Genomic DNA, 115,343 nt, shown 5'->3' with positions numbered 1-115,343 from the left:
TCGCAATCGGAAGCAACATCAAGTACCAGCAAAGAACCCGTCAGGATCGGGCAAGCTGTGAGAAGAAGTCGCCCGTATCGGAACGCCTTCCGTGCAACTTTCGCGCACGTGCGCTAGTCAACTGATGCATGACTTCCCGGACTCCACGTCGTACCGGAGCGCTCGCCGCCGCGGTCGGCGCTGCGTTGCTCATACCAGCCGTGGCGGCCACTCCGGCCTCCGCGGCCTCGGCCGTCAGTTGTACGTCGGCCAAGGCGGGGCTGGCGGACAGGCTGACGAAGGACATCACCGCGGCGCTCGCGAAGCGGAAGGGTTCCGTGGCGCTCGGTGTGTACGACCGCTCGACCGGTACCACCTGCACGCTGCGGGCGACCAGTGCGTACGACTCGGCCAGTACCGTCAAGGTCACCGTGCTCGCCACGCTGCTCTGGGACGCCAAGAAGCACAACCGGTATCTGACGAGCACCGAGAGCACGCTCGCCAAGGCGATGATCACGCAGTCGGACAACACCGCCACCAGCAAGCTGTGGAAGCAGCTCGGCCTGACCAGGATCAAGGGCTTCCTGGCGGCCGCCGGGATGACCAAAACCACGCCGGGGGCGAACGGTTACTGGGGCCTGACCCAGATCAACGTCACCGACGAGCAGAAGCTGCTCAAGCTCGTCACCGCCAAGAACAGTGTGCTGAGCGACAGTTCCCGTGCCTACATCCTCAAGCTGATGGGCCAGGTCGTCTCCTCCCAGCGCTGGGGCACCCCGGCCGGCGCCCCCTCCACGGTCGCCGTGCACGTCAAGAACGGCTGGCTCCAGCGCGCGACCCACGGCTGGCGCGTCCACAGCCTCGGCACCTTCAACGGCGCCGGTCACGACTACATGATCACCGTCCTCACCCAGGACAACAGCACCATGGACTACGGCGTCACCACCATCCAGACCGTCGCCAAGGCCATCCACAAGGACCTCGTCCCGACAGCCGCCAAGTCCGCCGTCTACGTCCCGACCACCACCCCCCGCGAGGCCTTCGTGGCCACACCGCCGCAGGGCTGACACCCCTCATGGGCCCGGTCTCCTTCTCCGAGGAGCCGGGCCCGTACTCTGCCCCCGTGACCACGACGGCCGCGATTCTCGCCCAGTTCGACCGCTGCGCCGACGACGCCGTCTTCCCCGACCCGGACAACGGCTACTACCAGCCGGTCGACGCCCGCATGTCCCTCTTCCACGGCGCGGGCAGCTGGGCCATGGTCGTGGAACTGCTCGGCTACGTCCCCCGCGCCCGCCGACTCACGGACGTACTCCACGTCTTCGGCAACTGTCTCACCAGCGGCGAACCCGGCTTCGGCGACGACGACTTCCTCGACCGCGTCGAGAACATCCCGGACCTCACCGAGAACGGGGACGGCCGCACCTGGCGCGGCGGAGGCTGCGTCCGCGTACGAGGCCGGGATCTGCCCCTCGCCGAACCGGCCGCCGCCGGTACGCCCCTCGTCGACGTACTCCGCTCCCTCGTACCCACCGCCCGCCCCCTCTTCCTCGCCGACGACCGCGAACTCCGCGCCAGGCTCCCTGCCGACCTCCCCCTCGTCCTCCAGCTCGACGCCTGGACCCACCCCACCGACCTCGGCGACACCCTCCCCGGCGACCACGAGACCTTCCGCCGGATCGCCGAAGTCCTCGCCACCGGCGACCCCCGCCACTACCGGCCCACCACACCCCCGAACACCCACTGGTCGTCCTGGCCGGACGCCGGGACGCTGTGAAGTCCATGACCCGCCCAGGAAGCCGAGCAACCAGGAAGTCGAGCAACCGGCAAGTGAACGTCCGCCGCCCCATCGCCCCCCTCCCCGCCCGGCTTCTCGCCACCGTCCCCGCCCCGCTCGGCCCCGCCGCCGACGTGCCGCAGGTGCTGCCGTCGCCCGGAGGCGGGCTCCTCGTGCAGCGAGGGGACGCCGAAGTGGTCGCCGTCGAGCTGGGCCCGCGCCACGACCGCCCGCGCGAGGTCCGCTTCCCCGCGCCCTGGCCGCGTTCCTACGGCTCCGTGACCGTGTCGCCCGAGCGGGACGTGGCCGTGTTCGCCGGGCTGCACGCGGTGCGGGCCGTGGAGGCGAGCGGGGTCGTCCGGTGGGAGGTGCGGCACGGCTGCTGGGCCGGTTGCGCCCAGGCGCACGGGGCGTTCGACGCATACGCCCACGACGAGAAACACCTCTACGCCGACAGCGGCTCCGTGGCCTTCAACGCGGACGGCACGCTCCTCTGGGCCCACGTCCCGGGCCCGCTGGACGGATCGCGGGAGGCCGAGGAGTGCTGGGCGGTGCTCGACGCCTCCGACGGCAGGGTCCTGGGGCAGGTCGTCACCGGCACCGTCGCCTCCGCCTCCGCGCACACCCCGCACCCCGATCCCGCGCGGATGACTCTCAGCGTGGGCGAGGGCGAAGAAGGCTCGCCCGTGCTGTACGGACGCTGGGACGGGCGTCGGCTCGCCGTGGAGCGGATCGGGGACGAGCGGGTTCTCGCCGCAGTCAGCCCGTCCGGCGAGCGTCTCGTGACCGTCCCCGTGGGGCAGTGGTCCCTCTCCCTCCACCGGGCGGCGGACGCCTCGAACGTGGAGAAGAAGCTGGACGCGCTGGATGTCCTGCCCCCGCATCCGAACCTCGGCGCCGGTCAACACCAGCGGCCGTACTGGGACTTCGACGCCGCCTTCCTCACCGACGCCACCCTCCTCGCCGGAACATCAGAGTCCGACGCCCCCCACGGCCCGCCCCGCCACTGGCTCGTGGACACGCCCGGCATGATCCTGCGGGGCGAGATCTCCTACCCTCTGCCCGTCTCCGGCCCACCTCGGCCGGCGGGCGGCGGCACCTGGTCCACCCTCGCCAACGACCGCACGACCACGCACCTTTGGGACCTGGCGCCCACCCCCCCTACCGTGACCCCCATGACCCCGCGCAAGAGAACCCGCCCCGTCCTCTCCGCAACCCTCGCCGCCGCCTTCTGCCTCGCGGCCCCCGGCGCGGCCGACGCCAACTCCCCGGGCACACACGCCTGTTCCCCCGTCGTCACCCTCGACCGCTTCTCCGACGCCCTCGACAAGACCACGTACGACGGCGGTTACGTCGGCAACCTCTCCGCCCTCGCCGTGGACCGCGACGGATCGCTCGCCGCGCTCGCGGACCGGTCCACGCTGTTCCGGCTGGACGCGAAGACCCTGCGGCCCACCGAGGCGCTGCCGCTCGCCGACGAGAGCGGGAAGGAGCTGGACTCCGAGGGGCTCGTCGTGGACCGGGACGGTACGCGGCTGGTCAGCTCCGAGACCGAGCCGTCCGTGCGGCGGTACTCGCGCACCGGGAAGCTCCTGGAGCGGCTGCCCGTGCCCGAAAACCTGCGCGTCGCCCCCGCCGGGCGTGCCACCGCCAACCAGACCTTCGAGGGGCTGACCCTCCTGCCCGGCGGCCACACCCTGCTCGCGTCGATGGAGTACGCGCTCGCCGGGGACGACCCCGGCACCGTCCGCTTCCAGACGTGGACGCGGGAGCACGGGAGGTTCCGGCTCGGGGCGCAGTACGCGTACCGCACGGACAGCCCGGAACTCGGTGTGCCCGAGGTGCGGGCCACCCCCGACGGCCGCCTCCTCGTGCTGGAGCGCGGATTCACGGCGGGCGTCGGGAACACCGTCCGGCTCCAGCTGGCCGACCCGCGCCACGCCACGGACACGTCACGCGTCGAGCACCTCACCGGACAGCCCGGCGTACGCCTCCTGCGCAAGACCCCGCTCGCGGACATCGCCGACTGCCCCACGCTCGGCGCGACCGCCCGCCAGCCCCAGCCCAACCCGCTGCTCGACAACATCGAGGGCATGACGGTCACCGGGCGGGACGGAACGGGCCGGCTGAAGGTGCTCCTGGTGAGCGACGACAACCAGAACCCGGCGCAGACGACCCGCCTCTACTACCTCCGGGTGCGGACCTTCGTGTAAAGCCGCTACGACTCGCTGAGGCTCCCGTCCGGATTCCAGTCGTCCGGGATCTCCGACGACAGCCCGAGCGCGCGGGCGCGGTCCATGATGTGGCGGCGGATCGTGTCGTGCGGGTCGCGGCGGCCCCGGCCGACCGCGTGGATCGCGCGGCGCAGATCCTCCGCGCCGTGCAGGTCCGCCGGGCGGACGGGGTAGCCGCCGTCCGGCAGCGCCCAGCCCTCGGCGGCGCTGTGGCGCCGGGCGGCGGCGTCCAGGTCGGCGGCGTCCGGTGTGTCGATGTTGCCCTTGTCCATGCGTGCGCCTCCAGCGGTACTCCGGCGGGTGGGTCTCCGCGCCGCGACGCATTCCGGCACGGATGACGCATTCCAGCACGGATGAGGACACCCTGCCCGGCGGGCGCCACCCGCGGTACGACACCTCGTACGGAATACCCCCCATCCACCCCGCGTTTGTGCCTCACGGAAGATCAGGCCGACAAACGGAGGACACCCGCGTGGGACCGCAACGGGGATGGGCACGGCGACTGGCGGGATACGCCTGGCGGTATCCGAAGGACGTCGTCCTCGCCCTCGGCTCCTCGCTCGCCGGAATGGCCGTCATGGCGGTCGTCCCGCTGATCACGAAGGTGATCATCGACGACGTGATCGGCGGGCACACCCGCGCGATGGCCCCCTGGGCGGGCGCCCTGGTCGGCGCCGCGCTGCTGGTGTACGCGCTCACCTATGTCCGCCGCTACTACGGCGGCCGGGTCGCGCTCGACGTCCAGCACGATCTGCGGACCGAGATGTACCGCACGATCACGCGGCTCGACGGCCGCCGTCAGGACGAGCTGTCCACCGGGCAGGTCGTCGGCCGGGCGACCAGCGACCTCCAGCTGATCCAGGGCCTGCTGTTCATGCTCCCGATGACCATCGGGAACGTGCTGCTGTTCCTGATCTCGCTCGGGATCATGGCCTGGCTGTCGCTGCCGCTGACCCTGGTCGCGCTCGCGGTCGGACCCGCGCTCGGCTGGATCGCCCGGCGCAGCCGGAGCAGGCTGCACCCCGCCACCTGGTACGCGCAGGCGCAGGCCGCCGCCGTCGCCGGAGTGGTGGACGGCGCGGTCAGCGGCGTCCGCGTGGTGAAGGGGTTCGGGCAGGAGGAGCAGGAGACCGGGAAGCTGCGCGAGGTCGGCCGCAGGCTGTTCGCGGCGCGGCTGCGGACCATCCGGCTGAACAGCAAGTACACCCCCGCCCTCCAGGCCGTACCCGCCCTCGGCCAGGTCGCCATGCTGGCCCTCGGCGGCTGGCTCGCGGTGGGCGGGCACATCACGCTCGGCACCTTCGTCGCGTTCTCCACCTACCTCGCCCAGCTGGTCGGCCCGGTGCGGATGCTCGCCGTGGTCCTCACCGTCGGCCAGCAGGCCCGCGCGGGCACCGAGCGCGTCCTTGAGCTGATCGACACCGAGCCGACCATGAAGGACGGCACCAAGGACCTGCCCGCCGACGCGCCCGCCTCCGTCGAGTTCGACGACGTGTCCTTCGGCTACGACGCCGACCGGCCCGTCCTCAAGGGGCTCAGCTTCGAGATCCGGCCGGGCGAGACCCTGGCCGTCGTCGGCACCTCGGGCTCCGGCAAGTCCACCCTCTCCCTGCTGCTGCCCCGCTTCTACGACGTGAGCCGCGGCGCCGTCCTGGTCGGCGGCCACGACGTGCGCGAGCTGACGACGGACTCGCTGCGCGCCGCGATCGGCCTGGTCCCGGAGGACTCCTTCCTGTTCTCCACCTCCGTCCGCGAGAACATCGCCTACGGCCGCCCCGACGCCACCCAGGAGGAGATCGAGACCGCCGCCCGCGCCGCCCAGGCACACGGGTTCATCGGCGAGCTGCCCGACGGCTACGACACCAAGGTCGGCGAGCACGGCCTCACCCTCTCCGGCGGCCAGCGCCAGCGCGTCGCGCTCGCCCGCGCCCTGCTCACCGACCCCCGTCTGCTGGTCCTGGACGACGCGACCAGCGCCGTCGACGCCCGGGTGGAGCACGAGATCCACGAGGCGCTGAAACAGGTGATGGAGGGCCGTACGACCCTGCTCGTCGCCCACCGCCGCTCCACCCTCAACCTGGCCGACCGCATCGCGGTCCTGGAGGACGGCCGCCTCGCGGACATCGGCACCGACGCCGAGCTCCAGGAGCGCTCCGCGCTCTACCGCAGGCTGCTCACCGACCCCGACGAGCTGGGCGGGGTTTCCCCGGGCCACGCCCGCCCCGCCGAGCCGCGCGAGGACACCACCGTCCGCGACGAGCTGGACGCCGAGTTCGACGCCGAGCGCGGGGTGACCCCGAGGCTGTGGACCGGCGACCGCGCGCCGAGGGACCGGGCGCTCGCCGGCACCCCGGCCACCCCGGAACTCCTCGCCAAGGTCGAGGCGCTGCCCCCGGCCACCGACACCCCCGGCGTGGACGAGGCCCGCGCGGTCCGCCCCGAGGACTCCTACGGGCTGCGCCGACTGCTGCACGGCTTCGGGCGCCCCCTGCTGATCAGCCTGCTGCTCGTCGCCGTCGACGCGGGCGCGGGCCTGCTGCTCCCGGTGCTGATCCGGCACGGCATCGACCAGGGTGTGACCCGCGCGGCCCTCGGCGCGGTCTGGGCGGCCTCGCTGCTCGGCCTGCTGACCGTGCTCGTGCAGTGGGTGGCGCAGTACGGCGAGACCCGGATGACCGGCCGCACCGGCGAGCGGGTGCTCTACGCGCTGCGGCTGAAGATCTTCACCCAGCTCCAGCGGCTCGGCCTCGACTACTACGAGCGCGAGCTGACCGGCCGCATCATGACCCGGATGACCACCGACGTGGACGCGCTGTCCACGTTCCTCCAGACGGGTCTGGTCACCGCGTTCGTCTCGGTCGTCACCTTCTTCGGGATCATGGGCGTGCTGCTGGTGCTCGACGTCCAGCTCGCGCTGGTCGTCTTCGCCACGCTGCCCCCGCTGATCGTCGCCACCTTCTTCTTCCGCCGGGCGAGTGTGAAGGCGTACGAGCTGGCCCGTGAGCGGGTCTCGGTCGTCAACGCCGACCTCCAGGAGTCGGTGGCCGGGCTGCGGATCGTGCAGGCGTTCCGGCGCGAGGGCGACGGCGGGCGCCGGTTCGCCGCGCGCAGCGACAGCTACCGGCAGGCCCGCATCCGGGGCCAGTGGCTGATCTCCATCTACTTCCCGTTCGTCCAGCTGCTCGCCTCGGTCGCGGCGGCGGCCGTGCTGATCGCGGGCGCCGGTCGGGTGGAGGCGGCCACGCTGACCACCGGCGCGCTGGTCGCCTACCTGCTCTACATCGACCTGTTCTTCGCCCCCGTCCAGCAGCTCTCCCAGGTCTTCGACGGCTACCAGCAGGCCACCGTCTCCCTCGGCCGCATCCAGGAGCTGCTGCGCGAGCCCGCCTCCACCGGCTCCGCCGCCGAGCCCCTGGAGGTGCTCTCGCTGCGCGGCGACATCGCCTTCGAGGGCGTGTCCTTCGCGTACGGCGACGAGGAGGAGGCGCTGACCGGCGTCGACCTGACCGTCCCGGCCGGGCAGACGGTCGCCTTCGTCGGCGAGACCGGCGCGGGCAAGTCCACGCTGGTCAAGCTGGTCGCGCGGTTCTACGACCCCACCTCGGGCCGGGTCACCGCCGACGGCACCGATCTGCGCGACCTGGACCTCACCTCGTACCGGCACCGGCTCGGGGTCGTGCCGCAGGAGGCGTACCTCTTCCCCGGCACGGTCCGCGACGCCATCGCCTACGGCCGCCCCGACGCCACCGACGCCGAGGTGGAGGCGGCCGCGCGGGCGGTCGGCGCGCACGAGATGATCGCCACGCTCGACGGCGGCTACCTCCACGAGGTCGCCGAGCGCGGCCGCAACCTCTCGGCCGGTCAGCGCCAGCTGATCGCGCTCGCCCGCGCCGAACTCGTCGACCCCGACGTCCTGCTCCTAGACGAGGCCACCGCCGCCCTCGACCTCGCCACCGAGGCGCAGGTCAACCAGGCCACCGACCGCCTCGCGGGCCGCCGTACGACCCTGGTGGTCGCCCACCGGCTGACCACGGCCGCCCGCGCCGACCGCGTGGTCGTGATGGACCACGGGCGTGTCGCGGAGGACGGCACCCACGACGAACTCCTCGCCCTGAACGGCCGGTACGCCCGGCTGTGGCGGACCTTCGTGGGGGAGGCGGAGCCCGAGGAGCCGGTGGGCGTGACGGGCTGAACCCGGCGCCCGGCGGGAGGAAGGCGGGCGGAGGCGGACGGAAGGCGGGCGAAGGCGCGCGGGGAGGGAGCGCGCGCCGGGGCGCCCGCGCCCCGCGCGTTTCGCTGACGGTCGTGCAACCGTCCGGCACATCCCACGCGTCCGTACACCAGTACGTACATCGACGGCGTATGCCCAAGGGCGCGGGGGAGGCACGGGAGTGGGCGGTGACGCGATACGCCGGCTGGTGGCGGTCGGTGCGGCCGTGCTGACGGTTCTCGGAGTGCTCGTCCTCGCCGCACCCGGCGCCGGGGCCGCCCCGCGCCAGGACTGCCCCGGACGCCAGGTGCGCGTCCTGCCGTTCGGCACCGGCGCCGTCCGGCTCTACAAGTACGGGGGCTATGTCTGCGCGGTCACCGTCGCCGAGGCCGCCGCCCGGCCGGGCGTGATGTCGGTCAGCGTGCAGGCGCGCGGCAACCGGCCGGTGACCGACCGGGGCCGCTACCGCCATCACGCGGGCCCGGTCATCGTGCACGCCGGACACCGCTGTGTCTGGGTGCGCGGCTCGGTGGGGCGCCGCTCGGTCAGCTCGGGCTGGATTCTCTGCTGATTGCCCTGCGGCAGACCCGCATTGATCGTCCGATACCCCAACACCCTCTGGTGTCACGGCAGTTGCTCGGATAACTTCCGGCGCACATGTGTCTCACAGGGGAGAGTCGAATGCGCAAGGCCCTCAGATGGCTGCTGGCGTTCACGGTGCTGCTCGGCACCCTGGGCGCGGCAGGCAGCGCGGGGGCGGCCACCGCCGCACCCGCCGACATCAAGGACCGGCTCCTCGCCATACCCGGCATGAGCCTGATCGAGGAGAAGCCCTACACGGGCTACCGCTTCTTCGTCCTGAACTTCACCCAGCCCGTGGACCACCGGCACCCGGACCGCGGCACCTTCCAGCAGCGGATCACCGTGCTGCACAAGGACACCAGCCGCCCGACCGTCTTCTACACCAGCGGCTACAACGTCTCCACCAACCCGTCGCGCCGCGAGCCCACCCAGATCGTGGACGGCAACCAAGTCTCCCTGGAATACCGCTACTTCACGCCGTCCCGCCCGGCCCCGGCCGACTGGTCCAAGCTCGACATCTGGCAGGCCGCGAGCGACCAACACCGCGTCTACCAGGCCCTGAAGAGCGTCTACTCCGCCAACTGGCTGGCCACCGGCGGCTCCAAGGGCGGTATGACCGCCACCTACTACGAGCGCTTCTACCCGCGCGACATGGACGGCGTGGTCGCCTACGTCGCCCCCAACGACGTGGTGAACAACGAGGATTCGGCCTACGACCGCTTCTTCACCACCGTCGGCACCAAGGAGTGCCGCGACCGGCTGAACGCCGTCCAGCGCGAGGCCCTGGTGCGCCGCGAGCCGCTGGAGAAGCGGTACGCGAAGTTCGCCGCCGACGGCGGCTACACCTTCGACACCGTCGGCACCCTGGACAAGGCGTACGAGGCCGTCGTCCTCGACTACGTCTGGGGCTTCTGGCAGTACGGCGGCCCCGACTGCGACAGCATCCCGGCCGACGCCGCGCACGCGAGCGACGACGCCATCTGGGACTCGGTGGACACCGTCTCCGGCTTCTCCGCCTACACCGACCAGGGCCTGGAGCAGTACACCCCGTACTACTACCAGGCGGGCACCCAACTCGGCTCGCCCACCATCCACTTCCCGCACATCGAGCGCGGTCTGATCCGCTACGGCTACCAGCCCCCGCGCAACTTCGTGCCGCGCTCGATCCCGATGCGCTTCCAGCCCGGCGCCATGCGGGACGTCGACACCTGGGTCCGCCACCACGCCCGGCACATGCTGTTCGTCTACGGCCAGAACGACCCGTGGGGCGCCGAGCGCTTCCGCCCCGGCGCGGGCGCCCGTGACTCCTACGTGTTCACCGCGCCCGGCATGAACCACGGCGCCAACGTGGCCGGTCTGGTCGCCGACCAGCGCACCCTGGCCACCGCCCGCATCCTCGACTGGGCCGGGGTCGCCCCGCAGGCCGTCCGGTCCGACCCGGCGGCGGCGAAGCCGCTGGCCCGCTTCGACGCGCGGCTCGACGTACGCGACGTGGAGCGCGAGCCCGCGCTGCGGCCGTAAGGCGCGGACGGAAGCAGAACCACGCGAGGGCGCCGACCGGACGGGAACCGGTCGGCGCCCTCGCCCGTCCAAGCCCCGAACGCCGGACGAGTCCGTGGTGCGGTGTCGGCCGGGTCCGCAGACCAGGAACCGACATCACCCTCCCAAGCCGCACCGCGACCGGCGTCACCGCCACCGGCGCGCCCCCCTCCCATGCGCCGGTGGCGGCCCCTTTTCCCGGCCCGGTGAGCCGGTCCCGTTCGCTCCGGCGACCCGCCCTGTGCGTTCCCTTGACGGAAAGAAACTTCCCGGATATTGGTGATTCCTCGGAAGTTTCCTTCAGTGACTCACCTCCGGAAGGGGCGCACGTGCCCGACACCCGCACGGCAAGCACGGGAAACACGGGAAACACCGCACGGCCGTCCAGACGCGCCGTCCTCGCCGCCACCGCCGGGCTCACCGCGGCACTCGCCGCGCCCGCCCCGGCGGCCCACGCCACCGCCACGCCGGACGACCGGGCGCTGCGCGCGCTGATCGCCGCCATGACGCTGGAGGAGAAGGTCGGCCAGCTCTTCGTGATGCGGGTCTACGGCCACTCCGCCACCGCCCCCGACCAGGCCGACATCGACGCCAACCGCCAGGAGCTGGGCGTCGCGACCGCCGCCGAGCTGATCGCGAAGTACCGCGTCGGCGGCATCATCTACTTCACCTGGGCGCACAACACCCGCGACCCGCGGCAGATCGCGGACCTGTCCAACGGCATCCAGAAGGCGTCCCTCGGCCTCGAGCGCGGGCTGCCCATGCTCATCGCCACCGACCAGGAGCACGGCGCGGTGTGCCGGGTGGGCAAGCCCGCCACGCTGTTCCCGGGCGCCATGGCCGTCGCCGCCGGGCGCTCCTCGTACGACGCCCTCGCCCTCGGCCGGATCTCCGGGACCGAGCTGCGCGCGATGGGCATCAACCAGGACTACTCGCCCGACGCGGACGTGAACGTCAACCCGGCCAACCCCGTCATCGGAGTGCGCTCCTTCGGCGCCGACCCGGCCCTCGTGGGGCGCATGGTCGCCGCCGAGGTGAAGGGCTATCAGTCGGCCCGGGTCGCGGCGACCGCCAAGCACTTCCCCGGCCACGGCGACACCGCGACCGATAGCCACACCGGCTTCCCGGTCATCACCCACACCCGGGACCAGTGGGAGGAGCTGGACGCGGTGCCCTTCCGGTCCGCGATCTCCGCGCGCATCGACTCGATCATGACCGCGCACATCCAGTTCCCCGCGCTCGACCCCTCGGGCGACCCGGCCACCCTCTCCCACCCGATCGTCACCGGCATCCTGCGTGGCGACCTGGGCTACGACGGTGTGGTCATCACCGACTCCCTCGGCATGGAGGGCGTGCGCACCAAGTACGGCGACGACCGGGTGCCGGTGCTCGCCCTCAAGGCGGGCGTGGACCAGCTGCTCAACCCGCCCTCGATCGACGTGGCATGGACGGCCGTACGGGACGCGGTGCGCGGCGGCGAGCTGACCGAGGCCCGCCTCGACGAATCGGTTCTGCGCATCCTGCGGATGAAGGCCCGCCTCGGCCTGTTCGGCCACGCGTACACCACCCACGCCCGGGTGTCCTCGGCCGTGGGCACCAGATCCCATCTGGCCACGGCCGACCGCATCGCCGAGCGCACCACCACCCTGCTGGTCAACGAGGGCCGGACGCTCCCGCTCGACCGCCGCCGCACACCCCGTGTCCTGGTGGTCGGCGCCGACCCGGCCTCCCCGTCCGGCACCACCGGACCGCCCACCGGCGTCATGGGCGCCGCCCTGAGGGAACTCGGCTTCACCACCACGGTCCTGTCCACCGGCACCGCACCCTCCACCGCGACCATCGGCAACGCGGTGACGGCGGCCGGGCAGGCGGACGCGGTGGTCGTGCTGACGTACAACCTCACCGCCACCGACCCCCAGCGCGCCCTGGTCGAGAAGCTGCTCGCCACCGGCCGCCCCGTGGTCGCCGTGGCCGTCCGCAACCCCTACGACGTGGCCCGGCTGCCCGCCGTCAAGGCGTATCTGACGTCGTACGGCTGGACCGACGTGGAGGTGCGCGCCGCCGCCCGGGTCGTCGCGGGCAGGGTCGCCCCGCGCGGCAAGCTGCCGGTGCCGGTGCAGCGGGCGGACGACCCGGCGCAGGTGCTGTACCCGCTCGGCCACGGGCTGACGTACTAGACATACGTCACGCACCGGGCAGGACACCCCCGAAGGGCGGAAAGCACCCCTGTCGACTGGCGCGGCGCCCGTGCGGGGCGTCACGCTGGGCGGGGTCTTCGGGGGGAGTGCGATGCGCGGGAACGGTGCCGTGGGCACGGCGGCACGGCTGTCGTCCGCGTTACTGCCGACACTGGCGGGGCTGCTGCTCGTGACGGGCTGTCAGAGCGTGGCCCCCTCGGCAGGGGTCCGTCCCTCCTCGGCCCCGCCGGCGCACGACGCCGGATTCCTGGCCATGGGCGAGTGCAGCTCCTTCGGCCCGACCAGCTTCACCGAGGTGCCCTGCTCGGGGGAGCGGGCCGCCGCCCGGGTCGTCGCCCGCCACGACGGCCCGGTCACCGACGGCCCGCCCTGCCCCCCGGCCACCGACTTCGTCCTGCACATCGGCGGCGGCACCCCCGCCACCGGCCGCACCACGGCCCCCGCCGTCCCGCAGGGCTACGCCTGCATGCGCGATCTGCAGCCCCCGCACCCCGGCGACCCCGGCAACGGCGGCGGCCCGCGCACCATCGCGGGCGACTGCGTGTACGACACCGGCGGCGGCCAGGTCCGCGAGACCGCCTGCGACGGCTCGGGCCCGCACAAGCCGCGCTACCAGGTCACGGACACGGTCCCGGCCCGCCGCGCGTGCCCCCCGTCCACCGCCCTGTACGTCGAGGTGGGCGGGCCGAATCCGGTGGGGTGCGCGCGGCGGCTGTGAGGTGCCGCCGCGCGCGTGTACTCGCGTCACTGCGGGCAGGCGTCCTGGGTCACCTTGCCGCCCGAGGCGGCGGCGGTGGCCGGGTCCATCGAAAGGCACTGGTGGGTCCAGTAGTTGATGAACATGTAGGCCGGCCTGTATCCGTTGGCGGTTCCGACCTTGGTCGGGATGATGTTCCACATCTGGTTCTCCGAGAACCAGCGGGACTCGCAGCCCCACCAGAACAGCTGGGTCCCGGCCGACGGCGGAGTGCCGTTGTTGTAGGGGACGGTCAGGCACTTGCCGTTGGCGGCCTTGATCCAGTAGTAGCCCTTGCCGTCGAAGGTCGTCGGCAGTTCCGCTCCCCACTGGTGGCTGCTGGGCGGCGACGACTGGCACGCGTGCTGGGTGACCAGACCGCCGGTCTTGGAGCTGTCGAACTCCGGTCCCCGCACCATGCACCGGTTGTACAGGGTGTTGACGTACGTCTTGTCGGAGTTGACCACCCAGATCGCCCGGTCCCCGCCCTTGACCACGTAGTTGGCGTTGCGGGAGATGATGTCGTCCACCAGGGCCCAGCCGGGGAAGTCCATCATGACGATGCCGAGGTGGCCGTTTCCGCCGCCGCTGTTGAGGTACTGCATCAACAGGTAGTTGATGTAGGCGGCGTAATCGGACGGAAGCCGGACGAGGCCGTTGGACGCGGAGGTGTACGTCACGTACAGGTCACCCTTGGTGTCGCCGACCGCCTGATCGATGTTCGCCTTGACGTCGTTCCACTTCTCCGGAAGGCCGGACGGGGCCCAGTTGTCCTCCTTGTGGCTGTTGAAGGTCTGGATGCCGAACTTGCCACTGTCGTTGCCGATGTTGTCGAAGCTGCCCAGCACCAACTTGCCGCGGACCTGCCCGAGGGTGGGAATCATCGCGCTCGTGGGCCGGTTCGTCGAAGGGGTGTAGAAGAGGCCGGGATAGTTCGCCACGTAATCGGCGAAGATTGATTCGACCCGCTGTGGAGTGATGTTCAGCCCGTCGTTCACGCAGTCGCCGATGCCGGGTGACGTGTCCGAGTAGACGCACTCGGCCCGCAGACGCATGACGACGGTTTCGCTCGGGTGCTGCTTGAGGAAGGCCTGCGTCTTGCTCAGGACGTCGTCGAAGTTGGCCTGCTGGTAGATCGGTCCGTGGTGGATCGCGAAGTACTTGCTGTCGGTGACGCGGACCCGGATGTCGATGGCGCGGATGCCCCGCTGGAGTTGAGCCGTCAGGGTGTCCGCGCTGTCGCCGAAGTCCTCCTGCGTCTGCGCGATGGCGCCGCCGTGGAGGGCGAGCGTGTCATGGGTGCCGGGCAGGGACATCGCCGCCAGCCAGGTGTCGCTCGCGACGTCCTTCATCCAGTCGGACCGGGTCGCCGCCCCGAGGTTCCGGTAGGCGTCGTCCTTGTCCACCCCGGCCGCCCCGGCGGTGGTGACGGGCGTGAGCAGGGCCGCGCTCAGCGCGAGACAGGCCGTCGTCAGGCGCGCCAGGAAGCGCAACCGGCGGCGCGGTGAGGTGATTTGGGACATGGGACTCCTGTCCGAGTTCGCTGGGTCGTCTTCAGCCAACCCGACGGAACATGGCGGGACCACGAACTCCCACCGGCAAAAATGAGGTCGCACATACTTCTGCCGGTGAGGTGCGTGGTCGCGTCGTGACGGGACCGCGTCTGCCAGAGGGGACACGTTCGGCATGGACAGCGGTACACCCGCCACCGGTGACTTCGCCGTGCGCTTACGCGGTCTGCGCACGAGGGCGGGGCTGAGTCAGGAGGAGCTGGCGGAGGCCGCGGGGGTGAGCGTGCGGGCGCTGTCGAACATGGAGCGCGGACGGTCCAGGGGGCCGCAGCGCCGTACCGTGCGGGCCCTGGCCACCGCCCTGCGCCTGGACCCCGACGGCGCCCGGGAGCTGGAGCACGCCGCGAGCCTGGGGCGCTCCCGCCCGTCCACGAGACGCACCGGCAGCACCGGAGAGGCTGACGGACCCGGCGCCGGGACGAAGGCGGGACCGAAGGCGGGACCGAAGGCGGGACCGGGGGCGGGACCGGAGGCGGAGGCCGCCGAAGGGCACACCCCGCACCACACGCTCGCCCTGCCCCGCGACCTCCACGACTTCACCGCCCGCGGCCCCGTCCTGGCCCGGCTGCTGGCCCTGGCCGGGGAACCGGACCCGGCCCGCCCGCCGGTCGCCCTGATCTGCGGTCAACCGGGCCTGGGCAAGACCGCGTTGGCCGTACACACCGCCCACACCCTCGCGGCGCGTTTCCCGGACGGCCGGTTCGCCGTCGACCTGCGCGGCATGGACCCGCGGCCCACCCGGCCGCGCGACGCGCTCGCCCGGCTGCTGCGCGCCCTCGGCGTGGCCGACAGCGCCGTGCCCACCGGCACCGACGACCGTTCCGGTCTGCTGCGCTCCGTCCTCCACGACCGGCGCGTCCTGCTCCTGCTGGACAACGCCGCGGACGAGGACCAGGTCCGCCCCCTGCTCCCCGGCACCGGCGCCTCGCTCACCCTCGTCACCAGCAGGCACACCCTGGCCGGACTCGAAGCGGTCCACCGCACCGAACTCGGGCTGCTGCGCCGCGAGGAGGCGGTCGAGCTGCTCACCCGCATCATCGGTCCGGAACGGGTCGAGCGGGAGAGCCAGGCCGCCCGCGATCTGGGGGAGCTGTGCGGGCACCTGCCGCTGGCCCTCCGCATCGCCGCGCAACGCCTCGCCGCCCGGCCCGGCGAACGGATCGCCAAGCTCGTCACGCGGCTCACCGAGGAGGAGGACCGCCTGGACGCCCTGCAAGCGGGGTCCTTGCAGGTGAGGGCCGCCTTCGCCCTGTCCTACCAGCGGCTGGACCCGGCCGACCGGACCGTCTTCCGCCGCGCCGCGCTCGCGGACGGGCCGGACCTCAGTCCCGAGACCGCGGCGCTCCTGGCGGACCTGCCGGTCCGTCAGGCCGCCCGGTGCGCGGAGCGCCTCGCCGATGCCGGACTGCTCCAGCCCCACCCCACCGCCGACCGCTATCGCTTCCACGACCTCCTCCGCCTGTTCGCGGGCGAACAGCTGGCCGAGGACGACGAGCCCGCGCAGCTCTCCGCCGCCCAGGACCGGGCCGACCGATGGACGCTGCGCCGGGCCACCGCCGCCGCGCTGCTCTTCGACGCCGACCACGACCACGACCGCGGCCCGGCCGACGGCGGCGGCGACCCCGACCCGGCCACCGCGCCCGCCGGACGCGAACAGGCCCGGACCTGGCTGGAGGCCGAACGCGCCCAGTGGCTCGCCGCCCTGGGCCGCACCCAGGCGGCCGGACACCACCAGCGGGTCGTCGACGCCGCCGAGGCCATGCACTGGTTCTCCGACCGCTGCGGGCACTGGGAACTGTGGGTGGAGGTGTTCCAGCGGGCCGTCGACTCCGCCCGCGCCCTGCGCAGCAGACGCGACGAGGCCGTCCACCTCAACTACCTCGCCTGGGCCTACAACACCTGCCTCTACGACCACACCGCCGCACTGGCCACCGCACAGGCCGCCCAGGAAGCGGCACAGGAGGCCGAGGACCAGCTCCAGGTCGCCTGGGCACTGAGCTATGGCGCCGGGGCACTCCAGCGGCTCGGACGCGTCGGGGAATCCATCACCCGGCTCCGTACGGCGGCCGAGCTCCTCGCCGGCCAGACCTCTCCGCAGAGCCGCCTCGCCGAACTCACCACCCTCAACACCCTGGGCCGGCAGCTGCGCGAGAGCGGCCACGCCGACCAGGCCCTGACCGTGCACCGGCGCAGCGAGGCCATCTGCCGGGCCGGAGTACCCGGTCAGCGCCCCGAGGTGGTCGGCCTGTACCTCGCCTCCAGCAGCCAGCACATCGGCAACGACCTGGCCGCCCTGCACCACTGGACCGATGCCGAAGCCCCGCTGCGCCACGCCGTGGCCGCCTTCGAGGCGGCGCACATGCCGTCCTGGAGCGAACCCGCCCGGCTCGACCTCGGGATCGTCCTGCGCCGTCTCGGCCGTCACGCCGAGGCCCGCGAGACGCTGACGGCCGCTCACGACGGGCTGCGCGGGATGAACAATCCGCGCCAGTCGGAGGCCGCCGCCGAGCTCCGCGCACTCGACGGACTCACCGGTGACTGTCGCACCCCACCGGTACCGTCGGACCATGGCACAGCAGGCGGCGACGCAGACCGGCGAACGACGGCTCGCCACGCTCGAAGGGGTGCTGGAACGCATCACCTACGCCCATGACGAGACGGGCTACACGGTCGCCCGCGTCGACACCGGCCGGGGCGGCGCCGATCTGCTCACCGTCGTGGGCGCGCTGCTCGGCGCACAGGTGGGGGAGTCGCTGCGGATGGAGGGGCGTTGGGGCTCCCACCCGCAGTACGGCAAGCAGTTCCAGGTCGAGAACTACACGACCGTGCTGCCCGCCACCGTCCAGGGCATCCGGCGCTACCTCGGCTCCGGGCTCGTCAAGGGCATCGGCCCGGTCTTCGCGGACCGCATCACCCAGCACTTCGGGCTCGACACGCTCACGATCATCGAGGAGGAGCCCAAGCGGCTGATCGAGGTCCCCGGGCTTGGACCCAAGCGGACGAAGCGCATCGCCGACGCCTGGGAGGAACAGAAGGCGATCAAGGAGGTCATGCTCTTCCTCCAGACCGTCGAGGTGTCGACCTCCATCGCCGTGCGGATCTACAAGAAGTACGGCGACGCCTCGATTTCGGTCGTGAAGAACCAGCCCTACCGCCTCGCCGCCGACGTCTGGGGCATCGGCTTCCTCACCGCCGACAAGATCGCCCAGTCCGTCGGCATCCCGCACGACAGCCCCGAACGCGTCAAGGCAGGCCTCCAGTACGCCCTTTCGCAGTCCACCGACCAGGGCCACTGCTACCTCCCCGAGGAACGCCTCATCGCCGACGCGGTCAAGCTCCTCCAGGTCGACACCGGCCTGGTCATCGAGTGCCTGGCCGAACTCGCCGAGCCGTCGGAGCAAGGTGAGGAGCCCGGTGTCGTACGGGAGAAGGTCCCCGGGCCCGACGGTGGCGAGGAGGTCACCGCCGTCTATCTCGTCCCCTTCCACCGCGCCGAACTCTCCCTCGCCGCCCAGGTGTTGCGCCTCCTGCGCACCAGCGAGGACCGGATGCCCGCCTTCCGTGACGTGGCCTGGGACAAGGCGCTCGGCTGGCTGAAGGGCCGTACCGGCGCCGAACTCGCGCCCGAGCAGGAGGCCGCGGTACGGCTCGCGCTCACCGAGAAGGTCGCCGTGCTGACCGGCGGCCCCGGCTGCGGCAAGTCCTTCACCGTGCGCTCGATCGTGGAGCTGGCCCGCGCCAAACGCGCCAAGGTACTGCTCGCCGCCCCCACCGGACGCGCCGCCAAGCGGCTCGCGGAGCTGACCGGCGCCGAGGCGTCCACCGTGCACCGGCTGCTGGAGCTGAGGCCCGGAGGCGATGCCGCCTACGACCGCGAACGCCCGCTGGACGCCGACCTCGTGGTGGTCGACGAGGCGTCCATGCTGGACCTCCTCCTCGCCAACAAACTGGTCAAGGCCGTACCCCCGGGTGCCCACCTCCTCTTCGTCGGAGACGTGGACCAGCTGCCCAGCGTCGGCGCCGGAGAGGTGCTGCGCGATCTGCTCGCCGAGGGCGGCCCGGTGCCCGCCGTACGGCTCACCCGGGTCTTCCGCCAGGCCCAGCAGTCCGGCGTGGTCACCAACGCGCACCGGATCAACGCCGGGCAGCATCCGCTCACCGACGGCATGAAGGACTTCTTCCTCTTCGTGGAGGACGACACCGAGGAGGCAGGGCGGCTCACCGTGGACGTGGCAGCGCGCCGCATCCCGGCCCGCTTCGGGCTCGACCCGCGTCGCGACGTGCAGGTGCTCGCGCCGATGCACCGGGGCCCGGCGGGCGCGGGCGCGCTCAACGGCCTGCTCCAGCAGGCGATCACGCCCGCCCGCCCCGAGCTGCCGGAGAAGCGGTTCGGCGGCCGGGTCTTCCGCGTCGGGGACAAGGTCACCCAGATTCGCAACAATTACGACAAGGGCGAGAACGGCGTCTTCAACGGCACCGTCGGCGTGGTCACCTCCCTCGATCCGGTCGAGCAGCGGCTGACGGTGCGCACCGACGAGGACGAGGAGGTGCCGTACGACTTCGACGAACTCGACGAACTGGCCCACGCCTACGCCGTGACCATCCACCGTTCGCAGGGCAGTGAATACCCGGCGGTGGTGATCCCGGTCACCACCAGCGCCTGGACCATGCTCCAGCGCAACCTGCTCTACACGGCCGTCACCCGGGCCAAGCGGCTGGTCGTCCTGGTCGGCTCGCGCAAGGCGATCGGGCAGGCCGTGCGCACCGTCTCGGCGGGACGGCGGTGCACCGCGCTGGACTTCCGGCTGGCCCCACGAGCCGCCCGCGAACCCGCCCCTGAACCCGCCCGCGAACCGGCTCGCGAACCCGTCCCGGAAAAATGATCGATCAAATGAGTCACGAAGGTCACAGAGCACTTCCGGAAGGTCCGGCGAGGCGGCAGGATGTGCAGGTTGACGGCACTGAGTGCCGCCAGCGGGCCAAGTGGCGACCCCGAGTGCACTCTCCTGAGCCAAATGGGGGATGGTAGAGACAGTCAGGGCACCTCGAAGATGAGGCACTAAGTCGGTGAGGGAAGACGTGAGCGACAACTCTGTAGTACTGCGGGTCGGCGACGGCGAGTACACCTATCCGGTGGTCGACAGCACCGTCGGTGACAAGGGCTTCGACATCGGGAAGCTCCGCGCCCAGACCGGTCTGGTCACCCTGGACAGCGGCTACGGCAACACGGCCGCGTACAAATCCGCGGTCACCTACCTCGACGGCGAGGCGGGCATCCTCCGCTACCGCGGCTACCCGATCGAGCAGCTGGCCGAGCGCTCCACCTTCCTCGAGGTGGCGTACCTGCTCATCAACGGCGAGCTGCCCACCGTCGACGAGCTGACGACGTTCAAGGGCGACATCACGCGGCACACGCTGCTGCACGAGGACGTCAAGAACTTCTACCGGGGCTTCCCGCGCGACGCGCACCCGATGGCCATGCTGTCCTCGGTCGTCTCGGCGCTGTCCACCTTCTACCAGGACAGCCACAACCCGTTCGACGAGCAGCAGCGCGACCTCTCCACGATCCGTCTGCTCGCCAAGCTTCCGACGATCGCGGCGTACGCGTACAAGAAGTCGATCGGTCACCCGTTCGTCTACCCGCGCAACGACCTCGGCTACGTCGAGAACTTCCTGCGCATGACCTTCTCGGTCCCCGCCCAGGAGTTCGAGCTGGACCCGGTCGTGGTCTCCGCGCTCGACAAGCTGCTGATCCTGCACGCCGACCACGAGCAGAACTGCTCGACCTCCACGGTCCGCCTGGTCGGCTCCTCGCAGGCCAACATGTTCGCCTCGATCTCGGCCGGCATCAGCGCCCTGTGGGGCCCGCTGCACGGTGGCGCCAACCAGTCGGTGCTGGAGATGCTGGAGGGCATCCAGGCCAACGGCGGCGACGTCGACTCCTTCATCCGCAAGGTGAAGAACAAGGAGGACGGCGTCCGTCTGATGGGCTTCGGCCACCGGGTCTACAAGAGCTTCGACCCGCGCGCCAAGATCATCAAGGCCGCCGCGCACGACGTCCTCTCCGCTCTCGGCAAGTCGGACGAGCTGCTCGACATCGCCCTGAAGCTGGAGGAGCACGCGCTCTCCGACGACTACTTCGTCTCGCGCAACCTCTACCCGAACGTCGACTTCTACACCGGTCTGATCTACCGGGCCATGGGCTTCCCGACCGAGATGTTCACGGTCCTGTTCGCCCTCGGCCGGCTGCCGGGCTGGATCGCCCAGTGGACCGAGATGATCAAGGAGCCCGGCTCCCGCATCGGCCGCCCGCGCCAGATTTACACGGGCGTGGTCGAGCGCGACTTCATCCCGGTGGAGGAGCGCTGATCTCAGCGCCGTAAGGCTTCGGACTCCGGGGTGCCGCACGGCGCCCCGGAGGCGAACCGAGCCTCAAAAAGGCAGAAAAGAAGAAGGCGCCCTGGCGCGTCGGTCCCCCCACGGGCCGACGTCCAGGGCGCCTTCCCATGCCCCGGTGCGGATTCCCCCCACGGGATCCGGGCCGGGCGCTCGGAGAGGCAGCGCCTGAATTCGCTGCCTGAACACGACGGGCGAACCCACCGCGCTCCAGTGATGCACAAACGGTTGCGGTCTGCCGGGACAGCGCACGCTGGGAGGGCCGCTCAAAGCTTCCCGGTGTACGTGCCCCGGCAACGCATCTCTGAGGCAGTCCCCCAAGACAACCCCAGATGCCAGCCGGCGCCCCCCAAGACGCTGGACTGACACCGCCAACTTAGACCTTCGAACCCCTTCGATGGTTACGTTCGCATCACTGTGATCTGCGTCTCTTGCATATGTCCTTTAGGTGCACAAGGGCCCCGATACGGTGATCGGGTGCCCAAGCGTAAGGATGATGCGCGAGCCTTGTGAAGAGCTTATGTGAGGCGCGGGCCCGACTCTAGGGGGACTCTTACTTCTCCCGGCCCGAACCGCCGGTAACCGGGGGGTATTTCAGGCAAAGCGGCGCAGCCGCAGACTGTTCGTGACGACGAACACGGACGAGAAGGCCATCGCGGCCCCGGCGATCATGGGGTTCAGCAGCCCCGCGGCGGCCAGCGGCAGCGCGGCGACGTTGTAGCCGAAGGCCCACACCAGGTTGCCCTTGATGGTGGCCAGGGTCTTCCGGGACAGCCGGATGGCATCCGCGGCCACCCGCAGATCGCCGCGCACCAGGGTCAGATCGCCCGCCTCGATGGCCGCGTCGGTCCCGGTGCCCATGGCGAGTCCGAGGTCGGCGGCGGCGAGGGCGGCCGCGTCGTTGACGCCGTCACCGACCATGGCAACGGTCCGTCCCTCGCGCTGGAGCCGTCGTACGGCCTCCACCTTGTCCTCGGGGAGGACCTCCGCGATCAGCTCGTCGATGCCGACCTCGCGCGCGACCGCCTCGGCGACCGTGCGGTTGTCGCCGGTGAGCAGGACCGGGGTGAGGCCGAGGGAGCGCAGCTCGCGCACCGCCCCGGCGCTGGTCTCCTTGACCGCGTCCGCGACGGCCAGCACCGCGCGGGGCCGCCCGTCCCAGCCGACCACGACGGCCGTACGGCCCGCTTCCTCTGCCGTGGCGCGGGCGGCTGCCAGCTCCTCGGACAGCTCGTCGCCGAACCGCCCCGCGGTCACCTCGTGGCCGTCCACGCGGCCGCGTACGCCCCGTCCGGGGACGTTCTCGAAGTGCTCGGCCGGCGGCAGTGTGCCGACCCGCTCCTCGGCCCCGGCGGCGATCGCGCGGGCCACGGGGTGCTCGGAGGCGTGCTCCAGGGCGCCCGCGAGGCGCAGCACCTCCTTCTCGTCCTCGCCGGGGGCCGCGTACACCTCCTGGAGGGCCATGTGGCCGGTCGTGACGGTGCCGGTCTTGTCCAGCAGGACGGTGTCGACGCGGCGGGTGGACTCCAGGACCTCGGGGCCCTTGATGAGGATGCCGAGCTGGGCGCCCCGCCCGGTGCCGACCATCAGCGCGGTCGGGGTGGCGAGGCCGAGGGCGCACGGGCAGGCGATGATCAGGACCGCGACGGCGGCGGTGAACGCGGCCGCCGTGTCCCCGGTGACGCCGAGCCAGACGCCGAAGGTGCCGAGCGCGATCAGGATGACGACGGGTACGAACACGGCGGAGATCCGGTCGGCGAGCCGCTGCACCTGGGCCTTGCCGTTCTGCGCGTCCTCCACCAGGCGGGCCATCCGGGCGAGCTGGGTGTCCGCGCCGACCCGGGTCGCCTCGACCACCAGCCGGCCGCCGGCGTTGACGGTGGCGCCGGTGACCCGGTCGCCGGGGCCCACGTCCACCGGCACGGACTCGCCGGTCAGCATGGAGGCGTCCACGGCGGAGACGCCCTCGGTCACGGTGCCGTCGGTCGCGATCTTCTCGCCGGGCCGTACGACGAACCGGTCGCCCACGGCCAGCGAGGACACCGGCACCCGCACCTCGCGCCCCTCGCGCAGCACGGCCACGTCCTTGGCGCCCAGCTCCATCAGCGCCCGCAGCGCGGCACCGGCACGGCGCTTGGAGCGGGCCTCCAGATAGCGGCCGAGCAGGATCAGCGCGACGACGCCGGAGGCGACCTCCAGATAGATCGCGGAGGCTCCCTCGGTGCGCGAGACGGTGAAGCGGAAGGAGTCGTGCATCCCGGCCATGCCCGCGTCGCCGAAGAACAGCGCCCACAGCGACCAGCCGAACGCGGCCAGCGTGCCCACCGAGACCAGGGTGTCCATGGTGGCCGCGCCGTGCCGCAGATTGGTCCAGGCGGCCCGGTGGAAGGGCAGCCCGCCCCAGACGACGACGGGCGCCGCGAGGGTCAGCGAGAGCCACTGCCAGTTGGTGAACTGGAGCGCCGGGACCATGGCGAGCAGGACCACCGGGACGGCGAGGACGACGGAGACGAGCAGCCGCTGCCTGAGCGCGGCCGACTCCGGGTCGCGCTCCTCGGCGCCCTCCCCGGTGTCCTCCGCCGGCTCGGGCTCCGGGGGCGGGGGCTCCTCGGCGGTGTAGCCGGTCTTCACGACGGTGGCGATCAGGTCGGCGACCTGCACGCCGGGGCCGTAGCTGACCTTGGCCTTCTCCGTGGCGTAGTTGACGGTGGCGCTCACGCCGTCCATGCGGTTGAGCTTCTTCTCCACCCGGGCGGCGCAGGACGCGCAGGTCATGCCGCCGACGAGCAGCTCGACCTGCGAGGTGGCGCCGTCCGCCTGCCGTGTCTCTTCGGTGGTGCTGGTCATGTCCGGACTCCAGACATCGGACCGGGCCGTACGGAATCCAGTATGAGCTGGTCGGTACGGCCCGGTCGGGGAAGGTGTTTCGCCGGACCCGCGCGGGTGCGGGCCGGAAGCGTGACCGGTGCCGTCAGGCGCGGCCGGCCAGCTCGAAGCCGGCCTCGTCGACGGCGGCGCGGACGGCCTCCTCGTCGAGCGGGGCGGCGGAGACGACCGTGACCTCGCCGGTCGAGGCGACGGCCTTGACCGAGCTGACGCCGGGGATCTCGGAGATCTCGGCGGAGACGGAGCCCTCGCAGTGGCCGCAGCTCATGCCGCTCACCTGGTAGACGGCGGTGACGGAGCCCGGGGTGTCGGTCTGGGCGCTCATGTCGTTCTCCTCGTCGGATGTGCGTGGGGCGGGGCCGGTGTGGCCGGTGGGGTCCTCGGGGGAGCCTCACCTCTGTCAACACTATACCCCTAGGGGGTATTCCCCAAGGGCTCCCCGATGATGGGTGAATCCTCCCGCACCCTATGTATACGCGCGCTTTGTCGCAGTACGGGGAACGCCCGCACACTGCCCTCCGAGGGGCGGGTGCGGGCGTTCGTGGGACGCGGTGGTGACGGAGGCTCAGTCTCTGCGGCCGCGGTTGCCGGGGCGCGAGGCGACCCAGGCGCGCACCGTGTCGGCGTACCAGTAGGGCTTGCCGCCCTCCACGAGGTCGGGCGGGGGCAGCAGGCCGTGCTTGCGATAGGACCGCACGGTGTCCGGCTGCACCCGGATGTGCGCCGCGATCTCCTTGTAGGACCAGAGCCTTCGGTCGGTCATGAGTCGCACCTCCCTGCGCGCGCGCCGCGGGCACGGCCGGGGGCGGCCGTCGGGGGACCGGGCGCAGCGCTGGTGATCACAAGCCTGTGCCGACTCAACGACACAGAGTGACCATCGGGAGGGGTTTGTGGGACGGGTGTGACGGAGGACCCGCGTAAGCGCGACGTATGTGACAGGAGGGGCGTATTCGTGACAGAACCGCAGCCGATCAGTATGACGAGCGGCGGGCGTGGCGCGTTGACGCGGACGGGGCCGGGGGTCCCGGACCGCTCCGGGCGTCAACCTCCGCGTACGTCATACCCCCTGCGGGTTCCGGCGTACGTCATGCCCCCTGCGGGTTTCCGGCGTGCGTCATGCCCCGCACGAGCGCAGGAACGCCCGGGTCCGCCGGGCGATCGGCAGCGGGCGGTCCGGCTCGCACGGGTACATGTCCTGCTCGACGATCGCGAACAGGTCGGTTTCCAGCCGCGCCGCCGCCTCCAGGACCGGGCCGAGCGCGGGCACCCCGGCGGGCGGTTCGCACATCACGCCCCGCGCGACCGCCGGGCCGAACGGCGTGCCCTCGGCGCGCACCCCGGCCAGGATCTCCGGGTCCACCTGCTTGAGGTGGAGGTAGCCGATCCGCTCGCCGTAGGTCTCGATCAGCTTGACGCTGTCGCCGCCGCAGTAGGCGTAGTGCCCGGTGTCCAGGCAGAGCGAGACCTCGGCGGAGTCGGTGCCGTCCAGGAAACGGGTGACGTTCTCCTCGGTGTCGATGTGGGTGTCGGCGTGCGGGTGGACGGCGATCGTCAGGCCGTACCGCTCGCGCACCTCGCGGCCCAGGCGCTCGGTCAGCGAGGTCAGGTTCCGCCACTGCTCCGCGGTCAGTTCGGACGGCTCCAGCACCTCGCCGGTCTTGTCGTCGCGCCAGAAGGAGGGGATGACGACCAGATGGCGGGCGCCCATCGCCCGGGTGAGGTCCGCGATGGCCGAGACGTGCTCCCAGGTCTTCTCCCAGACCGCCGGGCCGCGGTGCAGGCCGGTGAAGACCGTGCCGGCGGACACCTTCAGGCCGCGCCGGGCGGTCTCCTCGGTGAGCACGGCCGGGTCGGTCGGCAGATAGCCGTACGGGCCCAGCTCGATCCACTCGTACCCGGCGTCCGCGACCTCGTCGAGGAAGCGTCGCCAGGGCACCTGCCGGGGGTCGTCCGGGAACCACACACCCCAGGAGTCGGGGGCCGATCCGACGCGGATACGGGACAGTGGGGAAGTCGGCAGCGACGTCATGGGCGCCAGCGTGGGCGTCCGCCGGAAGGGGTGTCAATACCTGGTCCGAATGTCCGGACAAAACATTGACAGGGCTCACCGGACCGGACTAGAACACCGGGAAGAGACCCGGCGCGAAGGGGAGTCGATGGTGTACGACCTGATCACCATGGGGCGGATCGGGGTGGACCTCTACCCGCTCCAGACCGGCGTTCCGCTGGCCCGGGTGTCGTCCTTCGGCAAGTTCCTCGGCGGCTCGGCCACCAACGTCGCGGTCGCCGCCGCCCGGCTCGGACTCCGCACCGCCGTGATCACCCGTACCGGCGCCGACCCCTTCGGCGACTACCTCCACGAGGCGCTGCGCGGCTTCGGCGTGGACGACCGCTGGGTCACCCCGGTCCCCGGACTGCCCACCCCGGTCACCTTCTGCGAGGTCTTCCCGCCGGACGACTTCCCGCTCTACTTCTACCGGCTGCCCAAGGCCCCCGACCTGGAGATCCGCCCGGACGAACTCGACCTGGACGCGATCCGCGCGGCGCGTGTCTTCTGGGTCACGGGTACGGGCCTGAGCGAGGAACCGAGCCGCAGCGCCACCCTCGACGCCCTCGCCCACCGCGCCCGCTCCGGTGTGACCGTCTTCGACCTCGACTGGCGCCCGATGTTCTGGGGAGACCCCGACACCGCCCGCCCCTACTACGCCGAGGCCCTGCGGCACGCCACGGTGGCCGTCGGCAACCTGGACGAGGTCGAGATCGCCACCGGCGTCCGCGAACCCCACGCGGCCGCGCGCGCGTTGCTGGCCGCCGGAGTGGAGCTGGCCGTGGTGAAGCAGGGGCCCAAGGGGGTGCTCGCGGTGAGCCGGGACGGGGAGAGCGCGGAGGTGCCCCCGCTGCCGGTGACCGTCCTCAACGGACTCGGCGCCGGGGACGCGTTCGGGGGCTCGCTGTGCCACGGGCTGCTGGCAGGGTGGGACCTGGAGACGGTGATGCGGCACGCCAACGCCGCCGGGGCCATCGTGGCCTCGCGCCTGGAGTGCTCGTCGGCGATGCCCACGCCTGACGAGGTGTCGGCCGCGCTGGCGGCGGGAGCGGTGCGGTGAGCGCGGGCCGGACCGCCGACGGTGTCCGGGTGGACGTCTCCACCCTCGTCCACCTCCGCACCCGTCACCCCGAGGCCGTCGCCGAGGCGGCCGCCCGCCGGGTCCGCCGTCCCCTGCTCCGGGCCAGTGAGCGGCTGCTGATCGTGGCCGCCGACCATCCCGCCCGGGGTGCGCTCGGGGCCGGTGGGCGGGAGTTCGCCATGGCCAACCGGGCCGATCTGCTGGAGCGGCTGTGTCTCGCGCTGTCCCGGCCGGGGGTGGACGGGGTGCTGGCCACCGCCGACATCCTGGACGACCTGCTGCTGCTCGGGGCTCTCGAAGGCAAGGTCGTGCTGGGTTCCATGAACCGGGGCGGACTCCAGGGCGCCGACTTCGAGCTGGACGACCGCTTCACCGGGCACCGCCCGGAGGACATCCGGCGGCTGCGGTTCGACGCGGGCAAGCTGCTGCTGCGCATCGACTACACCGACCCGGGCTCGCTGGCCACCCTGGAGAGCGCGGCCCGGGCCGTGGACGCGATGGCGGAGCGCCGACTGCCCGTGTTCATCGAGCCGTTCCTCAGTGGACGCGGCCCGGACGGGCGGCTGCGCAACGATCTCTCGGCACAGGCCGTCACCCGCTCCCTCGCCATCGCCTCCGGGCTCGGCGGCACGTCCGCCTACACCTGGCTGAAGGTGCCCGTCACCGAGAACCCCGACGACATGGCCGAGGTCATGGCCACCACCACCCTGCCCGCCGTGCTGCTCGGCGGCGAGACCGGGGGATCGGTCGAGGAACAGGCCGCCGCGTACGAGAAGTGGCGCGGCGCGCTCCAACTCCCCACCGTGCGCGGCCTGGTGGTCGGCCGCTCGCTGCTGTACCCGGCGGACGGCGACGTGGCCGCCGCCGTGGACACCGCCGCCGGACTGCTGTGAGGGGCGCATGACGACCAGCAACGGACTGCATCTGTCCGCCGGGACCGCGGCGAACGGCCCGTACGCCCTCGACATCGGCCCCGGGCGCCCCGGCTGGGCCCACACCGCCCTGCGCGTCGTCCACCTCGACCCCGGTGCCGCGCACGTTTTCGACACCGGGGACGCCGAATGGATCGTGCTGCCCCTGCAAGGTGCATGTACCGTACAAATTGACGAGACCCTCTATCAGATCCAGGGCCGGGAAAGCGTGTTCGCGCAGGTCAGCGACTTCGCGTACGCACCCCGTGACGCCCGGGTCCAGATCGCCTCCGGCGCGGGAGGCCGCTTCGCCCTGGCAGGAGCGAAGTGCGAGCGACAACTCCCCGCCCGCTACGGCCCCGCGCCGGAGGTCCCCGTCGAAGAACGCGGCAGCGGCACCTGTGCCCGCCGGGTACGCAACTTCGCCGCCGCCGGCACCTTCGACTGCGACCGGCTCATCGCCGTCGAGGTGATCACCCCCGGCGGCAACTGGTCCTCGTACCCGCCGCACAAGCACGACGAGCACCTGCCCGGCGAGGAGTCGGAGCTGGAGGAGATCTACTACTTCGAGATCGAGGACGGCGGCCTCGGCTACCAGCGGGTCTTCCCCTCCCGCGAGGGCGGTGCCGACGTGCTCGCGGAGGTCCGCACGGGTGACGCCGTCCTCGTCCCGGACGGCTGGCACGGCCCGTCGATCGCCCAGCCCGGCCACGCCATGTACTACCTCAACGTGATGGCGGGCCCCGGCGCGACCCGCGAATGGCGCATCCGCTTCCACCCGGACCACACCGAGGCCACAGGGGGCTACCGATGACCACCGTCCGCCTCACGGTCGCGCAGGCGCTCGTCCGCTTCCTCGCGGCCCAGTACACCGAGCGGGACGGAGTGCGACGGCGGCTCATCGGCGCCACCTGGGGCATCTTCGGCCACGGCAACGTCGCCGGACTCAGTCAAGCCCTCGTGGAATACCGGGAGTTGATGCCGTACCACCAGGGCCGCAACGAACAGGCCATGGTGCACGCGGCCGTCGGCTACGCCCGCCAGTCCAACCGCCTCTCCACGCACGCCGTCACCACCTCCATCGGCCCCGGCGCCACCAACCTCGTCACCGGCGCCGCCCTCGCCACCATCAACCACCTCCCCGTCCTGCTCCTCCCCGGCGACGTGTTCGCCGGCCGTCCCGCCGATCCCGTCCTCCAGCAGCTCGAAGTCCCGTACGCGGGCGACGTGTCGGTGAACGACACCCTGCGCCCGGTGTCCCGCTGGTTCGACCGGATCACCCGCCCCGAGGCCCTGATCCCGGCCGCGCTCCAGGCCGTACGCGTCCTCACCGACCCGGTCGAGACCGGTGCCGTCACCCTCGCGCTGCCGCAGGACGTGCAGGCGGAGGCGTACGACTGGCCCGAGGAGTTCTTCGCCGAGCGGGTGTGGACCGTACGGCGTCCGGGGGCCGACCCGACCGAACTCGCCGAAGCCGTACGGGTGATCAGGGAAGCCCGGCGGCCCCTCGTGATCGCGGGTGGCGGGGTCCACCACAGCCGCGCCGAGACGGCCCTCGCGGAGTTCGCCTCCGTCACCGGCATCCCGGTCGCCTCCACCCAGGCGGGCAAGGGGTCGCTGGCGTACGACCACCCCCAGGACGTGGGCGGGATCGGCCACACCGGCACCGCCACCGCGGACGAACTCGCCCGCGCCGCCGACCTGGTGATCGGGGTCGGCACCCGGTACACCGACTTCACCACCGCCTCCGGCACCCTCTTCGAGCACCCCGGCGTGCGCTTCCTCAACCTCAACATCGCGCCCTTCGACGGCCACAAGCTGTCCGGACTCCCGCTGGTCGCGGACGCCCGCAGCGGGCTCGGCGAGCTGACCGAGGCGCTTCAGATGCACGACCACCGGGTGCCGGAGGAGTACATCGCGGCCTACACGGCGGCCAAGGCCGACTGGGAGCGCCGGGTGGACGCCTGTTTCGCCGCCGCCGACCCGGACGCGGTGCCGACCCAGCCGCAGGTCGTCGGCGCGCTGGACGCCCTGGTGGACGAGAGCGACATCATCGTGAACGCCGCCGGCTCCCTCCCCGGCGACCTGCACAAACTCTGGCGCACCCGCTCCCGCGACCAGTACCACCTGGAGTACGGCTACTCCTGCATGGGCTACGAGATCCCAGCCGCCCTCGGCGTGAAGCTCGCCGCGCCCGAGCGGAACGTCTGGGCGCTGGTCGGCGACGGGACGTATCTGATGATGCCGACCGAGATCGTCACCGCCGTGCAGGAGGGCGTGGCGCTCAAGATGGTGCTGATCCAGAACCACGGCTACGCCTCCATCGGCGGCCTCTCGGAGTCGGTCGGCGCCGAGCGCTTCGGCACCGCCTACCGCCACACCGCCCCCGACGGCACCTACACCGGTGCCCCGCTCCCCGTGGACCTCGCCGCCAACGCGGCCAGCCTGGGGATGCGGGTGCTGCGCGCGCGGACTGTGGGCGAGCTGCGGGACGCCCTCGCCGAGGCGCGGGCCGCCGACACTCCCACATGTGTCTACGTGGAGACCGAAACGTCCGACAGTGTGTCGGGAGCGCCCCCGGCCGCGGCCTGGTGGGATGTTCCCGTGGCCGAGACCGCGACCAGGCCGTCCGCGGTCAAGGCACGCGAGCTGTACGAACGGCACCGGTCGGCCCGCCGCCGCCATCTGTAGAAGGAGCCCGAGGACATGACGAAGACCGTCAACCACTGGATCGGCGGCAAGACCGCCGAGGGCGCGTCGGGTACGTACGGGCCGGTCACCGACCCGGCGACCGGCGAGGTCACCACCCAGGTCGCGTTCGCCACGGCCGAGGAGGTGGACGCGGCGGTCGCGGCCGCCAAGGACGCCTTCGCGACCTGGCGCCACTCCTCGCTGGCCCAGCGCACCACGATCCTGTTCAGGTTCCGCGCGCTCCTCGACGAGCACCGCGACGAGATCGCCGCGCTGATCACCGCCGAGCACGGCAAGGTGCACTCCGACGCGCTCGGCGAGGTCGCGCGCGGCCTGGAGATCGTGGACCTGGCCTGCGGGATCACCGTGCAGCTCAAGGGCGAGCTGTCGACGCAGGTCGCGACGGGCGTCGACGTGGCCTCGCTCCGCCAGCCGCTCGGTGTCGTCGCGGGCATCACGCCGTTCAACTTCCCGGCCATGGTGCCGATGTGGATGTTCCCGATCGCCGTCGCGTGCGGCAACACCTTCGTGCTGAAGCCGTCGGAGAAGGACCCGTCGGTCTCTCTCAGGATCGCCGAGCTGCTGGCCGAGGCCGGGCTGCCGGACGGCGTGTTCAACGTCGTGCACGGCGACAAGGTGGCCGTCGACCGGCTCCTGGAGCACCCGGACGTACAGGCTGTGTCGTTCGTCGGCTCGACCCCGATCGCCCGCTACATCCACACCACCGCCTCCGCCCACGGCAAGCGCGTCCAGGCGCTCGGCGGCGCCAAGAACCACATGCTGGTCCTGCCGGACGCCGACCTCGACGCGGCGGCGGACGCGGCGGTCTCGGCGGCCTACGGCTCGGCCGGCGAGCGCTGCATGGCCATCTCGGCGGTCGTCGCGGTCGGTGCCATCGGCGACGAGCTGGTGGAGAAGATCCGCGAGCGCGCCGAGAAGATCAAGATCGGCCCCGGCACCGACCCGTCCTCCGAGATGGGCCCGCTGATCACGGCGGCCCACCGCGACAAGGTGGCCTCCTACGTCTCCGGCGCCGCCGCCGAGGGCGCCGAGGTCGTGCTCGACGGCACCGGCTACACCGTCGAGGGCTACGAGGACGGCCACTGGATCGGCATCTCCCTGCTGGACAAGGTGCCGGTCACCGCGAAGGCGTACCAGGACGAGATCTTCGGCCCGGTGCTGACCGTGCTGCGCGTGGACAGCTACGACGAGGGCATCGCCCTCATCAATGCCTCCCCGTTCGGCAACGGCACCGCGATCTTCACCCGCGACGGCGGCGCCGCCCGCCGCTTCCAGCTGGAGGTCGAGGCCGGCATGGTCGGCGTCAACGTCCCGATCCCGGTCCCCGTCGGCTACCACTCCTTCGGCGGCTGGAAGGACTCCCTCTTCGGCGACCACCACATCTACGGCAACGACGGCACGCACTTCTACACCCGCGGCAAGGTCGTCACCACCCGCTGGCCCGACCCGGCCGACGCCCCGGCGGGCGTGGACCTGGGATTCCCGCGCAACCACTGAGTCGTGACCGTCCGCCTCTGAGCCGAGCCGCGTGAACGGCCGGGTCCCGTCCTGCGGGCCCGGCCGTGCAAAACCCTGTGGCATCCCTGTCAGCGGTGCTGTTTATGCTGCCCCCGACGATCACCGGGACCAGGGGAGGGCGCGGCATGTTCGGCAAGCTGTTCGGGGGCGGGAAGAAAGCGGAGGCGAATCCGTTCGCGCTTCCGGCCCCGCGCGGGAACCGTGTGTACGCGCTGGACGCGCTCGGGGACGTACGGGTGCTCGCGGCGGTGCAGGCCGCCGAGGAGGGGGACTGGGAGGCGGTCAAGGGGGCGCTGGTCCCGTTCGACCTCGGCCGTGACCACCAGGTCCTGAGCGAACTGGCCGCCGTGGACGGTGTGCAGGACTGGATCGGCCGGGCGGTCGAGGAGGACGAGGAGCACCGGGCGACGGCCCTGCTGATATCCGGGGCGCGGCACGTCCTGTGGGGCTGGGAGGCGCGCACCAGCGCACGGGCCAAGGACGTCACGCGGGAGCAGTGGCAGGTCTTCCACGAGCGGCTCGAAACGGCGGAGGAACACCTCCTGGAGGCGGCCGAGGCACGGCCCGAGTGGGTCACGCCGTGGCGCCGCCTCCTCACCTCCGGGCGTGGCATCTCGCGCGGCCGGGCAGTCAACGAGGTCCGGCTCGGCGCCGCCCTGCGCCGTGACCCGCTGGACCTGGAGACCCACATCGAGTGGGTGTCGTATCTCCAGCCCCGCTGGAACGGCGAGCCGGGCCAGGCCCTGGCGTTCGCCCGCGAGGCGTTCGGCGGCGCACCGGACGGGCATCGCCTCGGGTGCGTGATCCCCATGGCGCACATCGAGGACTGGGTGGAGTCGGAGAGCAAGGACTCCCTCGACACCCCGGAGATCCAGGCCGAGTTGAGGGACGCGGCCAGGCGCAGCATCCTCCACCCCGACTACGAGCGGCGCCCGGGCTGGCAGGAGGACTTCAACATCTTCGCCATGGCCCTGGGCCTGGCCGCCGAGACCATCGTGGCCCCGCGCGTCTTCCACGAGCTGGGCGGTGCGTACACCCCGTGGCCGTGGAAGTACATGGCGCGGCCGGAAAAGATGTACGCCTGCTACCGCCGCCACGCCTGAGCCGCGGCCTGCCGGCCCGCACGCACCCCGCCCACCCGAACACCCCACCCCGGACTCCGCGATGACCAAGAACGCTCCCTTCCCCACCCCCGCCGACCGCACCTTCCAGGTGGACCTGCGCGGCCTGGTCGACCTCCTCTCCCACCACCTCTACTCCAGCCCCCGCGTCTACCTCCGCGAACTCCTGCAGAACGCGGTGGACGCGCTGACCGCCCGCCACACCCTCGAACCGGCCGCCTCCGCAGGCGACTTCGGCATCCGGCTGTACGCCGACGGCTCCTCCGTACGCGTCGAGGACGACGGTGTCGGTCTCACTGAGGCCGATGTGCACACCTTCCTCGCCACGATCGGCCGCAGCAGCAAGCGCGCCGAGAAGATCGCCGAGCAACGCGCCGACTTCATCGGCCAGTTCGGCATCGGGCTGCTCTCCTGCTTCCTGGTCGCGGACGAGATCCACGTCCTCAGCCGCAGCGCCCGTACCCCCGACGCACCCGCCGTGGAGTGGCGCGGGCGCGGCGACGGCAGTTACAGCGTCCGTACGCTGCCCGCCTCCGCGCGCCCCCGGCCCGGCACCACCGTCACCCTGACCCCGCGCGCCGACGCGCGCGAGTGGACCGCACCGGCCCAAGTGTGCGCGCTCGCCCGGCACTTCGGTTCCCTGTTGCGCCACCCGGTGACCTTCGACGACGGCAGGGGCGACCCGGCGCCGGTCAACCCCGAGCCCGCGCCCTGGGACCGTCCTCACCCCACGCCGGGAGCCCGGCGCCGTGAACTCGCCGCGTACGGCGAGGAGGTCTTCGGGTTCACCCCGCTGGACACCATCGAGCTGGACCTGCCCGCCGTGGGCCTGAAGGGCATCGCGTGCGTGCTGCCCGAGACCGTGCCCGCCGGGCGCCGCCACGGCCACCGCGTGCACGTGAAGGGCATGCTGCTGTCCGAGCAGGCCGAGGAGATCCTGCCCGAGTGGGCGTTCTTCGTCCGCTGCGTGATCGACGCCGAGAGCCTGCGCCCGACGGCGTCCCGCGAGGCGCTGTACGAGGACGACACGCTCGCCGCCGTCCGCGACGCCCTCGCCGAGCGGCTGCGCGCGTGGCTCGCGAGGACCGCCGCCAGCGCCCCCGAGCTGCTCGGCCGCTTCCTCCAGGTCCACCACCTGGCCGTGAAGTCGCTCGCCGTCCACGACGACGAGATCCTGCGGATGCTGCTGCCCTGGCTGCCGTTCGAGACCACCGACGGGCACGCCACCCTGGACGAGTTCGCGCGCACCCACCGCACCGTGCTCGTCACCTCCAGCGTGGAGGAGTTCCGGCAGGTCGCGGCCATCGCCTCGGCCGCCGGGCTCGGCGTCGTCAACGGCGGCTACACCTACGACCGCGAACTGGTCCACCGGCTGCCCGAGATCAGGCCCGAGGTCACGGTCGCCGACCTCGACCCGGCGACCCTCACCGCCCACCTCGACCCGGTCGACCGCGCGACGGAACTCGCCGCCGCGGCCTACCTCACCCAGGCCCGCGACGCCCTCGCCGTCTTCGACTGCGACGTGGCGCTGCGCACCTTCCACCCCGCCTCCGCCCCCGCCCTGCTGATCGACAGCCGCGAGGCCCGCCACGAGCGCACCCGCTCCCAGCTCGCCCGCGAGCAGGAGGGCGGCCTGTGGGGCGACATCCTCGGCCATCTGCGCCAGGAGGCACCCCGCGCCCAGCTGATCCTCAACCAGCTCAACCCGCTGGTCCGCACCGCCGTCGCCATCGACGAACCCGAACTGGCCCGCACCAGCGCCGAAGCCCTCTACGGCCAGGCCGCGATGCTGTCCCGGCGCCCGCTCAGGCCCGCCGAGTCGAGCCTCATCAACCGCTCCTTCCTCGACCTTCTCGCCCACGCCCTGCGCAAGGACAGCTGACGATGCCGACCGCACCCCAGACCACCGACGAGCTGTTCCAGGCGCTCCGGGACAACCGCGAGCGCCCCTACGGCCGCACCCGCACCGTCACCGCCGAGGAACTCGCCGAGGCCGCCGAGCAGTTCGCCGAGCCCCTCGCGCTCTTCCGCGCCCTCATGGAACTCCAGGAGGCGTACACCTACGGCTCCGAACCCCGTAAGTCGCCGGTCGTCTTCGCCCGGCTGCTCAACCTCTACGACGAGCAGCCCGACGTCTTCGACGACCGCATGCGCCACACGCTGTTCTGGCGGTTCAAGTGGGTCGCCAACGCCCTGCGCGCCCTGCCCGAGATCCCGCTCGCGAGCCTGCGCCAGTGGCTGACGGAGATGCGCGACCGGTACGAGAAGGCCGACTACGACCTCCAGCCGTACTACGGGCAGCGCTATCAACTCGCCGCCCACACCGGGGAGGACACCGACCTCGCCTACGAGCTGTGGGCGGCCCGCGCCCGTGGCCCGCTCAGCGACTGCGAAGCCTGCGAGATCTGCGAGCGGGCGCTGTACCACCTGGAGCGCGGCGACGACGAGCGGGCGCTCGGCGTCTGGGAGCCCGTCCTGGAGGGGAAGGAGTCCTGCCAGGAGGAACCCGCCCGCTCGATCTCGTACGCGCTGCTGCCCCTGCTGCGCACCGGACAGGCCGACCGGGCCCGCACCCTGCACCTCGCCGGGTACCGCGCCTGCCGCCGCAACCCCTCGATGTCCCGCGAGGTCGGCCGCCACCTGGAGTTCTGCGCCCTCACCGGCAACGAGGCGCGTGGCCTGGAACTCCTCGCCGAGAACCGCAACCTGTTCGAGGAGGTGGACTCGCCGCTGGACCTGTACGACTTCCTCACCGGCGTGGAGGTCCTCCTCCGGCGCGTCGAACTCCTCGGCCACGGCGAGCTGCCCGCCGCCGGATACCCCGGCCGCTCCTGGACGGTGGCCGCCCTGCGCGCCGAGGTGCGAGGCCGCGCCGACGACCTCGCCGCCCGCTTCGACGACCGCAACGGCACCACCGCCCACACCGACCGCCGCAGGGCCCGCCTGGAGCGCGCCCCGCTCGTGGACGCCCTCGAACTGACCCTGCGCACCCGGGCCCTGGACGACGTGGCCCCGGCGGCGCCGGTCACCGCGCCCGCCGCCCCGGCCGGCCTCCCCGAGGCGCTGCCCGAACTCGTCCTGCGGGCCAGGGAGCTGGACACACAGGGGCACCCGGACTCCCTCGCGGCCTGGGCCCGGCTGCGCACCCTGGTCGCCGCCCCCGGCTACGTCCACCCCGACGACCCGGCCGTGGGCCCGCTCGTCCGGCTGCGCGCCGACCTGCTCGCCGACGAGGCGGACCGGGCGGCCGCGAAGGACCGCTTCGCCGACGCCGCCGACCTCCAGGACGAGGCCGCCGCCCTGTACGACGAGGCGGGCGAGCCCGGTGACGCGGCGCTCTCCCGGGCCAGTGCCCTGCTCGCCCGCGCCCAGCTTCCCCCGCAGGACACCACCGACCCGGCCGCGGAGCGGACCGCCGCGCTGACCGCCGCCCACGCGGGCGTGGTCCGCCTCCACGAGGAGACGGACGGCCTCGCCCCGTACCAGGAGGCCCGGCTGCTGCGGCTGCGGGCGACCCTGCTCGGGCTGCGGCTCCAGACCTCGGGCGACGAGGAGCACGTCGCGCCGCTCTTCGCCGAGGTGGACCTGCTGTACGCGTTCGCCGACCGGCACGACATCGCCGGACAGCGCTCCGGCGCCCTGCTGCTGCGGGCGAGCACCCACGCCCTCGCCGGTGACGTGCCCACCGCCGTCACCGGGATCGACACCCTCCTGGAGCGGCTCAGGAAGGACGGCCCCGGCTGGCATGTGCCCCGCGCGCTCGCGCTGCGCGGCCGCTTCCAGCTCGGCCTCCACGACGCCGAGGCCGCCCACGAGAGCCTGGCCGAGGCCCTGCGCCTGGGCGCCGAGTGGCCCGCCGACACGGCCCACACCATCCGCGTCCACACCGATCTGGCCCAGGCGTGTCTGCACCTCGGCCGCCCCGGCGAGGCGCTGCGGCACCTGACCCGCTCGGCGGAGCTGGGCCTGCGCGACGGCGACCGCACGGACGCGTTCTGCGCCTACATGGAGGCGGCCCGGATCAGCCTGGAGCTCGGCCGCGCCGAGGACTGCGTCTCCCTGGTCGACTCCCTCCTGGCCGAACCGGACGTCGCGGCCGGGGAGATGAACGACCGGATCGTGGCCCAGCTGCGCCTGACCCGTGCCCGCGCGCTGCACGCGTTGGACGACCTCAAGGCCGCCACCGTCGAGTTCGTCGCCCTCGCGGCGGAGTCGGCCGGCTGGGAGGACGACGAGCGCGCCCACGCGATGATCGCCGCCGAGACGGCCGTACTCCTCGCGGAGGCGGGCGAGTTCGGCCGCGCCCGCGAGGTCGCGGAGCAGGTGCGCGCCGTCCACGCCCGCTCCCCGCGCTACGACCAGCTCAGCGGCGTCCTGCGCGAGATCGCCCTCCTCCAGGTGAAGCGGGAGGGCGCCGACGGCCTTGACGACGCCCTCGCCCTCCTCGCCGACGCGGGCCGGATCGCGGAGGAGGCCGCCGCCGCGGGCCACCGGGGACGGCCCCGCTCCCTGGAGACCGCCCTGGCCTACGAGTCCGGCCAGGTCTACGCCTACGCCGGGGACAACGAGAGCGCGCTGGCCTCCCTGGAGAAGGCCGTCGCCCTCCTCGGCGACCCGGGGGAGGACGCCGACCACGCGGCCGAGTGGGCCGAGTGCGTGCGGCTCGCGGGTGTCGTGGAGGGCATCTTCCTGGAACGCCCCGCCCCCGCCCGTACCCGTCTGGAGGCCGCCGCCACCCGGCTGACCGCCCTCGGCCACACCGAACAGGCCGACGAGCTGGCCCCCCTCGCGGCCCGGCTGCGCGACGAGGAGTGACCCGAGGCCGTACCCACCCGGGGCCCGGAAGCGAGCGAACCGCTTCCGGGCCCCGGTTTTTTTGGCGGGGCACCTGCGGTTCCCGTACCGGTGACAAGCGTGGAACCACCCGCGAGATGCCGCTGTATACGTGGCGACAGGCCGGGTTTGCCTACGGAATCCGTAGCCGAACACCCATTGACGCGCCGGTTTTCGTCGGTGTTCGATGCGCGCCAGGAGCGAGAGACATGACGTACGCCACGAACCGCCGGAGGCGATAGCGCTCCCTTCCGAGCCCGCACGAGTCGATCGGACCGCCGCATGACCGACACGCTCCGCCCCGCCGAGGACGCCGCCCCCGGGCACCCGTCCGACAGCCCCCAGAAGCTCAAGCGTTCCATCGGCGTCGTCGGCGGCACCCTGCTGACGCTCTCCTGCGTGACCCCCGCCTCCACCCTCTTCGTCGTGGTCCCCGACCTCTTCGGCACCCTCGGCACCGCGACCGCGCTGACCATCGCCATCGGCTCGCTGCTCTGTATCGCCGTGGCGTTCTGCTACGCCGAGCTGGGCACCCTCATCCCGAGCGCGGGCGGCGAGTACGCCATGGTCTCCACCCTCGCCGGGCGGCTCACCGGCTGGCTGGTCTTCGTGCTCTCCCTGCTGGTCGTCATGATCGTGCCGCCCGTCATCGCCATGGGCACCGCCGACTACCTCGCCCCCGTCGTCCACCTGGACCCCTCGCTCACCGGCGCCGCCGTGATGCTGCTCGCCACCCTCGCCGGACTGCTCGACCTGCGCGCCAACGCCTGGATCACCGGGATCTTCCTGGTCCTGGAGGTCATCGCGGCCGCCGTCGTCGCCGTCCTCGGCTTCACCCACGGGCACCGGGGCCTCGACAGCCTCGTCTCGATGCAGGTCGCGGACGCCCACGGCCACACGGACGCCGTGACCGGGGCGCTGGTCGTCTCCGGACTCGCCATCGCCCTCTTCGTCACCCAGGGCTTCTCGACCGCCGTCTACCTCTCCGAGGAACTGGAGCACCCGCGCCGCGACGTGGCCCGCACCGTCCTCGCCACCCTCGCCATCTCCACGGTGGTCATCCTGGTCCCGGTCGCCGCCGTCACCCTGGGCGCCACCGACCTCACGGAGCTGACCGGCGGCGACATCAGCTCCATGGTCACCGCCTGGTCCAACACGGCCGTCGGCACCTTCGTCAGCCTCTGCGTCGCCCTCGCCATCGTCAACGCGGGCATCGTGATGGTCATCCAGAACTCCCGCGTCCTGTTCGCCTCCGCCCGCGACAAGGCGTGGCCCACCCCGGTCAACAGCCTCTTCTCCAAGCTCGGCCGCTTCGGCTCCCCCTGGGTCGCCACCCTCGCCGTCGGCGTCCCCGGCGCGCTGTTCTGCTTCGTCGACCTCGACACCCTCTACGGCGTCACCGGCGTCTCCGTGACCGCCATGTACCTGCTCGTCGCCGTCGCCGCCCTGCTCGGCCGCCGCGACCCCCACCGGCACACCCCCGCCTGGCGGATGCCGCTGTGGCCCGCGCTGCCGATCCTGCTCATCGTCGTCCTCGCCTACGTCCTCACCCAGCAGGACGTCGACTATCTCCTGTGGACCGGCGGCATCACCGCCGTCGCCACCCTCTACTGGGCGCTCTACCTCCGCCCCCGCGCCGCCACCCACTGGCTCGTCTCCCTCCCCGAGGACACGCGCCCCTGACACACCCCTCCCCGCGCGGTGTACCGCACTCGCGGTACACCCGGCCGGGCGCGTACTCCCCGGGGAGGGGCGGGGGTTCAGCCCGGCGGCGCCGTCCGCCGCAGCTCCGGGCCCTTACGGTGGGGTCATGGATCTTCGAGTGCCCCTGGCGCGGCTCCTGAAGGGGCCCCGCCGGGCGGCCGCCGCCCTCTCCGCCGCCGCGCTGCTCGCGGCCGCCGGAACCTGGACGGCGACCGCCTCCGGCGACGACACCCCCCGGGTGCACCAGGTCGACCAGAAGCTGACCACCGCCGACGGCACCCGCCTGACCACGTCCTTCTTCACCGACGGCCGCCCCGGCCGCCGCCCCGCCGTCCTGCTCGCCCACGGCTTCGGCGGCAGCAAGAAGGACATGGTCGGCCAGGCCCAGGACCTGGCCCGGCACGGCTACGCGGTCATGACCTGGTCCGCGCGCGGCTTCGGCCGCTCCACCGGCGAGATCGGCCTGAACGACCCCGAGCACGAGGTCAAGGACGTCTCCCGGCTCATCGACTGGCTCGCGGGGCGCCCCGAGGTCCGCCTCGACGCCCCCGGCGACCCCCGCGTCGGCATGGCCGGAGCCTCCTACGGCGGCGCCATCTCCCTGCTCGCCGCCGGGTACGACCACCGCGTCGACGCCATCGCCCCCGCGGTCACCTACTGGAATCTCGCCGACGCCCTGTTCCCCGACGGCGTGTTCAAGAAGCTGTGGGCCGGGGTCTTCTTCAACTCCGGCGGCGGCTGCGAGGACTTCGAGCCCGCCCTGTGCCGGATGTACCAGCGCGTCGCCCAGTCCGGCATCCCGGACGCCGACGCCCGCCGCCTGCTGGAGGAACGCTCCCCCTCCGCCGTCGCCGCCCGCATCAAGGTGCCCACTCTCCTCTTCCAGGGCCAGACGGACTCCCTGTTCACCCTCGCCCAGTCCGACGCGGCCGAACGGGCGATCAAGGCCAACGGCGCCCCGGTCAAGGTCGACTGGATCTCCGGCGGCCACGACGGCGGCGACGAGGAGACCGACCGCGTCCGCGCCCGGATGCGCTCCTGGTTCGACCGCTACCTCAAGGACGAGACCTCAGCCGCCACCGGCCCCGCCTTCCGCGTCACCCGCACCGGAGGCGTCGACTCCACCGACGGCGCCGTCCAGTTGCGCGGCGCGAGCGCGAACACCTACCCCGGCCTCCACTCCGACCGGCACACCGTGCCGCTCACCGGGGGCGCCCAGCACGTCGCCAACCCGGCCGGCGCGGGCCCGCCCGCCGTCTCCGCGCTGCCCGGCCTCGGCAGCCTGGCCCGGCTCTCCGCCCTCGGCACCGGCGTCTCCCTCGACTTCCCCGGCCAGAACGCCCACTTCGACTCCGCCCCGCTGCGCTCCACCCTCCGCGTCACCGGCTCACCCACCGCACGCGTCCACGTGCAGGCCACCTCCGACGACGCGGTCCTCTTCGCCAAGCTCTACGACGTCGGCCCCGGCGGCACCCGCGTCCTGCCCTCCCAGCTGGTCACACCCCTGCGCATCACCGGCGCCCGCGCGGGCAAGGACGTCACGGTCACCCTCCCGGCCGTCGACCACGAGATGCAGAAGGGCCACCGGCTCAGCCTGGTCCTCGCCTCCACCGACCTCGCCTACGCCTCCCCGACCGCCCCGGCGACGTACACCGTCTCGCTGAAAAGCGCCCTGAGCGTGCCCACGGCCCCGGGCGTCACCACCGCCCGGACCCCGCTGCCCGCCTGGGTCTGGTGGCTGCCCCTCGTGGGCGCCGCCCTCGCCGCCGCCCTGCTGCTCACCGCCCGCCGCCCCACCAGCGCCCCCGCCCCCGACCCGGAACTGGCCGAAGTCCCGCTCGTCATCGGCGACTTGAGCAAGCGCTACGCGGGCTCCGCCGACCGGTACGCCGTACGCGACCTGTCCTTCCGTGTGGAGAAGGGCCAGGTCCTCGGACTGCTCGGCCCCAACGGCGCGGGCAAGACCACCACCCTGCGGATGCTGATGGGCCTCATCCGGCCCGACGCGGGCGAGATCCGCGTCTTCGGCCACGCCGTACGCCCCGGCGCCCCCGTCCTCTCCCGGGTCGGCGCCTTCGTGGAGGGCGCGGGCTTCCTGCCCCACCTGTCGGGCCGGGAGAACCTGGAGCTGTACTGGCGCGCCACCGGCCGCCCCGCCGAGGACGCCCACCTGGCCGAGGCCCTGGAGATCGCGGGTCTCGGCGACGCCCTCGACCGCGCGGTCCGCACCTACTCCCAGGGCATGCGCCAGCGCCTGGCCATCGCCCAGGCCATGCTCGGCCTGCCCGACCTGCTCATCCTGGACGAACCCACCAACGGCCTCGACCCGCCGCAGATCCGCGAGATGCGCGAGGTGATGATCCGCTACGCGGCGGCCGGACGCACGGTCATCGTCTCCAGCCATCTCCTCGCCGAGGTGGAGCAGTCCTGCACCCACCTCGTGGTGATGGACCGGGGCCGGCTGGTCCAGGCGGGCCCGGTCCGCGACATCATCGGCTCCGGCGACACCCTCCTGGTCGGCACCGGAACCCCGGTGCGCGAACCGCTCGTGGAGAAGGTGGCCGCGCTGCCCGGTGTCGCCTCCGCCGTACGCACCGAGGACGGACTGCTCGTCCGCCTGGAGCCCGGCGCCACCGCCGAGGCCCTGGTGGTGGACCTCGTACGCCTGGAGGTGCCCGTCGCCTCCGTCGGCCCGCACCGGCGCCTGGAAGACGCCTTCCTCACCCTGATCGGAGGCACCCCGTGAGCACGCTCACCCCGGGCGCGGACACGGCACCCGGCTACCGCCCCGTCCGCACCCTGCCCGTGCGCGTGGAGCTGATCCGCCAGCTCAAGCGCCGCCGCACGCTGGTCATGGGCCTGCTCCTGGCCGTGCTGCCGTTCGTGCTCCTCGCCGCCTTCGCCATCGGCGGCAAGCCCGGCGGCCGCAGCTCCCGGATCACCCTCATGGACACCGCCACCGCGTCCGGCGCCAACTTCGCCGCCGTCGCCCTGTTCGTCTCGGCGGGCTTCCTGCTGGTCGTCCCGGTCGCGCTGTTCTGCGGGGACACGGTCGCCTCCGAGGCCAACTGGTCCTCGCTGCGCTATCTGCTCGCCGCGCCCGTGCCCCGGGTACGGCTGCTGTGGTCGAAGCTGGTCGTGGCCCTCGGGATGAGCCTGGCCGCGATGGTGCTGCTGCCAGCCGTGGCCCTCGTCGCGGGCACCGCCGCCTACGGCTGGGGACCCCTGCGCATCCCCACCGGGGGCGCGCTGGAGCCGGGCGTCGCACTGCAGCGCCTCGCGGTCGCGGTGGCGTACCTCTTCGTGTCCCAACTGGTCACCGCCGCCCTCGCGTTCTGGCTGTCGACCCGTACGGATGCCCCGCTCGGCGCGGTCGGCGGCGCGGTGGGCCTGACCATCGTCGGCAACGTCCTGGACGCCGTCACCGCCCTCGGCGACTGGCGCGACTACCTGCCCGCGCACTGGCAGTTCGCCTGGGCGGACGCCCTCCAGCCGCACGCCGAGTGGGCCGGGATGATCCAGGGCGCCTCGGTCTCGGTGGCGTACGCCCTCGTCCTGTTCGCCCTGGCATTCCGGGGCTTCGCCCGCAAGGACGTGGTGTCGTAGGGCACTTGGGCGTCAGGACGACGAGGCGTCCGGACACACGAACGGCGGGCCACCGGGAGAACCGGTGGCCCGCCGTCGCGGTTCTGGCTCGGTCAGCGGTTGGCGGCGCCGTTGCCGGACAGGGCGGAGATGTCGTCCAGGATGTGCGACAGCGGCTCGTCGCCCTTGGCCTGGGTGGAGTTCTCCACGCACTGCTGGTTCTGCGGCGAGGACAGGATCGGGATGTCCTGGACGCCGACGTTGATGAGCGCGAGCACCGACTGGGCGTTGACCTTCGCGGGCAGGCCGATGCAGGGCTTGTTCAGCGAACCCTGGACCAGCGCGAGCTGCGGGCTCATGTCACCGAAGGTGGCCGAGTTGCCGAACGACTGCGAGGCGCCGTTGCCGCTGAACGAGGTGGTGCCGTGGTCGTCCCCGATGGCGAGGGCCTGCGGGGCGGCCACGCCCGCGAGACCGGCGACGGAGGCGGCGACAGCCGCGGTTGCCCACAGCTTCTTCATGTGCGTTCCCTTTCGAAAGGCGGACTCCGGGGAGGAGTTGCGTGATCGTCAACGGGTCGGCGGACACCGGGGTTGCGGTCTGTGCCCCTATCGGGGCAGCGCAGTGCGATGAGTTCACAAGCGCCCCCTCGTTCGTGGAGCCGCGCGTTCGTGGAATCCCGTCCAAGTCCTCTGACTCACACGCCAGTTCACCGCTCCCCGGACATGCCGACGGGCCGCCGAATCGCTCGGCGGCCCGCTGGGGAGGGGCCCGCGAGGGGCCCCTCACATCTCCGGATCAGTGGCTGATCAGTTGTTGCCGGCGCCGTTGCCGGACAGGGCGGAGATGTCGTCCAGGATGTGCGACAGCGGCTCGTCGCCCTTGGCCTGGGTGGAGTTCTCGACACACTGCTGGTTCTGCGGCGAGGACAGGATCGGGATGTCCTGGACGCCGACGTTGAGCAGGCCGATCAGGGACTGGGCGTTGACCTTCGCGGGCAGGCCGATGCAGGGCTTGTTCAGCGAACCCTGGATGAGCGCCATCTGCGGGCTCATGTTGCCGTAGGTGGCGGAGTTGCCGAACGCCTGCGACGCACCGTTTCCGCTGAACGACGTGGTGCCCGTGTCGTTGCCGATGGCCAGGGCCGGCGACGCGGCGGCGGCGGAGACACCGACAACGGAGGCGGCGACCGCGGCGGCGGCCAGAACCTTCTTGATCACTTGCGATTCCCTTCTGGAGAAACCCCGTCACCGGAGTGCCCGGCTCAACTGCCCCGCCCGCCGCGGGGTTCCTCTCGTTCACTCCGATGGCCCACACGGGATACGCCCGAAGGCCCGATTTCCCAAGGGAAATTCGCATCCACTCCGCGCCGCGTCACGATCCGATCGGGTGACATACCGCAACCATTTCGCCGCCCCGGGGTTGATGCCGGACAGGAACGTGCGTCTTGGCGTGGAGCCAGGGAAAGAGGAAAGCGAAATGCTGAAGAAGGCAATGGCCGCGGCCGCGGTCGCCGCGTCCTTCATCGGGGTCTCGGCGGCTGCCGCCCCCCAGGCTCTCGCCATCGGAAACGACACCGGCACCACGTCGCTGAGCGGCAACGGCGCCTCGGAGGCGTTCGGCAACAACGTCACGGGCGGCAACCTCAGCCCGCAGGCCACCCTGGTCCAGAGCTCGCTGAACAAGCTCTGCGTCGGCCTGCCCGTCAAGGCCGACGTCCAGTCGGTCCTCGCGCTGATCAACGTCGGTGTCCAGGACATCCCGGTCCTGTCCTCGCCGCAGAACCAGCAGTGCGCGGAGAACTCCACCCAGGCCAAGAACGACGAGCCGCTCTCCCACCTGGTGGAGGACATCTCCGTCCTCGCGGGCAACGGCGTCGGCAACAACTGACGCCCGCGGGCCGGTCCGCCGACCCGCTCCGAAGGCCGCCCTTCCCGGGGCGGCCTTCGCCGTTTCCCGGTGATTTACGCGATTTCCGTCCCCTGTCGAATCCTCCCCGACTGCGCCAACCTGTCAATTCCGTGGAGGCGTTCGAGTGAATTCAGGGGCGACGCGCGTTCCACGGTTTCTTCGGCTGTCTATCCCTCGTTTCACAGCCTGCCGGTCATGGTGCGAGCCGTTCAAGTTGTGCTCGCTCGGTTTCGGCCGACATAAGGACATGACCGCAGAGAAGGGAAACACCATGAAGAAGACCGCTGCTGTCGTCGCCGGCGCCATCCTGGCCCTGGGCGGGGCGGCCCCCGCCTTCGCCGATGCCGGTGCCGAGGGTGCGGCCGTCGGTTCGCCGGGTGTCCTGTCGGGCAACGTCATCCAGATCCCGGTGCACGTGCCGATCAACGTCTGCGGCAACTCGGTCAACGTCATCGCCCTGCTGAACCCGGCGTTCGGCAACGCCTGCGTCAACGGCTGACGCCACCGCCGCAAGGCACCAGCCGTACGGCTGCGTTCAGGCCGGCCCCGGACCGTCGATCCCTTCGAATCTGCGTTCCGGGGCCGGCCTTCCCACTTCTTCGAGCAGGAAGACCACGAGATTGAGACAGACCCTGAGCAAGGGCATCGTCGTGGCCGCAGCCGCGGCCGCGACCGGCGTGCTGTCCTTGTACGGCAGTCAGGCGCTCGCCGATTCGGGAGCGCAGGGCACGGGACAGCGCTCTCCCGGCGCCCTGTCCGGCAACACCCTCCAGGTACCGGCCCACGTCCCGGTCACCATCTGCGGCAACACCGTCGACGTGTCCGCCGCGCTGGACCCGGCCATCGCCGAGTCCTGTGTCACCGGCAAGAGCGCCCGCCACCACGACTCCTACGGTGACGACGACTCCGACGACGCCGACGACTCCGGCTACGGCTCCGGCGGCCACACCACCCCGCCGCCCGCCTACGGCCACGAGACCACGGCACCCGCGACGACCCCGCCCGCGTCGTACGGCCACGACGAGACGACCGCTCCCGCCTCGTACGGCGACGACGACGACGAGGACGAGACCCGGCCCCCGTCGTACGGCCACGACAAACCGACCCGGCCCGCGTCCTACGGCGACGACGACGAGGACGAAACCAGGCCCCCGTCCTACGGCCACGACAAGCCGACCCGGCCCGCCTCGTACGGCGACGACGACGAGGACGAGACCACCCCGCCCCCCGCCTACGGGGACGACCACGAGACGAAGCCCCCCGCGTCCTACGGCGACGACGAGGACGAGACGACCCCGCCGCCCGCGTACGGCGGCCACGAGACCAAGCCGCCCACGTCGTACGGGGACGACGACGAGACCACTCCGCCCTCGTACGGCGACGACGACGAGACCACGCCGCCGCCCTACGGCGGTGAGGAGACGACACCTCCGCCGCACCACAGCACTCCGCCGCCCTACGGTGGCGAGGAGACCACGCCTCCACCGCATCACAGCACTCCGCCTCCGTACGGCGGTGAGGAGAGCACTCCTCCGCCGCACCACAGCACCCCGCCGCCCTACGGTGGCGAGGAGAGCACTCCGCCGCCGCACACCCACCCGCCGCACACGTCGCCCCCGCCGTACACGCACCCCCCGCACACCCACCCGCCGCACACGCGGCCGCCCCACGGCGGACATCACCACCCGCACAAGCCGTCCCTTCCGGACACCGGTGGGCAGGAACGTCTCCTGCTCGGCGCCTCGGCCGCCGGTGCCGTGCTGATCGCGGCCGGTGCGGTGCTGTACCGGCGAGGCCGGGCAGCGTCCCGTCGGTAGTGCGCCGGGTGCCGGACCCGAGCGCCCGGCACACCGGCGACACGCGGCGCCGTACCGCCACGGCGCCGTACCGAATCCTTCAGCGCCGGACATTCCCCGGCGCCTCGCCACGCCGTCCGGCAGGTTCCGGCCAGCCTGCCGGCCCCTTTGTGTGACAGACGTCGTTCACCCGAGTGGCAGGGGGCGGCCACCTGAAAGCCCCACCGCACTGGCGGAGGCCCGCTCCCTGTGACTGGGTGTCGGGTACGGCCGGCGGAGAGAAGAGAGGGGCGGTCATGGACGCACCGCGACGACGGTTCCGGCGCGGCCGGCTGACGGCGGCCGTGGCCGCGGTCGCCGCCTCGGCCGCGCTGCTGACCGGTTCCGGGTTCGCGGCGCGGCAGGAGCCGGTCCCTCTCGCAACGAGCGTGCAGGCGCCCGCCTTCGGGGCCTTCCTCGACTCCGGGCCGCTCGGGGTCGCCCGCATGGCCGGGCTGAGCCGCTGGCTCGGCGGGGCCGAGCTGAAGGTCGCCCACACCTATCTGCCCGGCGGCCGCTGGAGCGACATCGAGGGCGACCCGGGGTTCCTCGGCCCGTGGGCGCACTGGCGCCGCGCCAGGGCCGACCGCACGCTCGTGCTCAACGTGCCGCTCCAGGAGCGCAACGAGGACCACCTCTCCGACGCGCAGGTGCGGCAGTTGCTGCGGCAGGGCGCCGACGGGGAGTTCGACCAGCACTTCCGCACCCTGGCCCGGCATCTGGTGGACTTGAAGGTCCCGGACACCGTGCTCGTGCTCGGCTGGGAGATGAACGGCATCACCTACACCCACCGCTGCGGGCCCGATCCCGAGGCGTGGAAGGCGTACTGGAACCGGATCGTCGCCGCGATGCGGTCGGTGCCGGGCCAGCGGTTCCGCTTCGACTTCGCGCCGAGCCGCGGCCGGGACGCCGTCCCGTGGACCGAGTGCTACCCCGGCGACGACACCGTGGACATCATCGGCATGGACTCCTACGACCAGCCGAGTGGGCTCTCCTTCGGCGAGCAGGTGTCCGAGCCGTACGGCCTCCAGGCGCACGTGGACTTCGCGCGCGCTCACGGCAAGCCGGTCTCGTACCCGGAGTGGGGGCTCTTCCGCAACGGCGACAACGCCGCGTACATGCGGGGGATGCTCGCCTGGTTCGACGCGCACAGGCCGCTGTACAACACGCTCACCGACTACTGCCCGCACGGTGTCTGGCAGTGCTCGGCCAACCCGAGGGCGGCGGCGGTGTACCGGGCGGCGCTGTCGGGCGGGGCGGGGCAGCCGACGCCGACGGTGACACCGAGTGGCACGCCGACGCCGACGGACTCACCGAGCCCCTTGCCGGCTCCCACCGGCTCTCCGGAGCCGCCGTCCCCCGCCCCCGAACTCCCGGACGGTTGTGACCCGTTGCTGCCGGACAGCTGGGTCCGGGAGTGGCTGGGGGAGGGGTTCTGTCTTCCGGCCACTCGGTGGCGGGGGATGCGCTAACCGCGCCGGAGGTCCTGCCAGCGGTGCAGGACCTTCTTGCCGTGCCGCCGGGCCGCCACGTCGTACAGCGCGGCCGTCAGCAGCGGGACGGTGCGGCGGCGGGCCAGGAGGAGGCGGACGCTGGGGACGGGGTCGGGGCGCCAGTGGTGCTTGTACGGCTCGTCGCCGCGCATGAGGCTCAGGGTGCGGTGGGCGCCCGTGGCGGCGCGGTCGGCGCAGGCGTCCAGCAGTATCACCGCGACGTCCGCGCGCAGGTCGCGCAGTTTCGGGTGGGCGCCGTAGAGATAGCCGCCCGCGAGGCCGGGGGAGAGCAGGGTGACGTCGACGGCGACCACCTCCGTGCCGAGCAGGAACTCGGTCACCACCGCGTCCCCGGAACGGGCCATCGCGCCGACCGCGCGCAGCAGGTGCTCGCGGAAACGCGGGCGCAGATGCTCGGACGTCACCTTGCGGTCGGACCACTGGAGCCGGTGCAGCTCCAGGAGGCGGCGCAGCGCGCGGTCGGTGTCGTGGGGACCGGCGATCCGGCGGGTCACGCCGAGCGCGGTCAGCTTGCGGAGCTTGGCGCGGACCCGCTGGGCCTTCTTCGACGGCAGCCGGGCGATCAGGTCGGCCATGGGGGCGGCGGGCAGTTCCAGACACAGGGAGTCGGGCACCCGGCGGCGCGGTCCGGGCCAGCGGTCGTAGATCCGCTCGGCGGCGCCGCCGGGCCGTACCTCGCGGAGGTCGATCAGCGCGGTACGGGCGGCGAGGGAGAGTTCGCGGGTGAGGGCGTCGGCGGCGCGGCCGTCGTCGGAGTCGTCGAGGAGGATGTCGCCGTAGTCGCTGATCGCGCCGCCGAGCGGTACGAGGGCGGTGAGCGGGCTGCGGACCAGGGTCAGCGGGGCGGCGGCGACCAGGTCGGGACCCGAGCGCACGAGGAGCAGCCGCAGTCGTCCGGGGCGGCCGTAGGAGCGCCACCAGGAGTGCAGCCAGGCGTGACTCTGGAACGGGGTGGCGGTCGCGCACCGGCGGTGGAGCCGGGTCCAGGCCGGGGCGAGCGCGGCGAAGACGTCGGGGTCGGTGACCAGTTCGGTGGTGAGCGCGGGGCGGACGGTGCGGGCGGGGCGCGCCGCGTAGGTGGCCGTCACAGCAGGCCGGCGGCGTCGGCGGTGGCCGGGGCGGGCAGCGTGGCCGGGCGGCCGGGTTCCGGTTCGGTCCTTCGGCGCGGCCGGACCAGCAGGGCGAGGCCGCCGAGCAGGCCGCCCGCGCTCGCCCCGACCAGGCCCGTGACGGCGGCCGAGGGCGAACTCGGCTCGGTGGGTGCGACCGCCCGCGCGAACGGGCGCAGTTCCACATGCGTGTCGGCCGCGGCGGTGCCCGCCTGCGCGGTGAGCGCGTCCGCGACCGCGTTGGCCATGGCGGCCGCCCGCGCCGGACGGGCCGAGGTGGCGGAGACGGCGACCATGGGCGCGTCCGGCGAGGTCGCCGTGCGCACGCTCTCCCGCAGGGTGTCCGTGCCCGCCCCCGCCTTCGCCTGCGCGGCCGCGAGCACGGCGGGCTGGGTGGCGATACGGCCGTACGCCTGCGCGAAGCCGAGCGCCGCGCCGGGGTCGGACCGCTCGGTGGGCACGGCGACGACATAGCTGGTGGCGGTGTAGGCGGGCGGCTTCACCATGCCGTACGCGCCGCCGAGCAGCCCGCCCGCGACGACCCCGGCCGCCACCAGCGACCAGGACGGCAAGCGGGAGATACGGGGACGCCGGTGTGGGTTCTCGGTCATGAGGGGCTGCCTCCCAAGGGGGTGCGGGACGAGGGGACGAGTGCCGCCGCGTAGACGTTCATCAGCCGGGCGGCGCTGCGGGTGACGCAGTAGTGGCGGGCGGCCTCGGGCGCGGTGCGCGGGCCGGGTCCGGCGGCGCGGACCCCGGCGAGCGCGGCGGCGTACGCCTCGGGGTCGCAGGGGATGCGTACGGCGTCCGGGGCGGCCCCGGACGGCAGGTCCTCGACGGCCGGGCAGGAGGAGTGGCGCACCGGCAGCCCGGCCGCAAGCCCCTCCACGACCGCCAGACCGAACGCCTCCTCCGGGGACGGCGAGGCCAGCACGTCCATCGCGGAGGTCAGCGCGGGCAGGTCGGGACCGTCCGATCCGTCGGGCAGATAGGGCCGTTCACCGGCGAACACCACCCGCTCCGCCACCCCGGCCCGCTCGGCGAGGCGGCGCAGGGGGCCCTCCTCGGGGCCGCCGCCGACCAGCAGCAGTCGTGCGTCGCGGGGGAGTTGGGCGAGGGCCTGGACGAGTACGTCGAAACGCTTGCCGGGGGCCAGCCTGCCGATCCCGCCGACGACGAACGCCTGTTTCGGAAGCCCGAGTTGGTCCCGGGTGCGTTCCCGTGCGGCCGGGTCGTGGCGGAAGCGGTCGAGGTCGATGCCGTTCGGTACGACCGCGATGCGCGGCTCGGGCACGCCCCAACGGGCCAGTCGCGCGGCGACGGTCGGAGACACGGCGACGGTCGCCCGGCCCAGTCGTTCCCCGGCCAGATACAGCGCGCGCACACCGGAGTTGAGCGGGCGCCCCTCCATCTGCGAGTCACCCAGGGAGTGTTCGGTCGCCACGATCGCGCGCACTCCCGCGAGCCGGGCGGCCAGCCGGCCGTAGAGACAGGCCCGGTAGAGGTGGGTGTGCACGAGGTCGTAGCGACCGCGCCGGATCAGCCGGGCCAGCCGGGGCAGTGCGGCCAGGTCGCGGTTGCCGGCCATGGCGAGGTCGGTCACCCGGACCCCGTCGGCCCGCAGCCCGTCGGCCACCGGGCCGGGGTTGGTCAGCGTCACCACGTCGCACTCGACCGGCAAGTGACGGAGCAGCAGCCGCAGTTGCTGTTCGGCGCCACCCACGCCCAGCCCGGTGATGATGTGCAGCGCCCTCATCGCGGGCCCGGTACGGGACGGCGGCGCAGCCGGTGCAGCCGGTACTTCAGGAACAGGCGGGCGGCGGTGTCGTTCTCCCCGATGTGCACGCGGGGGAGGGCGTACGGTCCGGTCAGCGCGCCGGGGTCGATGGCGCAGGCATACCCGTAACCGGCGGCGCGCACGGCGTCGCGCACCCGGCGGTCCACGGTGCCGTACGGATAGCAGAAGCCGTCGGCCGGGCCGTCGGTCAACTCGGCCAGCAGCTCCCGGCTCTGGGAGATCTCCTCGGTCAGGGTGCGGTCGTCGGCGCGGGTGAGGTCGAGGTGGGTCAGGCCGTGCGAGCCGATCTCCATCCCGGCGCGCCGGGCCTCGCGTACGGCGTCGGCGGTGAGCAGCGGCTTGCGCGGGCCGGGCCGGTCCCAGGAGTTGTCGCCGCCGAACCTGCCGGGCAGTACGAACAGGGTGGCCGTGCACTCCCAACGGGCCAGCACCGGAAGGGCGTCGGTGAGGAAGTCGGCGTACCCGTCGTCGAAGGTGAGACCCACCAGACCGCGCCCCTCGCCCCGCGCGCGGGCCGCCAGCAGCTCGGCCACGCCCACCCCGCGCAGTCCCCGTCCGCGCAGCCAGCACAGCTGCCGTTCCAGCCGGGCGGGTGTGACGGTGACGCGGTACGGGTCGTCGGAGCGGTCGCCGACCGAGTGGTACATGGCGATCCACGGGACCGGGCCGGGTCTGGCCCGCCCCGGAGAGCGGTCGCGGGGCAGGGAGACGGACTCAGCGGAAGACGGCATGGGCAAGCCTTCGGGTGTGGGTGCGTACGGAACGGAGGACGGGTGCGAGGCCCGGGGCGCCCCGGGGCAGGCCGAGCAGGACGTACACGGCGGCGACGGTGACGGACCCGGCCGCGAGGCCGCCGAGCGCGCCGCCGGGCAGGCTCGCGGCGAACGCCCCGGTGGGCGCGGCCACGACGGCCCCGCGCAGCGGGCGGCTCAGTTCGGCCAGTACCCCCCGGACCCGGACCGGCACCCCGCGCCGCACACCGCGTCGCCGCGCCCGCATCCCGCCGAGCAGCAGGGCGGCGGTGAGCGTGATGCCGGTGGCGTTGGCGGCGGCGATCCCGGTCACGCCCCAGGTGCCGACCGTCGCCGAGCCGATCCAGGCGGTGACCGCGACCCCGGCCGCGATGGCGCCGACCGGGTACCAGGCCGCGCGGCCCGCCGAGAAGTAGGAGCGGACCAGGACACCGGTCAGCGTCTGGCCGAGCAGTCCGGCCGCGTACACCCGCATCACGCCCGCCGTCGCCGCTGTGTCCTCGGCGGTGAACGCGCCTCGCTGGAAGAGGAGTTGGACGATCTGCGGCGCGCAGGCCAGCACCGCCGCCGTGCCGAACAGCACCAGTGTGGCGGCCACCGCGAGGTCCCGCTCCACCCGGACCCGGGCGCGCTCGGTGTCGCCCTCGGCCAGCGCCCGCGCGACCACCGGGAAGGTGACCGTGCACAGCATCATCGACATGGTCATCGGGATCTGGGCGATTTTTTGGGCGTAGTTGAGGTGCGAGATCGCCCCCGACGGCAGCCCCGAGGCGAGGAACCGCTCGATCAGCACCTGCGACTGGCGGCACAGCGCGAACAGCAGCACGGTGGCCATCAGTTGGAGGTCGACGCGCTGGGTCCGCGGGGCGGGGCACGGTTCGGCGGAGAGGGGGGCGGCGGTCTCCCGGGTGCGTAAGCGCCGTACGAGGAAGGGCAGTTGGAGGAGCACCATCAGAACTCCGCCCAGCGCCACCCCGAACGCGGCCGAGCGCACTCCCCACGCGCCGCCGAGGGCGAACATGGCCGTGACGATGCCGGTGTTGTAGGCGACGTAGATCGCCGCCGGGGCGAGGAAGCTGCGGTGGGCCCGCAGGGCGGCGCTGCAGTACCCGGCGAGACCGAAGCTGACCACGCAGGTCGCGGTGAGCCGGGTGCAGTCCACGGCGAGGGCGGGGTGGGGCAGCCCGGGCGCCAGCACCGCGACGAGTCCGGGCGCGGCCGTGGCGAGCAGCACGCCCACCACCGTGAGGGCCAGGGCGAGACGGGGCAGCGTACCGGCGACGAGCGAGCGCACCGGGTCGCCCGGCGCCCCGCGCGCCCGGCGGGCCAGCGCCATGCTGAACGCCGGGATCAGCGCGAACGCCAGCCCGTCCTCGATGAGCAGCGTGGCCGCGAACTCCGGCACGGTCCAGGCGACCAGGAACGCGTCGGTGTCCAGCCCGGCCCCGAACAGCCGCGCCAGCGACTGGTCCCGGACGAGCCCGAGGACGGCGCCCGCCGCGGAGAGGGAGGCGGTGAGGAGGGCGGCACGGGCGAGGAAGCGGGGGGTGGTGGCGGGGGGTTCCGGCAGCGGGGCGGGAGCGGCGGGCCTGACCGGACGGGGCGGGGCGGGAGCCGCCTTCGGCACGGGAGGCATCCCCGGCACGGGGGCCGTCTTCGGCACAGGGACCGGATCGGTCTCCGGTACGGGCTCGGGGAGCGGGGTGATGGTCACAGGACTCCGGCTTCCCTCGCCACCGGGACGGCGGGTACGGCCTCGGCCGCGACCCGAGCGGGGCGCCCCCGCTCCGCCCCGCCGACCAGCGCCCACCACGCCACCAGCCCCAGGGCCACCGCCGTCAGCACGGTGGAGGGGCCGCCGATGTCGGCGTACACGAAGTCCACCAGCAGCCAGATCAGCAGGCCGCAGCCGATGACCCCGTACTCCCTGCCCCCGGCCGCACGGGCCGTACGGGTCGCCCACAGCCCCCGCAGCCCGAGCACCAGCAGCGCCAGCCAGGAGCCCGCGAGGCACAGCAGGCCGGTCAGGCCCTGTTCGCCGAGGACCAGGAGGTACATGTTGTGCGGGGAGAGCAGCGGCTGCCGGCGGAAGCCCGCGCCCGCGCCCGCCGTGTCGCTGCCGGAGGACAGGGCCAGCGAGGCGTGCCCGTCGCGGTACTCGGGAAAGCCCTTCAACCCCACGCCGGTCAGCGGCTGTTCGCGCCACATGCCGGTCGCCGCCGCCCACATGGTGTACCGGTCGGTCACCGACTGGTCCGGCGCGTCCGCCACCTGCGTGATGCTGCCCAGCCGCTCCTGGAGCATCGCCGTACCCACCCCGAGACCGCCCACCAGCACCACCCCGGCCGCCAGCGCGACCGCGCCGACCTTGAGCGCCCGGCGCGGCCCGGACAGCGCCAGCTGCACGGTGAGCGTCAGAGTGGTCGCGATCCAGGCGCCCCGGCTGAAGGACAGCGCGAGCGGCAGCAGGAGGGCGAGGGCGCAGACTCCGGCGATCACACGCTCGCGAACGGGAGCCGAAGCCGGGCCCGTGCTCCGGCTCAGCGCCACCCCCGCCGCGCAGATCAGCCCGAACGACACCACCGTCGCCATCCCCATCACGTCCTGCGCCCCGAAGGTGCCGACCGCGCGGATGTCCTCGCCCTGGTAGGAGGCGCCGGTCGCCGTGACGTACTGCTTCACCCCGACCGCCCCCTCCCACAGCGCGAGTCCGATCAGCGCCCAGATCAGCAGCCGGGCGTCGCGCCGGTCGCGGACGAGCAGCATCACGGCCGCCGGGACCAGGACGAAGACCTGGAGGTAGCGGCCGAGACCCGCGAGGCCCGCGCCGGGCGAGACCGCGCCCATCGCGGCCAGCGCCGTACCGGCCACCGGCAGCCCGAGGACCACCGCGGCCGTACGGGACAGCGGGCGCCGCCGCTCGCGCAGCAGCCGCAGGACGCAGTACCCGACGACCAGCGCGGAGGCGGCGTCGGCCGGTCCGGCGCCGCCGTCGTCGCCCGACAGGGGGAGCGCCAGGAGCGCCACGACGGCGAGCACCGGCAGAACCGGGCGGCGCGACAGCCACAGGGCGAGGCTCATCGTCAGCTCCCGGTGGAACGCACGAGCACGGCCGCGGTGCGGAGCAGGATGCAGACGTCCTGCCACAGCGACCAGGTGTCGATGTACGCGTTGTCGAAGCGGGCCCGGTCCTCGATCGAGGTGTCCCCGCGCAACCCGTTGACCTGCGCGAGCCCGGTGACGCCGACCCGCATCCGGTGCCGGGCCGCGTAGCCGGGGTGGAGCTGGCCGAACCGCGCGACGAAGAAGGGGCGTTCGGGGCGCGGTCCGACCAGGCTCATGTCGCCCCGGAAGACGTTCCACAGCTGGAGCAGCTCGTCCAGCGAGGTCCGGCGCAGGAAGCGGCAGAAGGCGCTCATCTCCGGCTCGCCCGCCACACTCCAGCGCGTCGCGGACTCGCGCTCGTCCACCGGGCGGTGCGTGCGGAACTTCAGCAGTGTGAAGGGGCGCCCGTCCTTGCCGATCCGCTCCTGCCGGAACACCACGCCCGGCCCCTCGGTCAGCCGCAGCACCGCCGCGCACACCAGCAGCAGCGGGCCGCACAGCACCAGTAACGTGCCCGAGACGGCCACGTCCACCAGCCGCTTGGCGAGGCTGTCCGGCAGTTGCGCGCCCGCGTCGACACGGCGTACGGCGAACCCGGCCAGCCGCTCGCGCACGCCGTACGCCGGACCGTCCGCCGCCACCTCCCAGAGGGCGCAGCCCGACTCGGCGAGCGCCCGCAGCAGCGGGGCCCGTTCGGCGCGGGTCGCGGGGCCGACGACGAGGACGGTGCGCACCCCGTTCCGGATCAGGGCCCGCTCCACCTGCTCCTCACCGGTCAGCACCGGCAGACCGTCGCTGCCGTCCGGGTGGTCCGCGACCACACCGACCGGCCGCACCCCGCAGCGCGGGTGCCTGAGCAGCGCGGCTGCCACCCGCTGGGCGGTCGCGGCGGGGCCGACCACCAGGGCCGCGCTCGGCCGCCGCAGCCGGGCCGCCGCACGCCTGCCGCGCACCAGGCCCCGGCCCGCGCAGGCCACCGCCGCGTGCAGCGCCCAGCCGAGCAGCAGGGTGGACAGGGGCAGCGCGTGGGCCGGTTCGCGGGCCGCGACGAGCGCGGCGAGCGCGAGCCAGCCGACCGCGATCCGGCCGCAGACGGCGGGCAGTTCGTCCAGCACGCCGGACATCGCGGGCCGGGGACGGGGGCGGAGCAGCAGGGCGCCGCACAGCAGCGCCGCGATCAGCAGGGGGTGGTGCGCGGCCGGGTCCAGCGCGGCGGCGCCCACGAGCGCTCCGGCGAGGTCGGCCGCGAGCAGCGGCAGGGGAGAGGCGGCCCGGGCGGGCGGGCGCCGTACCGGGAGCCGGAAGCCGCGCGCGGCGCGGGCCCGGACCAGCGGGACCTGGCCCGTGGCCCGGTCCCGGGGGTGCGCGGTGGGGGCAGTGCTTTCCGTGGTCACGAGAGAAGGGACTCCCTGCGCTCGGCGGACACGGGCGGCCGGGCGCCGAGGAGTTCGCGGTAGACGCCCGCGATCCGCTCGGCGGTGTGCCGCACGTCGTGGGTGGACAGGACGTGACGGCGCCCGGACTCGCCGAACTCCGCGCGCAGCGGCGCGTCGGTCAGCAGTCCGGCGACGGCGGCGGCCAGCGCGGCCGGGTCCTCGGGCGGCACCAGACAGAGCCCCGCCGACGCGGGCGGCAGGCTCTCCCGCGCACCGTCCACATCGGCCAGGACCACGGGCCGCCCGCAGGCCAGCGCCTCCAGCGGGGCGAGCGCCATGCCCTCCCAGCGCGAGGGCAGCGCCACCAGATCGGCGGCCCGGTACCAGGGCCGTACGTCACTCACCGCGCCCGGGAACAGCACACCGGGGCCCGCCACCGCGCGCAGGGCCTCCCGGTCCGGGCCGTCGCCGACCAGCGCGAGGCGTGCCCGCGGCACCTCGGCCCGCACCCGCTCCCAGGCGCGCAGCAGCACGTCCTGGCCCTTCTGCCGGCAGAGGCGTCCGACGCACACGACGAGGGGATCGGTGCCGAGGTCCACCCCCAGCTCCGCCGACAGGGCGGCGCGGGCGGGTCCGGCCGGGGCCGGGCAGAAGCGCACCGGGTCGACCCCGTTGGGGATCACGGCGTACGCGGCGCGCACCCCGGCGCGCAGCCCCCGCTCGCGCTCCGCCTCGCTGACGCACACCACACGGTCGGCCCAGCGGGCCCCGAACCGCTCCCAGCGCCGGGCGAGCGCGCCGGTGATCCCGCCCGCCGCCTCGAACGACCAGGCGTGCGGCTGGAAGACGACCGGAACACGGCCGCGCAGCGCGAGCCGTGCGGCCAGCCCGGCCTTCGCGCTGTGCGCGTGCACCAGACCGGGCCGCGCCCGCGCTATCAGACGCCCGAGCCGCCGCACCTCGCCCCGTAGCTCAGGACCGGGTGACCGTACGGCCGGCCACTCCCACACCTCGGCATCCAACTCGCGCGCCCGCTGAGCGAGTTCGCCTTCGGGGCAGCCGACGGCAACCCGCAGTCCCGTGGCGAGCTGGGCCCGTACGAGGTCCAGGACGACCCGGGCGACACCGCCGTCGACGGGTTGCGCGAGGTGCAGGACCCGGGGCCGGGAGTCGGGGGGTGGCTGGTGCATTCGCGGACTACCTCGCTGCTCATGGAAGGGGGCGCTCGGGGCTGCGGTCGCAGCGGGGGCGCCAGGGGCCGGGGTCGGGAGCGCGCCGCGCTGCCGGGCGCCCCTCGCGGAGCGGAACCCACCGGTCCTCGTCGCGTCCCCGAGGGGAACGAGAGGAAAGCCCCGCTGGTCACCGCCGTGCGGCCGGGCGTGTCCGAGACCCGACAGGTGCGACCCGCACCCCTCGGGCAACAGCCGTATCCATCGCTCGACCCGGGGCAGTACGGCCCCGCCGTGCCGGTCGTGCGCGCACTACGCCATTCGGGGGAGAGAGCAGGTCGCGCCCGCGCCCGGCGCGCGACCGCGCCCCGGGGGAGAGCGCACGCGGCTCGCCCTTCTCCCACGGCCCTTCCCGGGCCGGAGATCAAGTTGTTGATCGAGTCATCAATAAGGCGAATCAGGACAACTGTGCCGGATCGGCGAGAGTGCCCCGCGCGCACTTCACTCCTTTGGCGGCACAACCCCCGGGGATGCCACGCGTTGACACAGCGTCGGGCATCCCCGCCCGGACGTTTGTCTCGATTTGCAAGGAGCACTTCTCCATGTCGCGTATCGCCAAGGGCCTGGTCCTGACCTCCGCCGCCGTCGCGGCCGTCGCCGGCGGTGCCGGTGTGGCTGCCGCCGACGCCGGTGCCAGCGGTGTCGCCGCCGGCTCCCCCGGCGTTCTGTCGGGCAATGTCATCCAGGTCCCGGTCCACATCCCGGTCAACGTCTGCGGCAACACCATCGACGTCATCGGCCTGCTGAACCCGGCCTTCGGCAACACCTGCGTCAACGACTGACCTCACGGCGCACCCCTTCGGCCGGCCGTCCGCCCGCGCATCGACCGCGGGCGGGCGGCCGGTTTCAGTGAGTTGCCGTAGAGAGGAACCAAGATGAAGTCCCTGAAGGCCGCCGCCGTGCTCGCCGGTTCCGTCGCCCTCGCCGGCGCCGCCGCGCCCGCGTTCGCCTACACCGGCGATCTGACCCCCTCCAGCCTCAACGGCGCCGTGGACCAGGTCGCCAAGGGCGGTCTGACCGTGCGTGACGTGATGCCGCTCCAGCACCAGTCGAACGCCCTCGACACCGAGAACAAGGCGTCCGCCCTGAACGCCGTCAACGGCGCCACGACCGCGCTCAACCAGCCCGACCAGCTGCTCGGCGGCCTGCCCCTCAAGGGCTGACCCGGTACCGGAGACGCGAGAGGGGCCGGTCCCGTAGGACAGGGGGACCGGCCCCGTGGTGTCGGCGGGTTCCCGTGCGTCCGCCGGTGGTTCGGGTCCCTGATGTGGCTGCCCCCTGATGTGCCCCGCCCTCCACCGTGTTCGAGCCCGCTTCCCTCATTCGTGTGGAGCACCCCCGCGCGCTCCTCCGGAAGGGTGAGAAGCCGCCCGTACCCGTCCCAACCCGTCGATAGGGTCGCGCGGTGACCTCAACCTCAAGCGACGCCCCCGCCTTCCGCGGCACCGACCTCGGCACCCTGGTCCTGCTGGCCTGGAGCGGCGAGGCCCCCGACGGCTACGACATGCCCTATCTGCTGGCCTACTCCCTCGGGGACGCGGCCGGCGGCCCGCTCGTCACCGCCGCCGCGGTCCACCAGCTGCTCGCGCTCAACGGCCTGCCCGTCGGCAGCGAGGTGATCGACGGCACCACCCGGCCCAGCCTCCCCGTCACCCTGCTCGTCGAGGCGGGCCAGGCCGTCGTCAACATGCCGCAGCTCGTCGCCCAGGCCGACGCGCCCCCGGAGTGGCTCGCCGCCGTCGCCCAGCGCGGCTACGCCTACCTCGTCTTCACCACCCGCGCCTGGCCCGGGGGCCGCCCCGGGATGCCCGTCACCCCGGCCGCGCTGGCCGCCTTCGCCGGAGCCGACGAGACCCTGCACGCGGCCGCGCACGTCATGCTCCCGGCCCGCACCCTGCGCGGCTGATGCCACCGGCCCGGGCGGGCGGCCGGGGCCTCGGACCGCTGTTCGTGCTCACCGGGGCGGCCGGACTGCTCGCCTCCTGGGTCATCACCCTGGACGAGTTCAAGCTCCTCAAGGACCCGTCCTTCACCCCTGGCTGCAGCCTGAACCCGGTCGTCTCCTGCGGCAGCGTCATGAAGAGCGCGCAGGCGTCCGTCTTCGGCTTCCCCAACCCGATGCTGGGCCTGGTCGCCTACGCCGCCGTCGTCTGCGTGGGCACCGGTCTGCTGGCCGGTGCCCGCTACCCCGGCTGGTACTGGCTGACGTTCTGGGCCGGGTGCCTGTTCGGCGTCGGGTTCGTCTCCTGGCTCCAGTTCGAGTCGCTGTACCGCGTCAACGCGCTGTGCCTGTGGTGCTGTCTGGCCTGGGCGGCGACGATCGTCCTCTTCTGGTACGCCACCTCGCTCGTCGTCCGGCAGGGCCACCTGCCCGCGCCGGACCCGGTCGGGGCCTTCCTCGCCGACTTCACCTGGCTCGTCGCACTGCTCCACCTCGGCGTCGTCGGCGTTCTCGTCCTCACCCGCTGGTGGGACTTCTGGACCGGCTGACCAGGGCCGTCCTACCCGGATGGCCCTGCGGCGGTGACTACGCGCGGGCCGCGCCGGTTACCGGTACCGACATCCGATCCGCGACGAGGAGTTGAGACATGGCTGTCGGTGCCGATGGTGCGGCGGTGGGGGCGGGAACGCCGCTCGGAGCGGGCACGGCGAGAACGTCACGGCGGGACATGGTGCGGGGGCTGCTGGCCTCCGCCGCCGCCCTCGCCCTGGCCCCGGTGGTCGCCGCCTCCCGCCCGCTGCCCCCGGGCGACCCCTCGGACACCGTCTTCGACGAGACCTACCGGGGCCGCCACATCCAGGGCTACGCCGTCCCCGCCCTCACCCGCCACACCGGCGGGGGCGACTGGCAGATCACCGTGGACGGCAGTCCGCTGCACCTCATGCGGCGCGCGGACGGCACCTGGATGAGCATGGTCGACCACTACACGTCGTACCCCACCCCCCTGGAGGCGACCCGCGCCGCCGTCGACGAGATGGGCCCCGGCCGGCATCTGCGCGACCTGGCCCCGGGCCCGGCCGGCGGCCACATGGGCCGCTCGGGCGGGACCATGGACGAGATGGCGGGGGGTTCGCATGGCGTACACGCGTAAGAACGTCACGGCGCTCACCGCGAGCGAACGCCGCCGGTTCGTCAACGCGCTCCTCGAGGTGAAACGGCGCGGCGAGTACGACGAATTCGTGCGCACGCACATCGACTACTACACCTCCGACGGCGAGAAGGGCCTGCGCGCGGCCCACATGTGCCCGTCCTTCCTGCCCTGGCACCGCAGATTCCTCCTCGACCTGGAGAACGCCCTGCGCCGGGTCGACTCCTCGGTGACCCTGCCGTACTGGGACTGGACCAAGGACCGCGCGACCACCGCCGCGCCCTGGACCGCGGACCTGCTCGGCGGCAACGGTCGGCGCTCCGACCGGCAGGTGACCACGGGTCCGTTCGCCTACGGCACCGGGCACTGGACCCTCAAGGTGAACGTCACCGACGGCAAGGCCCTCACCCGCGACCTCGGCCGCGCCGCCAACCCCATCCAGCTGCCGACGAAGAGCGAGCTCCAGTCCGCTCTGGACGACCCGGTCTACGACGCCTCCCCCTGGGACTCCACGGCCACCCGGGGCTTCCGCAACAAACTGGAGGGCTGGGGGACCGGCAGCGGCAGCGTCTCCTGGCGCAACCACAACCGGGTGCACCGCTGGGTCGGCGGCGAGATGCTCGGCGGCGCCTCGGTCAACGACCCGGTGTTCTGGCTGCACCACGCCTTCGTCGACTACCAGTGGTACCACTGGCAGCGGGCCCACGCCGGTCACCGCTACCTCCCCGCCGACCCGCCCGGCGCGGGCGACAAGCAGCAGGGCCGGATCGTCGCCCGCCTCCAGAAGCTGCCGCCGTGGAACGTCACACCGGCCTCGCTGGAGGACGTCAGCGGGATCTACCGGTACGCCTGAGCCTCGGAAACCTCGTAAAAGGGGGCGGGACGCGGACAGGGAAGAGCCCCGGCGCACGGTGTGCCGGGGCTCTGCGCGGTGCGCGCGGGTGACCGCGGGTGGCTCAGTTGCCGTAGCCGGAGTTGCCGTAACCGCCCGGGGTCTCGGGGGTCTCGGGGGCCGCCGGGGTGGTGGGCGGGGTCTGCTCGCCGACGTTGGCGCAGGTGTTGCCGAACGCCGGGTTCAGCAGGCCGACCACGTTGACGCTGTTCCCGCACAGATTGACGGGGACGTTGACCGGAACCTGGATCACGTTGCCGGACAGCACGCCCGGCGAACCGACCGCGGCACCCTGGGCACCCGCGTCGGCCAGCGCCAGGCCGGCCCCGCCGACCACCACGGCGCCGGTGCCGAGGGCGACGACGGCTGCCTTCGCGATGCGAGACATCACGTTCTCCTTTTGTTGCTCGGGGAAGCGCGGTCGGCAGGACCAGCCGCCGCACTTCCCGTTCAACGGCCCCGGTCGGGGCGGGTCACGGGCGACAGGGCAGAGATCCCCCTTTTGCGGCGAAACGGGTCAAGGGGGCGGGTCGTGCCCGGTGGCGGCGCGGCTGATGCCGTCCGCTGATCCCGTCCTGGCTCAGGGGAGCCGTCGTACGGGCGCGCCCGCGAGGTACGCCTCGATGTCCTCCACCGCGTGGCCGTAGTACGTGGCGTAGTTGGCCCGCGAGACATAGCCGAGGTGGGGCGTGGCGAGCAGGCGGGGCGCGGTGCGCATCGGGTGACCGTCGGGCAGCGGCTCGATGTCGAAGACGTCCACGCCCGCACCGGCGATACGGCCCTCGCGCAGCGCGGCGAGCAGGGCGTCCTGGTCGACGATCGCGGCGCGGGAGGTGTTGACGAGGTAGGCGGTCGGCTTCATCAGGGCGAGTTCGGGGGCGCCGAGGAGCCCGCGCGTGCGATCGCCGAGGGCGAGGTGAACCGAGACGAAGTCGCTGTCCGCGAGCAGTTCCTCCTTGCTCGCGGCAAGCTCGACCCCCACCTCGGCGGCGCGCTCGGCGGTGAGGTTCTGACTCCAGGCGCCGACCCGCATCCCGAAGGCGAGCGCGACCTGGGCCACCGTCGCCCCGATCTTCCCGAGCCCGAGCAGCCCGAGCCGGGCACCGTGCAGATCGGCCCCGACGGTCGACTGCCATGGCCCGCCCTCCCGCAGCGCGGTGCTCTCCTGGACGACCCCGCGCGCGAGCCCGAGCAGCAGCGCCCAGGTCATCTCCACCGGCGGCGTCGACGAACTGGCCGTACCGCACACGGTGACGCCGTGCGCCTGCGCGGCCTCGTAATCGATGACGCTGTTGCGCATCCCGGAGGCGATGAGCAGCTTCAGCCGGGGCAGCCGGGCGATGAGCGACCCGGGGAACGGCACCCGCTCCCTGAGGGTGACGACGATGTCGAAGTCCCCGAGCGCGGCCGCGAGGGCATCCTCGTCGCGGATGTGCTCCCGAAACGTGACGACCTCCACCCGCCCCTCCAGCCCGGACCAGTCGGCCACCTCGGTGGCCACCCCCTGGAAGTCGTCCAGCACCGCGCAACGAAGTCGCATGTCATCTCCCCCTGACCGTCCGGCTGTTGTCGGGCTCATTGGATCATGAGGGATCGCGGCGACAGCGGGACGGGGCGCGGGTGCGCGGGTGCGTTGTGGGCTGACGTACTCGGACCCGCCTGAGTACCTGCGCTCTGTTCGACACCGCTTCGAACGGAAACGCTGGGGTCATGAGCAGAGCACGCAAGCACGCCGTCACCCAGTCGCTGTCGATCGCCGCCCTGGCCGCCCTCGCGATCGCCCTCTGGGCCGCCTGGCTGGGCTGGGACCAGCACCGAGACGTACACCCGGACGGCTCGAGTACCGGCCCGTACGAGCCGTGGCAGGTGATCGGCCTGGTCGTGACGCTGCTGGTACCGGTGTGCTGGGCGGCGTACCGCCGGTACTTCCCCGCGGCCGTCCTCGGCACCCCGATCGGCCTGGCCATCGCCTCGTTCTACGACTGGTCGGACGACGGCAGTGGGCTCTTCATGATCGGGGTGGGGATGGTGGTGGTGGGGAGTCTGGTCGCGTCCTTCCTGGTCACTACGTTGATCAGATCGATGAGGGGCACTGACTCTTGATTGCCAGGTACTTTGTGCTGCAAAGTTAATCCGGGCGAGCGGCCATCCGGCGGTCCGCCTGTGAGTGCTGCCAGAGCGCCGGTCACGAGGGGGACATGTGGGTGCACCCGTAGCGAGCAACGCGGAACCGGAGCCGAGGGCGGCCGCGGCCGCCCTACTGGCCGCGACGGAGGGCCTCCGGGCGAGGACCCGCACGCAGATCAACGGGGCGTGGACTCCTCTCCTCGGCTTCGGGCTCCTCGCGCTGGCGGCGGTTCCGATCGCCCGGTTCGCCTTCAACTTCGGAGCCCATGGGCGCAACGTCGGGTCCTATCCGGCCTTCGCCTATGCCGAGTTGACCGGCCTCTGCGTCGTCCACCAACCGGGAACCCCTTGTCTGAAGGGGGAGTTCGACGGAGCCGTCCTGCGCTTCGTGGCATGGGGCGTGTGGTTCGCGCTGCTTCCCCTCGCCTGGTTCGTCTTCGCCCGCTGGTACCGACTGCGGGGCGAGGCCCGGGGTGTCGTGCCCCGGCGTGGCATGTGGGTCCGCGCGACCGCCGCGGCCACCGTCGTGACCGCGGCAGCCCTGTGGGCACTTCTGTTCAGCAGGAGCCAGTCGTGGGAGGCCATGCTGCTGGAGAACAGCTACGCCTCCCCGTGGTACGTGGTCGGCGTCGGATTTCTCGCGCTGGGCATCGCCGAACGCAGCTGGACCGCCGCGGCGGCGGGGCTTGCTCACGCCGCACTGCTCACGGGGTACCTGGGAGACTCCTGGGGCAACGGTTGGCTTCCCGGGCAGCACCCCGCCCACCCGGGCTGGACCGACGGACCGCAATTCAAGGCTTTTCTGCTCGCCTCGATCCTGCTCCTCGCCGGTCTGTGCGAGTGGGCGGCGGCCCGGCGCCGGGGCGCGCCCGGTGCAGCGGGTGAGGTCGCGGATACGGGTACGGGTACGGTCGTCTCATGAGCGTCGACGATGCGACCGCCGCGCAGGACGACCACGAGGCACCGCATCCCACCCAGGCGCTGGACGACACCGTCCACCAGCGCGTGCGGCTCGGCGTCCTCACCGTCGCCCGCGAGGCCGACCGGGTCGAATTCGGCTTCCTGAAGAAGCAGTTGGCCGTCACCGACGGGAATCTCTCCCGGCACCTGAAGGTGCTGGAGGAGTCAGGGATGATCACCGTGGAGAAGGGCTACGCGGGCCGGCGTCCCCGGACCTGGGTCACCCTGACCCGCGAGGGCGCGCGGGCCCTGGACGTCGAACTCCGGGCCCTGCGCGCGCTCGTGCTGCGCCTTGAGACTCCCCGCGCGGTGCCCGACATGTAGGGGACGGGGGGGTGGGGATGCCGCCGGGTCGTGCGTCGTCCGGCGCATGTCCTGGCCGGGCCCGCCGACAGGAGTGGGGTGCCGTCCTGCCGACGGCAAAGAGGTGGTGCGATCAGGACCCGTCGGCGTGCACGGCGTAGACGTAGCGCGTGCCGTCGTACTCGGTCGCGTTCCAGATGACGGACTCGCTGAAGGCCCAGCCGGTCGCACCGCTGCTGTGGTAGCTGAGGTCCTCGCAGCCGATGGCGAGATCGCAGACGGTGGTTGCCGTGTCGCTGCCGGAGGTGAAGGTGCGCAGGGTGCCCTTGGTGGTCTCTCCGTCGCTCACCGAGAGGTAGTGCTTGCTTTCGCGGGAGACGACGCCCTGAATCTTCTCCTGGTTGACGGTGACGGCCTCGGTCGAGGTGAGCTCGCGCAGTCTCCGGTTGGTGTAGTCGAGGTCCCAGCGGACGACCTTGGGCGTCTCGATCTTGGTGCCGTTGCCGATGAAGGCCTTGTCGCTGTAGTCGACGATGCCGGCGTAGGAGTACTCGCTCACGACCAGGCTGTCGGGGCTGCTGGCGCGGTCGAGGCCGATGGTCGTGTAGCGCAGATACGTTCCTGCATTGTCGTAGGCGTAGCTCTGCGGCAGCACGTACTTGTAGCCGTAGCCGTAGTAGGAACCGTCGGTGTGCAGCCCGCAGACCTCCGTCTCGGCGGTGGCGACCTGGAAGAGGGTGTTCAGGTCGAAGACCCTCAGCCCCTTGAACGTGTCGACCATGTACAGCAGGTTGCCGTACCACATGATGCCGCCGGCGTGCTTGCGCAGCGGGTTGAAGGAGTATTCGCCCGTGTCCGTGAGAACGGGCTCGACCAGCAGCACGTGCCGGTAGGTCGGCGCGGACGCGTTGCTGTAGTCGATGAAGGTGAGCCGGGTGCCCTTGTCCGTCGCGGTGGCGTCGTCGAAGTACCAGGAGACGAGTACGACCTTGTTGGTGCCGCCGTCCGGGTAGAGGCCGTTGCCGTAGGCGTCCGCGCTCGTGGTGACGCCCTGCGGGACCCAGTAGGTGACGGCCTGGTCGCCGCTGTCCCAGGCGAAGCCGGTCTGGAACGCCTTGGCCGTGTTGGGCGCGCTGGTGAGATGGACCGCGTTGCGGTTGGTGTCGGCTATGACAGTGGTGGCGTCCGCCTTGGCCAGCTTGCCCGCCAGACCGGCCGTCAGATCGGCGAACTCGCCGTAACTGTTGGAGGAGCGGGCGGTGAGGGTGAACTGTCCGGCGTCAATGGTTGCCGCCTCGGCGGGAGTCGAGGTGAGCAGGGTGCCGGCGGTGGTGAGGAAGGGTGCTGCGGCCATGCCCTTGAGGATGTCTCTACGTGTCATAGTCACGACACGCAAAATATGATCTTCGAATATCCGCTGCAAGGACTGTTGTTCGAGTTGAGGATCCCTTGGGTTCGCTTTGGCCGGGGGTTTCCCGGCGGCGTGTCGTCGAGTGCGGTAGCGCGGGTGGATTCCGTCAGGCGCTGGGTCATTCCCGCTTGCGGTGTCCCGTTGGCCTGCCGATCCGTACGGTCGGTGGGGGTGCTCGCCCGACCTCTTCGACGTGGTGTCTCACTGCCGTTGGGGTCAGCGGAAGAGCTCCGGCACGGGACAGGGCTCCAGCGGCTCATCCGGCCGGTCGACCCAGCCCCACCAGGCATGCCGATCGGTACACCGCCACAGCAGACGGCACGTTCGCTGGCCGTCGTCCACCCGGTTCGCGAGCACCAGGCCACCGGACTTCATGAGCCGACCGCACTGGGGGCAGGCTCGGGCGTGGTCGGTCATGTGGCGCACCTTAATGGCTTCGGCTCGACAGGGTGAGCGTCGGCCCGTACGCGCAAACCTTCGGGGGGGGGGCAGGCTCGTCGACTGTCAGTCAGCGGTTGATCGGGATCTTGTAGACGATCTCGCCGTGTGCGGCGGGCGCGACGATGCCTGTGTCTCCACGGTCGAGCCACACCTGCCCAGGGCCTATCTGCCGCGTGAGTCCGACAGGAGTCGCCGCCGGTCGGTCGTGTTGGCGTCAGCCGTTGATGTCGTCGCGAGACGGCTCTCTTGAAGAGTTCGAGCAAAGTCTTATCGAGAGTGCCGGAGATCCTTTATAGAGCGGACCGGTCCGCCCGGTCCGCCACCATGGCACTCAGCTCGTCGGACTCCTCGACCCGGTACAGCCAGTCCGACAGCACGAACGCTTGATCGTGCGTGAGCTCGATGATCACCGGTTCCTCGTCCACGCGGTCACCGTGCAGCGCCGGACGGCGGAGTCTCAGAGGATCTACGGCCCTTGCGTCGAACCGGATGCACTGCTGGGAAGCTCGTCATCGTGGGTGTCGGCTATGAGTTCGGCGAGGGTGAAGTGGGCCTCGTGGTTCGACCATCGGCTTTCGACGCGCACGACGTAGCTGCGATCGGACACGCGGAAGACCCGTCTTCTCTCTCGGCGACGCCCTGCTTCGGTGAGGGCCTGTGCAACGGTGTCGATGATCCGCAGCATCTCTGCAAGGGCTTGGGCTTCGGTCCCCTCCAGTTCCTTGTGGATTTTGTACCGGAAGGCTTCCGCCTCACCGTCAGCCTTCACGATGGCCCATCGGGGCATGGTGTTCTCCAGTCCGTGAGACGACATGAGCCGCGAAGTCACGTAGCCCCGTCGCGCGGTGGGCCCGAATCCGGCTGCCGGCTCGGTGATTTTCGCGCGGGGAGACTATCGGACAGGCAACGGCTGGATGTCTGTGTTCTGGATCTTTACGGGGTGCGGACCTCAACCCTCATGCCCTGTCGGCCCCTGCGAACGACGGCTACCGCTTCAGCGCTCGGTAGCGCTTCAGGAGAGTGGAGATCCTGTCAGGGTCAGCAAGGCTGTTCAGCTCTGTCAGCAGATCGTCGGGACAGAGTTCGTAAAGGTCTCCCCACCAGCGCCGTCCCTTGTTGTCCCAGATCCGGTATCCGCCTGGCACTCCGCGCGCTACGTACCGCCGTTTGCTCACGCCGCCCCTCCCACGGTTGGTCGTCCTGGTCAGCAAAGCAGGCCGGTTCGCAGAGCACGACTTCATTGACCCACCACTCTCCCCCGCTCCCAGCCCGTCCGCCGTCGACCCACACACCGTGGAGCGGGCGTGGTTCATGGCGTCCAGCTGGAGCGCGCCACTGCACGAACGACCTGGACGCCATGGGCCGCGTCTGCTCGGCTCCGCCTGGGTCGACGGTCGACGGGATGGGAGCACCCCGCCCACGCCACTACGAACCCGCGGGCGGGAACGGCGCTCCCTCCATCCCGGTGCCGGCCGATCCCCCGCCGGAGCGGAGCGCAGCCGGGGCTTGATGAAGTGGGGAGAGTCTTGCCCTACCGAGACGGGAGCGAGGCCGACCGCGTCCGTGGTGCCAGGACGCTGCCCTTCAACCGCCGTGAGAGCCCGCCGGTCGCTGGTGGCCGCAGGCGAGCTTCTCGCCGTTGGCCCCGATCACCTCGTAGTCGAGCAGCATGTTGTAGGGGTCGCCGTCTCGGTAGAGCCAGATCGTGAAGACCTCAGGCATGCGCTCGCTGACCTCCTTGGATGTGATCCGCCAGCTGATCCATCCGGCCAGAGGCTTCGACGCGCATTCGACACAGCCGCCCGCGCGGACCCGGTGACAGCCGGACAGGCCCGGAGTCCTCTTTTGATCCTCGGGAGCCCGCCCTCGGCTTCGCCGCGTCGAGCAACAGGCGCCCTGACCAGCAAAAAGCCCTCCCCGCAGGGAGGGCCGGAAGGCGCGCCCCCGGCAGGACTCGAACCTGCGGCCAAGTGCTTAGAAGGCACCTGCTCTATCCACTGAGCTACGGGGGCCGATGCGGGTCAAGGATAAAGCTGACTGGTTCCCGACCCTGTCGCCTCGCCTCCGTGGCTCGGTGTGGAGGTTCGGTGAAGCGGTCCTGATAATCGCAGGCGGGTACGAATCGTGCATCGCTTTTGCGCCCCGACGCGCCGGGTGTTGTGCACTCGTTATGCCTGGACTGTGCCCGTGTCCCAGTCGTCCCGTCCGTCCGTTCTGTTCTGTCGGCGCGCAGGCATGTCCATATGCTTCAGAATTCCCTCAAAATTGGGCATTCTTCGCATGTGGTGACCTTGGACGTACGGCCCCAGCTGCTCGACACACTCTCCGCCCTGCGCGACCGTGTCGCCGCGGCCCGCTTTCCGCTGCCCCTCGCGGGAGCACCGCGCGTGCGCGCCAATCGCGACGAGCTCCTCGCGCAGCTCGACGACTACCTCGTACCCCGGCTGCGTTCGCCCGAAGCGCCGCTGCTCGCGGTCGTGGGCGGCTCGACCGGCACCGGCAAGTCGACCCTCGTCAACTCCCTCGTGGGACGCCGGGTCAGCGAGGCGGGCGTACTGCGGCCGACCACCCGCACCCCGGTCCTCGTCTGTCATCCGGAGGATCATCACTGGTTCAGCGGGATGCGCGTCCTGCCCGACCTCACCCGCGGCCCGCTGATCCGCCGGGACACCCGCCACGACACCCGTCACGAGTCACGCCACGACACGCACCGCGACCCCCACGACGACCACCCCGCGCGCGTACTGCGCGTCGAGACCGCCGAGAGCATCCCCCGCGGGCTCGCCCTGCTCGACGCGCCCGACGTCGACTCCCTGGTGGCCGAGAACCGCGTCCTCGCCGCCGAGCTGATCTGCGCCGCCGACGTCTGGATCATGGTGACCACGGCCGCCCGCTACGCCGACGCCGTCCCCTGGCACCTGCTGCGTACGGCCAAGGAGTACGACGCGACCCTGGTGACCGTCCTGGACCGGGTGCCGCACCAGGTCGTCGCCGACGTCTCCCGCCAGTACGGCGCCCTGCTCAACAAGGCCGGGCTCGGCGACGTACCCCGCTTCACGGTGCCCGAGCTGCCCGAGTCGGCCTGGGGCGGCGGTCTGCTGCCCGCCTCCGCCGTCGCTCCCCTGCGCGCCTGGCTGCTGCACCACTCCCAGGACCCAGGAGCCCGCCGCCAGGTCCTCGCCCGCACCGCGCACGGCCTCCTCGACTCGCTGAACTCCCGGATGCCCGAGCTGGCCGGAGCCGCCGCCGCGCAGTACGCGGCCGCCCTCCGGCTCACCTCCGCCGTCGACCACGCCTACGACAGCGAGCACGCGCGCGTGCGCGGACGGCTCAACTCCGGCGCCGCTCTTGCCGGCGACGCCCTCAAACGCTGGCGCGCCTTCCCCCTCGACTGCACCGCGGGCGAACTCCTGGACGCCCTGGCCGAGAGCCTCGCGGAGCTGCTGCTGTGCGCCGTGACCGCCGCCGACGAGCGGATGCGTGAGGCATGGCGCCGCGAGCCCGCCGCCGAGGCCCCCGAGCTGAACGCCCAGGACCCCGCCCCGGAGCCCCCCGAGCACCGCATCGGCCTCGCCGTACGGCGCTGGCGGCGCGAGCTGGAGGAGTACGCCGAGGACGAGGTGCGCGAGCTGGAGCGGGGCGCGGCGGTCGACGCCGAGGCCGTCGCCGCGCTGGTCGCCACCGCCGTGCTCGGCGGACACCGGGCGCGTACGGCGGGGGAGCGGCTCGCCGAGCGGATCGGCCCCCATGGCGCGCTGCGGCTGCGCGACCGGGCGGGCCGCCTGCTCACCGAGCACGTCGACCGGGTCATGAACACCGAGCGCGAACGCCGCCTCGCCCCCCTCGACGCCCTGGACGTCCACGCCGAATCGCAGGCCGAGCTCATCGCCGCGCTGTCCGTACTGCAGAAGGAGAGGTGACCGTGACCGCCGTCGCCGACCAGAACCACACGGATCGCAAGGACCATACGGATCGCATGGACCACATGGATCGCATGGACCACTCGGACGGCACGGGGCCGCCGGATCACGGGGACCGCGCGGACCGGCCGACGGGTCGTACGGAGCACGCCGGGGGTGTCGCGGCGAGCGGGTACGTCCCTCAGCCCGCGCCGGAAGCGGGGCGCGCCGGCAGCGGTACGGAGACCGAGGGCGCCGAGCACGCGCGCGTACCCGCCGCGTCGTCCGGCACCGAGCCCGCTGCCCCGAAGGGCGACGCCCCCGCCGACCCCTGGGACGACGGCCTCATCGCCCGCCGCGCCACCGACAGCGCCGCCCCCGACGAGGAGCGCTCCCCGCTCGACGCCCCGGCCCGGGGCGGTTCCTCCGCCCCCGGCACCCTGCCTCTCGCCTACGACGGTGCCCTGCGCTCCCGCCTGGACGCGCTGCGCGAACTTGTCGGCCTCTCGCGCGCGCGTCTCGACAACCACACCCTCGCGGAGGCCGCCCGCGTCCTGGACGAGGCGTCCGCGCGGCGCAGGCTCTCCGGGCAGCACACCGTCGTCGCCATCGCGGGCGCGACCGGCAGCGGCAAGTCGCAGCTGTTCAACGCGCTGGCCGGGGTGACGATCTCCGAGACCGGCGTACGCCGCCCGACCACCTCCTCGCCCATCGCGTGCAGCTGGAGCGACGGCGCCGCCGCCCTCATCGACCGGCTCGGCATCCCGGGGCGGCTGCGCCGCCGTCCGGTGCCGGGTCCGGAGGGCGAGGCGCAGCTGACCGGGCTGGTCCTGGTGGACCTGCCCGACCACGACTCGGCGGCCGTACAGCACCGCGAACAGGTGGACCGCATCCTCAAGCTGGTCGACGCGGTGATCTGGGTGGTCGACCCCGAGAAGTACGCCGACGCGGCCCTGCACGAGCGCTATCTGCGGCCGATGGCCGGGCACGCGGAGGTGATGTTCGTCGTCCTCAACCAGGTGGACCGGCTGCCCGGTGAGGCCGCCGAGCAGATCCTGGACGATCTGCGTCGCCTTCTGGACGAGGACGGCGTCGCGCTCGGCGAGCATGGCGAACCGGGTGCCACGGTGCTCGCGCTGTCCGCGCTCACCGGCGACGGACTCGGTGAACTGCGGGGCGCGCTGGGCAAGTTCGTGGCGGAGCGCGGCGCGGCCGCCCGGCGTGTCTCGGCCGACGTGGACGCCGCCGCGACCGGGTTGAAGCAGGTGTACGCCGCCGGGCAGGGCGTCGGTCTCGCCGAGGACGCGCGCGAGGAGTTCGCCGACCGGCTCGCGGACGCGGTGGGCGCCACGGCCGCCGGGGAGGCCGCCGAGCGGGCCTGGCTGCGCAACGCCAACCGCGCCTGCGGCACGCCCTGGCTGCGGCTGTGGCGCTGGTACCACGACCGGGGCGGCCCGCCCACCGGCAAGCTGGCGGTACGTCCCCCCGCCGACACGGAGGCCACGGCCCGCCAGCGCGTCGAACAGGCGGTCCGTACGGTGTCCGACCGCGCCTCGGCCGGGCTGCCCGCGCCCTGGGCGCAGGCGGTGCGCGAGGCGGCCGTACGGGGGTCGCAGGGGCTTTCGGAGTCGCTGGACGAGCTCGCGGCGGGGGCCGGACTTCCGTCGGGGCGGCCGCCCCGGCCCGGCTGGTGGCCGGTGGCCGTCCTCGTGCAGGCGGCGATGACCTTGCTCCAGGTGGTGGGCGGGCTGTGGCTCGCGGGGCAGATCGCGGGGGTCCTGGCGCCCAACCTGTGGTTTCCGGTGCTGCTGATGCTGTGCGGGATCGTCGGCGGGCCGCTGGTCGAGTGGGGCTGCCGACTGGCGGCGAGAGGGCCGGCGCGGCGCTACGGCCAGGGCGCGGAGCGGCGGCTGCGGGAGGCGGCGGCGAGCTGCGGACGGGCCCGGGTGCTGGACCCGGTGGCGGCGGAGCTGCTGCGGTACCGGGAGGTGCGGGAGCAGTACGGGAAGGTGGTGCGGGCGGGGGCGGGGTGAGTTTCCCGGCCGCACCGTGTTTGTCGTGTGCTCGGGCTTGTCGTCTGCTCGCGCTTGTCGTGTGTTCGTCGTGTTCGTCGTGTTCGTTGTCGGGAAGCCCCGTCACCCACTCGGGTGGCGGGGTTTTCCACAGGCCGGGAGGCGGTCCACAGTCCTCGGCGGGGTCGGCGGAGCGGGTGCAGTCTGGTCGCACGCAGGCCGTACGGGAAGGGCCCGTACGCGGGACGGCTCGGTGCCGGGGGCGCCGGGTGAGGAGGGGTTCGGGATGAACGAGACCTTGGTGTGCGTGGTGGGCAATGTGGCGACGCAGCCGCTGTACCGGGACATGGCGGCGGGGCCGTCGGCCCGGTTCCGGCTCGCGGTGACCTCGCGGTACTGGGACCGGGAGAAGAGCGCCTGGACGGACGGACACACCAACTTCTTCACGGTGTGGGCCAACCGGCAGCTCGCGGTCAATGTGGCCGCGTCGGTGGAGGTGGGGCAACCGGTCGTGGTCCAGGGGAGGTTGAAGGTGCGTTCGGAGACACGGGAGGGGCAGCAGGGCTGGGCTTCGGCGGACATCGACGCGGTGGCGATCGGCCATGATCTGGCACGCGGTACGGCGGCGTTCCGGCGCGCCGCCCGACCGGACGCGCCACCTCGTACGACACGTCCGGAACCGGAGTGGGAGACGCCGCCGGGTGGAGCGGTGGGGGAGGGGGCGGAGCAAAGTCCGGTCGAGGCGGCGGAAGTGACGTGATGTCAGTTCGGTTGGGCTGATGATGTGTCAGCCGTTGTGGGAGTGCGCGGGGTCGTCCGGGACGGAATCGCGGCTTATCGACGGATGGGTGCCGAACGCGCTGAACGCGGGGAACGCACCCGTTCTTTCACTTATCAACCGGTGGATTTGTCGACAAGCCCGGTTTGTTCTCAGCGTTCGCGATAACGATTGCGGCTCGAACGGCCTCCGGCGACCGGACCCGGCGAGTGCGGGCCGCCTTGATCCATAGGATGCCGGGCATGCCCTCCTGGGCAGCCGATTTCTGCTGGTGGGACCTTCCCCCACGTCCAACGGGTCCTGCTCGAAGGGGAATTCTGTGCTTGGTGCGTTCTCTGGGATAACCCGGTCCGTCGTGCCCGCCCGTATCGGCGCGGTGGCCCTGGCCTCCGGCCTGGCGGCGGCGGGAGTGCTGTCCGGCGCCGGTACGGCCCTGGCCGACGAGGCCCCGCAGCCTCAGAGCGGGGCGACGGCCACGATCAACGGCCTCAAGACGTACGGCGAGGCCGTGATCCACGAGGACGGCACCGACCTGACGGTGCCCGCGGGCCTGTTCGAGATGTCCGTGGACGGCGGCGGCACCCTCCAGACGTACTGCGTCGACCTGCACAACCCCACCCAGCGGGACGCGCGCTACCAGGAGACGCCCTGGAGCGGCACTTCGCTGGGGACCAACAAGGACGCCGGGCGCATCCGCTGGATCCTGCAGCACTCATACCCCCAGGTCAACGACCTCGCCGCCCTCGCCCGCAAGGCCGGGGCGAGCGGGCTGACCGAGCAGGACGCGGCGGCCGGTACCCAGGTGGCCATCTGGCGCTACTCGGACGGCGCGAAGGCCGACGCGGTCGACCCGAACGCCGAGAAGCTCGCGGACTACCTCGAGAAGGGCGCGCGGAACACGGCCGAGCCGCAGTCCTCCCTGACCCTGGACCCGCCCACCGTCTCCGGGCGCCCCGGTGGCCTGCTCGGGCCGGTGACCGTGCACACCAACGGCGGCACCGTGACGGTGACCCCGCCCGCGGACGCGGCCGCCGCCGGAGTACGGATCATCGACAAGACCGGCAAGGCGGTCACCTCGGCGCAGGACGGCAGCCGGCTGTACTTCGAGGTCCCCAAGGGCGCGCCGGACGGCTCCGCCCAGCTGACCGTCCAGGCGTCCACCACCGTGCCGGTGGGCCGCGCCTTCGCCTCCGACTCCCGCAGCCAGACCCAGATCCTGGCGGGCTCCAGCGAGTCCACGGTCTCCGCGACCGCGAGCGCCACCTGGGCCGCCGTGGGTGCGATACCGGCGGTCTCGGCCCGCACGAACTGCGCCGAGGGCGGCGTGGACGTCACTGTCGCCGACAAGGGCGACCAGCCGTTCACCTTCGAGCTGATGGGCGAGGAGCACACGGTCCCGGCCGGAACCGCGACCACGGTCTCCGTCCCCCTCCAGGAGGACCGGAGCTACGACTTCACCGTCACCGGCCCGAACGACTTCAGCCGCCGCTTCACCGGTGTCCTCGACTGCAAGACCCAGGGCATCATCACCACCAAGTCCGCCCAGACCCTGAGCGACCCCACCCCGGTCGCACTCCCCGTCGACACCCCGCCCGGCACCGACCTCGCGGCCACGGGCGGCTCGGCGATCACCCCCCTGATCGCCGGAGCGGCGATCGGCTTCGTGGTGATCGGCGGAGCGGTGCTGGTGTTTCTGCGCGGGCGGGAGGCGCAGGCGGGGGAGTGACGGGGGCGGGCCCGGCCCCGGGCCCTTTTCCGACGGCTCAATCGTCGTCCCACTCTTCCGCCCGGCCGACATCGCGGAAGACGGACTCGTACTCACCGCTCCGAACGAGGTGGTCGACGACCTCGACCATCGCGGGGATGCCACGGTCACGGACGATCAGCCCGTCCCAGACGTGGAAGAACCTGCCGTCCAGGCATTCCCCGGTCTGCTGCCAACGGTCCATGGCGCGCCGGACGTCGTCCAACGTGCAGATGGTCCCCGACCAGCGTCGCCCGTCCTTGAAGATCACCCACATGTCGACGTCGTCGATCTCGTCGAGGGGCACGCCGGCGTCGGGGACGAAGCAGATCTCGTAGCCGTCGCGTTGGACGCGGTAGAAGGGTTCGTCCCACATCCAGCCCACTCCTGCTCGCTCGACCACCCCATGCGGATGGTGATCGTATCCACGGTCGCGCGATGAGGGGAGGCACCACCGGAGGCACCGGCCAGGGGCCGGGTCCGGGATGCTGGAGGCATGCGTGCCTCTCGTCTGATTCGCATGGCGTTGCTCGTGCAGTCGCGTCCCGGTGTGACCGCTGCCGATATCGCTCGGGAGCTGGAGGTTTCCGAGCGGACGGTGATCCGGGACGCCCAGGCGTTGCAGGACGCGGGGGTTCCCATTCGGTCCGAGCGGGGGCGTGCGGGCGGGTATCGGCTGGCGCCGGGGCACCGGACGCGGCTGACCACGCTGCATCCCAGCGAGGCGGAGACCCTTTTCCTGTCCGGTCTGCCTACGGCGCTGCGTGATCTCGGGCTGGCGGGGGCGGCGGACGCGGCTCGGCTGAAGCTGTCGGCGACCCTGTTGCCGTCGTTGCGGGAGGCGGCGGAGTCGTCGGTGCGCCGGTTCCACCTGGACGCTCCGGCATGGTTCCGCGAGCCGTCCGTACCGGAGCTGCTGCCGGAGCTGGCCCGGGCCGTGTGGTCGGACCGTACGGTCGAGCTGGCGTACGCGCGGCCTGGGCGGGACGGGGCGCCGTCGCGCACGGTGACCCGCCTGCTGGAGCCGTACGGGCTCGTTCTGAAGGCGGGGGTCTGGTACGTCGTGGGCTGTGTCCCGGGTGAGGGGAGTGCCTGGCGTACGTACCGCGTCGATCGCGTGACCGCGCTGTCCCCCGCTCCCGGCCTCGACGAACCCTTCGTCCGCGACCCGTCCTTCGAGCTGGCCGCGCACTGGCAGGAGCATGCCGCCGGGTTCGCCCGGACCCTGCTGCGTACGACCGTCACCGTGCGTCTGACGGAGCGGGGTCTGCGTCGGCTGCCCGCCGTGGTGGACGCGGCCGGGGTCGGCGAGGCACTGGGTTCCGCGACCGCGCCCGACGACGCCGGGCGCGTCACGCTCGACCTGCCGGTGGAGTCGGAGGAGGTGGCGTTCGCCCAACTGGCCGGGCTGGGCGCGGAGGTGGAGGTGCTGGCCCCGGCGGGCCTGCGCGCCCGCTTCCGTGAGCGGGCGCGGGCCCTCGCCGAGCTGTACGGCGTGTACGGCTTGTCCGGCCTGTCCGGCGCGGAGGCGGGGGATCAGCGGTAGTCGTCCGGCGTGCCGGGCTTCCCGTCGAACCGGACCTCCTGGAAGTACGCCAAGGCGTCCGGTTGGCTGCCGTCCACGTCCCGTACGCCGTAGACCTTGGCGAGTTCCGCGCTGGAGGTCGACTTCCGGTTCCAGCGGGCCGCCCGGTCCGGGTCGGCGGCGAGCGCGGCGACCGCGCGGGCGAGGTAGTACGGGGACTCGGCGACGGCGAAGTCCGGGACCTGGACGGTGGCGTCGCGCCAGTTCTCCTCCGTGACACCGAAGTGGCCGAGCATCTGCTCCGAGCGCAGGAAACCGGGCGTCACGGCGACCGCCGCGCCCCCGTACTCCGCCAGCTCCTCGCCCAGGCCGAAGGCGATCCGGATCGGGGCGGTCTTCGCGAGGTCGTAGTAGAGGTTCTCGCGGTAGCGGCGGTTGAACTCCGCCGTGCCGTCGGTGACTTCCACCAGCAGCGGCGCGGCCGAGCGGATCAGCAGCGGGAGCGCGAGCGCCGCGGTGATCACGTGCGACCGCACCCCGAGCTCCAGGATGCGCAGGCCGTCCGCGAGCGGTGTCTCCCAGCTCTTCTTCCCGAACACCGAGCCGGTGAGCAGGTGCTCGCCGCCCCAGAGGTCGTTGACGAGGATGTCGAGCCGGTTGTGTTCGCGGTCGATGCGCTCGACGAGGGCGCGTACCTGGTCCTCCTCCAGATGATCGGTGGGGACGGCGATGCCCGTTCCTCCGGCCGCGCCGACCATCTCCGCGGTCTCCTCGATGGTCTCCGTGGCCCTGCCGACCTCGCTGACGCGGTCGCGGGTGGTGCGGCCGGTGACGTACACGGTGGCTCCGGCGCGGCCCAGCTCCACGGCGAGGGCGCGGCCGGCGCCTCGGGTGGCTCCGGCGACGAGGGCGATGCGGTTGGTGAGGGGGCGGGGGCGGTCGGTGTCCTGGGCGGTGATGTCGTTCTCCATGCCACTACGGTGCCTGCCAAAGGTGACAGCTCACGTCACCTTTTCCGGTTGGTCGGTCAGCTGGTTGAACACCTCCGGAACTCTGGGTGCCCCTGGCGCATCTTCGTCCCATCGGGTTCCGGTGGGCGCTACGGTGCGCGCTGTGGAGATACCCGACTGGTTCGTCTGGATGGCTCTCGGGCTGGCCGTCTTGCAGGTCCTGGGGCTTGTCCCCATCGCCCACCGATTGCGCGGGCCCGATCCCGTGGCGCGTTCCCGAGCGCGCCTGGACCTGTTGGACACCCTCGGCAACCTGCTGGCCCTCAGCGGCCTGTTCCTGGGGATTGCGGTGGCGGCATCGTGGTTCTCGCTCGGGCTCGTCGGCTTCGCGCTCATGACCACCGCCTACGCGGTGAAAGGCGTCCGCCGTCTCCGCGCCCGCCGCGCCGCCGATCCGACAGCGGGCCGATGAGTGACGACTACCTCACGGTCATCCCGACCGACCCGTACTGGCAGCCCAGTCGGGATGCGGGGGAGCGCGCCGCGGCCGTGATGTCCGGGATGCTTCCCGGCGAGGCGCGCCGTGGCCTGGAGGGCCAGTGGCACGACACCGTCGAAGTGGTCTTCTGCGGTTTCCGCTTCGGCGGGATCCTTTGCCCGCACTGCGGTGCGGAGTTGACAGTCAACTGGTGGGCCGACGCCGTCTCGGCCCGCTACGAGGAGGGCTTCCGGACGCTCGTTGCTACGGTCCCCTGCTGCGGCGTCGAGACATCACTCAACGACCTGGTCTACGACTGGCCGACGGGCTTCGCGCGGTTCAGGATCGAAGCCCTGGATCCCGAACGGTCGTGGCTGACCGAGGAGGAACTGGGCGCGGTCGCGGGGGCGCTGGGGCATCCGTTGCGGCAGATTCTCGTTCACGTTTAGTGCGGGGGCGGTCCGAGGTGGGGGGGCGTCCTGGGGCGGATGGAACGGCGAGCCCGTTGCGGTGGGAGTCCAGCCCCGACCGGCACAGGGAGTGGTTGTAGGTGCGGCGAAGCTCCAGGTCAGACGCGAGCAGCCGCAGGCGGCGCGGGCTGCCGGGTCAGCCACACGTATCCCGCCAGTCCGAGTGAGCCGCGGACCATGAAGTCGACGCACAACCGCATGAGCCCAGTGACGTCCTGCTCCCCGCGCAGGGCCACCAGAAGGATCAAGACGGTGAGGACTGACGCTACCGCGATGGCCGAAAAATAGGGGACACGGCGACCCTGATCACGACCCAGCCTCGTGCCAAGGAGCCCGGACGGGATCTGTACGAGCACGTGGAAGGCCACGCAGTGCAACAGCAGCACGGCGAAGATCACGAACGGGGTTACGTCCGCCGAGGGGTCGTCGGCCGGTGCCGTGCCGTAGACGTCGAGGGCCCAAGCCGGCGGGATCACGTAGCTGAACAGCAGGATCGCACCACTCAGATGCATGGCGCCGAGGTGACGTCCTACCCGGCGGAGAACGCTTCGCGGCGCGCCGTTACTCGGTCTGAGCGGGCGGATTGTGCCTGTTTTCACCTGGCCCCTGGTGTCTCCTGGCGCCACATCTGTGTGGGCCGCGCAGTACAGCTCCTGGTGCGAAGGGGGTCGATGGAGCCCCATGTCGGTCGGTACTGACGGGCGTGCCACTTCGATCAGCCGTGAAGGCCCAGGTCAGACGCCCCCGCCCCAACGAGTTACCGCCCACCCCTGGCCGTACGGCAAGATGGGGTGTATCTGCCCACTGCCAGATTTCAAGCTGCCGGACGGTTTCTCTTGGCTGAGTACATCTACACCATGCGCAAGGCGCGTAAAGCGCACGGCGACAAGGTGATCCTCGACGACGTCACCCTGAACTTCCTTCCGGGAGCGAAGATCGGTGTCGTCGGACCGAACGGCGCGGGTAAGTCGACCGTCCTGCAGATCATGGCGGGTCTGCAGCAGCCGTCGAACGGTGACGCCTTCATCTCCCCCGGTTACAGCGTGGGCATCCTGATGCAGGAGCCCAAGCTGAACGACGAGAAGACCGTCCTGGAGAACGTCCAGGAGGGTGTCGCCGAGATCAAGGGCAAGCTCGACCGGTTCAACGAGATCGCCGAGCTGATGGCGACCGACTACTCGGACGCGCTGCTCGACGAGATGGGCAAGCTCCAGGAGGAGCTGGACCACTCCAACGCCTGGGACCTCGACGCCCAGCTGGAGCAGGCCATGGACGCGCTGGGCTGCCCGCCCGGCGACTGGCCGGTCACCACCCTCTCCGGTGGCGAGAAGCGCCGCGTCGCGCTCTGCAAGCTGCTCCTGGAGCAGCCCGACCTGCTGCTCCTCGACGAGCCCACCAACCACCTCGACGCCGAGTCGGTGAACTGGCTGGAGCAGCACCTGGCCAAGTACCCGGGCACCGTCGTGGCGATCACCCACGACCGGTACTTCCTGGACAACGTCGCCGAGTGGATCCTTGAGCTCGACCGCGGCCGCGCGTACCCCTACGAGGGCAACTACTCCACGTACCTGGAGACCAAGCAGACGCGTCTGAAGGTCGAGGGCCAGAAGGACGCCAAGCGCGCCAAGCGGCTCAAGGAAGAGCTGGAGTGGGTGCGGTCGAACGCCAAGGGGCGGCAGGCCAAGTCCAAGGCCCGTCTCGCGCGTTACGAGGAGATGGCGGCCGAGGCCGACAAGATGCGGAAGCTGGACTTCGAGGAGATCCAGATCCCGCCGGGTCCGCGTCTGGGCAACATCGTCGTCGAGGTCAACAACCTCTCCAAGGCCTTCGGCGACAAGGTCCTCATCGACGACCTGTCCTTCACGCTGCCGCGCAACGGCATCGTGGGTGTCATCGGCCCCAACGGCGCCGGCAAGACCACCCTGTTCAAGATGATCCAGGGCCTGGAGACGCCGGACTCCGGCTCCATCAAGGTCGGCGAGACCGTCAAGATCTCGTACGTCGACCAGAGCCGCGCGAACATCGACCCCAAGAAGACGCTGTGGGCCGTCGTCTCCGACGAGCTGGACTACATCAACGTCGGCCAGGTCGAGATGCCGTCCCGCGCCTACGTCTCCGCGTTCGGCTTCAAGGGCCCGGACCAGCAGAAGCCGGCCGGGGTCCTCTCCGGTGGTGAGCGCAACCGCCTCAACCTGGCGCTGACCCTCAAGCAGGGCGGCAACCTGCTGCTCCTCGACGAGCCCACCAACGACCTCGACGTCGAGACGCTGTCCTCCCTGGAGAACGCGCTGCTCGAGTTTCCGGGTGCGGCCGTGGTCGTCTCCCACGACCGCTGGTTCCTGGACCGGGTGGCCACGCACATCCTCGCGTACGAGGGTGAGTCGAAGTGGTTCTGGTTCGAGGGCAACTTCGAGTCGTACGAGAAGAACAAGATCGAGCGGCTCGGCGCCGACGCCGCCCGCCCGCACCGTGCCACCTACAAGAAGCTGACCCGGGGCTGATCTCACCTTGCGCCACATCTACCGCTGCCCGCTGCGCTGGGCGGACATGGACGCGTACGGCCACGTCAACAACGTGGTGTTCCTCCGCTACCTGGAGGAGGCCCGTATCGACTTCCTGTTCCGCCCGGACAAGGACTTCAAGCAGGGGTCGGTCGTGGCGCGACACGAGATCGACTACAAGCGGCAGCTCGTCCACCGGCACGCGCCGGTCGACATCGAGCTGTGGGTCACCGAGATCAGGGCCGCGTCCTTCACCATCACCTACGAGGTGAAGGACGACGATCTCGTCTACGTACGGGCGTCCACCGTGATAGTCCCGTTCGACTTCGAGGCCCAGCGGCCCCGCCGGATCACCGCTGAGGAGCGTGAGTTCCTCACGGAGTACACCGACGACGGCGGCAAAACCGGGGCGCCCGACGAGGAGGAGGCCGTCGCCGCATGACGGTGCTCCATCTCGCCGACGAGAGGGAGGCGGCGGACCTCGGCGCCTTCCTCTCCCGGCTGCTCCACTACGACCGGGGTGCGGCGGTACGCCTTCAAGCGGCCGGTACGGCGCTCGCCGTGTTCGGCCGGCCGCCGTCCTTCGAGGTGCTCGCCATCCGCGCGGCCCGGCTCGCCAAGCCCTACGAGGACGGGCTCGACGTCACCCTCGACGCGACCGTCTCCGCGGGCGAACTGCTGGAGTCCCTGGACGACCGGGCGGCCACCGCGGCCGTACCCGCCGCTGTCACGGGCCCGCCCTGGGCCGGGGTCCTGCCCCCGCGCGGCGGCTGGCGTCCCGAGCCGGGGCTCCCCGCTCCGGAGGAGCTGCGCCGTACCGTCGGCCGGTCGGTCGCGGAGTTCCGCGCCCGCACCGAGGAACTGGCGCCCGAGGCGCGCACCCGCGCCGAACTGGACCGTACGGGACGGGAGATCTGGTCCCGCGAGATCGCTACGACCCGGCTCCCCCTGCGCGCCGTGCACGCGGCGCATTCCCTGGGCTTCCTGCGCCCCGGCACCGGCGCGGAGGACGTCGTCCTGCTGTCCTCGGGGACCTGGCTGAGGCTGCGCACGCCGTACGGCTCGGTCGCCGTGCGCGGGGCGGGTCTTGGCGCGCTCGGCGTCAGCGTGCGCTGACCCTGCCCGGTGTCATCCCTCGGTGTTCACCATCGAGGCGGCCGCGTACGTGAGGTAGTTCCACAGCGTCCGCTCGTGCTCCTCGGAGAGCCCCAGGTCGTCCACGGCCACCCGCATGTGCTTCAGCCAGGCGTCGTGCGCGGCCCGGTCCACGGCGAACGGCGCGTGCCGCATGCGCAGCCGGGGATGCCCCCGGTTCTCGCTGTAGGTGGTCGGACCACCCCAGTACTGGATGAGGAAGAGCGTCAGCCGCTCCTCGGCCGGACCCAGGTCCTCCTCCGGGTACATCGGCTTGAGCAGCGGGTCCTCCGCGACGCCCTCGTAGAAGCGGTGGACGAGCCGCCGAAACGTCTCCTCCCCACCGACCTGCTCGTAGAAGGTCTGCTCCTGAAGCGTGCCACGCCGGATCTCTTTCACCCGTCCATGGTCTCAGACGGGGGGACCGAGGACCTGGGGCGTAGGACCCCTGCCCGGTGCCGTGCGGCTACGACGCGGTCGGGTGGTGAACACTGCCGCGCGTACGCCGCTGCCGTTCCAGTTCGGTGTAGCGCGCCCGCATCGCGTCGCTCGCCGCCGGGCCCGCGCTGAACACGTACGCCTCACTGTCGTCGAGGCGCTTGCCGGTGTGGGCGTCGACCACGATCGGGTCGGACTCCTGGCCGGTCTCGGCGTCGATCAGGATCATGGAGCGGTCCTGGGGGTCGAGGTGGCGGTTGCCCCAGGCGGCGAGGGCGACGATCACGGGGCGCAGGGAGCGGCCGAGGTCGGTGAGGACGTACTCGTGGCGGACGGGGTTCGTCTGGTACGGGCGCCGTTCCAGGAGGCCGTCGTTCACCAGGGTCTTCAGGCGCGCGGTGAGCATGCTGGTGGAGATGCCGAGGCTCTGCTGGAACTGGTCGAAGCGCGTGTAGCCGTCGAAGGCGTCATGAAGGATCAGCAGCGTCCACCACTCGCCGACGTGCCGCACCGTGGTCGACAGCGGGCACTCGCGGTCCTCCAGCCTGATCCGGTTCGACATGGCACGCTCCCTGGTTACTGCTAAAGTCGAAGTTACTGGCTTCTATTTTAGCAGTGACCGGGCAACCGGCACCGAGCCATGTCGCCATGTTCCTATCCGCATGTTCCTGTCTGCGAGGCGCTCCCATGACCGAGAACCCCGAGACCGTCGAGCTGCCGGAGGTCGTCCGGCGCTATCTGCGGGCGCACGACGCGCACGACGTCCCCGCCGCCCTGGCCACGTTCACGACTGGGGCTACCGTCGCGGACGACGGGCAGACCCACGAGGGCACCGCCGCCATCACGCGCTGGCTGGAGCGGACCGGCTCCGAGTACACGTACACCACCACGCTCGTCGGCGCCGAGCGCGACGGCCCCGACCGGTACACCGTCGTCCAGCACCTCGAAGGCGACTTCCCCGGCGGAACCGTCGACCTGCGCTACCGCTTCGTCCTCGACCGAGGGCTGATCAGCGGGCTCGACATCGCTCCCTGAACCGTCAGGACTGAGGAAGCATGAATACCTGGTTCATCACCGGCGGCACTCCCGGTGGGTTCGGCATGGCCTACGCCGACGCCGCGCTCGAACGCGGCGACAACGTCGTTCTCACCGCGCGCCGACCGCAGCTCCTGGACGACTGGGCCGCCGACCACGGCGACCGGGTGCTCGTCCTGCCGCTGGACGTCACCGACGCCGGACAGGTCCATGACGCCGTCCGTGCCGCAGAAGAACGCTTCGGCGGCATCGACGTGCTGGTCAACAACGCGGGCCGGGGCTGGTACGGCTCCGTCGAAGGCATGGCCGAGGCCGACGTACGGCGGTCCTTCGAGCTGAACTTCTTCTCCGTCACGGAGATCCTGCGTGCCGTCCTCCCAGGCATGCGGGCCCAGCGCAGTGGCTGGATCGTCAACATGTCCTCCGTCGCCGGGCTGCGGGGCGTACCAGGATTCGGCTACTACAGCGCTGCGAAGTTCGCCATCGAGGGTCTCACCGAGGCGCTGCGCGGGGAGGTGGCTCCGTTCGGCATCCGCGTCCTGGCTGTCGAGCCGGGGGCGTTCCGAACCCGCGCGTACACCGCCTTCGCCGACGAGTCGGTGTCCGAGTCGGTCGACGCGTATCTGCCGTTCATCGAGTCGGTCCGTACGTCGATGATCGAGCAGGACGGGCGTCAGCCCGGGGATCCGGAGCGCGGGGTGCGGGCCGTTCTGGACGCCATGGATCGGGAGGAGCCGCCGCGACGGATCGTGCTGGGGGCGGGGGGCTATGAGGCCGTCCACGAGCAACTGGTCGGCATGGTCGAGGAGTTGCGCGCCTACGAGGGTGCTTCGCGGGGCGCGGACTTTCTGCCTGGTAAGTAGTACGCCATAAAGACGGGTGAACGACTGGCGCAGTGACACCGGGCCTGGTCGGGGAGTGGCGGAGGTGCTACGGCCCTACGTGGATGTCGCCAGACAGGCCCGGTTGTTGGGATTGCCGCACAGCGCGCTTCGCTGCCGCGTTCCGTGAGTGGGTCTCACGCCTCAGGCGCCGCTCGTAGTCGGCGATCTGCTGGGGCAGGGGCTTGCCGGGCGCGGTTCGGATGAGTCGCTTGTTCTTCCGGTCCACCAGGAAAGGGCCGTTGCCGCCGAGACTTGGACGCCGGCCGGCGGGACGGTCGATGTCCTGTCGCGCGCACCAGTGGAAGACCCAGCCGAAGGAGACCGGTTCAACCCTGGAGATCGCAAGATCCAGGTGTACCGCTCCAGCGGACTGTGCGAGTTCCCTCAAGACGAGTCGTCGTGCTTCATCTTCGGTCAGCATCTGCCCAGCGTCTCAGAGCGGGTGTCGGGGAATCGCGGGCTTTTTGGTTGACGGCCGCTCCGCGCTCTTGTCGGCGCACAGCATATGGTGAGCCGGTATCACCAGCTCTCCCGGTAATGGATCAATTGCTCGCACTCGGACGGCCACCACATCAATGATCACCAGTGACCGGGGTGCCGGGATCTTTATGAGGCGCCATCGGAAGCGTTCGGGAACGTCCTTGGCGGGCAATTCCGTCATAGCCAGGCCGACCCACCGGTCGTAGACCGTCGGGTAGACGCGGATGTCGGCATCGCACAGGGTGCAGCGGGGCGGTTCCAGGAACGTGACATCGTCGGGGTCCGGCTCCAGGCGGGGTGCCGCCGTGGCGCCTTCGTGCTGCGCGATCTGGTTGGCGAGGCGGTTCCAGCACGTGTCGCAGAGTTCGGCTATGAGATCGATGCGTCCTCGGCTGTGGACAGTCGGGCCGGATTTTCCGCAGCGCCCACAAAAGCGCTCGCCGCGCTCGCCTGTAGCCCCCATGTATTCAAGTGTGGGCGACTCCGAACGAATGGCAGTAGGTCACAAATCGGCCTTCATAGCAGGTAAGTCCTGCATCACAAGGCTGTTTCCTTCGCTGCTCGCGAGAGAATCTCCTGCGACAAGAGGCCCCGGATTTCTCCGGGGCCTCTTCGATTGCTGGCTGGTCAGCCCCGCCGGATCGTGATCGTCGTCCACGCCCCCACGTGCACCCGGTCCCCGTCCTGGAGCGGGACCGGGACGAACGGCTGGATGGGTTCGTCGCCGCCGTTGACCGTCGTGCCGTTGGTGGAGTTCTGGTCGACCACCGCCCAGTTGCCGTCCGGCTGCTGGACCAGGACCGCGTGCTGGTGGGAGACGCCGGGGTCCTCCGGGGGGACGGAGAGGTCGATGTCGGGGGTGTCGCCGGTGGAGTGGCGGCGGCGGCCGATGGTGAGCTGGTTGCCGGTGAGGGGGCGCTGCTGCTCGGGGGAGTAGGCGGGCAGGTTGAGGCCCGCCGCCTCGGGGCCGGAGCGCTGCATCATCGCCATGAAGTACTCGCGGTCCGGGCCGATGGTCACCATCCATGTGGCCGGGCGCTGCTGGTAGCCCGACGGTCCCTGCTGCCCGCCCGGCTGCGGGTAGCCGTAGCCGCCGGCGGGGCCGTTCTGCGACGGGGACGACGGCGGGGATATCACCCAGTCGTCGGCGCCGCCGCCGAAGGACGGGCCGCCGTTGTTCGGCTGGCCGCCCTGCTGCGGGTAGCCGGAGGGGCCGGGGGGCGGGGCCTGCCGGGAGGGGGCCCCGCCGAACGCGGAAGGTGCCTGGCCGGAGGGGCCGGAGGGGCCGCCGGGGCCGGGGAAGCCGGAGGGGTCGCGGCCGTAGGGGGGCTGGGCGCCACCGCCGCCCTGCGTGCCCTGGCCGCCGGGGCCGGAGGGGGCAGAGGGGCCTCGGTCGAAGGGGGAGGGGGAGGGGCCGCCTCCGCCCGGGGCGCCCTGGCCGCCGGGGACACCCGGGCCGCCCATGCCGCCCTGGCCTCCCGGGCCGCCCATGCTCCCCTGGCCCGAGGGCTCGCGGCTGAACATCGACTGGCCGCCCTGGCCGCCCTGGCCGCCGGGGGCCGACTGCTCGCGGCTGCCGTACGGCGAAGCGCCGCCGGGACCGCCCTGGCCGCCCTGGGCCGGTCGCTCCCGCTCGAACATCGACGGGCGTCCCTGGCCGCCACCAGGACCGCCAGGACCTCCGCCGGGGTTGCCCGGGGCGCCGCCGGGGGCGTTCTGGCCGCCGCCGAAGCCCTGTGGGGGCGGGCCGCCGGGACGTGCGCCGAAGGCCGACTGGCCGCCCGCCGTCTGCGGAGGCGTCGCCGGGCCGCCGCGGGCGGCGCCGAACGGGGTCGGGCCCGAGGGCTCGTTGTCGAAGGGGGGTATCGGCTCGGCGGGGCGGTTGACCTGGGAGGGTCGGGAGCCCTGGTACTCGTAGCCGTCACCGCCGCCGTAGGAGGCGCTCGGGGGCTGGAAGCGGGGCTGCTGACGGCCGCCGCCGGGCGGGGACGCGGGGGTGTACGAGGTGGCTGTGTTGGTGAGGAAGTTCCACCGGCACTCCTCGCAGAAGGGCGCGCCGCCCTCGCGGGGCGTGCGGCACTGCGGGCACAGCTCCGGGTTCGGGGACGACGCGGGGCGCCCCTCGGCGCGCGGCGGCGGGAAGCCGTAGCCGCCGGAGGGCGGCGGGGGCGGGGGTACGGCACCGGCCATGCGGTGACCGCACACCTCGCACCAGTCGTCGGAACCCGACTGGTGTCCGTTCGGGCAGGTCGGCATGTCGGTGCTACCCCTTCTCCTGAGGCACTGGTTTCTGCAGGGTCACTTCTTCACGCGGACGGTCTTGGTGGACCGCGTTTCGAGTGTCATCTCGTCGGCCTCGGTGACCTTCGCTTTCAACCGCACAGTACCTGTCGAGGCGTCCACCACGTCCACCACCTTCGCAAGCAGTTTCGCAGTATCCGCGTTCCCCGACACCCGCGCGAGCTGAACGGCGCGTCCCAGTTTGGCCGTTGCTCCGTCCATATCACCCGCTTTGCGGAGGTCTATTCCTTGCTGGATGACCTGCGCCAGTTCGGCCTGGCCTGTGTAGTGGGCCACTTGGGGATTGATCGCGGTCGAGGCCGTCAAGTCGTCGGTCCATACCGCCCGTACGAGCCCCTGTGCGCCCAGGCTCTGTGCGGTTCCGTCCGGTTGCGGCACCACCAGGGAGACCCGCGCGGCCAGCATCTCCTGGCCCAGTCCCGCCGCCGGGACCGTCACGCACAGGTGGTAGTCGCGGGACTCGTCGCCCCAGGAGCCGGTCGGGTAGTCCCCGGCGCGCGGGCCCGCCTCGGTGCGGCGGCCGGTCAACTCCTCTACGGAGGGCGCCACTTGCTTGAGGTACGAGACGGAGGCGCCGACCGGGGTCCACACCCGCAGGGCCACGTCGGCGACCGCCTTGCCCATCACCGTCTCCATCATCGCCGTGAAGTCGGCGGTCAGATGGGCCGGATCGGCGACGATGTCGGCGGTGCCGAGCAACGCCGAGGCGATGGCTGTGACTTCTTTCACTTCCCAGTCGGTGCCCACCCCGCGGGCGTCGCAGGTGAAGCGTCCGGCGCACGATTCCAGGGCGACGTGCAGCGCCTCGGGCGACTCGTGCTCGTTGCGTCCGTCGGTGAGCAGGATGCCGTGCCGGATCTCCACGTCCGCCGAGGCGAGCAGCCGGTTGGCGAGGCGCAGCCAGGTTCCGATGGCCGTGCCGCCGCCCGCCGAGAGGCGGCGCACCGCCTGCTTGGCCTGCGCGCGGGTGGTGGCGTCGGCGACCGCGAGCCGCCCGCCGCCGGGGTAGACCTCGCGGGCGACGTGCGTGCCGTCGATCACCGCGAAGTGGGTGCCGTCGCGCAGGGTGTCCAGGGCGGCGGCCGTGGCGTCGCGGGCGTTGCGCATCTTGGTGGACCCCATCGAGCCGGAGCAGTCCACCATGAGCGCCACGGCGGCCGACGGACCCCGGCTACCGCCCGTCCCCTGGGGCGCGGTGCCGCCGCCCGTCGCCGTCACCGTGACGACGGCGTGGACCTCGCGGCCGTCCTCCGGCAGGTACTCGTTCTGGTAGACGTCCACCGAGAACCGCGGGCCCGCCGGTTTCGCGAAGTTGGCCATGCTGCTTCACATCCCCCAAGAAGCACCTCGCCGGGGCGAGGCGGCGCGTGGGCCGCGAACCCGGTCCCCTCCGGCCTCGCGGCTGCTTCCCCGTACACGGCCGCCCCACGGCGCGCGATGGTCCCCGCGCGCGAACGGCCTCAGGCCGATCCTGCCCCCCGAGCGGGCGCGGGGAACGGCACGACGGCCACTGTTACGTTGTCGTGGCCCCCGCCGTCCAGCGCGTGGCCGACGAGCACCCGCGCGGCGTGCAGCGGACGCTCCGCCGCGTCCTGCGGCACGATGCGGGCCAATTCCTCCGCCGCCTCGGCGTAGTTCCACAGGCCGTCGGTGCAGACCACCACCACACCGGCCCGGTCGGGCTTGAACGACGCGGTGTGCGGCTCCAGTTCATAGGCGTCGGCGCCGAGCCAGCCGGTGATCGCGTGGGCGCGCTCGTCGGCGTACGCCTCGGCCTCGTTCATCAGCCCGGCCGCGACCATCTGGGCGGCCCAGGAGTCGTCCTCGGTGAGGCGGGCCGGGGCGGCGGAGCGGTCGTCGGGCACCCAGTAGGCGCGGCTGTCGCCGACCCAGCCGACCACCAGGAGCCCGGAGGTGACGACCGAGGCGACGAGGGTGCAGGCCGGGGCGTTCTGGTGCGGGGAGTGTTCGCGGGCCTCGTCGGGCTCCCCGGCGAGCGCGTCCACGGCCTGCGCGGCGGTGACGATCGCCTCGTGCATGGCCGCTTGCGGATGCGTGCCGCGTGGCAGGGCCGCGAGCAGGCTGTCGCTCGCGGCGCGCGAGGCGGCCATGGACGCCTCGTCGGGGCGGGTCGCGGAGGAGACGCCGTCGCAGACGACGGCGACGGAGGCGGGCGCGCCGTCGGGCAGCGCGGTGTGCGCGACGGCGAAGGCGTCCTCGTTGCGGTGGTGGCGCAGGCCCCGGTCGCTGACGGCGGCCAGCGGGCCCGACTCGCGCTCCATGTGGTCGCGTTCGCGGGGCTGGGCGTGGCCGCAGTTCTCGCAGTAGCCGTCGCCGTCCACCCGGCCCGCCCGGCAGGCCACGCAGACCGGGGCCGACGCCACGGACTCGGCGCGCGGGTCCGGTGCCTGGAGCGCGTACTCCTCCGGCTCGGCGGGCCGGTCGAGCCGTACGCCCGCGGAGGCCGGTCCGGGCAGCGGCGCGCCGCCGGAGTCGGTGCCGGGCACGTCCGTCGCGCGGTGCGTCCTCGGCTCGGCGCTGTCCGGGCCCGGTGGCTCGGGGTCCGGCCAGTCCACGTCGGCGGCGCCCGTCATGGCGAGCGTCGGCTGGTCCCCGGGCGGCGCGGGCACCTGGGAGAGGTCGTATCCGCAGGCACCGCAGAAGAGGTCGCCGGCCTCGAGCGGCTCCGCGCAGCTCGGGCACTTCGGCAGTGCGGCCTGCTGGGGCATCTGTGACATTCGCCTACACCCACGTCCGGGGGCGGTAACGGTTGGCCCGTTCCACCAGTTCGATCCTCTCCTCGCCGCCGGGCGCCAGCCGGGCCAGCGTGCGGTACGCGCGTTCCAGGCCGAACCGGAGACCCCGCTCGTCCAGACCGCTGCCGAGCAGCACCCGTCCGCCCGGGACGGGCGAGCCGGGGGCCCGGCCCTGGGAGAGTATCCAGTCCAGCGCGCAGCCGAGGACTTCCGCCGACAACCGCTCGCGCCGCGCCGGGTCCAGGCCGTACGCGTCCAGCGCCTCGATCTGGCCCGCCGCGGCGGTCAGATCGTCCAGGAACGGTACGTCACCCGGGCCCGCCGTGCGCTGTCTGAGGCGGGCACGCACGGCCGCGACCCGGGCAGCGGTGTAGTGGATGGACGACTCCGGCACCGACTCCAGGGTGCCCACCGCGCCGGTGCGGTCCCCGGCCGCGAGCCGCACCCGGGCGAGCCCGAACGCGGTGCTGACGAAGCCCGGGTCGGTCGCCCACACCAGCCGGTAGTACTCGGCGGCGTTGTCCAGCTGGCCCAGCACCTCCGCGCACAGGCCGAGCGCCAGCTTGGGCGCGGGCTCGCCTGGGAAGGCGTCGTAGACCGCGTCGAAGGCGAGCGCGGAGTGGGCGAGGTCGCCGGTGGCCAGCGCCGTCACGCCCCGGTACCAGACCACCCGCCAGTCGTCGGGGCGCTCCGCCTCCAGCGCGCCCAGGGTCGTCAACGCGGCCTCGGAGTCGCCGAGTTCGAGCCGGGCCCGGACCCGGCGCAGCCGGGTCTCCACGGTCTGCGCGGGGGCCGCGTCCAGGGCGGCGAGGAGTTCGGCGGGGGCAGTGGCGGTCAGGCCCGCGAGGAACCCGGCGTCCGGGTCGTTCGGGTCGACCAGCGGGACGGCCAGCGCGAGCGCGGCGGCCGCCGTGTCCACCGGCCGCACCAGGGCCGGGGGCGGCGCAGGGGGCGTACGGCCCGTGCCGCGCGTGCCGAGCCGGGACACGTCGCCGTCCAGCACCGGGAACAACTCGGTGTCCGTGACCCGCACTTCGGGCCCGAACAGGGTCGAGAGCGCGGGCCGGGGCTGCCCGGTCTGCAGCGAGACCACCTCGCGCAGCACCCCGGTCAGCTGCTCGGCCATCTCCTGGGCGGAGGCGAACCGGCGGGCCGGGTCGGGGTCGGTCGCGCGGACCAGGAAGCGGTAGAAGGACTCGTAGCGCCGGAAGACCTCGATGGTGTCCGGGTCGGGCAGCGAGTCGGCGTAAACGGTCGTGTAGCCCTGGAAGTCGAAGGTGAGGACGGCGAGGGTGCGGCCCACCGTGTACAGGTCGCTCGCGGGGGAGGGACCGATGTCCGCGACCTCGGGGGCCTGGTAGCCCACCGTGCCGTAGATCGCGGACTCCTCGTCGTCGATCCGGCGCACCGCGCCCATGTCGATCAGCTTGAGCTGGTCCTCGGTCTGGATGGCGTTGTCGACCTTGAAGTCGCAGTAGAGCAGGTTGCGGCTGTGGAGGTGGCCGAGCGCCTCCAGGGCCTCGATGCCGTACGCGCACGCCTGTTCCACCGGGAGCGGGTCGCGGCGGCCCTCGGGGGTGCGGCGGGCGTTGGCGATCTCCTTCAGGGACTTGCCGCCGACGTACTCCATGACGATGTAGCCGTCCAGGGAGCCGGTGCGCTGGTCCAGGTGCTCGACGAAGTTGTAGATCCGCACGATGCCCGCGTGCTCGATCTCCGCGAGGAACCGGCGCTCGGAGATCGCCGCCTCCATCGCGTCCTGGTCACCGGTGTCCAGGAGGCCCTTGAGGACCACCCAGCGGTCGGAGACGGCCCGGTCGACGGCGAGGTATATCCAGCCGAGCCCGCCGTGCGCGAGACAGCCCGCCACCTCGTACTGCCCGTGCACGATGTCCCCGCCGCGCAGCTTCGGCACGAAGGAGTACGGGTGGCCGCACTTGGTGCAGAAACCTTCCGTGCGGCCCGGACGCTCGCCCCGCGCCCTGCCGACCGGCGCCCCGCAGTCCGAGCGGGAGCAGTACCGCTTGCGCTCGGGCACCTGCGGGTTCTCCAGCACCATCGCGCGCGGGTCGGGCCGGGGCACCTGCGGCACCGCGACCAGACCGGCGCCGAGGCGTCCGCGCCCGGAAGGCCCCGAGGACGCGCCCGAGCTGCGCACCGACACCGAACGCCCGGCGGTGCGGCCCGAGTCGGCGCGGGAGAGCCGCCCCGACACCGAGCGGCGCGAGCGCGAGGACTGCGAGGAGGTGCGGGCGCTGCGCGAACTGCCGCTCGTCGCCGGGCCGGTGGAGTCCGGGGCCGCGACATGAGTCACCGCGGAAGGCGCCGGTGCGGCCGGTGCCGGGGCGACCACGGGTGCCAGACCGCAGGTGTCGCAGTACAGCTCCCCGCCGCCCATGTCCTCGTACGTGCCTGCGCAGTCCGGGCGTTGGCAGGCGTGCCGTTCCTCGCTCACCCCTCGTCCTCCCTCGCGTCCGTGGGCCCGTGCTCCGGCACCTTCGGCGCGGTGAGCAGTTCGGCCGCCGCGTGCTGGTAGCGCAGCACCGCCTGCTCGGCCACGCGCAGATCGCAGGGCGCGCTCCACAGCATGCGGCGGGCCGCGTCGTACCGCTCGATCAGCAGCGGGTCCTCGGCCAGGCCGTGCCGGGCGACCTTCGCCCGATAGGCGTCCAGGCGCCCGCGCAGCTCGGCACGGACCGCGAGCGGCGCGGTCACGGCCGTCAACGACTCGCGGGCGCGCAGCAGTTCGTCCTCCGCCCGCCGCTCCAGGGAGTCCAGCAGCGGGGAGAGCCGGTGCCAGCGGGCGTGCCTGCGGTGGTCCGCCGCCGTCGCCAACTGCTCCTGGAGCACGGTCGGCGGCCCGCTCACCACGGGCACCTCGGTCGCCGCGATCTTCGCCAGGACCTCACCGCGCGCGGTCCGCGCCTCCGCCAGCGTGCGGTCGGCGCGCGACAGCACGTCCCGCAGCCGGAGCAGCCGCTCCTCGGCATCCTGGCGGACCGTCAGTACCGCGTCGATCTCCCGGCGTACATCCTCCAGGGCGCGCGCCTCCCGGTCGTAGACCGTGGTGTCCGGACGGCCGCCGCCGGGCGCCGAACTGCCCTGCGCGGGCGTCCAGTAGGCGAGCGGATCGCTGATCACCCGGGCGCGCAGCGCGGTCAGCGTGGCCGTGATGCCCTCCAGGTCGTCACCGGCCGGGTGTTCGCCGGGGCGCACCCCGACGGAGTGGGCGAGGCCGCGCGTGCGGTGGAGTTCGGCGGCGAGTAAATCTATCCGGGCGGGCAGTGCCGACCACACGGCGTCGGCGGCGACCACCACGTCCAGGGAGGACGCGTACAGCTCGTTCATCCGGTCGACCAGCGCGGTCAGCGTGCAGCTCTCGCTGAGCCTGCCGGTGCCGGCCGGGAGCGACGGGCTCGCCAGCGTCACCGACTCCCCGCGCAGCAGCCCGGTCAGCTCCACCAGGTCCTCACGGCTGGACCAGCGGCGCCGGGAGCGGATCTCGCGGGCCCGGCGCAGCGCGGCCGTGTACGCGTCGAAACAGGCCCAGAGCACCGTGATGGCCTCCTCCGCGGCCGCCCAGCGCTCCTCGGTGACGCCGGTCAGCTCGGCGCCCTCCAGAAGTCTGCGGCCCGCGTGGTCCTGGAGCGCGAGCAGCGAGGTCTCGATCGCCTCGTGCTCCTGGCCGAGCCGCGCCAGCGCACGGTCCACCTCGTCCCGGTCCATCACCGGCCCGGCGGGGTCCGTGACGCCCATCGATCACCTCTCGCTGCTGTCCAAGTCGGCGCTGTCCCGTACTGCCCGCTTCGCTCAGCTCTCACCCCGGTACTCCGGCACGGGCGGACGGTACGGCTTCGCGTCCCTGCCCAGTGTCGCCGACAGCCACTTGTCGTACGACGCCTGCCAGCCGTCGGAACGGTAGTCCGCCAGCACGCGGTTGACCCGGCCCACCAGGTCCTTGGCGTCCTTCGCCATGGCCACGCCGTAGTACTCGGTCGTGAAGGCGGGGCCCTTGAGTTCGAGGGTGGGGTCCTGGGCGGCCTGGCTCGCGGCGAGCGCGCCGTCGGTGATCACCGCGTCCGCCTCGCCCAGTTGGAGCCGGACCAGACAGTCGAGCTGGTTGGGGACCGCCTGGGCGACGATCGCCCGCACCGCGCCGGACCGCACGTCCGCCTCCAGCTTCTTGCGCGCGGTCGAGCCCGCCGCCGTGCACACCCGTCTGCCCGCGAGGTCCTGATACCCCTTCACCGGCGAGGACTTGGGCGCCAGCACCTGCTGCCCGGTACGGAAGTACGGCGCGGAGAACGCGACGTCCTTCAGCCGCTCGCAGCTGATCGTCATCGTGCGCACCACCATGTCCACCCGGCCCTCCTGGAGCGCCGCGATGCGCTGGCTGGTCGGGATCGCCCGGAACTGCACGGCGTCCGGGTCGCCCACGATGTCCTCGGCTATCCGGTGCACCAGGTCGATGTCGAAGCCCTCCAGCTCCGCGCCCGGGTTGTTCGGATTGCGATAGCCCCAGCGGTAGCTGTTCTGGTCCACACCGACGACCAGCTTGCGCGTGCCGGGCCGGGCCTTGATCGCGTCGATGGTCTTCCCGCTCGCGCCCGACGGCGGCAGCGACCGGTCCTGCGCCTTCGCGTCCTCGCAGTCGGAGGCGCGCGCCTGGCTGCCCTCGACCACCGGGCCCACGGACGTCACCGGACCGGGCGCCGGGTGCGCCTGGGTGCGCGGGAGCATCAGCACGAAGGTGAGCGCGAGGGCACACAGCACCGCCATCGCACCGACCCCGCCCCAGCCGCGCAGCCGGGCGGGTCCTTCTGCCGCGTCCATGCTCCGGCCCCCTGTCACCTGTACTCCGAAAGCCTGCGCCCGATGCCCAGCACGGCACCGGCCGCGCCGAGCACGCCGAGCGCGGCCGCGCCCGCGGGCAGTCCGGTCATCGCGTCGCGGCCGTCCCCGGCCGCCCGTTCGAACTCCGCCTGCTCGTGGCCGATGGCGCGGTTCAGGTTCTCGTCCACGCCGTCGAAGCACTCGCCGGTGGTGCCCTTGGCGCCGATCACCATGGCCAGCGCCTGCTGGTAGTCGCCGCTGTCGTCCTCGCGGTGGGCGTCGGCGTGCCGCTTCTTCCACTCCGCCATGTTCCGCGTCGCCGCCGTGACCGGCCGGGCGCCCGTCGGGTCGTCGGCGAGGGAGCCCGCCCGCTTCAGGCTGCCGCCCAGCTCGGCCAGCTCCTGGTCGAAGCCGTGGTAGTACGCGTCGTACACCGTGCCGTCGACCGTGACCGTCTCGGCGCCGCGCGCCACCAGGCCGAGGTTCTCGTTGCCGCGCGCCTTCAGGGCGGCGATCTGGGCGCTGTGCAGGACGTTCAGGGAGCGGATGCCGTGCTCGTCGGAGGCGTGCAGCCCGGCACGCGCGACGGTGTGGCCGACGACCAGCCACAGCAGGACCACGGTGGCGGCGGCGGTGGCCGCGACCAGGCCGTGGCTCAGGACGCGGTTGGTGCGCCGGTACTCGCGGCGCTGGGCCCACGCGAGCGCGCCGAGCGCGACGACCCCGAGCGCGATGGCCGCCCAGGGGTACGGGGTCGCGTCGCCGTAGTCGGCGGCCAGGCGCTGGTTCTCCTTGGTGTACAGGTCCTCGGCGGCCGGCAGCATGTCCTGCTGCATCTTCTCGTTGGCGTACCGCAGATAGGCGCCGCCCACCGGATAGCCCTGCCGGTTGTAGACCCGGGCGCGCTCGACCAGGCCCTTGTACTCCGGCAGCAGCCGGTTCAGCTTGGCGATGCTCGCCGCCGCGGGGGAGTCCGGCTCGGACTTGGCGGCGGCGGTGACGAGCCCGGCGGCGGCCCGGCTGATGTCCTTCTCGTACCGGTCCCGGGTCTCGGGCGTCTCCTGCCCGCCCGCCAGAAAGCCGCTGGAGACCGTGGTGTTGGCGTCCGCCAGCGAGCGGTAGATCGACGCGGCCCCGGAACTGAGCGGCTGGCTGCCGTGCAGCACGTCGTCGGCGGCGGCCGCGCGCTCACTGCTCTGCCACGCGGCGACCGCGCCGAACGCCACGACCAGCAGGGCGAGTACGGCCCCGATGACCCGCAGCCGCCCCGGCTCGGTGGTCGCGGCGGCCCGCAGCCGCTCGGCGCCCTCGGCGAACGCGGTACGACGGGCAGGGGGTTGGACGGGAGCGGCGGGGCGAGTGACCTGGGCCGGGACGGCGGGCTGCGGGAGTGCGCCGGGCTGTGCGGGCACGGTGGGCCGCGCGGGCAGGCCCGAGCCTGCCGTCGGCGGCGCGCTGCTCCTCGGCGGTTGTGTCACCCGACCTCCCCCATGGTCATCGTTCGCCGCCCAGTATCACCGCCCGCACCGCCTTCCGCACCAGCCTTCACCGCATCTCGCCCGGACGACGGCATGGCACCGGCCGTCCAGGAACACGACCTGTCCAGAAACACGCCGGGTCAATCCCGATCGGTTCCCGGTGAGGCGGTGAACAGGACCTGTCGGCAACGGGGGTTGGGATCAGGTGCGCTCCGACTCCCAGTACGCACGGGCGCGTTCCCCGGATCGCGGGGGCGCGTTCAGGTGATCCAGGGCGAGGAGGGCCGCGCCCAGGACGGGAGCGGCGCGGATCGGGCGTGGATCGGCGTGCGGAGCACGGGCGTCGAGACGCTCGCGTACGGCGTCGTCCAGTACGGCGTGACCGGCCGTCAGCACGCTGCCGCCGAGCACGACCGGTGTGGGTTCCGCGAGGAGGTCCAGGCGGGTCAGGGCCACCGTGGCCATCACCGCGACCTCCTCGGCGAGCCGCTCGACCAGGGACCGGGCCACCGCGTCGCCCCGGGCGGCCGTCGCGAAGAGGACCGGCGTCAGCTCGTGCCGGCGGGTCGACGGGAGGTGTCCCAGGTGCAGGGCCTCGATCAGGGCGTACATCGAGTCCAGGCCGAAGTGCGCCGGGAGCGCGCGGGCCAGTTCCGTCGCATCGCCCCGGCCGTCCTCGGCGCGGGCCGCGTGCCACAACGCCTCCTCGGCCAGGCCCCAGCCGCCGCCCCAGTCGCCGGAGAGGCGGCCGAGGGCCGGGAAGCGGGCCGTGCGGCCGTCGGGGCGCATCCCCACGCAGTTGATGCCCGCCCCGCACACCACCGCCACGCCCCGGGGCTCGGCCACTCCGGCGCGCAGGACGGCGAAGGTGTCGTTGCGGACGGCGACGGAAGGACTCCAGGGGCGGGCGCGCAGCGCGGTCGCCAACTCGGCCTCCTCCACCGGGAGATCGGCGTTCGCGAGGCATGCGGAGACGTGGGAGACGGTCGTGAGGCCCGCCTCCGCCAGTGCCTGTCCGACCGGTTCGGCCAGGGCGTCGATGGCCCGGTCCAGGCCCACGGCCGGCGGGCGGAAGCCGCCTCCGCGCGCCGTCGCCAGCACCTCGCCCTCCGCCGTGAGCACGGCCACGTCGGTCTTGCTGTTGCCCGCGTCGACGGCGAGCGCGGTGCCGTTCACGGAGGTGCCGTTCACGGAGGTGCCGGTCACGCCCATGGCAGGTGCTCCCGGTTGTGGGCGAGGAGGAGGCCGGTGAGGGAGTCGGCGTACGCGTACTGGCCGACCAGCGGATGCGCGAGCAGTGCGCGGAACACCCGCTCGCGGCCGCCGCGCAGGGCCGCCTCCAGGGCCAGGTCCTCGTACGCCGTCACGCTCGCCATCAGCCCCGCGAACAGCGGATCGACCTCCGGCACCGGCAGCGGCACCGCTCCCTTCACGCCCACCGCCGCCGGGACCTCGATCACCGCGTCGGCGGGGAGGAAGGGCAGCGTGCCCGCGTTCATGGTGTTGACCACCTGGTACGGGCTGCCACTCCCGGTGAGCAGGGCGGCCGTGAGGTCCACCGCCGCCTCGGAGTAGTACGCCCCGCCGCGCTTCGCGAGGAGCGCGGGCTTCTCGTCCAGCGCCGGGTCGGCGTACATCGCCAGCAGCTCGCGCTCCATGGCGGCGACCTCGGCGGCCCGCGAGGGCCTGGCGCGCAGCTCGTCCACGACCTCGTCGTGCGCGTAGTAGTAGCGCAGGTAGTACGAGGGGACCACGCCCAGGCGGTCGAGGAGGGCGCGGGGGAGGCGGAGGGCGGCGGCGACGGTGTCGCCGTGCTCGGCCAGCAGGCGGGGGAGCACGTCGGGGCCCTCGGGGCCGCCCAGACGGACGGCGGTCTCCCAGGTGAGGTGGTTCAGGCCCACGTGGTCGAGGTGGACCTCGCCGGGTGCGGTGCCGAGCAGCGCGGCGAACGTGCGCTGGAGTCCGATGGCCACGTTGCACAGGCCGACCGCGCGGTGGCCCTCCTTGAGCAGGGCGCGGGTGACGATGCCGACCGGGTTGGTGAAGTCCACGATCCAGGCGCCGGGGCTGACCCGTCGTACCCGCTCGGCGATGTCCAGCACCACCGGGACCGTGCGCAGCGCCTTGGCCAGGCCGCCCGCGCCGGTCGTCTCCTGCCCGACGCAGCCGCACTCCAGCGGCCAGGTCTCGTCCTGGTTCCGGGCCGCCTGGCCGCCGACGCGCAGCTGGAGCAGTACGGCGTCGGCGCCCTCGGCTCCGGCCTCCAGGTCGGCGGTGGCGGTGATCCGGGCGGGGTGGCCGTAGCGGGCGAGGATGCGGCGGGAGACGGCCGCCACCGGCTCCAGGCGCTCCGGGGCCGGGTCGACGAGGACCAGCTCCTCCACGGGCAGCGTGTCGCGCAGCCGCGCGAGGCCGTCGGCGAGTTCCGGGGTGTAGGTCGAGCCTCCGCCGACCACGGTGAGCTTCACGGGCGACTCCCTCGCGTTGCCGGGGGTGATCGGCGCGAACGTAGGCCGTGGCGCGCGGGGCCGTCAACGGAGCGCGCCCCCGGTCGGGCGGGACCGGGGGCGCGCTGCGGTGCTCGGGGCCACCCGGCGTTACTTCGTCGTGTTCGGCTTCGGGGTGACGATCGGGGTGGTCGCCAGGGACTGCGGGGAGGTGGGGCTCGCGTAGGCCGAGGGGGCGGCCATCGTGGCGGACGGGTCGGGGGCCGGAGCGGCCTCCTCGGCGTCCTCCAGGGCCGTGGCGCCGCCCACGATCGGGATGCTCGCCCGGTCGAAGGCCCGCTTGACGCGCCAGCGCAGCTCGCGCTCCACGTTGACCGACTTGCCCGGCATGGTCTTGGCGGAGACCCGGATCACCATGGAGTCGATCAGGACGCTGTCCAGGCCCAGGACCTCGATCGGGCTCCACAGCAGCTCGTTCCAGGGCTCTTCCTTGGCCATCTTCTCCGCGACCTCGTCCAGGACGGACTTGACCTTGTCCAGGTCCTCGTCGGAGCGGACGGTGACGTCCACGTTGGCCGTGGCCCAGCCCTGGGAGAGGTTGCCGATGCGCTTGACCTCGCCGTTGCGGACGTACCAGATCTCGCCGTTCGCGCCGCGCAGCTTGGTCACGCGCAGGCCGACCTCGACGACCTCGCCGACGGCCACGCCCGCGTCGATCGTGTCGCCGACGCCGTACTGGTCCTCCAGGATCATGAAGACGCCGGAGAGGAAGTCGGTGACCAGGTTGCGGGCGCCGAAACCGATCGCGACACCGGCGACACCGGCCGAGGCCAGCAGCGGGGCGAGGTTGATCTTGAAGGTGGAGAGCACCATCAGGGCGGCCGTGCCGAGGATCACGAAGCTGGCGACCGAGCGCAGCACCGAGCCGATGGCGGCCGAGCGCTGACGGCGGCGCTCGTTGTTGACCAGGAGGCCGCCGAGCGCGGTGTGGTCCACCGCCTGCACGGTGCGGTTCATCCGCTCGATGAGCTTGGTGATCGCCCGCCGTACGACCGCGCGCAGCGCCACCGCGATGACGATGATCAGCACGATCTGCAGGCCCATCGCGAGCCAGGTCGACCAGTTCTGTTCCACCCAGCTCGCGGCGTTGGTCGCGCTCTGCTGGGCGTCCTGGAGGGACGGCACGGCCGGTCCCGAGCCCGAGGGCGAGGGAGACGGGGACGCTCCGGCGGCCAGTAGGGCGACGGGCAAGGACACGGCTGGTACCTCCATGGTGCTGCGCGGTCCGCCCCGGCCGGATCGTCGAGATCACGAAAAGGTCACCGGGTGGACAGAACCACCACACTAACGGGGCATTGTGCGCGCCTCCGCCGTTTCGTACAGGAGCACCCCCTCCCACCTGCACGTTAACCAGCCATGATCGTCTCGGTCCCTTTTGGTGTGGTCGAAAACACTCCCGGCCCGTTACCGGCACATGGTGGCGCTTCCACCAGCGATGAGGGGAGACTGACTCCAGATCGTCCCGGCGCGAGCCACGCGCCGCCGACGCCCAAGGAGGCACCCGTGCCGCATGTCCTGGTCCTCAACGCGTCGTACGAGCCGCTCGGCGTCGTACCGCTCCGCCGCGCGCTCGTCCTCGTCCTGGAGAACAAGGCCGTCTCCCTCGAGGAATCCGGCGCCTTCCTGCACAGCGCGACCGTCACAGTCCCCGCACCCAGCGTGGTCCGGCTCAAGCGATTCGTCCGGGTGCCCTACCGGGGCCCCGTACCGCTGACCCGGCGGGCCCTGTTCGCCCGCGACGGCGGCCGGTGCATGTACTGCGGTGGCGTCGCAACCAGCGTCGACCACGTCATCCCGCGCTCTCGCGGGGGCAAGCACGTCTGGGACAACGTGGTGGCCTCCTGCCGCCGCTGCAACCACGTCAAGGCCGACCGCCACCTGGTCGAACTCGGCTGGCGCCTGCGCCACAAACCCGCCCCGCCCACCGGCCTGGCCTGGCGCATCATCGGCACGGGCCACAGAGACCCACGCTGGCTGCCCTATCTGCAGCCCTACGGCGCGGACGACGCCCTGGCCCGGATCGACGGCATTTCCGCCTGACGGTCCGGGTCTCCGTGTCTGCGCGTCCGCGTGTTCGCGCGTTCGCGTGAGGCGGGGTGCGGGGGGTGCTCCGGGGGAGCCTGCGGCCCCTCGGAGCGGGGTGCCAGGACGTGGGTGACGCATCGTCAAGCCTTCCTGGGAGAGGGCCACTTGACGCTTTTCCGCGCCTCCGCCGAAGTGACGTACCTCACTATGGATCTTTGTGCGGCTTCGGAGCATGCGTCCTTTTATGTTCGATGAATTCTCGTGGGCGGGATGACGTCCAGCGACTACGTTCACACCGAACGCAGCGGCCGCCCACCAGCGCCGCTTCCGGCAGGACGCAGTAGGGACACTCGGCCCCACCGGGGCGGAGCCTTGGGGGAGGGCCCACTCATGCGCGCTTCGCACGCCACGGCTGTGCGGTTTTCGCGCCATCGGTGTCCGTTCCCCGCGGGGGCCGTTTCCGGCCGTCCGCGTCGCGGGGCCCCGGCACCGGCCGGCCCCTCCTCCCCCGAGCGGTGGACGCCCTCGGGTACCCGCGTCCGTCCTCGTCCCTCGCGCTCCCGCCGACGCCGCGCGTCCGGCGGTCCGCACCGCATCCCTCTCTTACAAGGAACATCGATGAGAAACGTCATTTCCTCCGTCCGCCGTGCTGCCCTCGTCACCGGAGCCGGCACCGTCACCCTCCTCGGCGGCCTCGCCTGGACCGCCGTCGCCGACGGCGACCCGAGCCCCGCCCAACCGCCTTACGCGGTCGAGGACTTCGCGTACCCGGGAGCCGACGCGGTCAAGGCCGACAAGGGCATCGAGCTCAAGCGCGGGGACGGGCACATCGTGCTCGTGGACTGCGACCCGTCCGCCGACCAGATCCGTGTCCTCACCGTCAAGGACTCCTCGGTGGGCCGCCAGGACACGTACTGCTTCCGGGCCACCGCGAAGACCGGCTTCCTCACCATGCAGCTCCCCCGCGTCTTCGGCCTGGAGACCGCCGACCACCCGATCAGCGCCGACCTGACGGCCGCCGGGACGACCACCACGGTCGATGTGGCGAAGGACGACTTCAAGAGCGTCGGCGAAGGCACGGTCGGCGGCGCCCAGTCCGTACTGGTCGAGATCCGGGTGACCGGCTGAGCCCTGGAGGCCATGGGCGCCCCGGTCCGGTGAGGCATCCGCCGCCCCGGGGCCGAACGACGTCCGGTCCCGGCATCCGCAGTCACCCATCGAGCAACAGGAGTCAAGGATTGTGAGACCGATCTCCCCCCATCCGCACACCGGGCGTGCCCTGCGTGCCTTACGCGGTCTGGGCGCCGGAGTAATACCCCTGGCGCTGATCGCGGGCGTGCTGAGCACCACCCCGGCCGCCGCCGACGAAGGCACCGGCGCGCCCGGCGACCTCCCCGCCGGTGACCGCGCCCGGGTCGTGACCCTGTGGCGTGAAGGCGGCCCCGGCACCCGGGCCGCCGCCGAGGTCGCGCTGACCGGGACCGACGCCGACGTCCGGCGTTTCCTCGACGTCGAGGCGGCCGAGGTCACCGAGCAGGACGAGCGGGTCGCCGCCGCGCAGGTCGCGAGCATCGGCGGGACGAGTCTGATCGACGCGGCCCGCGACGCGCTCACCGGTACCCCCGAGCAGCTCTCGGCCTTCCTCAAGGACGGCTGGAAGGAGCCGCTGGAACAGGACCAGCGGGTCCAGATCGCGCGCATCGTGGACGCCGGCGGTCCCAATGTCCAGGACAAGGGCCGCGCCGCGCTCGCGGGCACGCCCGAGGACCGGCAGGCGTTCCTGGAGGACCAGCAGTACGCCGAGCAGCAGCAGGACGAGCGCGTCGAGGTCGCCCAGATCCTCAGCACCGGCGGACCCAACGTGGTCGCGGCGGCGCGCCTCGCGCTGCGGGGCACGGCCGCCGACATCCACGAGTTCCTCGCCGTCGGCCAGTTCGTGGCACTCGCCCGCGACCAGGAGCAGGCGACGGTCGACGAACTCGCCGACCAGGCCGCGAAGGCCGGACGCAAGGCCGCCACCGAGACACGCAAGGCGCAGGACGAGGCCGACCGCGCCGCCGCCGCCGCGGCGCTCGCCAAGAAGGCCGCCGAGAAGGCCGCGAGCGAGACCGAGGCCGCGAAGAACGACTCCCTGCACGCCGCCTCGGCCGCCGCCCGCGCAGCCGCCGCCGCGAAGCAGGCGGCAGCGGCGGCACAGCAGGCGATCGGCGCGGCCCGCGCCGCGAACGCCTCCTCGCGCATCGCCGCGACCGCCGCCGCCCAGGCCGCGGCCGCCGCCGCCGGTGCCGCCCAGGCCGCGTCCAAGGCTCGCGGCGCGGCTGCCGATGCCGCGAAGGACGCCACCAAGGCGTCCGCTGCCCGACAGGCCGCGGACCAGGCCGATGCCGCGGCGAAGGGCGCCCGTTGGGCGGCCGACGCCGCCGAGCAGGCCGGGGTCGCCGCCACCCAGGCCGGAGTGGCGGCGCATGCCGCGATCGGCGCCGGGGCGAGCGCGAACGCGGCCGCCGACGCGGCCGACGCGGCCAACGCCTATGCCGACCAGGCCGGGGTGCACTCGGGCGAGGCGGCGGCCGCCGCCGCGGAGACCCGCCGCCACGCGCGTGAGGCGACCCGGGCCGCGCAGGCGGCCGAGTCCCTCGCCAACCGGGCCGCGAGCGCGGCCCGCGAGTCCCGTGATGCCGCCAACGCGGCGGCCACGCACGCGGAGAACGCGGCGAAGGCGGCCAGGGAAGCGGCCGACCACGCGGGCGACGCGGCGACCGCCGCGCAGAAGGCGACCGCCCACGCCGCCGCCGCGAAGGAGGCGGCCGACACCGCCACCGCCGCCGTCACAGAGGCCCAGAACACCTACGACCTGGCCCGCGAGGTCGAGGCGGAGGAGCTGACGGCCCGCACGAACGACGGGATCGACAAGGCCCGCGACCTCAAGGACCAGGAGGAGCGCATCCACGCCGAGGCGACCGAGGTCGTCGAGCGCGGTACCGCTCTGCGCGCGAAGGCCCAGGACCTGGCCGCACGAGCGGGTGCCCCGGACGCGGACACCGAGCAACTCGTGCGCGACGGGCGGACGATGGCCGTGGAGGCCATGAAGATCCGCGGCTCGTGGAGCCGTGCGGCCGCCGCGACGGCGCTCTCGGGCGGCACCGAGGACGTCCTCGCCTATGTGCGCACCGGCTGGACGCAGGCCGAACGCCTCGACACGCGGGCGGAGGTCGAGGAGCTGTGGATCAACTCCCCGTCCTCGAAGCTGCGGACGGCCGCCGGACAGGCGCTGTCGAGCGACACGGCCACGGACGCCTTCCTCAGCGAGGGTCAGTTCGAGGCCGTCGAAGGTGAACTGCGCGTGTATGTGGCGCAGTTGATCGACGCCGGTGGTCCGATCGTCAAGGAGCGGGGCCGTGCGGCGCTGAGCGCCGGGACGGTGGACGCGCTGCGGGACTTCGTCGTCTCGGGACGCGACGAGGCCCGGAGCGAGGACGAGCGCGTGCACGCCGCCCAGCTCGTGGAGAGCGGCGGCCCCGAGGTGAAGGCCGCCGCGCGGATCGCGCTGGAGGGCCCCGCCACGCTGCTGCACGCCTTCACGCAGACCGGTGAGCCGATGGCCCGCCAGAAGGACCAGCTCGCCGCCACGCACGTCTCACAGGTGCAGGGCGTCATCTCGGGGGCCGCGCAGATCGCGGCGACGGCGCAGCAGAACGCCTCGCTCGCGGCGAAGGCCGCCGCCGAGGCGCGCAACTCGGCGGCCGACGCCCAGAAGGCGGCCGACGACGCCGACGCGTCCGCGAGGCTGGCCCAGGGCTACGCGGACGACGCGAAGCGCTCGGCCGATGCCGCCGCCACCTCCGCCGCCCAGGCCCGCGACTCCGCGAACACCGCGCGCAAGGCGCAGGCGGACGCCGAGAACGCGGTCGTACGGGCGGTGAACTCCGCGGCCCACGCGCAGCGTTCGGCGAACGCGGCGAGCACGTCGGCGAGCGAGGCGAGCGCCTCGGCCGAGCAGGCCCGGGCCTCCGCCGTCGCGGCGGGCAAGGACTCGGCCGCCGCCACGAAGGCGTTCGTGGACGCCTTCGCGACCGCGGTCCAGAAGAAGAAGGACGAGACCGCCCGCTGGGAGCAGATCAAGAAGCAGTACCAGGAGGACCACCCGATCGAGGAGCCGGACGACGGCAACGACTGGATCCCGGACTGGCTGGAGGACACCGGAAGCAAGGTCCTCGACTACGGCGAGGCGATCTTCACCAGCCCGGACCTGTGGATCGGCGCGGCGGAGACCGGCGGCTCGATCTTCCTCATGGGCTTCGGCGCCAGTGAGGACCTGGCGGGCGGCGCGGTCTGCCTGACCGGTATCGGCTGCCTCGCGGGCGCGCCCGCGATCGCGATGGGCACCGGGCTCGTCATCACGGGCGCCTACGGGGCGGCCGACGGTATCTCCCGGATCAGCGACGGGCTGGGCACGGCGCTGCGCAACGCGGGCAACTCCACGGGCCGCACCTCGGCCGGCGGGTCCAACGAGCAGCGCGCGATGGACCTCGTGAAGGAATACCCGGAGTACGGCAACCAGCTGCCCACCGTCATGCAGGACCCGCGCTGGCCCGCCTCGGACGGCTGGGTCAAGATGGAGCAGACCGTGGACGACGTCGAGATCCACTACGTGTGGAACAAGCAGACGCGTCAGGCGGAGGACTTCAAGTACAAGGACCGCTCGCAGTGAGCGGGAGACATGCGAGGCAGTCACCCATGACGCACGACAGCGGGCCCGTCCCGGCGGACTGGCCGGAGGGGGCCTGGCCGCCCGGCACCAGGGTGCGAGTGATCAAGGACCCCGACTGGGACGGCCCGTACCCGGTGGAGTTCTACGGCACGATCGCCGAGTCGCAGGTTCCCTTCCCGGTGCGGAACGGCCGCGGTCGCGAGGGTGAACTCGTCTACGTGGTGCGGTTCGACGAGCCGCAGCACGACAGCGACGGTCTCGGCCCCTACCGGGGCGGCGAGGTCTGGGGCCGCTACCTGGTGGCCGAGAACACCGCCTGACCCACCGGCCTGATGGGCCCATCACCATGGCCCCCGTTCCGTACCGCGTGTACGGGGCGGGGGCCATGGTGCGTGCCGGGTGGCTCGGCTACGGCGTGCGGGGGCCCTCCGGGCGGTGGCCGTACACCGCGTACAGGGCCGTGCCCGCCGCGAAGGCCGTCAGCGCCGCTGCCCAGGCGGCCGGTTCGGAGCCCGGTTGGACCGGCCAGGCCCAGAGGGCGACCCCGTGGCCGCGGGCTCCGGAGGCGGTGAGGTAGGCGGCGGAGACGTAGGCGAAGGCGGGGAGCCAGCTCAGCCGGGGGCCGAGGAATGCCGCCGAGAGCGCGGTGAGACCCGTGCAGCCCAGGGTGTTGCGGATCATGGCGGGCGGGCCGAAGGTCTGGGGGTGGCCCAGTACCGCCAGGGTGAGCAGGAGCGCCGCCAGGGCGGTCAGCGCGGTCAGCCAGGTCAGCCGGAGGGGCCACCAGGGGCGTACGGCCGTGCGGTCCAGTTCGTCCGACGGGGTGTGCAGGCTCGCGCCGATCACGGCGGAGGCCAGCAGCGGGGCCGCGGCGATCAGCGGTACCCGGCGGTCCGGGTCCACGTAGGCGTTCAGGAGGGCGGCCGCCCAGACCGCGAAGCCTGTCGTCGCCGCGAGGGCCGCCAGGGTCGGGGGGAGGGCGCGGGAGCGGGCGCAGAGGAGGAGGCCGTGGGTTCTCACAGGGACGGCACCCCCTTCAGCGCGCAGTCGCCCCGGGCCGCGAAGTACGCCGAGAGCCAGGCGCGTCGGTGCTCCTCGTCCATGCCGGCCAGCTTGGCGCGGGCGGCCAGGCGGGCGCGGAGATCGGCGCGGTGGGCGGCGTCGCCCTTGGCGTCCAGCCGGTCGAAGTGGTCCTGCGACAGGTTGGGCGCCAGGTACGCCGACACGGCGTCGTCCGCGACGGACACCCGCGTCGGCACGTTCTCGCAGTCGCCGCGCCCTTCGAGTATCTGGACCGCCTCCCACGCGTACCGCTTCGGTTCGGTCAGCCGCCCCCGTACGACCGACCAGCCGAACGGCGTGATCATCGGCAACTGCACCTCGTCGGCGCGCGATTCGCCGTCGCGGTCCTCCCAGCGCACCGGAAGGTTCTGTACGCCCCGCAGCTTCCCGGTGGCCCCGGACAGCGCGTCGCTCACCTGGGGGAGCAGCCCCGCGTACCGGGCGTTCACACAGACCGCCGGGGTCGTCGAGGTGTCGCACGCCTGGCGGTCGGCGTACGGACCGGGCCGCCACAGCCCGCTCCCGGTGTGGGCGAGCAGCGCGCCGCAGGCCACGGCGGCGGCCAGCGGCAGCAGGGCCGTCGCGCGACGCCGGGCCGCGTACGCCAGCGTGATCGCGAGGACCAGGCCCAGCGTCCACCCCGCCATCGCGAGCGGCTGCCACCACACCGGCCGCAGGCCGTGCACGGCGAGCGCGGCCGGGTCGAGCGGGCGGCCGGTGTCATCGTGCACCGCCGCCCCGAGCGCGGCGTAGACGGCCATGCCCAGCAGCGGGGCCGCGAGCAGGGTGGGGACGGTCCGGCCCGCCACGTGTCCCAGCAGCACCGCCGCCATGAGCGCGGCGGTGTCTCCGGGCACCTGGGCGAGGTAGGGGTGGTCGCCCTGGGAGTACGGCCAGGTGGCGATCGACGCCGCGGTGACGGCGAGCAGGTAGGCGACGGCCATCCAGAGCGCGACGGGCAGCGCGGAGGCCAGCAGTCTGGTGAGCGGAGTGCGGACGGCCGTGCTCCACAACTCCTCGGTACGGCGCCGCCGTTCGCGTCCGCCCTGCCAGCAGCCGGCCGCGGCGGCCAGCGGCAGGGCGATCAGCAGGGCGTTGTGCATCAGGTCGGCGGTCTCCTCCCAGCCGCCTTGCCAGGTCTTCGGGGAGTTGGTCAGCAGTACGCCGAACATCAGCAGGACGCAGGCCCCGGTGAGCGGGCCGAGACCGCGGACGGCTTCGGCGCGCAGCGGGTGGCGCTTCGGGCGGCGCTTCGGGGGTGCCACGGCGACGGTCATCGCACCGACTCCCTCGCCGCCGGGGCGCCGTGCGCGCGGTGGGTGCGGAGCGCGGCCGTGTAGCCCCGCTCGATCGGGTGGTCCCCGGGTTCGTCCGAGGTCTCGCCGAGCCGGGTCAGGGTCTCGGGCGTGCCCCGGTAGGCGACCCGGCCCCGGTCGAGGAGGGTGACCTCGGTGCAGGCGGCGGCCACGTCCTCCACCAGGTGGGTGGCGACGACCACCGTGGCGGAGGTGCCGAGCGTGCGCAGCAACTCGCGGAACTCCACCCGCTGTTCGGGGTCGAGCCCGGCGGTCGGCTCGTCCAGGAGCAGCACGCCGGGGTCGTTGACGACGGCCTGGGCCATGCCGACCCGGCGGACCATCCCGCCGGACAGCGTCTTGATCTTCGCGTCGATCCGGTCGGTGAGACCGACCCGGTCCACCGCCCGCTCCACCGCCTCGGGGACGCGGTCGGCGGGCATCTCCTTCAGCCAGGCCATGTACGCCACGAACTCGCGCACGGTGAAGCCCGGGTAGTAGCCGAACTCCTGCGGGAGATAACCGAGTCGGCGCCGGATCGCGGTCCGGCCGCGCGGGTCGGCGCTGTCCTCGCCGAGCATCTCCACACGGCCGCCGGAGGGCTGCGCCACGGTGGCGAGGACCCGGATCAGCGAGGTCTTCCCGGCGCCGTTCGGGCCGAGCAGACCGTGCACACCGGTGCCCAGCTCCAGGTCGACGGAGTCGAGGGCGACGGCCTTGCGGTGCTCCACGCGCAGCGCGGCCACGCGGATGGTGGGCGGGGTTTCGGAAGGGGTGGACAAGAGGGCTCCAGATTCCGGGAGTTCGGTGGTGGATGACACGTTCAGTGGCGGGGCAGGCGGTCGTACGCCGGGCGGCGGGCCGCGAGGAGGGCGGCGCCGAGTACGGTCGCCGCCGCCCACGCGCCCTGGGTCGCCGCGCCGTCCAGACAGCGCGAGACCTGTTCGGCCAGCCGGTCGGCGGCCTCGGCCTCCGGGGCGCCGGGCAGCGGCGCGAGGACGGCGCACAGCCAGCCGCCCGCCGTGATCCCGGCCGCCGTGCGGCTGCCGGTGAAAGAGGCGAGCGCCAGGGTGGCCAGCGACAGCGCCAGTCCCGGCAGCAGCCAGGCGGCGGCCGCCGGGGCACCGGAGGCGGGCAGTACCAGCCCCGTAAGGGTCAGCAGCGGGAGGCTGACGGCGAGTACGGCGGCGGTACGGGTCAGGGCGAGGCGCAGCCCGCCGCCCGGGGTGGCGGCCGTGATCTCGTACAGCGGGTCGGCGTGCGGGCCGTAGGACAGCGCGACCCCGGCCACGGGCAGCACCGGTGCGATGACCAGCAGCACCACCCTGGCCTGCGCGAACCCGCCGACGAGGCCCAGCAGCATCGCGCCGGCGGCCACCCCGAGCACGGCGGTCAGCCAGGCCCCGCGCACGGCCGGACCGGCGGCCCACAGGAGGCGGGCGAGCCGGGGGAGGCGGGAGAAGCGGGGGGCCCGTAGGGGGTGGCCCGGGGCTTTCCCGGTGGGGATCTCCCGTACGGGAGCGGTGACCGGCGTCGTACCCGGCGCGGGATGCGCGGCGGTCGCCGGGTTCGCCGCCAGCACAGCCGCCCGTACGTCCCCGAGGACCGCCCCCGCCGCCGTCGCCCGTACCGCCCCCGACACCCGGACCGCGCAGCCCGCGCAGTGCTCCAGGTGCTTCTCCAGGGACCAGGCGTCGGGCTCGGGGAGGGTGTCGTCGGCGTAGCGCGCGGCGAGGGTGTCGGTGACGTGCCAGCCGGACGCGTCGTGCTTCGTCATGCCGTGCCTCCCAGCGGGGACGGGTTCAACTGGTCCAGTGCCGCCCGCAGTTCGACGCGGGCGCGCCGGGCGCGGGACTTGACGGTGCCCTCGGGTATCCCGAGCAGCCGGGCCGCCTCGCGGGTGCTCAGCCCGTCCACGACGGTCGCCCGCAGCACCTCGCGCAGCTCGGGGGAGATCCGGTCGAGCGCGGTGCCGACGTCGCCGTACTCGAGCCCGGCCAGCACGCGGTCCTCGGCGGAGGCGGAGACGGAGGTGGAAGCGGAGGAAGTGGCGTACGGCGTCGCGGGCTCGTCCTCCAGCGGGGGCCCGGTGAGCCGCGTGGCGCGTTCCTGGGCCCGTCGCGCGTCCACCAGCCGCCGCGCCGCGATGGTCCACAGCCAGCCGCCGGTCTCCTGCCCCCGGTGCCCGGCGGCCGAGCGCCACACGGTGACGAAGGTGTCCTGGAGGACCTCCCGCACGGTCTCGGGGTCGGGGCAGCGGCGTGCCAGCCGGGCGTGCAGCCAGCCGGCGTGCCGGTCGTACAGCTCGGCCATCGCCGCCGGATCACCTCCGGCGACGGCCCGCAGCAGCGCCGCGTCGTCCGTGGCGCCCTCTTCGCGGTGGCCCCTCATGGGGCGGAACAGTCTCACACCCCCTCTATCGACGGCCGGTGCGGCGGTGGATCACGCCGGATCGCTTCCGCTCGCTCCGGCGCGCGGAGGATCCGTACACCCGCGCGCCGGAGTGCGGTGGGAGTGTCGCCGCCGGGACGGGGTAGGGCTGCGGTAATCCGGCACAAACCCGTACCGAATCCGGCGCGGGCTCGTACCGGGGCCCGGCACCGGGTTCCGGTCCGGACCCGTACCGGAGAACCCGTACCGACCGCCAGGAGGCATCCGTGGCCGTACCGGCTCACCCCGCTCTGCCCGCCCAGTGGAAACGTTCGCCGGAGACGGTGTCCCGGCCCGGCGCGGGACCGCGCGCGTTCAGCGCGGAGGGCGTCCGCGTGGAGACGCCGCTCACCAGCGAGCCCCCGCTGCCCGGCGCCGCGCCCCTGACCAGCGAGCCCCCGCTCGCGGACCTCGCCCCGCTGACCGGGGCCGACTGCCCGATCGCCGACTGCGTGGGCCACTAGATGGGAGCGGCGGAGGACGACGCGCAGCGGAGTCACGCCGTGGGGGACGGCCCCGCAGGGGACACCCCCGAGTTCGCCGGGCCCGTAGGGGACACCCCGGAATCCACCCGGCGGCCCGTACGGGACGACCCCGGGACGAGCCGCGCCCGGACCGCTCACGACGACCCCGCCCTGAGCCGCCTCGCCGGGCTGCACGGGGTCGCCGTCTCCTACAGCCCCTCCCCGGACCGTACGGTCCCGGTGCCCGCCACCGCCGTGGTCGCCGCGCTGGCCGCCCTCGGGGTGGACGCGACCGGCCCCGACGCGGTCCGCGCCGCACTCGCCGCGCGGGAGCGCGAGCTGACCGAACGGCTGCTGCCGCCGACGGTGGTCCGCTGGACGAGTGCCCCGTACGAGCGGACGAGCCCGTCGGAACCGGACGTACGGCCGGACACTTCCGATCAGCCGGACCCGTTCACGACGCTTCCCCCCGGCACCCGCCTCCTCGTCACCACCGAGCAGGGCGAAGAGCGCGACCACGTCGACGACCTGCCCCCCGGCGTCCACCGCGTGACCGCCACCGCCCCCGACGGCCGCACCACCGACGCCCACCTCATCGTCGCCCCCGACCGGCTGCCCGTCCCCGCCACCCGCTCCTACGGCCTCCTCGCGCAGCTCTACTCCGTCCTCTCCCACCGCTCCTGGGGCATGGGCGACCTCGGTGACCTCGCCGAGCTGGCTGGCTGGGCGGGGCGCGCGGCCGGGGCCGGGTTCGTGCAGGTCAACCCGTTGCACGCGGCCGTACCCGGCGCGGGCGCCCCGACCGACCCCTCGCCGTACCGCCCCTCCTCCCGCCGCTTCCCGGACCCCGTCCACCTGCGGGTGGAGGACATCCCCGAGTACGCCTACGCCGACCTCCGCCGTCTCGGCGCCCTGCGCGAGCGGGCCGAGCGGCTGCGCGCCGACGTGCTCGACAAGGGCGCCCTGATCGACCGCGACGCGGTGTGGGAGCTGAAGCGGGAGGCCCTGGAACTGGTCGCGCGGGTCCCGCTGGGCCCGGGGCGGCAGACGGCGTACGACGCCTTCCGCGCCGAGGAGGGCCAGGCGCTGGAGGACCATGCGTCCTGGTACGCCCTGGCCGAGCGGCACGGCCCCGACTGGCGCTCCTGGCCGCCCGCCCTGCGCGACCCGCGCTCGGAGGAGACGGCACGCGCCCGCGCGGAGCTGGCCCCGAGGGTCGAGTTCCACACCCGGCTCGCCTGGCTCACCGACCAGCAGCTGCGCGCCGCCCAGCGGGCCGCGCGCGAGGCCGGGATGCCCGTCGGGATCGTGCACGACCTGGCCGTCGGCGTGCATCCGCAGGGCGCCGACGCCTGGGCGCAGCAGGACCACTTCGCCGCCGGGATGTCGGTCGGCGCCCCGCCCGACGCCTTCAACGCGCGCGGCCAGGACTGGGGCCTGCCGCCCTGGCGCCCCGACCGCCTCGCCGCCTCGGGCCACGCGCCGTACCGCCGCCTGCTGCGCGCCCTGTTCCGCTACGCGGGCGCGGTCCGCATCGACCATGTGATGGGCCTGTTCCGGCTCTGGTGGGTGCCCGAGGGCAGCCCGCCCACCGAGGGCACCTACGTCCGCTACGACGCCGACGCCATGCTCGCCCTCCTCGCCCTGGAGGCGTCCCGCGCCGAGGCCCTGGTGATCGGCGAGGACCTCGGCACGGTCGAGCCGGGCGTGCGCGAGACGCTGCGGCGGCACGGGGTGCTCGGCACCTCGGTGCTGTGGTTCGAGCGGGACTGGGAGGGCGACGGCCGTCCGCTGCCGCCCGAGCGCTGGCGCTCCGACTGCCTGGCCACGGCCACCACCCACGATCTGCCGCCCACCGCCGCCCGGCTCACCGGCGAGCACGTCGACCTGCGCGACCGGCTCGGTCTGCTGACCCGCCCGGCCGCCGACGAGCGCGCGGAGGCGGTCGCGGACACGGCGGAATGGCTCGCCCTGCTCGGCAGCCTCGGCCTGCTCGACAGCCCGGCCGCCGGGCCGCCCGGCACCGACGAGGCGGCCGAGATCGAGGGTTTCCACCGCTTCCTGCTGCGCACCCCGGCCCGGATGATCGGCGTCTGGCTCCCCGACGGCATCGGCGACCGCCGCCCGCAGAACGTGCCGGGCACCTGGGACGAGTACCCCAACTGGCGCCTGCCGGTCTCCGACGCGGCGGGCGCCCCGGTGGCCCTGGAGACCCTGACGACGTCACCCCGGCTGCGGGCCCTCCTGGAGGTGGTCCGGGCGGGCCTCGGGGCTCCGGAGGCGTGAGGCAGGTGTGAGTACGGCACCCCGGGCGCGCGGGCCCGGGGGCCGTTCGCTAGTTTGGGACCGTGGACAAGAAGAACGCCCTGCGCGCCGGTGCTCTGGCGGCCGGCACGACGCTGATGATGCTGCTCATGTCGTCCCCCGCGCTCGCGCTCACCCGCGACGACGGTGACGACCCCGGCCCCGGTCTGAGCGTCATCGACACCGTCGGCCTCTACGTGCTGCTTCCGATCGGTCTGTTCGTCGTCATCGCCGGACTGGTCGTCATGCTGGACAAGTCGAAGCCCAAGGGCGCCACCTCGTCCAAGTCGTCGTCCGCCAAGATCTGACGGACCCGCATCCGCTCTCCGAGGGCGCCGTTCCTCCCGTCCGCGTACGGGTGGGGGCGGCGCCCTCGGTGTTTCCGGCAGTGTTTCCGGTGGGGCGGGGGCGGGCAGCCGTATGCCGCCCGGCACGGCACGCGGTACGCGGTACGGGCGCACCCGGCGCTCCGAGGAGGCAGCCCCATGGACACGGACGTGAACGGACCGGCCCGCGGAGTCGTCGTGGTGGGCGCGGGCCCCACCGGTCTGCTTCTCGCGGGTGACCTCGCGACGGCCGGAATCCCGGTCACCGTCCTCGAGAAGCGCCCGCACCGGATCAGCAACCTCTCCCGCGCCTTCGCCGTCCACGCCCGCACCCTCGAACAGCTCGACGCGCGCGGCCTGGCCGACGAACTCGAAGCGGCGGGACAGCCCCTGACCCGGCTCGGCTTCTTCGGCCGCCTCGCCATCGACCTGTCCGATCTCCCCTCGCGCTACCGCCATGTGCTGGTGATCCCGCAGTACGAGGTGGAGAAGGCGCTGGAACGGCGCGCCATGGAGGCGGGCGCGGCGTTCCGGTACGAGACCGAGGTGACCGGGCTGACCCAGGACGCGGACGGCGTCACGGTCCTGGCGAGCCGTCCGGACGGCCGTACCGAACGGCTGCGGGCGGCGTACGCGGTGGGCACGGACGGGATGCGCAGCACGGTACGGCGGGCGGTCGGGCTCCCCTTCCCCGGCCACTCGGTGATCCGCTCCGTGGTCCTCGCGGACGTACTCCTCGCCGAGAAGCCGCCGTCCCTGCTCACCGCCAACGCCGTCGGCGACGCCTTCGCGTTCCTCGCGCCCTTCGGCGACGGCTACTACCGGGTGATCGGCTGGCACCGGCGGCACGACGTGCCCGACGACGCGCCCGTGGACCTCGCGGAGATCAAGGAGATCACCCGGCTCGCCCTGGGCCGCGACTACGGCATGCACGACGCCCGCTGGATGTCCCGCTTCCACAGCGACGAGCGCCAGGCGCCGTCGTACCGGGTCGGCCGGGTCTTCCTCGCGGGCGACGCGGCCCACGTCCACACCCCGGCGGGCGGCCAGG

Annotated in this window: 100 protein-coding genes and 1 tRNA gene (1 of these 101 running past the window's edge); 55 read left to right on the top strand and 46 right to left on the bottom strand. The window is 72.8% G+C overall.

Going from position 1 to position 115,343, the window contains the following annotated elements; all coding sequences use genetic code 11:
* Nucleotides 1-128: 128 nt before the first annotated feature.
* From AB0E91_RS13115 to AB0E91_RS13105, 3 genes are all read left to right on the top strand, one after another.
* The gene (locus AB0E91_RS13115) at nt 129-1,046 is read left to right on the top strand and encodes a serine hydrolase (protein WP_361779604.1); all 918 of its coding nucleotides are present in this window, start codon (nt 129-131) and stop codon (nt 1,044-1,046) included.
* A 56-nt stretch (nt 1,047-1,102) separates the two neighbouring features.
* A complete protein-coding gene (locus AB0E91_RS13110; protein ID WP_361779601.1) occupies nt 1,103-1,756 on the top strand; it encodes a hypothetical protein in 654 nt (217 codons plus the stop codon).
* Between the two features lie 1,175 nt (nt 1,757-2,931).
* Complete coding sequence (locus AB0E91_RS13105; protein WP_361780130.1) at nt 2,932-3,969, top strand: esterase-like activity of phytase family protein; 1,038 nt, start codon at nt 2,932-2,934, stop codon at nt 3,967-3,969.
* A 5-nt stretch (nt 3,970-3,974) separates the two neighbouring features.
* Here AB0E91_RS13105 and AB0E91_RS13100 read toward each other — a convergent pair whose 3' ends face one another.
* Nucleotides 3,975-4,262, bottom strand: coding sequence for a hypothetical protein (locus AB0E91_RS13100; protein ID WP_161181198.1), 288 nt, complete (start codon nt 4,260-4,262; stop codon nt 3,975-3,977).
* 200 nt (nt 4,263-4,462) lie between these two features.
* Here AB0E91_RS13100 and AB0E91_RS13095 point away from each other — a divergent pair, with 200 nt between their 5' ends.
* The 5 genes from AB0E91_RS13095 (at nt 4,463) to AB0E91_RS13075 (ending at nt 13,237) form a co-directional block, all read left to right on the top strand.
* Nucleotides 4,463-8,182, top strand: coding sequence for an ABC transporter ATP-binding protein (locus AB0E91_RS13095; RefSeq protein WP_361779598.1), 3,720 nt, complete (start codon nt 4,463-4,465; stop codon nt 8,180-8,182).
* Between the two features lie 199 nt (nt 8,183-8,381).
* Nucleotides 8,382-8,771 carry a hypothetical protein gene (locus tag AB0E91_RS13090; protein ID WP_361779595.1) on the top strand — a complete coding sequence of 130 codons (390 nt, stop codon included), beginning with the start codon at nt 8,382-8,384 and terminating at the stop codon, nt 8,769-8,771.
* Between the two features lie 110 nt (nt 8,772-8,881).
* Complete coding sequence (locus AB0E91_RS13085; protein WP_361779592.1) at nt 8,882-10,303, top strand: S28 family serine protease; 1,422 nt, start codon at nt 8,882-8,884, stop codon at nt 10,301-10,303.
* Nucleotides 10,304-10,650: 347 nt separating this feature from the next.
* Entirely contained in the window at nt 10,651-12,498 is a 1,848-nt protein-coding gene (locus tag AB0E91_RS13080) for a glycoside hydrolase family 3 protein (protein WP_361779590.1), read from the top strand.
* Nucleotides 12,499-12,610: 112 nt separating this feature from the next.
* The gene (locus tag AB0E91_RS13075) at nt 12,611-13,237 is read left to right on the top strand and encodes a hypothetical protein (RefSeq protein WP_361779587.1); all 627 of its coding nucleotides are present in this window, start codon (nt 12,611-12,613) and stop codon (nt 13,235-13,237) included.
* Between the two features lie 26 nt (nt 13,238-13,263).
* Here the strand turns inward: AB0E91_RS13075 and AB0E91_RS13070 are convergent, their stop codons facing one another.
* Entirely contained in the window at nt 13,264-14,778 is a 1,515-nt protein-coding gene (locus AB0E91_RS13070; RefSeq protein WP_361779584.1) for a phosphatidylinositol-specific phospholipase C domain-containing protein, read from the bottom strand.
* 163 nt (nt 14,779-14,941) lie between these two features.
* Between AB0E91_RS13070 and AB0E91_RS13065 the strand changes: the two genes are divergently transcribed.
* The 3 genes from AB0E91_RS13065 (at nt 14,942) to AB0E91_RS13055 (ending at nt 21,195) form a co-directional block, all read left to right on the top strand.
* On the top strand, nt 14,942-17,479 hold the full coding sequence (locus tag AB0E91_RS13065) for a helix-turn-helix domain-containing protein (RefSeq protein WP_361779581.1): 2,538 nt from the start codon (nt 14,942-14,944) through the stop codon (nt 17,477-17,479).
* Complete coding sequence (locus AB0E91_RS13060) at nt 17,394-19,709, top strand: ATP-dependent RecD-like DNA helicase (protein WP_361779578.1); 2,316 nt, start codon at nt 17,394-17,396, stop codon at nt 19,707-19,709. The genes AB0E91_RS13065 and AB0E91_RS13060 overlap by 86 nt, the downstream gene beginning before the upstream one ends.
* A 196-nt stretch (nt 19,710-19,905) precedes the next feature.
* Complete coding sequence (locus AB0E91_RS13055) at nt 19,906-21,195, top strand: citrate synthase (protein ID WP_361779575.1); 1,290 nt, start codon at nt 19,906-19,908, stop codon at nt 21,193-21,195.
* Nucleotides 21,196-21,816: 621 nt separating this feature from the next.
* On the opposite strand, the gene AB0E91_RS13050 is transcribed toward AB0E91_RS13055, so the two are convergent.
* From AB0E91_RS13050 to AB0E91_RS13035, 4 genes are all read right to left on the bottom strand, one after another.
* The gene (locus tag AB0E91_RS13050) at nt 21,817-24,069 is read right to left on the bottom strand and encodes a heavy metal translocating P-type ATPase (protein ID WP_361779572.1); all 2,253 of its coding nucleotides are present in this window, start codon (nt 24,067-24,069) and stop codon (nt 21,817-21,819) included.
* 124 nt (nt 24,070-24,193) lie between these two features.
* Nucleotides 24,194-24,433 carry a heavy-metal-associated domain-containing protein gene (locus AB0E91_RS13045; RefSeq protein WP_018545007.1) on the bottom strand — a complete coding sequence of 80 codons (240 nt, stop codon included), beginning with the start codon at nt 24,431-24,433 and terminating at the stop codon, nt 24,194-24,196.
* 240 nt (nt 24,434-24,673) lie between these two features.
* Entirely contained in the window at nt 24,674-24,871 is a 198-nt protein-coding gene (locus AB0E91_RS13040) for a MerR family transcriptional regulator (RefSeq protein WP_018545008.1), read from the bottom strand.
* A gap of 351 nt (nt 24,872-25,222) precedes the next feature.
* Complete coding sequence (locus tag AB0E91_RS13035; RefSeq protein ID WP_361779568.1) at nt 25,223-26,137, bottom strand: sugar phosphate isomerase/epimerase; 915 nt, start codon at nt 26,135-26,137, stop codon at nt 25,223-25,225.
* 127 nt (nt 26,138-26,264) lie between these two features.
* On the opposite strand from AB0E91_RS13035, the gene iolC reads away from it, so the two are divergent.
* The 11 genes from iolC (at nt 26,265) to AB0E91_RS12980 (ending at nt 43,641) form a co-directional block, all read left to right on the top strand.
* Entirely contained in the window at nt 26,265-27,215 is a 951-nt protein-coding gene (iolC, locus tag AB0E91_RS13030) for a 5-dehydro-2-deoxygluconokinase (protein ID WP_361779565.1), read from the top strand.
* Nucleotides 27,212-28,129 (top strand): deoxyribose-phosphate aldolase, encoded by a 918-nt coding sequence (locus AB0E91_RS13025; RefSeq protein WP_361779562.1) that lies wholly within the window; start codon nt 27,212-27,214, stop codon nt 28,127-28,129. The genes iolC and AB0E91_RS13025 overlap by 4 nt, the downstream gene beginning before the upstream one ends.
* A 7-nt stretch (nt 28,130-28,136) precedes the next feature.
* Nucleotides 28,137-28,961, top strand: a complete 825-nt coding sequence (gene iolB / locus AB0E91_RS13020; RefSeq protein WP_361779559.1) for a 5-deoxy-glucuronate isomerase — start codon at nt 28,137-28,139, stop codon at nt 28,959-28,961.
* Nucleotides 28,958-30,838 (top strand): 3D-(3,5/4)-trihydroxycyclohexane-1,2-dione acylhydrolase (decyclizing), encoded by a 1,881-nt coding sequence (iolD, locus tag AB0E91_RS13015; protein WP_361779556.1) that lies wholly within the window; start codon nt 28,958-28,960, stop codon nt 30,836-30,838. The genes iolB and iolD overlap by 4 nt, the downstream gene beginning before the upstream one ends.
* Nucleotides 30,839-30,853: 15 nt before the next feature.
* Entirely contained in the window at nt 30,854-32,356 is a 1,503-nt protein-coding gene (mmsA, locus tag AB0E91_RS13010; RefSeq protein ID WP_361779553.1) for a CoA-acylating methylmalonate-semialdehyde dehydrogenase, read from the top strand.
* 146 nt (nt 32,357-32,502) lie between these two features.
* Nucleotides 32,503-33,480: a hypothetical protein gene (locus AB0E91_RS13005; protein ID WP_361779550.1), complete on the top strand. Its 978-nt coding sequence runs from the start codon at nt 32,503-32,505 to the stop codon at nt 33,478-33,480.
* Nucleotides 33,481-33,541: 61 nt separating this feature from the next.
* Nucleotides 33,542-35,380, top strand: a complete 1,839-nt coding sequence (locus AB0E91_RS13000; RefSeq protein ID WP_361779547.1) for an HSP90 family protein — start codon at nt 33,542-33,544, stop codon at nt 35,378-35,380.
* 2 nt (nt 35,381-35,382) lie between these two features.
* A complete protein-coding gene (locus AB0E91_RS12995) occupies nt 35,383-38,313 on the top strand; it encodes a hypothetical protein (protein WP_361779544.1) in 2,931 nt (976 codons plus the stop codon).
* Nucleotides 38,314-38,613: 300 nt separating this feature from the next.
* Nucleotides 38,614-40,014, top strand: a complete 1,401-nt coding sequence (locus AB0E91_RS12990) for an APC family permease (protein WP_361779541.1) — start codon at nt 38,614-38,616, stop codon at nt 40,012-40,014.
* Between the two features lie 127 nt (nt 40,015-40,141).
* Entirely contained in the window at nt 40,142-42,781 is a 2,640-nt protein-coding gene (locus tag AB0E91_RS12985) for an alpha/beta fold hydrolase (RefSeq protein WP_361779539.1), read from the top strand.
* On the top strand, nt 42,778-43,641 hold the full coding sequence (locus tag AB0E91_RS12980; RefSeq protein ID WP_361779536.1) for an ABC transporter permease: 864 nt from the start codon (nt 42,778-42,780) through the stop codon (nt 43,639-43,641). The genes AB0E91_RS12985 and AB0E91_RS12980 overlap by 4 nt, the downstream gene beginning before the upstream one ends.
* 92 nt (nt 43,642-43,733) lie before the next feature.
* Here the strand turns inward: AB0E91_RS12980 and AB0E91_RS12975 are convergent, their stop codons facing one another.
* Nucleotides 43,734-44,141: a rodlin gene (locus AB0E91_RS12975; RefSeq protein ID WP_361779533.1), complete on the bottom strand. Its 408-nt coding sequence runs from the start codon at nt 44,139-44,141 to the stop codon at nt 43,734-43,736.
* 288 nt (nt 44,142-44,429) lie between these two features.
* Nucleotides 44,430-44,840 (bottom strand): rodlin, encoded by a 411-nt coding sequence (locus AB0E91_RS12970; RefSeq protein ID WP_161179272.1) that lies wholly within the window; start codon nt 44,838-44,840, stop codon nt 44,430-44,432.
* A 259-nt stretch (nt 44,841-45,099) separates the two neighbouring features.
* Here AB0E91_RS12970 and AB0E91_RS12965 point away from each other — a divergent pair, with 259 nt between their 5' ends.
* The 4 genes from AB0E91_RS12965 (at nt 45,100) to AB0E91_RS12950 (ending at nt 48,838) form a co-directional block, all read left to right on the top strand.
* The gene (locus AB0E91_RS12965; RefSeq protein ID WP_161179271.1) at nt 45,100-45,510 is read left to right on the top strand and encodes a rodlin; all 411 of its coding nucleotides are present in this window, start codon (nt 45,100-45,102) and stop codon (nt 45,508-45,510) included.
* Between the two features lie 292 nt (nt 45,511-45,802).
* Nucleotides 45,803-46,030, top strand: a complete 228-nt coding sequence (chpD, locus tag AB0E91_RS12960) for a chaplin ChpD (RefSeq protein WP_361779528.1) — start codon at nt 45,803-45,805, stop codon at nt 46,028-46,030.
* 121 nt (nt 46,031-46,151) lie between these two features.
* The gene (locus AB0E91_RS12955; protein ID WP_361779525.1) at nt 46,152-47,348 is read left to right on the top strand and encodes a chaplin family protein; all 1,197 of its coding nucleotides are present in this window, start codon (nt 46,152-46,154) and stop codon (nt 47,346-47,348) included.
* 275 nt (nt 47,349-47,623) lie between these two features.
* Entirely contained in the window at nt 47,624-48,838 is a 1,215-nt protein-coding gene (locus AB0E91_RS12950; RefSeq protein WP_361779522.1) for a glycosyl hydrolase, read from the top strand.
* Here AB0E91_RS12950 and AB0E91_RS12945 read toward each other — a convergent pair.
* The 8 genes from AB0E91_RS12945 to AB0E91_RS12910 are packed head-to-tail and all read right to left on the bottom strand — an operon-like array spanning nt 48,835 to nt 58,210.
* Entirely contained in the window at nt 48,835-49,968 is a 1,134-nt protein-coding gene (locus tag AB0E91_RS12945) for a GNAT family N-acetyltransferase (RefSeq protein WP_361779519.1), read from the bottom strand. The genes AB0E91_RS12950 and AB0E91_RS12945 overlap by 4 nt on opposite strands.
* Entirely contained in the window at nt 49,965-50,600 is a 636-nt protein-coding gene (locus AB0E91_RS12940; protein ID WP_361779516.1) for a lipopolysaccharide biosynthesis protein, read from the bottom strand. The genes AB0E91_RS12945 and AB0E91_RS12940 overlap by 4 nt, the downstream gene beginning before the upstream one ends.
* On the bottom strand, nt 50,597-51,745 hold the full coding sequence (locus AB0E91_RS12935; protein WP_361779513.1) for a glycosyltransferase: 1,149 nt from the start codon (nt 51,743-51,745) through the stop codon (nt 50,597-50,599). Before AB0E91_RS12935 ends, AB0E91_RS12940 begins: the two co-directional genes overlap by 4 nt.
* Nucleotides 51,742-52,518 (bottom strand): polysaccharide deacetylase family protein, encoded by a 777-nt coding sequence (locus AB0E91_RS12930; RefSeq protein ID WP_361779510.1) that lies wholly within the window; start codon nt 52,516-52,518, stop codon nt 51,742-51,744. The genes AB0E91_RS12935 and AB0E91_RS12930 overlap by 4 nt, the downstream gene beginning before the upstream one ends.
* Nucleotides 52,502-54,253: a lipid II flippase MurJ gene (locus AB0E91_RS12925; RefSeq protein WP_361779507.1), complete on the bottom strand. Its 1,752-nt coding sequence runs from the start codon at nt 54,251-54,253 to the stop codon at nt 52,502-52,504. The genes AB0E91_RS12930 and AB0E91_RS12925 overlap by 17 nt, the downstream gene beginning before the upstream one ends.
* A complete protein-coding gene (locus AB0E91_RS12920) occupies nt 54,250-55,620 on the bottom strand; it encodes an O-antigen ligase family protein (RefSeq protein WP_361779504.1) in 1,371 nt (456 codons plus the stop codon). The genes AB0E91_RS12925 and AB0E91_RS12920 overlap by 4 nt, the downstream gene beginning before the upstream one ends.
* A gap of 2 nt (nt 55,621-55,622) precedes the next feature.
* Nucleotides 55,623-56,975 (bottom strand): exopolysaccharide biosynthesis polyprenyl glycosylphosphotransferase, encoded by a 1,353-nt coding sequence (locus tag AB0E91_RS12915; protein WP_361780127.1) that lies wholly within the window; start codon nt 56,973-56,975, stop codon nt 55,623-55,625.
* Between the two features lie 59 nt (nt 56,976-57,034).
* The gene (locus tag AB0E91_RS12910; protein ID WP_361779501.1) at nt 57,035-58,210 is read right to left on the bottom strand and encodes a glycosyltransferase; all 1,176 of its coding nucleotides are present in this window, start codon (nt 58,208-58,210) and stop codon (nt 57,035-57,037) included.
* Nucleotides 58,211-58,791: 581 nt separating this feature from the next.
* On the opposite strand from AB0E91_RS12910, the gene AB0E91_RS12905 reads away from it, so the two are divergent.
* The 6 genes from AB0E91_RS12905 to AB0E91_RS12880 all read left to right on the top strand — a co-directional run bounded on the left by AB0E91_RS12905 (nt 58,792) and on the right by AB0E91_RS12880 (nt 62,191).
* Complete coding sequence (locus tag AB0E91_RS12905; RefSeq protein ID WP_018545032.1) at nt 58,792-59,031, top strand: chaplin; 240 nt, start codon at nt 58,792-58,794, stop codon at nt 59,029-59,031.
* Between the two features lie 93 nt (nt 59,032-59,124).
* The gene (locus tag AB0E91_RS12900; protein ID WP_361779498.1) at nt 59,125-59,412 is read left to right on the top strand and encodes a hypothetical protein; all 288 of its coding nucleotides are present in this window, start codon (nt 59,125-59,127) and stop codon (nt 59,410-59,412) included.
* A gap of 242 nt (nt 59,413-59,654) precedes the next feature.
* Nucleotides 59,655-60,155 carry a DUF5949 family protein gene (locus AB0E91_RS12895; protein WP_361779495.1) on the top strand — a complete coding sequence of 167 codons (501 nt, stop codon included), beginning with the start codon at nt 59,655-59,657 and terminating at the stop codon, nt 60,153-60,155.
* A complete protein-coding gene (locus AB0E91_RS12890) occupies nt 60,155-60,739 on the top strand; it encodes a vitamin K epoxide reductase family protein (protein WP_361779492.1) in 585 nt (194 codons plus the stop codon). Before AB0E91_RS12895 ends, AB0E91_RS12890 begins: the two co-directional genes overlap by 1 nt.
* 98 nt (nt 60,740-60,837) lie before the next feature.
* Complete coding sequence (locus tag AB0E91_RS12885) at nt 60,838-61,341, top strand: tyrosinase family oxidase copper chaperone (protein ID WP_361779489.1); 504 nt, start codon at nt 60,838-60,840, stop codon at nt 61,339-61,341.
* Nucleotides 61,325-62,191 (top strand): tyrosinase family protein, encoded by an 867-nt coding sequence (locus AB0E91_RS12880; RefSeq protein ID WP_361779486.1) that lies wholly within the window; start codon nt 61,325-61,327, stop codon nt 62,189-62,191. The genes AB0E91_RS12885 and AB0E91_RS12880 overlap by 17 nt, the downstream gene beginning before the upstream one ends.
* A 103-nt stretch (nt 62,192-62,294) precedes the next feature.
* Here the strand turns inward: AB0E91_RS12880 and AB0E91_RS12875 are convergent, their stop codons facing one another.
* Entirely contained in the window at nt 62,295-62,618 is a 324-nt protein-coding gene (locus AB0E91_RS12875; protein ID WP_361779483.1) for a chaplin, read from the bottom strand.
* Nucleotides 62,619-62,810: 192 nt separating this feature from the next.
* Nucleotides 62,811-63,770: a D-2-hydroxyacid dehydrogenase family protein gene (locus AB0E91_RS12870; protein ID WP_361779480.1), complete on the bottom strand. Its 960-nt coding sequence runs from the start codon at nt 63,768-63,770 to the stop codon at nt 62,811-62,813.
* A 170-nt stretch (nt 63,771-63,940) separates the two neighbouring features.
* Here AB0E91_RS12870 and AB0E91_RS12865 point away from each other — a divergent pair, with 170 nt between their 5' ends.
* The 3 genes from AB0E91_RS12865 (at nt 63,941) to AB0E91_RS12855 (ending at nt 65,641) form a co-directional block, all read left to right on the top strand.
* On the top strand, nt 63,941-64,333 hold the full coding sequence (locus AB0E91_RS12865) for a hypothetical protein (RefSeq protein WP_361779477.1): 393 nt from the start codon (nt 63,941-63,943) through the stop codon (nt 64,331-64,333).
* Between the two features lie 97 nt (nt 64,334-64,430).
* Nucleotides 64,431-65,279, top strand: coding sequence for a hypothetical protein (locus AB0E91_RS12860; protein WP_361779474.1), 849 nt, complete (start codon nt 64,431-64,433; stop codon nt 65,277-65,279).
* A complete protein-coding gene (locus AB0E91_RS12855; RefSeq protein ID WP_361779471.1) occupies nt 65,276-65,641 on the top strand; it encodes a transcriptional regulator in 366 nt (121 codons plus the stop codon). Before AB0E91_RS12860 ends, AB0E91_RS12855 begins: the two co-directional genes overlap by 4 nt.
* Nucleotides 65,642-65,753: 112 nt before the next feature.
* Here AB0E91_RS12855 and AB0E91_RS12850 read toward each other — a convergent pair whose 3' ends face one another.
* The 6 genes from AB0E91_RS12850 to AB0E91_RS12825 all read right to left on the bottom strand — a co-directional run bounded on the left by AB0E91_RS12850 (nt 65,754) and on the right by AB0E91_RS12825 (nt 69,484).
* A complete protein-coding gene (locus tag AB0E91_RS12850) occupies nt 65,754-66,974 on the bottom strand; it encodes a hypothetical protein (protein ID WP_361779468.1) in 1,221 nt (406 codons plus the stop codon).
* A 788-nt stretch (nt 66,975-67,762) separates the two neighbouring features.
* Nucleotides 67,763-67,897: a hypothetical protein gene (locus AB0E91_RS12845; protein WP_361779465.1), complete on the bottom strand. Its 135-nt coding sequence runs from the start codon at nt 67,895-67,897 to the stop codon at nt 67,763-67,765.
* A gap of 41 nt (nt 67,898-67,938) precedes the next feature.
* Nucleotides 67,939-68,259 carry a hypothetical protein gene (locus tag AB0E91_RS12840; protein WP_361779462.1) on the bottom strand — a complete coding sequence of 107 codons (321 nt, stop codon included), beginning with the start codon at nt 68,257-68,259 and terminating at the stop codon, nt 67,939-67,941.
* A gap of 199 nt (nt 68,260-68,458) precedes the next feature.
* On the bottom strand, nt 68,459-68,647 hold the full coding sequence (locus AB0E91_RS12835) for a hypothetical protein (RefSeq protein ID WP_361779459.1): 189 nt from the start codon (nt 68,645-68,647) through the stop codon (nt 68,459-68,461).
* A 409-nt stretch (nt 68,648-69,056) separates the two neighbouring features.
* Complete coding sequence (locus AB0E91_RS12830) at nt 69,057-69,194, bottom strand: hypothetical protein (protein ID WP_361779456.1); 138 nt, start codon at nt 69,192-69,194, stop codon at nt 69,057-69,059.
* 217 nt (nt 69,195-69,411) lie between these two features.
* Nucleotides 69,412-69,484 (bottom strand) — tRNA-Arg (locus AB0E91_RS12825).
* Between the two features lie 270 nt (nt 69,485-69,754).
* Here AB0E91_RS12825 and AB0E91_RS12820 point away from each other — a divergent pair.
* From AB0E91_RS12820 to AB0E91_RS12805, 4 genes are all read left to right on the top strand, one after another.
* Nucleotides 69,755-71,392 carry a dynamin family protein gene (locus tag AB0E91_RS12820; protein WP_361779453.1) on the top strand — a complete coding sequence of 546 codons (1,638 nt, stop codon included), beginning with the start codon at nt 69,755-69,757 and terminating at the stop codon, nt 71,390-71,392.
* A gap of 2 nt (nt 71,393-71,394) precedes the next feature.
* Nucleotides 71,395-73,404 (top strand): GTPase, encoded by a 2,010-nt coding sequence (locus AB0E91_RS12815; RefSeq protein WP_361779450.1) that lies wholly within the window; start codon nt 71,395-71,397, stop codon nt 73,402-73,404.
* Between the two features lie 265 nt (nt 73,405-73,669).
* Nucleotides 73,670-74,143 carry a single-stranded DNA-binding protein gene (locus AB0E91_RS12810; RefSeq protein ID WP_361779447.1) on the top strand — a complete coding sequence of 158 codons (474 nt, stop codon included), beginning with the start codon at nt 73,670-73,672 and terminating at the stop codon, nt 74,141-74,143.
* A gap of 373 nt (nt 74,144-74,516) precedes the next feature.
* Nucleotides 74,517-75,887 (top strand): Cys-Gln thioester bond-forming surface protein, encoded by a 1,371-nt coding sequence (locus AB0E91_RS12805; RefSeq protein ID WP_361779444.1) that lies wholly within the window; start codon nt 74,517-74,519, stop codon nt 75,885-75,887.
* A gap of 37 nt (nt 75,888-75,924) precedes the next feature.
* Here the strand turns inward: AB0E91_RS12805 and AB0E91_RS12800 are convergent, their stop codons facing one another.
* On the bottom strand, nt 75,925-76,281 hold the full coding sequence (locus AB0E91_RS12800; RefSeq protein ID WP_361779441.1) for a hypothetical protein: 357 nt from the start codon (nt 76,279-76,281) through the stop codon (nt 75,925-75,927).
* Between the two features lie 120 nt (nt 76,282-76,401).
* Here AB0E91_RS12800 and AB0E91_RS12795 point away from each other — a divergent pair, with 120 nt between their 5' ends.
* Nucleotides 76,402-77,451, top strand: a complete 1,050-nt coding sequence (locus AB0E91_RS12795; RefSeq protein WP_361779438.1) for a WYL domain-containing protein — start codon at nt 76,402-76,404, stop codon at nt 77,449-77,451.
* Here AB0E91_RS12795 and AB0E91_RS12790 read toward each other — a convergent pair.
* Entirely contained in the window at nt 77,442-78,401 is a 960-nt protein-coding gene (locus AB0E91_RS12790) for an SDR family oxidoreductase (RefSeq protein WP_361779435.1), read from the bottom strand. The genes AB0E91_RS12795 and AB0E91_RS12790 overlap by 10 nt on opposite strands.
* A 142-nt stretch (nt 78,402-78,543) precedes the next feature.
* Between AB0E91_RS12790 and AB0E91_RS12785 the strand changes: the two genes are divergently transcribed.
* Together AB0E91_RS12785 and AB0E91_RS12780 are read left to right on the top strand one after the other, a co-directional pair.
* Entirely contained in the window at nt 78,544-78,852 is a 309-nt protein-coding gene (locus AB0E91_RS12785; protein ID WP_361779432.1) for a hypothetical protein, read from the top strand.
* Nucleotides 78,849-79,307 carry a hypothetical protein gene (locus AB0E91_RS12780; protein ID WP_361779429.1) on the top strand — a complete coding sequence of 153 codons (459 nt, stop codon included), beginning with the start codon at nt 78,849-78,851 and terminating at the stop codon, nt 79,305-79,307. The genes AB0E91_RS12785 and AB0E91_RS12780 overlap by 4 nt, the downstream gene beginning before the upstream one ends.
* A gap of 119 nt (nt 79,308-79,426) precedes the next feature.
* Here AB0E91_RS12780 and AB0E91_RS12775 read toward each other — a convergent pair whose 3' ends face one another.
* Nucleotides 79,427-79,840 (bottom strand): hypothetical protein, encoded by a 414-nt coding sequence (locus AB0E91_RS12775; protein WP_361779426.1) that lies wholly within the window; start codon nt 79,838-79,840, stop codon nt 79,427-79,429.
* Between the two features lie 324 nt (nt 79,841-80,164).
* On the opposite strand from AB0E91_RS12775, the gene ettA reads away from it, so the two are divergent.
* The 3 genes from ettA to AB0E91_RS12760 are packed head-to-tail and all read left to right on the top strand — an operon-like array spanning nt 80,165 to nt 82,945.
* Nucleotides 80,165-81,829, top strand: coding sequence for an energy-dependent translational throttle protein EttA (gene ettA, locus AB0E91_RS12770; protein WP_361779423.1), 1,665 nt, complete (start codon nt 80,165-80,167; stop codon nt 81,827-81,829).
* 7 nt (nt 81,830-81,836) lie between these two features.
* The gene (locus tag AB0E91_RS12765) at nt 81,837-82,271 is read left to right on the top strand and encodes a thioesterase family protein (RefSeq protein ID WP_361779420.1); all 435 of its coding nucleotides are present in this window, start codon (nt 81,837-81,839) and stop codon (nt 82,269-82,271) included.
* On the top strand, nt 82,268-82,945 hold the full coding sequence (locus tag AB0E91_RS12760; RefSeq protein ID WP_361779417.1) for a hypothetical protein: 678 nt from the start codon (nt 82,268-82,270) through the stop codon (nt 82,943-82,945). Before AB0E91_RS12765 ends, AB0E91_RS12760 begins: the two co-directional genes overlap by 4 nt.
* Before the next feature lie 12 nt (nt 82,946-82,957).
* On the opposite strand, the gene AB0E91_RS12755 is transcribed toward AB0E91_RS12760, so the two are convergent.
* Entirely contained in the window at nt 82,958-83,362 is a 405-nt protein-coding gene (locus AB0E91_RS12755; protein WP_361779415.1) for a globin, read from the bottom strand.
* A gap of 67 nt (nt 83,363-83,429) precedes the next feature.
* Nucleotides 83,430-83,963, bottom strand: coding sequence for a helix-turn-helix domain-containing protein (locus AB0E91_RS12750; protein ID WP_361779412.1), 534 nt, complete (start codon nt 83,961-83,963; stop codon nt 83,430-83,432).
* Nucleotides 83,964-84,088: 125 nt separating this feature from the next.
* Here AB0E91_RS12750 and AB0E91_RS12745 point away from each other — a divergent pair, with 125 nt between their 5' ends.
* Nucleotides 84,089-84,436 (top strand): nuclear transport factor 2 family protein, encoded by a 348-nt coding sequence (locus tag AB0E91_RS12745; protein WP_361779409.1) that lies wholly within the window; start codon nt 84,089-84,091, stop codon nt 84,434-84,436.
* A gap of 20 nt (nt 84,437-84,456) precedes the next feature.
* A complete protein-coding gene (locus AB0E91_RS12740) occupies nt 84,457-85,299 on the top strand; it encodes an SDR family NAD(P)-dependent oxidoreductase (protein ID WP_361779406.1) in 843 nt (280 codons plus the stop codon).
* 67 nt (nt 85,300-85,366) lie between these two features.
* On the opposite strand, the gene AB0E91_RS12735 is transcribed toward AB0E91_RS12740, so the two are convergent.
* From AB0E91_RS12735 to AB0E91_RS12680, 12 genes are all read right to left on the bottom strand, one after another.
* Entirely contained in the window at nt 85,367-85,741 is a 375-nt protein-coding gene (locus AB0E91_RS12735) for a hypothetical protein (protein ID WP_361779403.1), read from the bottom strand.
* 12 nt (nt 85,742-85,753) lie between these two features.
* On the bottom strand, nt 85,754-86,263 hold the full coding sequence (locus AB0E91_RS12730) for a DUF6083 domain-containing protein (RefSeq protein ID WP_361779400.1): 510 nt from the start codon (nt 86,261-86,263) through the stop codon (nt 85,754-85,756).
* Between the two features lie 164 nt (nt 86,264-86,427).
* Nucleotides 86,428-88,056 (bottom strand): FHA domain-containing protein, encoded by a 1,629-nt coding sequence (locus AB0E91_RS12725; protein WP_361779397.1) that lies wholly within the window; start codon nt 88,054-88,056, stop codon nt 86,428-86,430.
* Between the two features lie 42 nt (nt 88,057-88,098).
* Entirely contained in the window at nt 88,099-89,421 is a 1,323-nt protein-coding gene (locus AB0E91_RS12720; RefSeq protein ID WP_361779394.1) for a VWA domain-containing protein, read from the bottom strand.
* Nucleotides 89,422-89,561: 140 nt separating this feature from the next.
* On the bottom strand, nt 89,562-90,839 hold the full coding sequence (locus tag AB0E91_RS12715; protein WP_361779391.1) for a protein phosphatase 2C domain-containing protein: 1,278 nt from the start codon (nt 90,837-90,839) through the stop codon (nt 89,562-89,564).
* Nucleotides 90,840-90,843: 4 nt separating this feature from the next.
* Complete coding sequence (locus AB0E91_RS12710) at nt 90,844-93,255, bottom strand: tetratricopeptide repeat protein (RefSeq protein WP_361780124.1); 2,412 nt, start codon at nt 93,253-93,255, stop codon at nt 90,844-90,846.
* Between the two features lie 53 nt (nt 93,256-93,308).
* A complete protein-coding gene (locus tag AB0E91_RS12705; RefSeq protein WP_361779388.1) occupies nt 93,309-94,613 on the bottom strand; it encodes a hypothetical protein in 1,305 nt (434 codons plus the stop codon).
* Nucleotides 94,614-94,667: 54 nt separating this feature from the next.
* On the bottom strand, nt 94,668-95,690 hold the full coding sequence (locus AB0E91_RS12700) for a glutamate ABC transporter substrate-binding protein (protein WP_361779385.1): 1,023 nt from the start codon (nt 95,688-95,690) through the stop codon (nt 94,668-94,670).
* Nucleotides 95,691-95,704: 14 nt separating this feature from the next.
* Complete coding sequence (locus AB0E91_RS12695; protein ID WP_361779382.1) at nt 95,705-97,168, bottom strand: hypothetical protein; 1,464 nt, start codon at nt 97,166-97,168, stop codon at nt 95,705-95,707.
* Between the two features lie 201 nt (nt 97,169-97,369).
* The gene (locus AB0E91_RS12690; RefSeq protein WP_361779379.1) at nt 97,370-98,380 is read right to left on the bottom strand and encodes a BadF/BadG/BcrA/BcrD ATPase family protein; all 1,011 of its coding nucleotides are present in this window, start codon (nt 98,378-98,380) and stop codon (nt 97,370-97,372) included.
* Nucleotides 98,371-99,636: a 6-phospho-beta-glucosidase gene (locus AB0E91_RS12685; protein WP_361779376.1), complete on the bottom strand. Its 1,266-nt coding sequence runs from the start codon at nt 99,634-99,636 to the stop codon at nt 98,371-98,373. Before AB0E91_RS12685 ends, AB0E91_RS12690 begins: the two co-directional genes overlap by 10 nt.
* A 129-nt stretch (nt 99,637-99,765) precedes the next feature.
* Nucleotides 99,766-100,887, bottom strand: a complete 1,122-nt coding sequence (locus AB0E91_RS12680) for a mechanosensitive ion channel domain-containing protein (protein WP_361779373.1) — start codon at nt 100,885-100,887, stop codon at nt 99,766-99,768.
* A gap of 291 nt (nt 100,888-101,178) precedes the next feature.
* Here AB0E91_RS12680 and AB0E91_RS12675 point away from each other — a divergent pair, with 291 nt between their 5' ends.
* The 4 genes from AB0E91_RS12675 to AB0E91_RS12660 all read left to right on the top strand — a co-directional run bounded on the left by AB0E91_RS12675 (nt 101,179) and on the right by AB0E91_RS12660 (nt 106,731).
* Complete coding sequence (locus AB0E91_RS12675) at nt 101,179-101,715, top strand: HNH endonuclease (protein WP_018545075.1); 537 nt, start codon at nt 101,179-101,181, stop codon at nt 101,713-101,715.
* 603 nt (nt 101,716-102,318) lie between these two features.
* Nucleotides 102,319-102,828, top strand: coding sequence for a hypothetical protein (locus tag AB0E91_RS12670; RefSeq protein ID WP_361779369.1), 510 nt, complete (start codon nt 102,319-102,321; stop codon nt 102,826-102,828).
* 112 nt (nt 102,829-102,940) lie between these two features.
* Complete coding sequence (locus tag AB0E91_RS12665; protein ID WP_361779366.1) at nt 102,941-106,411, top strand: ALF repeat-containing protein; 3,471 nt, start codon at nt 102,941-102,943, stop codon at nt 106,409-106,411.
* Nucleotides 106,412-106,437: 26 nt separating this feature from the next.
* Entirely contained in the window at nt 106,438-106,731 is a 294-nt protein-coding gene (locus AB0E91_RS12660) for a ferrous iron transport protein A (RefSeq protein WP_361779363.1), read from the top strand.
* A gap of 88 nt (nt 106,732-106,819) precedes the next feature.
* On the opposite strand, the gene AB0E91_RS12655 is transcribed toward AB0E91_RS12660, so the two are convergent.
* The 5 genes from AB0E91_RS12655 to AB0E91_RS12635 are packed head-to-tail and all read right to left on the bottom strand — an operon-like array spanning nt 106,820 to nt 111,159.
* Nucleotides 106,820-107,431, bottom strand: coding sequence for a hypothetical protein (locus AB0E91_RS12655; RefSeq protein WP_361779360.1), 612 nt, complete (start codon nt 107,429-107,431; stop codon nt 106,820-106,822).
* On the bottom strand, nt 107,428-108,750 hold the full coding sequence (locus AB0E91_RS12650; RefSeq protein ID WP_361779357.1) for a hypothetical protein: 1,323 nt from the start codon (nt 108,748-108,750) through the stop codon (nt 107,428-107,430). Before AB0E91_RS12650 ends, AB0E91_RS12655 begins: the two co-directional genes overlap by 4 nt.
* A complete protein-coding gene (locus tag AB0E91_RS12645) occupies nt 108,747-109,550 on the bottom strand; it encodes an ABC transporter ATP-binding protein (RefSeq protein ID WP_361779354.1) in 804 nt (267 codons plus the stop codon). The genes AB0E91_RS12650 and AB0E91_RS12645 overlap by 4 nt, the downstream gene beginning before the upstream one ends.
* A 41-nt stretch (nt 109,551-109,591) precedes the next feature.
* Complete coding sequence (locus AB0E91_RS12640; protein ID WP_361779351.1) at nt 109,592-110,545, bottom strand: zf-HC2 domain-containing protein; 954 nt, start codon at nt 110,543-110,545, stop codon at nt 109,592-109,594.
* Entirely contained in the window at nt 110,542-111,159 is a 618-nt protein-coding gene (locus tag AB0E91_RS12635) for an RNA polymerase sigma factor (protein ID WP_361779348.1), read from the bottom strand. The genes AB0E91_RS12640 and AB0E91_RS12635 overlap by 4 nt, the downstream gene beginning before the upstream one ends.
* A gap of 323 nt (nt 111,160-111,482) precedes the next feature.
* On the opposite strand from AB0E91_RS12635, the gene AB0E91_RS12630 reads away from it, so the two are divergent.
* The 4 genes from AB0E91_RS12630 to AB0E91_RS12615 all read left to right on the top strand — a co-directional run.
* Entirely contained in the window at nt 111,483-111,662 is a 180-nt protein-coding gene (locus AB0E91_RS12630; protein ID WP_361780120.1) for a hypothetical protein, read from the top strand.
* A gap of 171 nt (nt 111,663-111,833) precedes the next feature.
* A complete protein-coding gene (gene malQ, locus AB0E91_RS12625) occupies nt 111,834-113,948 on the top strand; it encodes a 4-alpha-glucanotransferase (protein WP_361780117.1) in 2,115 nt (704 codons plus the stop codon).
* A 62-nt stretch (nt 113,949-114,010) separates the two neighbouring features.
* Nucleotides 114,011-114,274 carry a hypothetical protein gene (locus AB0E91_RS12620; RefSeq protein ID WP_361779345.1) on the top strand — a complete coding sequence of 88 codons (264 nt, stop codon included), beginning with the start codon at nt 114,011-114,013 and terminating at the stop codon, nt 114,272-114,274.
* A gap of 177 nt (nt 114,275-114,451) precedes the next feature.
* Nucleotides 114,452-115,343, top strand: partial view of an FAD-dependent monooxygenase gene (locus tag AB0E91_RS12615; protein ID WP_361779342.1) — the 5' portion only. The gene runs 566 nt beyond the window's last position; the window shows 892 of its 1,458 coding nt (coding positions 1-892); its start codon is at nt 114,452-114,454; its stop codon lies beyond the right edge, outside the window.

Source organism: Streptomyces sp. NPDC026659 (assembly GCF_040638245.1).
In the GTDB taxonomy this organism is placed as follows: Bacteria; Actinomycetota; Actinomycetes; order Streptomycetales; family Streptomycetaceae; genus Streptomyces.
Note: the sequence above shows the minus strand (reverse complement) of the source record. Positions and strands in the feature narration are given on the sequence as shown.

Coding starts and splice junctions, on each gene's coding strand:
- AB0E91_RS13000 (WP_361779547.1), top strand. CDS start 33,542: ATGACCAAGAACGCTCCCTTCCCCACCCCCGCCGACCGCACCTTCCAG.
- AB0E91_RS12905 (WP_018545032.1), top strand. CDS start 58,792: ATGTCGCGTATCGCCAAGGGCCTGGTCCTGACCTCCGCCGCCGTCGCG.
- AB0E91_RS13105 (WP_361780130.1), top strand. CDS start 2,932: ATGACCCCGCGCAAGAGAACCCGCCCCGTCCTCTCCGCAACCCTCGCC.
- AB0E91_RS12930 (WP_361779510.1), bottom strand. CDS start 52,518: ATGCCGTCTTCCGCTGAGTCCGTCTCCCTGCCCCGCGACCGCTCTCCG.
- AB0E91_RS12985 (WP_361779539.1), top strand. CDS start 40,142: ATGGATCTTCGAGTGCCCCTGGCGCGGCTCCTGAAGGGGCCCCGCCGG.
- AB0E91_RS12715 (WP_361779391.1), bottom strand. CDS start 90,839: ATGTCACAGATGCCCCAGCAGGCCGCACTGCCGAAGTGCCCGAGCTGC.
- AB0E91_RS13085 (WP_361779592.1), top strand. CDS start 8,882: ATGCGCAAGGCCCTCAGATGGCTGCTGGCGTTCACGGTGCTGCTCGGC.
- AB0E91_RS12775 (WP_361779426.1), bottom strand. CDS start 79,840: ATGCATCTGAGTGGTGCGATCCTGCTGTTCAGCTACGTGATCCCGCCG.
- AB0E91_RS13100 (WP_161181198.1), bottom strand. CDS start 4,262: ATGGACAAGGGCAACATCGACACACCGGACGCCGCCGACCTGGACGCC.
- AB0E91_RS12890 (WP_361779492.1), top strand. CDS start 60,155: ATGCCACCGGCCCGGGCGGGCGGCCGGGGCCTCGGACCGCTGTTCGTG.
- AB0E91_RS12705 (WP_361779388.1), bottom strand. CDS start 94,613: ATGGGCGTCACGGACCCCGCCGGGCCGGTGATGGACCGGGACGAGGTG.
- iolC (WP_361779565.1), top strand. CDS start 26,265: ATGGTGTACGACCTGATCACCATGGGGCGGATCGGGGTGGACCTCTAC.
- AB0E91_RS12810 (WP_361779447.1), top strand. CDS start 73,670: ATGAACGAGACCTTGGTGTGCGTGGTGGGCAATGTGGCGACGCAGCCG.
- AB0E91_RS12950 (WP_361779522.1), top strand. CDS start 47,624: ATGGACGCACCGCGACGACGGTTCCGGCGCGGCCGGCTGACGGCGGCC.
- AB0E91_RS12875 (WP_361779483.1), bottom strand. CDS start 62,618: ATGTCTCGCATCGCGAAGGCAGCCGTCGTCGCCCTCGGCACCGGCGCC.
- AB0E91_RS13115 (WP_361779604.1), top strand. CDS start 129: ATGACTTCCCGGACTCCACGTCGTACCGGAGCGCTCGCCGCCGCGGTC.
- AB0E91_RS12965 (WP_161179271.1), top strand. CDS start 45,100: ATGCTGAAGAAGGCAATGGCCGCGGCCGCGGTCGCCGCGTCCTTCATC.
- AB0E91_RS12975 (WP_361779533.1), bottom strand. CDS start 44,141: ATGAAGAAGCTGTGGGCAACCGCGGCTGTCGCCGCCTCCGTCGCCGGT.
- AB0E91_RS12920 (WP_361779504.1), bottom strand. CDS start 55,620: ATGAGCCTCGCCCTGTGGCTGTCGCGCCGCCCGGTTCTGCCGGTGCTC.
- AB0E91_RS12730 (WP_361779400.1), bottom strand. CDS start 86,263: ATGGGGGCTACAGGCGAGCGCGGCGAGCGCTTTTGTGGGCGCTGCGGA.
- AB0E91_RS12735 (WP_361779403.1), bottom strand. CDS start 85,741: ATGCTGACCGAAGATGAAGCACGACGACTCGTCTTGAGGGAACTCGCA.
- AB0E91_RS13045 (WP_018545007.1), bottom strand. CDS start 24,433: ATGAGCGCCCAGACCGACACCCCGGGCTCCGTCACCGCCGTCTACCAG.
- AB0E91_RS12865 (WP_361779477.1), top strand. CDS start 63,941: ATGAGCAGAGCACGCAAGCACGCCGTCACCCAGTCGCTGTCGATCGCC.
- AB0E91_RS12660 (WP_361779363.1), top strand. CDS start 106,438: ATGACGCACGACAGCGGGCCCGTCCCGGCGGACTGGCCGGAGGGGGCC.
- AB0E91_RS12635 (WP_361779348.1), bottom strand. CDS start 111,159: ATGAGGGGCCACCGCGAAGAGGGCGCCACGGACGACGCGGCGCTGCTG.
- AB0E91_RS12710 (WP_361780124.1), bottom strand. CDS start 93,255: ATGGGCGGCGGGGAGCTGTACTGCGACACCTGCGGTCTGGCACCCGTG.
- iolD (WP_361779556.1), top strand. CDS start 28,958: ATGACCACCGTCCGCCTCACGGTCGCGCAGGCGCTCGTCCGCTTCCTC.
- AB0E91_RS12700 (WP_361779385.1), bottom strand. CDS start 95,690: ATGGACGCGGCAGAAGGACCCGCCCGGCTGCGCGGCTGGGGCGGGGTC.
- AB0E91_RS13040 (WP_018545008.1), bottom strand. CDS start 24,871: ATGACCGACCGAAGGCTCTGGTCCTACAAGGAGATCGCGGCGCACATC.
- AB0E91_RS12745 (WP_361779409.1), top strand. CDS start 84,089: ATGACCGAGAACCCCGAGACCGTCGAGCTGCCGGAGGTCGTCCGGCGC.
- AB0E91_RS13065 (WP_361779581.1), top strand. CDS start 14,942: ATGGACAGCGGTACACCCGCCACCGGTGACTTCGCCGTGCGCTTACGC.
- AB0E91_RS12680 (WP_361779373.1), bottom strand. CDS start 100,887: ATGGAGGTACCAGCCGTGTCCTTGCCCGTCGCCCTACTGGCCGCCGGA.
- AB0E91_RS12795 (WP_361779438.1), top strand. CDS start 76,402: ATGCGTGCCTCTCGTCTGATTCGCATGGCGTTGCTCGTGCAGTCGCGT.
- AB0E91_RS13075 (WP_361779587.1), top strand. CDS start 12,611: ATGCGCGGGAACGGTGCCGTGGGCACGGCGGCACGGCTGTCGTCCGCG.
- AB0E91_RS13035 (WP_361779568.1), bottom strand. CDS start 26,137: ATGACGTCGCTGCCGACTTCCCCACTGTCCCGTATCCGCGTCGGATCG.
- mmsA (WP_361779553.1), top strand. CDS start 30,854: ATGACGAAGACCGTCAACCACTGGATCGGCGGCAAGACCGCCGAGGGC.
- AB0E91_RS13060 (WP_361779578.1), top strand. CDS start 17,394: ATGGCACAGCAGGCGGCGACGCAGACCGGCGAACGACGGCTCGCCACG.
- AB0E91_RS12995 (WP_361779544.1), top strand. CDS start 35,383: ATGCCGACCGCACCCCAGACCACCGACGAGCTGTTCCAGGCGCTCCGG.
- AB0E91_RS12850 (WP_361779468.1), bottom strand. CDS start 66,974: ATGGCCGCAGCACCCTTCCTCACCACCGCCGGCACCCTGCTCACCTCG.
- AB0E91_RS12840 (WP_361779462.1), bottom strand. CDS start 68,259: ATGCCCCGATGGGCCATCGTGAAGGCTGACGGTGAGGCGGAAGCCTTC.
- AB0E91_RS12855 (WP_361779471.1), top strand. CDS start 65,276: ATGAGCGTCGACGATGCGACCGCCGCGCAGGACGACCACGAGGCACCG.
- AB0E91_RS12640 (WP_361779351.1), bottom strand. CDS start 110,545: ATGACGAAGCACGACGCGTCCGGCTGGCACGTCACCGACACCCTCGCC.
- AB0E91_RS12870 (WP_361779480.1), bottom strand. CDS start 63,770: ATGCGACTTCGTTGCGCGGTGCTGGACGACTTCCAGGGGGTGGCCACC.
- chpD (WP_361779528.1), top strand. CDS start 45,803: ATGAAGAAGACCGCTGCTGTCGTCGCCGGCGCCATCCTGGCCCTGGGC.
- AB0E91_RS12935 (WP_361779513.1), bottom strand. CDS start 51,745: ATGAGGGCGCTGCACATCATCACCGGGCTGGGCGTGGGTGGCGCCGAA.
- AB0E91_RS13070 (WP_361779584.1), bottom strand. CDS start 14,778: ATGTCCCAAATCACCTCACCGCGCCGCCGGTTGCGCTTCCTGGCGCGC.
- AB0E91_RS12650 (WP_361779357.1), bottom strand. CDS start 108,750: ATGACCGTCGCCGTGGCACCCCCGAAGCGCCGCCCGAAGCGCCACCCG.
- AB0E91_RS12800 (WP_361779441.1), bottom strand. CDS start 76,281: ATGTGGGACGAACCCTTCTACCGCGTCCAACGCGACGGCTACGAGATC.
- AB0E91_RS13050 (WP_361779572.1), bottom strand. CDS start 24,069: ATGACCAGCACCACCGAAGAGACACGGCAGGCGGACGGCGCCACCTCG.
- AB0E91_RS12780 (WP_361779429.1), top strand. CDS start 78,849: ATGAGTGACGACTACCTCACGGTCATCCCGACCGACCCGTACTGGCAG.
- AB0E91_RS12910 (WP_361779501.1), bottom strand. CDS start 58,210: ATGCACCAGCCACCCCCCGACTCCCGGCCCCGGGTCCTGCACCTCGCG.
- AB0E91_RS12990 (WP_361779541.1), top strand. CDS start 38,614: ATGACCGACACGCTCCGCCCCGCCGAGGACGCCGCCCCCGGGCACCCG.
- AB0E91_RS12670 (WP_361779369.1), top strand. CDS start 102,319: ATGAGAAACGTCATTTCCTCCGTCCGCCGTGCTGCCCTCGTCACCGGA.
- AB0E91_RS12760 (WP_361779417.1), top strand. CDS start 82,268: ATGACGGTGCTCCATCTCGCCGACGAGAGGGAGGCGGCGGACCTCGGC.
- AB0E91_RS12790 (WP_361779435.1), bottom strand. CDS start 78,401: ATGGAGAACGACATCACCGCCCAGGACACCGACCGCCCCCGCCCCCTC.
- AB0E91_RS12690 (WP_361779379.1), bottom strand. CDS start 98,380: ATGGGCGTGACCGGCACCTCCGTGAACGGCACCTCCGTGAACGGCACC.
- AB0E91_RS12940 (WP_361779516.1), bottom strand. CDS start 50,600: ATGACCGAGAACCCACACCGGCGTCCCCGTATCTCCCGCTTGCCGTCC.
- AB0E91_RS12880 (WP_361779486.1), top strand. CDS start 61,325: ATGGCGTACACGCGTAAGAACGTCACGGCGCTCACCGCGAGCGAACGC.
- AB0E91_RS12885 (WP_361779489.1), top strand. CDS start 60,838: ATGGCTGTCGGTGCCGATGGTGCGGCGGTGGGGGCGGGAACGCCGCTC.
- iolB (WP_361779559.1), top strand. CDS start 28,137: ATGACGACCAGCAACGGACTGCATCTGTCCGCCGGGACCGCGGCGAAC.
- AB0E91_RS12725 (WP_361779397.1), bottom strand. CDS start 88,056: ATGCCGACCTGCCCGAACGGACACCAGTCGGGTTCCGACGACTGGTGC.
- AB0E91_RS12750 (WP_361779412.1), bottom strand. CDS start 83,963: ATGTCGAACCGGATCAGGCTGGAGGACCGCGAGTGCCCGCTGTCGACC.
- AB0E91_RS12830 (WP_361779456.1), bottom strand. CDS start 69,194: ATGCCTGAGGTCTTCACGATCTGGCTCTACCGAGACGGCGACCCCTAC.
- AB0E91_RS12900 (WP_361779498.1), top strand. CDS start 59,125: ATGAAGTCCCTGAAGGCCGCCGCCGTGCTCGCCGGTTCCGTCGCCCTC.
- AB0E91_RS12720 (WP_361779394.1), bottom strand. CDS start 89,421: ATGGCCAACTTCGCGAAACCGGCGGGCCCGCGGTTCTCGGTGGACGTC.
- AB0E91_RS13005 (WP_361779550.1), top strand. CDS start 32,503: ATGTTCGGCAAGCTGTTCGGGGGCGGGAAGAAAGCGGAGGCGAATCCG.
- AB0E91_RS12740 (WP_361779406.1), top strand. CDS start 84,457: ATGAATACCTGGTTCATCACCGGCGGCACTCCCGGTGGGTTCGGCATG.